Source organism: Hahella chejuensis KCTC 2396 (assembly GCF_000012985.1).
Taxonomy (GTDB): Bacteria; Pseudomonadota; Gammaproteobacteria; order Pseudomonadales; family Oleiphilaceae; genus Hahella; species Hahella chejuensis.
Window position 1 is genome coordinate 1,764,827 of sequence record NC_007645.1, and the last position, 115,343, is coordinate 1,880,169.

Here is a 115,343-nt window from a genome sequence, read left to right on the forward strand (position 1 = left end):
GTGGAGGTGGGCGACATCATGTCGCCCATTCTGCTGTATGTCACCGAAACCACGCCTTTATCGGAAGTGGCGGAGCTGATGATGAAAGAACATCTGCACCGGATTTTTGTCCTACGCGAGAAGAAAGTGGTTGGCATCATTACCACCTACGACATGCTGAAAGTGTTAAAAGAGAGCCTGAACTGAATTCGGTTATTGTTCGACCTTGGTTTCCACAGCGACGACGTTCCCTGCGTCATCATACTGAATGCGGGCATTGCGATAGGGATCGCTATTGGCGAGCTTCTCCAAGGCTCGCATGGATTTGTAGGGGATGTCGACTATCAGCGAATTCACCAGCCAGCTGGGAATAGCGCCGGCTGGCTCGGTGTGCTGCAGCCATGTCATGCGCGTCTGCGATTCCCCCTGCGGCTGAAACAAATAGTGCGTCTCTTGCTGATGCACGCGCACATACTGGTCTTTTTCCGGCACTTTATCGTCTACGGCGTACATATCCATAGTCACCTCCTGAGTGGAGGGATCACGCTGAGTGCTGATTTCCAATACATAGTCCCGATCACGCACTGGCCAGGGTAAGTCATTGACGGAATACGCATAACGCTTGTTGAAGCTGCCGCGCTCCACTTCCTCTGACGCGATGCAGCCATGCACCCACTTCATACAGGAGGCAGGATCAGCCATAACCGCCAGAATAGAGCGCAGTGGCGTATTTAGTACTGTTTCTGCTTTGAACGCTTTGAAGTCGGACCCGGGGAAGTGCATGGTGAAGATTTTTACCCCGTCTTTATTGAACTCAAGCCGCCATTGCTCTGAGTCCATTGGGATTTCCCCACGGGCTACAATCGACGTAGATAATAAAGATGCGCCAAGAAGAAATCCGACGAGGATATGTCCTGGTAAGGGGGTTTTCAGATGTGAGCGCCGCATTGTTATAGTTGTTTCTCCATAAGATGCCTGGGCGGTTGGAGCCGCTGTGGGGCGATTATGTTAGCACTTGCGACAGCGCCAAAATGATAAGAAACGCCCATTTACAGGCGGCGGTCAAACCGGATTCAGGATGGCGGCTGTGGCGTAGGATTTATGAGGGGTATATAAGGGGTATATAAAAGGAAAGAGGCGTTGAAAGGAGAGGTAAAAGCAAGCCTGCGCGTCAAGCCGGGTGAAGCGCAGGCTGAAATCTCATTCAGGGAGGGTGATATTCAACTCCAGCACGGCGCAGTCATCGTTGCGGTCAATCTGCACTTGGATGTCTTCCCGGTTGATTTTGACGTACTTACCGATCACTTCCAGGATTTCCTGTTGCAGTTGCGGCAGATAATCCGGTTGATTGCGCTGGGATCGTTCGTGGGCAACGATGATCTGCAGACGCTCTTTCGCTACGGAAGCGGTCGCCTGTTTGTTGCTGCGGAAATAATCCCAGAAGCTCATGCCTTACCTCCAAACACGCGTTGGAAGAAGCCTTTTTTCTGTACGTCAAGAAAACGGTGCTCGCGATCTTCGCCCAATAAGCGGGCGACAGCGTCTGCGTAGGCTTGGCCCGCGTCGCTTTGGTGGTCGTGAATGACAGGAACGCCCTGGTTGGAGGCGGTCAGTACCGATTTGGATTCTGGAATAACGCCTAGCAACGGCACAGCCAGAATTTCTTCGACGTCCTGCACGCTCAGCATTTCGCCGTTTTGCACACGCTCAGGATTGTAGCGAGTCAGCAGCAGGTGCTCTTTCACCGGATCGAGGCCCATCTCCGCGCGACGGGATTTACTGTGCAGAATGCCCAGAATGCGGTCGGAATCGCGTACAGATGAAACTTCCGGATTGGTGACGACAACGGCTTCGTCGGCGTAATACAACGCCATCATGGCGCCGTGCTCAATGCCCGCCGGGGAGTCGCAGATAATGTATTCGAAGGTTTCGGACAGCTCATTCAGCACCCGCTCAACCCCTTCCTTAGAGAGGGCTTCTTTATCGCGGGTCTGCGACGCTGGCAGAATGCTCATATTCTCTGTGTATTTGTCTTTGATAAGCGCCTGATTAAGGCTGGCTTCATTGTTGATTACGTTGACGAAGTCGTAAACAACCCGGCGCTCGCAGTTGAGAATCAGATCGAGGTTGCGCAGGCCTACATCAAAATCAATGACTACCGTTTTATGGCCCAGCTTCGACAAACCTGAAGCAATCGACGCGCTGGTGGTTGTTTTGCCTACACCGCCTTTACCTGAGGTAATTACGATAATTTTGCTCAATTTGGTAACCCTTTCCACTCAATCTCTGTAAGTTGAAAATTATAAAGCTCTTTCCCAAAGCAACCCGTCGATCCTGTTTGCAGCCGCTACATGGCTTTTATTGTCAGCTTTTCCCCGTCCAGGCATATTTGCGCTGCTTGTTTCCAATGCTCGCCCTGTAAGTCTTCACTGATTTTATACTGCCCCGCTACTGATACAAGCTCGGCCTCCAGGCTCTGGCAGAATATGCGGGCGCCGGCGTCTCCTTGCACTCCGGCCAGCGCGCGCCCACGTAATGGAGCGTAGACGTGAATGTTGCCGTCGGCCAGAATTTCCGCGCCGGCGCTGACTGGCGCCAATACGATCAGATCGCCGCCAGGGGCGTACACCTGTTGCCCTGAGCGGACGGGCGTGGTGATGACGCGATTGGCGACGCGCTGGGGCGGCGCTTCATCCCGCCCGGTCTCAGCGGCGGCGCTGGGCGTGGGCGACTCCTGCACAGACGTTTCCGCCTCTGTGTTTCGGGTTCCTCGGGACGGTTGAAACACCGCCAGCCCTGCAGTCTGCGCGGCGGAAGTCTGCTCCGGCGCATCTGTTCTCACCCCGATCAGGCGAATGCCTTCTTGTTCGCAAAGCGTTTGAATCAAGGAGAAATCGAGAGGAGAATGGGCTTCAGCCAGTTTTTCGAGTCCAACGACGATAGGCAGGTTATGAAACAGGTTGGGCGCTTGCTTCACCTTTTCCCGTAATTCTTCGGAAAACTTATCCGGTTCGAAATACAACAGCTCCAGGGTGGTTAGGGGAACCATGCTACCCTTGAACTGCAAGCAAGGTGACGAAAATAGGTCGGCAGTCGCCTGCGGCATAATAAAAGTTAATCCCTATCGTTTTTTTGTCGTTGCCGGGATTGTACTTTAATCGTTCGCTCAGGGTCCATGGGATAAACGCGTGCGGAAGGCGATTCCAGCGTGTTCCCATCGGGGAGAGGGTTAATTATTTGTCATATGCCCTCTAGGCTTGTTTTTGTGCAGCCGGTTCTCTAGCTCTATAGGCCTATATGGACAAGGCGGCGGCCCCAATGCAAAAGCCGATGGCGGCGCCCACCAGCACGTCGCTGGGATAATGCAGGCCAAGTACTACGCGGGATAATGCGACACAAAGCGTAAAAGGCAGCACGCACAACGCCAGAACAGGGCTGATTTCCGCGGTCAGCAGAGTAAAGCACACGGCGTGAAGAGTATGGCCGCTGGGGAAGCTGTACTTATCCAGTACTTTTGCGTCACAGGTGATGTCGTTATGGGTGACGAAAGGACGCTCGCGCACCAGCCAGAGCTTAAGTAGCTTATAGATAGCCGTGCAGGCGAGGGCGGTGACAATCATGAAGCCCCCGCTTTCCCAGCCTTCAATGACGCAGACGACGCCGATCAGGGCGTACCAGAATACTCCATCCCCAAGGCGACTTACCGTGCGAAAAAACGGCGCCAGCCGGCGGCGTCTGGCCCATGCGATGGCGGTTCGGCAGATGCTTTGCTCAAGCTCGTCAGCTCGGCGAAACAGCTCTGAGGCTCTTGGCTGATTCATGTGGGCGCCCCCCTTTGGCTTCTCCGGACAAAAGAATGTGTGCGAAACGATCGACAATCTGGCTCCAGTCCAACGGTAATGCGCGACCCCGCGCGGCGGCGCGCAGCCTCTTGAGATGGCTCGGACGCAGCGCCAGCGTCAAGGCGTGGCGGCAGAACGCATCGCAATCCTGTGGCGGCGCCAACATGCCGCTGACCTCGTGCTCCAAGTGCTCACGGGCGGCGGCGTCATTGAAGCTGACGATTCCCAGACCGCTGGCCATGGCCTCCAGGACGACATTGCCGAAGGTGTCGGTGAGGCTGGGAAATAGAAAAATATCCGCGCTGGCGTAATGGCGCGCCAAATCGTCGCCGCGTTTGACGCCCGCCAGGATAATGTCCGGGTGCTTGGCGGCGATGCGCTCCCGCAAGGGGCCTCCACCCACAACCACCATGCGCGCCTTGTTGACCTGTTGCTGGGCGCGTCGGAAGGCGGCGATCGCCAGGTGAACATTTTTCTCGCTGGCGAGACGTCCTACATAAATGAAGACGGGACTTTCCTCCCGCACTCCCCATTCCTCGCGCAGCTGCTGGCAGCGATGTGAGGGGTTGAACTGTCCGCAGTCCACCCCGCGGCTCCAGACCCGGGTGTTGCGTACGCCCATTTCAGAGACAGCGTCAGCGGTTTGCCGGGTCGGCGTCAGAGTCAGCAGGGTGCGGTGATGGAACCAAGTCAGGTAGCGGGTGATGAGTTTGGTTAGCCAGCCGAATCCGTAAAAGGCGCTGTAGCTGTGAAAGTTGGTGTGAAAGCCGCTGACCACTGGTACGCCCAATGCAGTAGCCGCGCTCACCGCACTCCAGCCCAAAGGTCCCTGAGTCGCTACATAAACGGCGCTTGGCGTGTCTTGGCGCCAGGCTTTCAATAAGCGACGGCGGCAGGGCAGGCCGAACTTCAGGTCGCCGTATCCGGGAATCGGACGGCCGCGCACGAGAATATGCTCCATGGCGTCAATCAGCTCACGCTTCTCTCCGAGAGGCTGATGCGGGCGCACTATCTGCACCCGGTACTGACGGAACAGCCCTTCGCTGACATAACGCAACGTATTGGCGACGCCGTTGATTTCGGGAAAGAAAGTTTCGGTTACGATGGCTATTTTGGGGCGCGGACGTTCCCGTTCCGCATTGGCGGCTCGTCCCTGAATGTCCTGCAAGCTGTGCTTTAAAATCATGCATCTCACAATTATGGCTTGGCTAGGACTACCTTCCTCCCGCAAAGTTACAGAAAAACTAATCGTAGATTGCAGATTTGTGACGATTGCCATTTTTGCAGTCGACCGTTATGGTTTGCGGGCAACCGCCATATTTCGCAGGCTGCATGCCTGTTCGCCGCTAATGTGATTACTCAGAAGGGGATGCCATGCAATACCGTCAGTTAGGAAAAACGGACCTGAAAGTCAGCGCCATATGCCTGGGCACGATGACATGGGGGCAGCAAAATACGGAAGTGGAAGCGCACGAGCAGTTGGATTACGCCGTAGAGCAGGGAATTAATTTCATTGATACGGCGGAAATGTATCCCGTGCCGCCGCAGGCGGACACGCAAGGGCGCACGGAGAGCTATCTGGGCTCCTGGCTGAAAAAACGCAGTGACCGCAATAAGTTGATTGTCGCCACCAAGGTCACCGGTCCCGCCGCCTCATTCGGCTATCTACGCGGCGGGCCGCGTCTGACCGCCGCCCATATCAGCGAAGCCATAGACGCCAGCCTTAAGCGCCTGCAAACCGACTATGTGGACCTGTACCAGGTGCATTGGCCGGACCGCAACACAAACTTCTTTGGCAAGCTGGGTTACGAGCATAAAGTAGAAGAGGACGCAACGCCCATTCTAGAAACGCTTGAAGCGCTGGCGGGACTGGTCAAAAGCGGTAAAGTTCGGCATATCGGGCTGTCCAATGAGACGCCATGGGGCGCGATGAAGTATCTGGGTTATGCTGAGTCACTTGGTTTGCCAAGAGCGGTGAGCATTCAAAACCCCTATAACCTGTTGAATCGCACCTTCGAGGTCGGGCTGGCGGAAGTGGCGCATCGCGAGCGCATTGGACTGTTGGCGTACTCGCCGCTGGCGTTCGGCATTCTCAGCGGTAAATATTTGGGCGGGCAGCGTCCCGCCAATGCGAGGATCACCTTATTCAGCCGATTCAGTCGCTATTTGGGCGAGCAGGCTGAACTGGCGACGCAAACCTATGTGGAAGTGGCTGAAAAACACGGATTGGACCCTGCGCAGATGGCGCTGGCGTTCGTCACCTCGCGTCCTTTTGTCACCAGCAATATCATTGGCGCTACGAGCATGGAGCAATTGCGCTCCAATATCGGCAGCATCGACGTAACTCTCGGCGACGAAGTGTTGCAGGATCTGGAAGAAGCGCATCAGCGCTATACTTTCCCATGCCCTTAACAGGCATGCCACGCTCATTCAGGTTGGCTAAACGGCCTGAATGAGTCGATAAAAAATACAATAACAACAGCACAGAGCACTAAAATATGGTCGCGGATGTAAAAGCGGAAGCCCCAGCCTGGTCGGAGAAACTGATGTGGGGCGCTCTCAATGCCCTTGAGCGCTATCTGTTTTCCGAGAACTTTTTCATTGCGAATCTGAGTCCGTATGAGGAGATCTACCGCGACGGCATTATGTCGGTGCGGCATTATCTTCCGCTGGAAGAAGATGAAATTCAGGTTGGCGATGAAACTGTCCCTGTCGAACGAGTCAGGCAGCACACGCCGCTGGTGCTGGTTCCTCCTCTGGCGGCGACGTCGATGATTTTCGATGTTCTGCCGCAGCGCAGTATTGTCCGTTACTTCCTCGCCAAAGGCTTTGATGTCTACTTAATCGACTGGGGTGAGGTGACGGAAGACCATTCTCACCTGTCTCTGGAAACCTACGTGATGCAGTGGATGCCCGATGCGTTGCGGCAAATTCGTCTGCATAGCGGCCGCGAAGACGTCTCTTTTTTCTCGTACTGTATGGGCGGACTGCTGACCCTGATGTACGCAGCGGCGAGTCAGGACCCGAATATTCGTAATCTGGTGACCGTGGCGAGCCCGGTGGACATGCATCAGAGCGGTATGGCGGGAAGGGTGTTGTCTCTGGTTTATCGGCCCGCCAATATTATTTCCCGGGTATTAAATTTTTCTCTAATGGATTTGCCTGCGCGGTTTCTGCATATCCCGGGATGGGTGAACTCCCTGGCGTTCAAGCTCACGAATCCAATGGGCAGCCTGATCAGTTCGCTGGAGCTGCTGGTGAACCTGTGGGACCGGGAGTTCGTCAAGAATCACACAACTATGAGTCAGTGGTTCAATGACATGGTGGACTATCCTGGGCAAACCATCAAAGAGATGCTGGTGACGATGGGGCTGCAAAATCAGATGGCGAGAGGGCGCATGAGAATGGGAGCGACTTCTGCGGAGTTTTCCGCCATCAAGTGCTCGATTCTGGCGTTCGCTGGCGACTCCGATAAATTGGTCAGCATAAAAGCCGCTCATAAGGTGCTGGACATCGTTTCCACGGAGGATAAGGAGTTCTGTGTGGCGCCCGGCGGTCATGCGGGCGTCTTCGCTGGGGCGAAAGCCCCGCAAAACGTTTGGGCGATCAGCGCCGACTGGCTGGCGCAAAGGTCCGGCGAAAAAACGTCACAGACTTAAAAACGTGACAAAGACTACTTTTTGTCGTAATTATGGCTAAAATAAGACGAAAGTATGGCTTTTGATAACTTAGTCACGCCGCGGGTAAATTTTATACAGTAGTATTAGAACCATAGAAACGAACCCGTAAGTTGTAAGTAGTGTTTCGGAGACCAGCGCCATGATGTTAAGACTATTCGCCCTCCTTTTGGTTCTGAATGTTGCCGGTCAGGTCTCCAGTGTAGATGCCGCCGAGCCGGCGCAGGCGGTGTGGCCCGCTGATCAGAACTATACCGCTCAAGGCGGCGTCAGCGAGGGCGGAGCAGGGGACTGCGTACGTCGGGCGCTGGTGATGTTGGCGAATCATTTTTTGAAAGGCGCAGTGGACGTCGAGCCGCAGGGGCATCGTCCTCAGACTTTCGGTCAAGTGCTGTCTCAACCTCAATATAATTTTGACGCGATCGAAGAAGGCGTCAGTGTTTCTGTTTCCTGGAACTTCTGATTTAGTGGGCGCTCTTGGCTTGGCCAGGGCGCAAATCTGGCGCTAAATCTCCCCGTTAAGCCGCATCTCTGCTGACCCCTAAACAAACTCTCTCACTTTCATCCACCAGTCTTCCGACGTTTTACAATTTTTTCCTTCGCCTGCGTCTTGATTGTCCTGCGTAAAATGGCGAATTACACAGCATGGTATAGACTTATTCATTAAGTACGTGCGGAAAACTTTCCCAACATATATCAGGCCGTTACCCAGGATAGCTTGGAATAACCCTGAAAAATCTTTCTGCACGCTCAAATTTCTGTCATGTGATCCGGTTTGAGGCTGTGTGATGAATTTATCCAGTATCAGTGTCCGTTTGCCGTTGCTGTTTCTAAGTCTGGCGACGCTTATGTTGATCGGTTTCGGGTACTTCGATTACTCGACGACGAAAAGCGAAGTACAGGCGAGGCTTGAGAGAAGCGCGAACAACATACTTGGACGGTTGTCGTTGAGCCTGCCGGCTCCGATATGGAACTACGAAACGGAATTCCTGAACCGCAACATCGAATCGGAAATGCAGGACGCCATCGTGGCCGGCATTGTCGTTAGTAACGAAGAAAACAGGTTGGCCGCCCAATATAAGGAAAGTGGCGAAGGCGAAATCCAGAAAGTTGAAGAGGGGGCGGATCTGCCTGACTTGAGTCAGGATATGGTGCTGACCCGTGACCTGATTTACGTGGAAAGCGGCGCAGAGAACAAAGTCGGCAAAGTAGAACTTTATATTGATCAGACGCCGGTTAAAGTCGCTTTGGACCGGGTCTTTATGAAAACTGTGGTGCAGATAATCGTGCTCGACGCTATTTTGGCGGCGGTCATGATTCTATTGCTGAAAACCACGGTGCTGACGCCTTTGAGCAACGTCACCCACGCCATCAGTGATATCGCACAAGGTGACGGAGATTTGACGCAACGTTTGAAATTCAAGCGCAAAGACGAGTTTGCCGCCCTGGGCGAACAGTTCAATGTATTTATAGAGAAGCTACAGGGCATTATCGGGCAGGTGGTGGAGACCTCGGATCAGCTGTTGCACAGCTTTACCGAGTCGAGCGGCAAGGTGGAGGAAATCTCCAGGGAGATGAGTAATCAGCAGCAGCAAATAGATATGGTGGCCACCGCCAGTACCGAAATGTCATCCGCTATTGATGGCGTCGCCAAAAGTGCGGCGCAGGCTTCAGAGGCCACCCAGAAGGCGGACGAAACGGCGCAGCAGGGCGAGAAAGTCGTGCAACAGGCCATCACGGTGATACAAAGCCTGGCTAAAGAAGTGGATCATGCGACGGATGTGACGGAGAAACTGGCGGTAGAAGGCCAGAATATCGGCACCGTGCTGGACGTTATCAAGAGCGTTTCTGAACAAACCAATCTACTGGCGTTGAACGCCGCCATTGAGGCTGCTCGCGCCGGCGAACAGGGGCGGGGCTTCGCCGTGGTGGCGGATGAGGTAAGAACCCTGGCGCAACGCACTCATGAATCTACCGACGAAATCCAGCAGATTATCGCGCGGTTACAGCACTCCACCGAGGAAGTCAAAGCCGGTATGGGGCTGGTGAAAGATCAGGCGCAACATGGCGTGACGCAGGTTCAGGAAGCGGGCAAGTCAATCGAAATCATCGCCGGAGCGGTGGACAAGATCACTGAGATGAGTACGTTTATTGCGGAAGCCGCCCATGAACAGAGCCTGGTGGTTTCGGAAATCAATGAAAACGTGGTCAATATCGCCAAGGTTGCGGAAGACTCTGTTGTTCGCGCAGGCGAAACCGTCGAAGCGAACCAGAAGTCCTCTGCGGACGCCAAACGGCTGCGCGACCTGGTGCGCCAATTCAAGATTTAGCCTTCATAACCGCGCATGGATGCGACATCGTTACGCTAAGCGGCGCAAAAACGCCGCTTTTTCTATGCGCTAGGATTTATCCTGGGGTCGGTTTGATTCTCTATTGACGATCGTCAACTCATTTCCTAGTGTTCATTCACATACTGGGCGCGTAAGTGACGGCCGCGATCCCTGACGCCATGTTGCGTTCCCAGAGCGAAAGTCTTCAACGTCAAATCTATGACGGCTGACCGCAAGGTGGGTTGGATTGCATGCCGCTGAACTGTGGTTGGCGAAAAATAACAAAAGGAACCAGCGATTATGAGTCAAGAACGTCCACGGACCTTCCGGAAGTTGTCCGATTGCGTCGACGCTATTATTGAAAGGGTGGGAAATAAGATCATACTTGGCCTGCCTCTTGGTCTGGGTAAGCCTGTTCCTCTGGTAAATGCGATTTATCAGCGGGCCAAAGATGACGCCAGTCTTAGCTTGAAAATCGTCACGGCATTGTCTCTGGAAAAGCCGGTTGGCCGCAGTAAACTGGAACGCAACTTTCTGGAACCTTTCGTCGAGCGGCAATTCGCAGGCGTTCCTGACCTGGACTACGTGCTTGACCTCCGTAACAACAACCTGCCTCGTAACGTAGAGGTGGCTGAGTTCTTCTTTAAAGCCGGCAGCTATTTGAACAACGCCCGGCAACAACAGAATTACATGAGCAGCAACTACACGCACGCTGCAAGAGACCTGATAGCTAACGGCGTTAACGTGGTGGTGCAGATGCTGGCCTACCGCGAAATCGATGGTAAGCCATACTATAGCTTCAGTTGCAATCCAGACCTGTCTATCGACTTGGAGCCCATGCTGCACAAACTCGCTGCGCAAGGGATGCCCATCGCCATTGTGGGCATGATCAACCGCCGCCTGCCTTTCATGCACAATCACGCAGTGGTGGAGCCCGAGCGCATTGATTTCGTGGTCGACAGCAGGGACTTTGATCATCCCTTGTTCGCGACGCCTAACATGGCCATATCTCCTGCAGATCACCTTATTGGTTTTCACGCCAGCACACTGGTTCGTGACGGCGGCACGCTGCAAGTGGGGATTGGATCTTTGGGCAGCGCATTGGTCTACAGCACGATCCTGCGCAGGGAGCAGAATCAGGTTTACCGCGAACTGATGCGGGATCTGGATCTGCGCGACAAGTTTCCGGTCGTTGACGTTATTGGCGGCGACGATCCCTTGTCCCAAGGACTGTATGGATGCAGTGAGATGATGGTGGACGGTTTTATGTATCTCTACAAGGCCGGCATTCTCACCCGTGAAGTCTTTGATGACCTGGTTCTGCAAAAGCTGCTGAATCAGGGCGACATCTCCACCAAGGTGGATTTACGCATCCTTGATGCGCTGGTCGAAGCGGATGTCATTCACGCCAAATTGCGCGCCCGGGATGTGCAGTATTTGATTAAGTACGGCATTTTCAAACCCCAGGTCGAGTTCAAAGGCGGCGCGTTGGTATGGCAAGGGGAGCCGATCGAACCGGATTTAAGTTCTCAGGAAGCGCGTACGAAAATTGAAGCAGTCTGTCTGGGCGAGAGTTTGAAAGGCGGGGTCGTCATGCATGGCGGCTTTTTCCTCGGTCCACAGCGCTTTTATGACATGTTGCATGGACTCAGTGACGAAGAGCATCAAAAGTTCTGTATGACCAGCGTCAACTTCATTAATCATCTTTACGACCATAAGTTTGGCGTACAGGCGTTGAAGGTGGCGCAGCGCGCTGAGTCTCGCTTTATCAACTCGGCGATGATGGTGACGCTGAACGGCGCGGTGATCTCTGACGGGCTATCCAACGGGAAAGTGGTCAGCGGCGTTGGAGGGCAGTACAACTTTGTCGCCATGGCCCATGAAATCCCTCAGGCGCGTTCCATCATCAAGCTAAAATCCACTCGCAACTCTGGCGGCCGCACTCTCTCCAATATTATTTTCAACTATGGGCATATGACTATTCCCCGTCATCTGCGGGATATTTTCGTGACGGAATACGGCATCGCCGACGTGCGCGGCAAATCGGATAAAGACGTGTTCATCGAGCTGATCAAAGTCGCAGACTCACGCTTTCAGGATGAGTTGCTGCAGCAGGCGAAGCAGGCGGGTAAAGTGCCGACGGACTATATTCTTCCGGAGGCCTACCGGAGTAATACGCCGGAAAAACTCCGCGCATTGCATCAAAAGTATAGCGCCAAAGGCCTGTTCCCCGCCTTTCCGTTCGGGTGTGAGTTTACCGAGGAAGAGCTGAAAATAGGCAAGGCGTTGAAAGCGTTGAAAGCGAAAACTTCAACCAAATTAGGCTTGGTCCAGGCGCTGTGGCGCGCCTTGCATGTGCGGGAGACGCCATTGGAGCTTGCGCCGATTCTCAAGCGTATGAAACTGGATCAGCCTCAGGAAATCAGAGAGCGCATGGAGCAGAAGCTGCTGATTGCGGAAATGGCTGGCTGAACGGAAAACCGGGTGTAAAAACGGCGCCTGCCCTGAATCAATGGCTTCATTTAAAACAGGCGGGGCGCTTCGTGATAGAATCCCGCCTTTTTGCGGAACAGAATTATGCGACCGAAAGTTTTTACCGTGGACTACAAGTTGAAAAACGCCGAGGGAGAAGTGGTGGATACCTCATTCGGCGGCGAGCCTCTTGTGTTCATGCAGGGGGCGGGGCAGGTGACCCCTGGTTTTGAGCAGGGTCTGGCGGAGCATGTTGCGGGTGATGAGGTGTCGCTGTCGATTCCTCCGGAACTGGCCTATGGGCATTTGAAGGAAGAGCTGATGCAAATGGTTCCGGCTAACCAGTTTGAAGGTGTTGATGAGTTAAAGCCGGGCATGTTGTTCCAAACGCAGTCCGGCGATGAGCGCAGAGTGATCAAGGTGGTCAGCATCCACGGAGAAAAAGTGCTGGTGGACGCTAACCATCCTCTGGCGGGTTTGACTCTATACTTCGAAGTTCATGTCAGATCGGTGCGTGAAGCGACTGATGACGAAATCAAATCAGGCTACGCCGTCGGCTAACGCCCAGTCAGGCTTGGGATCATTACTCCAGTACATTTGCTGCAGTGACGTTCCCACCTGCTGTTGAGCTGTCCTGGCGACGCTTTCCGCAGGCGTATCCATTGCGACTTCCATGGCAGGGTGAATCGCCACGTACACATCCGTCGGCGTGGCTTTCATCAGTCTTACCAAATGCGATACGAATTCATCATCGCCGATAAAAGGCGCATAGGCGTCCGGCACATTGTCCCGTCGGTAATGCAGGGTGATGGGCTGTATCGGAACTTGCGCCCGAATCGCGGCATTCAATAGACGACCATGGAATTTCTTAACCCGCTGGCCGTCCGTCGTGGTGCCTTCCGGGAAAATCAAAGTGGTGGAGCCGTGGCGCATGCAGGACTCCAATTCCGTTACTACCTGTCTTGCTTTGCCGCCGCCCCGTGTAATAAATAACGTGCCGGCTTGCGCCGCCAGCCAGCCAATAAAAGGCCAGCTTCTGACTTCCGCCTTGGACAGAAAGTGCAATGGCTTGATGGCGCCGAGGACCGGAATATCCAGCCATGAGATGTGGTTACTGATCACCATCACTGGCCCGTCGTGCAGTTCGCCGGATGCGTGAATACGCAGGTTCAGCACCCGGCATAAACCCGCCAGCCAGAAGCGGGCGATGGGAGCGCGCTGCAGCCAGCCAGGCTTGATGGCGTCAATGACGCCCACAATCGCGGCGAGCACCGCGCCCCATGTCAGATAGGGGATCAGAATCGAGGCTCTCAGGAACAGGCGAACAGAACTCATGGCGTCCTTCCTCCAGGCGTCAGGCGCAGTGGTCAGGCTTGTGGCTCTTTCATGAAATGCTTGGCGTAGCGCGCCGCCAGTGCATCGATGTGTAGCAAAATAAACAAGTCGGCGCATTGAAAATCAGGGTCCCAGCATGGATCTCCGCCAATCTGGGCTCCAAGACGCATGTAAGCGCGGATCAGCGGGGGGACCGCCGCTTTGCTGGGCGCGGGGCCAACAGGTTGGGGTAAGGTCCGCTTAGGGATGACCCTGGCGTTTTCCGCAGTGAGGCAGCGCTCCTGCAACTGGCGCGTGATAGACCAGGCTTCCGCCGTACCTTCTATGACGCTGATGGAGCCGCATCCCAGTAAATAGTCGAACTCATTATCAATGACGTACTTGGCGATGCCGGACCAAAGCAGCGCCAATGTCGCGCCGTTGCGGAAGGCGGGATGCACGCAGGTGCGGCCGATTTCCAGCTTGCGCCCCGGTAACTGGTAAATGGCGCTGAGGTCGAACTCGCTTTCCGAATAGAAACTGCCCGCCAGTCTGGCTTTGTCATCGGCAAGCAAACGCGTGGTGGCGACGACTTGTCCGCTGATGTTGTCTTTCACCAGCAGGTGGTCGCAAAAAGGGTCGAAACTATCGCAGTCCAGTCCTGGAACCGGGCTATGGAGATTGGCGCCGAACTCTTCCGTAAATATCCGGTAGCGCAGTTGTTGCGCCATGATCACCTCTTCACTACGCTGCGCCACGCGAACGAAGAGCTCCGCTTTCTTTGATTCCGCCTTGGCTAAGACGACTCGCTGACCTGATGTGTGCATAGTAATTCTCTTTATAGTGTTTTGGCGGATACTATGGCGATCACGTGACAGGGGGGTGACGTTGCAGTTACTGCTTTATGACAATTGTTTTTAAGTAAGCGTTGGTGTACTTGCTAAATGGCTTGACTGAGAAAGGGGTAAATTTTGTAAGACTGGTTATACTTATGTGGATAAAAGTGCTATTTTTCTATAAGTCACGAATAATTCTAAATTTTATTGGGGGCCATTCAGGAAAGGATGGCGACAGGGGCAGGGACGGGACTCAAAATCTATAATGTGAGAGATACGGACACCGTGGATACTAATGAAGCTTGGCGCATATTGATCGTTGAAGATGATGAACGTTTGGCCGATCTTACCAAAGAGTATCTTGAATCGAATGGCTTGATGGTTTCCGTTGAGCCCAATGGCAGTAAGGCTGTTGAGCGAATTCAGAATGAGCAACCCGATCTGGTCGTATTGGATTTGATGCTGCCGGGCGAAGACGGTCTTTCCATTTGCCGTAAAGTACGGCCGAGTTATAACGGCCCCATTCTGATGCTGACAGCGCGTACTGACGACCTGGACCAGGTATTGGGCCTGGAAATGGGAGCGGATGATTATATGTGCAAGCCGGTGCGCCCACGGGTGTTGCTGGCGAGAATCCGCGCGTTGTTGCGCAGGGTGAAGGAGCAAGGCGAGGCGGCCGCAGAGTCGCCGATCGCCGAACAGTCCGGAGACGGTCCGGTGCGTCTGGTATTCAACAACCTGGTGATCGACCGCTCTATGCGCGAAGCCTGGTTGGAAGATCAGAGCATAGACTTGACCAGCGCGGAATTCGATTTATTGTGGTTGCTGGCCAGCAGCGCCGGCAGGGTGCTCAGCCGGGAAGAGATTTTCACCGCACTGCGCGGTATTGAATATGATGGGCAGGATCGCTCCATCGATGTCAGAGTTTCCCGCATCCGACCCAAGATCGGGGACGATCCGGTGCATCCCAGACGAATCAAAACGGTGCGCAGCAAAGGATACCTCTTCGTCAAAGAAGCCTAACGGACAACAGGGCTCACTGTGAATAACGTTTTTCTGCGCGTATACAGTGGCGTAGCGTTATCGTTGCTCGTATATGCAGTTATAGCACTGGGCCTTTTTCATTCCATTAACGCCGTGCGTTACCTGCAGTACCGAGAGCAACGCGTGGCGCCGCTGTTTAACTGGGTTATTGAGCAGCCGGAAGAGCGGCTGGAATTCCTCAAATCCATCACCACCGCCGACCTGACATTTGATTTACTGGCCCCAGCTGAGTTTGAGTTCAGCAGGTTGGAGAGGGAGCGCCTGGCTTATGGCCAAACTATCGTGCTCTCCAATAATGCTGGCATACACGCCTTCGCCCAAGCGGGCCCGGATAAAATGTTGGGCGCTTACTTCGCTGACCTGCCATTGGAAAGCGCCCTCTGGGCGGCGCGTTTGATATCTCTGCAGACCCGGGCCGTAGCCAAAGAGTCGCGTGACGATACGCTGCTGGAGTTGGGCAAGACCTTTAACCTGTCAGCGAGCCTAGTTCCTCTGAGCGTGATTGCAGAGTGGCCCGCCAATATTCAGGGACGCTTTCTGAAAGAGGGGTGGACCTCACTGCCGTCTCAGGGGCGCAAAGGCGATGCGCTGGCCGTGTCGTTCGATAAACAGTTTATTTTACAAATCGACCCTGTGCCGACATTCAATCCTTGGGCCTGGCCGGTGTTGACGACGCTGATTGTCGCCGGGCTGGTATGTATCGGCGCTACACTTTATCTGCTGTTGGAAAAACTTGAGCGTCGTTTACGTAAACTGGAGTCTGTCGCCAGTCGAATTGCCCGGGGTGAGTTGGATGCGAGAGTGGATGACAACCGCTTTGACGCTGTTGGACGCCTGGGAACGGTATTCAATCGTATGGCGGAGCATATTCAGCGGTTAGTGGCGGTGCAGCGCGAAATGATTCATGCGGTATCGCACGAATTGCGTACGCCGGTCGCCCGCATTCGTTTTGGCGTGCAAATGATTGAAGACAGCACGGAAGATCAGTTCCTGCACAAACAGCTGTCAGGGATCGACTCAGATATACAGGAACTCAACGAGCTGATCGACGAAATTCTCACCTACGCTCGCCTGGAGCAGGGGGGGCCTATCCTGGACTTTCAGGAAGCCAATGTTAAAGATATCGTCAATCAGGTGGTGGGAGAACAGAGCTCGGTTAAACCAAACCTGGAAATCAGCGCTGAATTCGTACGAGGTTCAGATCGCTGGAAGGTCTCCGAGGTTGAGCCCCGTTATATCCATCGCTCAGTGCAGAATTTAGTGGGCAATGCGACTCGCTACGCTAAGTCCAAAGTGGTGGTGCATTGCAACTTCGGTCAGGAAACCTGTCGTATTGATGTTGAAGACGATGGTCCGGGCATTCCTGAGTCGGATTGGGAGCGCGTGTTTACAGCGTTCGCCAGACTCGACGATAGCCGCACTCGTAGCTCTGGCGGATACGGCTTGGGTCTTTCCATCGTTCGTCGAATTCTCTATTGGCATGGCGGACAAGCCTTCGTCGGCCGCAGCGAAAACCTTGGCGGCGCCAAGTTCAGTCTGGTCTGGCCCCGTAAGCAAGGGGCATAAAAAAAGCGCAGCTTGAGCTGCGCTTTTTAGTCTACATCGCTTCCCTTACTTGCTGATCACTTTCAGATTGTCGATGTACATGCTGGTGGAAGGCTGCGCGCCAATCACATGCAGACGCAGCTGAGAGATGGTCCCATTTGGAGACAGGTTCAACTCACCGCTGATGTTCTGCCACTGTGAGGTGGCGATTTCCTGGCCGCCCAGTTTCTTCCAGTGACCACCGGAATTATCAACGTAGTAGACCCACAGCTCCGCCTTATCGGATGAGCGACGGCTGCTAGCCAGGTAAACGTCAGCGCTGACCTGGTAAGGCTTACCGGCTTCCAGCAGACCATGTGCGTTGAGTCCAGGGCCAGAATACCAGCGATAACGATTGCTGCTCAGCAGGCTGTACTTGCCGGAGGCTGCAGTGTCGCTCAGGTAGAGTCTGGTTCCGAAATAGTTGCTCCAGCCGCGAGTTCCATTCTCAAAGCCTTCATTGATGATCTCTTTGCCGCCGGGTTCGTTAGTGTCGCCGCCGTTGTCGTCGCCATCGTCACCGTCGCGGTTGAGAGGAACGATTTTGACTTCGTCAACCAACATGTCTACGCCAGCGCTGGCGCCATAAATCAGCATGCCTACGTCGCGTATGGTTCCTTTTGCGTCCAGAGTGAAAGTGCGCTCATACTTGGACATTTCGCTGTTGGTGAAAGAAGCGCGGGAGAGGTACTGATAGTGTGTGCCGCTGTCGTCGGAAACTTTGAATACGACGCGCATATTCTCACGGCTGCCATTTTCACCCAGACCAAGCTTGGCGGTTAACTTATATTCCACACCTGCTTTCAGTTTGCCAGTCAGTTTCTGGTAAGCGCCAGCGTAATAGGCTGAGCGATTGGTGATTTCCAGAATATAGTCACGGCCGCAGTCTTTCTTAAAGTAGGCCTGTCCCAGGTCGCCTGCGTTGCTGTAGCTGGTCCAGCTGGACAGCTCATTGAAGTCGCCGTCTTCCACCAGGTTGTCGTTCAACTCTGGTTTGCTGCATACGGTGGTGTCGTCGCCGTTATCTCCGTCATCGCCGCCGTCATCTCCACCATTGTCATCGCCGCCGTTATCATCGCCATCTCCACCGTCGTCGATCTTCGTTGGGAAGAAAGCGGCGATCTGGTCGCCAATCTTACGCAGGTTTTGCGCCGCATCGGCGCCGTTGCTCTGTCCGGCGCTGACGCCGCAAGCCTGACCTTCGCATTTATTGATGTCAGGGTTGGAGATCATCTGCAGCTGGTTACGGGTGTTGTAGGCCTGTGGGTAGGCCATGATGGTGCTGAACGAACCGTACACGCCGTGGCCGCGGGCCCATGACCAGATGCCGCCTTGCGAGTTTTGAACATAGGAGTGGCCAAGGCTCATGTTATGGCCGAGTTCGTGTGTGAAAGTGCTGTATCCGCAATCTACGCCGACTAAGCTGAAACCTGCTGAAGCGGCATTGCTGTAAAGCTGCCCTGAGCTGGCGTTGCCAGGTGGAACATAACCGATACCGCACACATAGCCGCCATTCATGGGCTCGCGCAGGTTGATCAGGGTAACCAGGTCAGCGCCGTACTTCTGACGCAGAGAGGCGACGGTGCTATTGCGGCTGAAGGAATCCAGGTTGGAACTGTTTACATAAACATAGTTTGAGTTGATCTTTTCCGCGCCGACGAGGCGCAGACGCATATCAACATTACTGTTCTGGTAGGCTTGGTTACTGTACTCGATGTAAGACGCAATGCGAGCGTTGATATCGCGACCGTTGGAGGTCTGTGTCGCTTGGTCAATGTACAGAACCAGTACGTCTACGGTGTTCTCCGCGTGCGCGGAGCCGGCTCCGACGCTGGCGGCGAACATAAGGGCGGCGGCTTTACTAAAATTCATTATAGTTTTCCTTTTTTCATTTATATTTTATGAGTTGCTTTGAGGCTGTTCGGGCGTTGGCATATCCAGAGGAGGAATCGGCACGCCGTCTTCAGTTGGAGTGATTCGGCTGTTTATTTCGCCTTCGTCGGTGAGGGTGACCTGTCCTGTGTCGTTATTAATGACAGCGGAATAAGTGCCGGTGCGGGTGGCTATGACAACATGCGTGTCCATTTCTCCGCGGGTGATAATGACGTTGTCTGTCGGTGAGCCGCCAACCAGCGGGCCTTTCCAGACTTCTATCGTGTCCAGCTGATTGTGAGTGGAAGTGATTTCCGCAAGCAGCGATTCATTTCTTTGCGGGATGGGCAGTTCCAACTGCCTTCCCACGCGCAGCTTATCCAGCGCTTCCATATTGGCGTGCATCCTTTTGGCGGGGATGCCGTTTACAACAATATCTTCTGCATCACCAGGAGCGCTCCACATAGACATGACTTCGTTGGAGTCGTTAGCGTCCAACTCATCATTCACAGGTTCGGGTGGAGGTCCGTCAGCGGAAAAGTCCGCATCAGCCTGCGTCGCTGTATTAGCGGGCGGCTGTGACGACGTGGTCTGAGACTGGGCGTCAAGCGGCGCCGGAGGATTGAATGCGGCGTTAGCGGGGGCCGCGCCTCCAGGTTGAGCTTCATTGGAAGCGGCTGGCGTGTCGGGGCTTGGCTTGGGGCCGTCGGAATATCGAAGTATTCCCACGACCGACGCCAAGGCGACCAGACCGGCTGCGCCCAGGATCATTGGCTTCTTCATTTGCGTTCCTTTCTGACTGTGTTTGGAATAGAACAGTTAACATTCCGCTCACATTCATCCATAAACGAGCGATCTTACCGGGCGGTCCGAAAATTTAGCCAAATGCCGTCAATGCCTCAATCGTGCAAATGGGCATTGGACTTATGGCTTACTTTTGTCTGTCCACTTGGTCAGGTTTTTGGGGGGGGTAAATATTGGAGGTTTGGAGGGAGTGGATTTAGATGGTGTGGAAATAAGGAGTTAGGCCTTTTTGCTTACCATTTGTTACATAAGGCGACACTTCTCTAACAGACATGGAGGCGGGAGAAATTCATAATTCGTTTCGTAAGGGATGACTCTTTGAGGTTGTAGTTCTATCGAACTTTCCTTGTTTCATTGTGGGGCTATCTTAGCCCCTCTTTTTTTGCCCGCCTTTCAGACTTCAGACTTCAGACTTCAGACTTCAGACTTCAGACTTCAGACTTCAGACTTCAGACTTCAGACTTCAGACTTCAGACTTCAGACTTCAGACTTCAGACTTCAGACTTCAGACTTCAGACTTCAGACTTCAGACTTCAGTGCGCCTTTATTTTTTAAATGCGATTAAATGCTCCGCCTTCAGGCGAATGGCGACTTCCGCATTAATGGGAAAGTCCTGGTGGCTGGGCGTCAATGCTTCCAGCTTACGTCCTGAGCTGAGCAGGAGTCGATAGAGGGTGGAGGAGCCGGCGAATATCTTGTCGATAATCTTGGCTTTTTGAGGGGATGTGTCGTCGAATACCAAGTCGTCAGGACGGATCAATACCTCCACGGCCTGTTGCGGATTCCAAGGATATGCCCTGTTGCCGCGAATAACCCCAAGCTCTGTTTCAACGCTGTCGTGGGTGGTTAGCACGCCGGGTAATAAGGCTCCGCGACCAATAAAGTTGGCGACAAAGCGGTTGGCGGGTTCATGGTACAGGTTATAGGGCGTATCCCATTGCTGTAAGCCGCCGCCGTGCAAAATGCCAACGTGATCGGCCATAGCAAAGGCTTCATTCTGGTCGTGGGTAACCAAAATTGCGGTAATGCCCCGCTTTTTAAGTATCTCCCTGACGTCCAGGCTAAGGCGAGAACGAAGTTCTGCATCAAGATTGGAGAAAGGTTCATCCATTAACAGCAACACCGGATCTGGAGCGAGCGCGCGCGCCAAGGCGACGCGTTGCTGTTGGCCTCCAGATAATTGGTGTGGGTAAGCGTTGGCGTAAGCTGTCATGCCGGTAAGCTCCAGCATGTCTTTCAGCTTGGCGTCCGCTTCTGTCGCGCTGCGATTGTGCAGTCCAAACTTGATATTCGCCGCGACGCTTAAGTGAGGAAAGAGCGCATAATCCTGGAAGACCATGCCGACTTGGCGTTTCTCTGTCGGCAGCGTAGCAGATGGTGTAGAAACGGGCGCGCCGTTTACTCTCACTTCTCCTGCAAAGACGGGCTGAAAGCCCGCCAGTACACGAAGAACAGTCGTCTTTCCACAGCCGCTAGGGCCCAGCAAACTGACTATCTCGCCTTTGTTCAGCTGAAAAGACAGGTGAGATACGACTGTCTGGCCGCCATAACCGCAGCTAAGGTCTTTTGCCTCCAGCAAAGGCGCGCTCGCCATCATCTTAAACCTGTTTGCCGTACAGCAGGAATTCCATGAGGGCCTTCTGCGCATGCAGGCGGTTCTCCGCTTCATCCCAAACTACGGAGCGCTGATCATCCAGCATGTCCGTACTGATTTCCTCGCCTCTGTGGGCGGGCAAACAGTGCATAAACAACGCGTCAGGCGCAGCTTTGTTCATAAGTTCAGGCGAAACCTGGAAAGCAGCGAAAGCCTTTTCCCGCTCAGCCTGCTCTTGCTCTTGCCCCATAGAGGCCCATACGTCGGTCACAACCAAATGAGCGCCTGCGACGGCGTCAGATGGAGTGCGGAATATCTTCACCCGGTCCGCGTTTTGCTCCACCAGCGACTGCATTGGCTCATAACCCTCGGGGCAAGCGACCGCCAGCTCAAACCCGAATTGGCGCGCAGCGTTGATGTATGAGTTGCACATATTGTTGCCGTCGCCAATCCAGGCTACTTTCTTGCCTCGGATAGTGCCTCGATGTTCGACATAGGTTTGTATGTCGGCGAGAAGCTGGCAGGGGTGGTAGTCGTCAGTCAGCGCATTAATGACCGGCGCAGAAGAATACTTGGCGAAGAGTTCAAGCTTGCTGTGTTCAAATGTGCGGATCATGATGATGTCCACCATGCGCGACAGGACTCGGGCGCTGTCCTCAATGGGTTCCCCGCGTCCCAGCTGTGTATCGCGGGGGGAGAGAAATATGGCTGAGCCGCCTAATTGCGCCGCTCCCGCCTCAAAAGATACGCGAGTGCGGGTGGAGGACTTTTCGAAAATCATACCCAGAACCTGGCCTTGCATCGGCGTATGGGCCTGCTTGCTTCTGTGCTTGGCTTTCAGCTGGATAGCTCGCTCAATCAGGTACTCCAGTTCGGTCGGGGAAAAGTCACACAATGTCAGAAAATGTCTGATGCTCATGGTGCGTTACTCGCCATTTCAGTAGGTTAAAGTCAAATATAGAAGGAATGAAAGACGACTGCCGCCGTCTTCAGTATGCACGGCTATAAACCTACCTTGGTTTTTTTCGATCGTCCGCAGCGTAAAGCTTGATCAGTCGCACCAGCGTCGTCACTAGATGTTCAGCTTCTACGTCCGTCATGGTTAATGCCGGCAGCAGCCGGATAACGCGATCAGACGTCACATTAATTAGCAGTCCCACTGTTTGCGCCAGGGGTACCAGCTCGGGGCAGGGTTCGGTCATTTCTATGCCGATCATTAAACCCTTGCCGCGAATATCCTTGATATACTCGGCTCCACTGAACTCTTGCTTTAACTTGCTCAGAATCTGTTCGCCAAGAGAGCGGGCTCTTTCTGTCAGATTATTGCTTTGAATCGTTTTGATGACCGCCATTGCTGCGGCGCAAGCTAATGGGTTGCCGCCGAATGTAGAGCCGTGCGAGCCAGGGTGAAACACCTCGGAGGCGACGCCTTTCGCCAAGCAGGCTCCGATAGGGACACCGTTGCCCAGGCCTTTGGCGGTGGTCACCACGTCGGGAGCGATGCCGTAGTCCTGATAGGCGAAATAAGCGCCAGTGCGGCCATTTCCGGTTTGCACTTCATCTAGCATCAGTAGCCAGCCTTTGGCGTCACACAGTTTTCTAACTGCGTGAAGGTACTCCACAGGTGCGATATTTACGCCGCCTTCACCTTGGATAGGCTCCATCAGCACTGCCACGACATTGTTGTTGGCGCGTGCGATATTCTCCAGGGTTTTCATATCATTGTATGGCGCGCGTACAAATCCAGACACCAGGGGCTCAAACCCGGCCTGGACCTTGCGGTTGCCTGTGGCGCTTAATGTGGCGAGGGTGCGGCCGTGGAAAGAGTGCTCCATAACAATGATTGAAGGAGACTCAATACCTTTCTTTTTACCATATAGGCGGGCCAGTTTGATTGCGGCCTCGTTAGCTTCGGCGCCGGAGTTGCAAAAGAAAACACTGTCCATACCGGCGACTTGACATAACAGGTCGCCCAGCTGTTGCTGTAGAGGAACCTGATAAAGATTGGAGCAGTGCAAAAGCTTCTTGGATTGGTTGCAAACCGCTTCAGATACGGCGGGGTGTGCATGTCCCAGCCCACATACGGCGATGCCGGTTACAGAGTCAAAATAGCGGTTGCCTTGAGTATCGTATAACCAGCAACCTTCTCCATGCGTAAAGGCGATGGGCAGTCTGCCATAAGTATTCATCAGGGTTGGACCGGCCATTTTCTTCGTCCTCTTATATACAACCTTAAACTCTATATATGGTTGAAAACCCTATATAACGCAAAAAGGCAGCCCCGGCTGCCTGTTCCAACAGCTATAGTATAGATAATTGTTACACATGGCAACGAAGCCCAGGGAGGCCCTGATCTGGCTCAAATTTCCTGGCTAAGAAGCGACTAATTGCCCCTGAAGAAGCGTCTCTTTTCGCGTATACTTCCGTTCCAGAAAGGGCGAAGCGCCTAATTTGCAGCGCATTAGGTCGTTGTCTGATTAAATCATCATCGCCAGCGCTTAAAAACATAGTAAAATAGTCAACCAATCACTCAATGACTGTTATTAAAGGTTAGGTTTATGGATGTCATCGAAGTTATCAAAGAGCAATTAACCAGTAATCCCATCATTCTTTTTATGAAGGGAACGCCGAATGCTCCTCAGTGCGGGTTCTCTGCTCGTACAGTTCAGGCATTGATGGCCTGCGGTGAAAAATTTGCTTATGTAAATATTCTGGAGCACCCGGAAATTCGCGAAGCGTTGAAAACCTACTCTAATTGGCCAACATATCCTCAGCTGTATATTAAAGGTGAGCTGGTTGGCGGGTGTGATATCGTCGCTGAGTTATATGAGTCCGGTGAGCTACAGGGAATGGTGAAGGGCGCTGCTGTCGCGGAATAACCATTTCGAGTATGCGATTTGGGTCTGTCGCTTTGTCTAGCTGGCGGGGGCGTAAAGTATCTGCACCAGATAACTGTAACCAAATACGCTATCTGAAGGAGGGGGGCGTTGATAGGGGTTGGCGGCGTATGCGCTGCGAATCGCTGCAGCGTCCAGCTTCTCATCTCCGCTACTTCTCTCAACTTCCGCTTTTACTAGCATGCCTGTCTCTTGAAACTGCAACTTGAGCACGACCGTGCGGGCTTCTGTAAGGTCGCTATATTCATATTGATTGTTGTACAGACGATTTTGCGCCAAGTGGCGAACAAGGTAGGGCCAGAAGGTCGAATGTGTTGACGGCTGGCTTCTCAGTAGCTCCAGAATAGACGCGTCCATCTCATACGCTTCGCTTTCCGGCCTGTTGGGCTTTTTGTCGGCGGACTCCGACTCGCCTTTAAACAGGTTGCTTACCCAGTTCAGGTTGGTGCGATTTGCATTCAGGCGAGGTATTCCCGAAAAAGTATCTTGTTGCGAGCCCTTCCACGGGAGTGTGTCGTCAACAATATCCTTTGGCGCCTCGGTTTGCGCAGGCATACTTTGAGTTTGTTGAGTTCCAGGAGTGCTAACCGTCCGGGCGTTGAGAGTGATTGTGATTGTTGGATTTTCTTTCTGTGGAAGCTGAATGGAAAAGAGCAGGAACAGTATGCCTGCGTGAGCAAGGATAGATAAGAAAATGGCGTTGGCGGCGCATCCACCGTTAAATTCACTGTCAGGCATAAAACACATGGGGCTTGAGGTCTGTAGCGAATTTAACTTATTTCCTAAGGCGGTAGAAATGAGTTTGCGTCAGTTATGTGAAGCGGGTAGTCCTATTCCGCTTCACGCAGCTTTACCTGACATCTTTCGCAGGTTGCCGATAACGGCATTCATCGCTCTGTCGAATAGAAGGCCTTCTTCCAGCGCTTTGATGCGTCCTTTGCGTAACTCATGCGCCAATTCGCCTCGGGTTTTCTCGACGACCTTCAAGCCTAAGCGATTAACGAATATGTAGGTATCGGAATCCTCAATTTTTGTGGACAGCTTGCATCTGAAGCGGGTTCCATTAACGAGTGAGAACTCAATCCAAGCTCCGCACTCCATTTCATCTATTTTGGTCAGATATTCCGCCAGCGCAGCGTCTTCGTACTCGCTCTGCCGTTCTACGGCTGTCTTTATAGCAGGGGTGAGTTTTTGCTCTATGACTGCTGCGACAGGAGCCGGTGGCTTAGGCGCATCGTTTTGCGCGCTGGTTATAGATTGTTGCTTGAAGGTTTCTGTCAGCGCCTTCTTCAGCTCTCCCAGCATGTGTTCAAGCTTGGCGGAGTTGTAGGATACTTCCTTCAAGCCGGCTTTGAGGTTTTTGAGTAACTGAGGAACCACCTTGACCCAGCGCTGTCTGGCTTCAACTTCGGCATGTGGTTGTAGGCACCATGTTAATTCGTCCACAACTTTGGTGCACTGATTCAGACGATGTTCCGTGTCCTCTTTTAAGTAAGCCAGGAACATGACGCGGCTCCATCCGCCACGGAGTAGTTCAACGGCTACTGGCGGGAGGGGTTGTGCGGCGATTTTCTCACTGAGAATCTGTTCCACAACCTGATGGGCCTTGTGGGACTTGACGCGGCCTATTTCCGCTTCTTTAGTTCGCTGCTCAACCAGTTTCGCCTTACGCTCTTCGCGACTCAAATATTGAGAGAACTCTTGATATATCTCTTCGAAGAGTTCACTTTCGCCGTTGAACTCTTCAAGGATGCGCTGAACGGCGCGATGAATTTGCTCGTAGAGCTTGTCGCGTTTTTTCTCTGATGCGTCACTCCAGCCTATACCTGCTTTCGCCAGAGCGTTTAGCAGCTTGCGGGCAGGGTGAGATGGTTTGCTGAAGAAACTTTTATCTCGGATCGCCACCTTTAGAATAGGAATTTGCAGGCGGCTAATCAGCACCTGAATCGGAGCCGACAGATTGTAATCATCAAGGATGAACTCGAAAAGCATGGAGACTAAATTGATGAGATCCTCATCTATTTGGTCAAGTGCTGTCGCCTTGCCTGACTTCTGGCTTTCTTCGCTGAGTAGCCCTTGTACGGCTGTGCGCAAATCTAAAGCTACGACCGGACCTTCCGCCAGATTTTCGGTGCGAACGCTGTGTTGCAAGCGAGAAAGAATTGACAGTAAATCTGCATCTGCAATGAACTGCACATTTCCGGGAGGTGGCGCTTGTCGCCCCCCGGCGCCTGTATTTGGATCGCCTTGTTGCTGTTCAGGGTTCGAGGCTGTATTTCTAAGTGCAGAAAGGAGTTCTTGCACTTGGCTGAAAACGTCGCCTGCGCCGTCATAACCGTTTGCGTCGCTTTGTGCTTCCAAAGGGCGTGCGGAAACGTCTGAAGTTGAGCGGGGAGTAACGCGGGACTTTTTCGCCGTGTATTTCAGGTTGGGCATAACCCCTGCCTGAATCATAATTTTGTTGGCTTCTTCAAGGCATTCGACCAAGTTGCCCATTACATAGCGGTCAAACTGCTTATAAACGATCAGCTTTTCCTTTATCTCAATATCAAGACCAATGCAGGCATCGGAAAATGCTTTGCAGATATGTTCTGGATCTAATGGGTTGACTGCGTTCTCTTCATTGGTTTCGCCATAAACACTGGATACGCGAGTCTGGAATTGCAACAGCGAGCCGGAGAAGTTAGCTCTTGCCTTGCTGATCATGCTGTTAATGGCGACAGACTCTTCCAGGGCGTCGTTTTGCACCAGGCTGAGCACATCTACATCAACATTGTCGGACAGTGACTCACTGGTCTTGTGTTGAGAAGGCGGCTGATTGAACAGGCGTGCGAGTTCCTGCTGGAAGTGGTTTTCTATCCCCTTCCGCTTTATCCGGATCTCACGCATAGCTTCGAAATAGCGGTTCTGCTCATTATTTGTATGAGCATGATTGGCTAGTTCAAAGAATGAATCATCAACACCATCGAACATGCTGTTGAGGAAGTTAAGGAGCATTGAGATGGAGTGATCGCGAATACGCGTAAGCAACTGCTCATCCGCGGGCTTCGGGTGAGCCTTCACGCGCTCGCGAATGTAACTTACACCGCTCCCCTTATTCATAAACTTCTCCTGTTGCACCCAAACGGGGCGTCAAAAACAAGCTGACAACAGATATTGTTATTTTTTTTGGGTATGAGTTTGGCGGTGAGTCGTTATAATAATTGCCGTCTATTTTACGGCTTTATATACAAAAATCTACCATAAGTTACTAAAACGGTCTTGCCATCCGAGGCGAGACTGCGTTGTCTCGTTTAAATCAAGGCGGTCATGTCCTAAAGCTGACCGCCTTGGCGCTAGTGTGAGTGAGTTCAGTTCGTGTAAACCGGACCAATACCTACGCTCCAGATTACAACACTGGTGGCGATCAATGCGACAAGCATAACCAAGCCGACGGTCAGGACGCTTGTGGCGAACATGAAGCCTCTTTCTTTCGGGATTTTCATTAAAATAGGTAAACCTTCGTAAAGAAGATATACAGAGTAAGATACTCCTACCAACCCGGCGAACATATTTACCCATATATTGGGATAAACGGCTATGGCTCCCATGATAAATAGTGGAGTCGCTGCATAGGCGGCCAACTCAATACCTCTGGGCGCATTTTTGTCTACGCCGTAAGTAATTGCCATGAAATCGATGAATTTGCCCAGAATATAGATTCCAGACAGCATCGACACGTAGAAAAGCGCGCACAGGTTAAAGGCGCTGATTTGCGTTAGTTTGACGGTTTCTTCGCTGCCAATGGTCCAGCCCACTTGCGTGGAGCCAATGTAGGCGGCGATGGATGGTATTAAGGCCAGTAACAGCGTGTGTTGTGCGTATAGTCGGCCAGTTGTGGCGCGCTCTTCGCGTATTGACAGCCATTCCTGATCGGGATGCGTAAAAAGACCTAACGTGTGGCCCAGGATCATATAGGAAGCCTCCTTCTTATTTTTATGGTCACTATTACTTCATAGTGTTCCGGCTATTTTTAGTCAAGAAGTAGCTTATATTTTGATCTTTTAAGCGGTTTTTTTTTATTCACTAACTGCATATGGAGGGGCGCCGGACGTTGATTTAAGTGAGATTCCGGCGCGTAATATTTTACTGCTGGGTGGTCTTTTTCTTTTTGCTGCCCTTTGGGGGGGCAAATGGGTCGTGGACAATGGCGGCTTTGACGACATTGTCTTTGACCTGTTTGATTTCCACGTTGTATCCATGCAGTTTCAGGCAGGTGGGGTTTTCTGGGATGGTTTCAAGCAGCTCCATAATTAATCCGTTGAGCGTTTTGGGGCCATCGGTGGGGAGTCTCCATCCCAGTATTTTGTTGATTGTGCGGATGGTTGCAAAGCCGTCAATCATGTAACGGTTGTCGTCCATTGGCGTAATGTCTGGACTGGTAGCGGCGATATCGGTGGTAAACTCGCCAACAATTTCTTCCAATATATCTTCCAGGGTGGCGATGCCTTGCACGTCGCCGTATTCATCTACAACAACTGCAATTCGTCGTTTTTCTTTCTGGAAGTTGAACAGCTGAGTGTTAAGCGGGGTGCCTTCTGGAATGAAGTAGGGCTCCCGGCAGCTCTGCATGATCATCGCCTTGTTTATCTCATCTTGAGTGAGAAACTTAGCGGCATTGCGAAGATGGAGAATGCCTATAATGTTGTTTATGTCACCCCGGTAGACGGGTAGTCGGGTGTGTTGGGTGGATCTTAATTGTTCGACAATCTCGTCAATGTCGTCCTCTATATCGATCCCCGTAATCTCATTTCGGGGGATCATGATGTCCTCTATGGTGACTTTCTCCAAATCCAGAATGCTAAGGAGCATTTGTCTATGTCGTTTTGGGATGCGGACGCCTGCCTCGTGAACCAGGGTGCGTAGTTCTTCGCGAGACAAGTGATCAGAACCGGCCTGATTCTCAGTGACCCCAAATAGACGCAATAGTGAGTTGGAGGCAAGGTTGACGCACCATACAAACGGGTAGAGAAGCTTCAATAAGGGGACTAGCGCTACTGAGGCGGGGAATGCTACTCGTTCTGGGTAGAGTGCGGCGAGAGTTTTGGGTGTAACCTCAGAAAAAACCAGGACCGTTATCGTCAGAGCCGTAGTGGCGATTGCAAGGCCGAGGTCTCCCCATAGGCGGGTGGCGATAAGGGTGGCGATTGCGGATGCAGATATGTTGACAAAATTATTGCCAATCAGAATGACCCCGATCAGCTGGTCTGGCCGCTGTAGTAAGGCATTGGCGCGTTTGGCGCCTTTGTGTCCGTTTTTGGCCATGTGCCTTAAACGGTAGCGGTTTAGAGTCATCATCCCTGTTTCCGATCCAGAAAAGAATCCAGAGAGAACTATTAGGATGATCAATACAACGAGTAAAAAAGTGGTGGATAAGTCGTTCAAGGGGAGCGTTAAACCATTTGTTGTGATTACGAAGTCATCATAGGAACGCGTAGGAGCGTGTCAAGATCAGATTTTGGGGTGAATGATAAACTCTAAGGCGATCTTGCTGCCCAGAAACCCTAAGGCTAGCAGTAAGCATCCGCCGATGGTTAATCTGGCTGCGAGCAGCCCTCTCCAACCCCACAAATTACGGCCAATTGCCAAGAGTGCAAAGATTAGCCAGGACAGGATTGAAAGCGCTGTCTTGTGGACTAAATGCTGTGCGAACAAATCTTCTACAAAGAAACTCCCAGTCCCTATCGCCAGAGTGAGAAGAATCAAGCCCGTCCAAATCATCTCAAATAAAATATCTTCGGTGGTTTGAAGAGGGGGGAGCGCTTTGACAAGCCGGCCGGTCATGTGGGATTTCAGTTGCCTGTTTTGGGCGTAGAGCAGTAAGGCTTGCAACCCGGCCAGGCTGAATACGGAATATGCAATGACCGACAAGGTGATATGAGCCATGAGTCCTACATGCCAAGGCTCCACCACCTGAGTGGGGCCTTTAAAGCTGACGGCGGCGATGACTGTTACAATCGCTATTGGATAAATTAGTAGCTTTAGGTTGTGTACGGGCTTGATATAGGCGAAGGATACAACCAGGGCGCTAAGAAACAGGCTGATTATCGAAATTATTTTGAAAAAGCCGAAGTCTGCTCCTAGAGATGTTGAGCTAAGCAGCCAAACGCTAACTGCATGCGCTGCGACAGCCAGAAAGCCAATAGCTCCTGCCAGGTGGGGGCGCTGAGGCGTTTTGCCTTCATAAACGGCGTATTGAAAGGCTGTGGCGATAGTGTAAAAAACAGTGGCGACTATGCTAAGGGTGACAACGCTCATTAAATGTCAGTCATGCCGGCTGGGGTACGTTAGCTGTTTTGGCCCTGCTGGTTGTTCTTTGTTTAAGGAAATGAAGCGTTTTGGCTTATCTGCGCTTGCACTGCAAGCACTGAAAGACGCCTAATAAACAAAGAGTTGGAAAATAGGTTTCGGCCGGGTCCATTTGTTAGATGAAGTATGCCGTAGGGTTGGATATAATCCAAGCCCTTTTACGACATACCTGATTATTAAGGGGAATGCTATATGTTTGATAGTCTGACGGAAAGGTTGTCCGACAGCCTAAAAAAGATTACCGGCCAGGCGAAACTAACTGAAGACAACATCAAGGACACTCTCAGGGAAGTTCGCATGGCTTTGCTGGAGGCGGATGTTGCTCTCCCTGTCGTAAAAGAGTTCGTAGATAGCGTAAAAGCCAAGGCTGTAGGTCAGGAAGTGATGCGCAGCCTCACGCCGGGGCAAGAGTTTATTCGCGTTGTGCAGAATGAGCTTATCGCCGTCATGGGGCGGGCGAATGAAGACTTGAATCTCAATTGTCAGCCGCCGGCTGTAATTTTGATGGCGGGCTTGCAGGGTGCTGGTAAAACGACTTCTGTGGGCAAATTGGCGCGCTTTTTAAAAGAGCGTCGCAAAAAGTCCGTCATGGTGGTGAGTGCGGACGTTTATCGTCCTGCCGCTATTAAGCAATTGGAAACCTTGGCTGGGGATGTCGGAGTTAATTTCTTCCCCAGTACTGCCGATCAGGATCCCGTGGATATCGCAAGCGCGGCGATTGCTGAGGCGCGCTTGCGCTTTAATGATGTGGTGATAGTGGATACTGCGGGGCGACTGCACATTGATGCGGATATGATGACCGAAATCAAGCGTCTGCATGCTGCTGTCAGCCCGATTGAGACTTTATTTGTCGTTGACGCTATGACTGGGCAGGATGCGGCGAATACCGCCAAAGCGTTTAATGATGCGCTGCCTTTGACTGGTGTGATTTTGACGAAGGCTGATGGCGACGCTCGTGGCGGTGCGGCTTTGTCTGTGCGTTCCATTACCGGCAAACCCATCAAGTTCATGGGTATGGGGGAGAAAGTTGAAGCCCTGGAGCCATTCCATCCTGATAGGGTGGCGTCAAGAATTCTCGGTATGGGGGATGTTCTCTCTCTTATAGAAGAGGCTGAGCGCAAGCTTGATAAGAAAAAGGCGGAGAAGCTCGCCAAGAAAGTTATTAAAGGGAAATCCTTCGACCTTGAAGATTTTCGTGACCAGCTGCAGCAGATGAAAAACATGGGCGGAATGGCTGGTATGTTGGATAAGTTGCCGGGGATGGGGCAGATCTCCCAGGTCGCGCAACAGCATATGAATGATAAAATGTTTGTGCATATGGAGGCGTTGATCAACTCAATGACTCCTCATGAAAGGCGGTTTCCCGATGTAATTAGCAATCCTCGCAAGCGCCGTATTGCCATGGGGTCTGGGTTGCAGATTCAGGATGTGAATCGTCTTCTTAAGCAGCATAAGCAAATGCAAAAGATGATGAAGAAGTTCAGTAAGAAAGGCGGCGTCATGAATATGATGCGGGGTATGGGAGGGATGATGCCTCCTGGGGGTGGAATGCCTCCCATGGGGCGTATGAGGTAGATCTGACGCTTAATTGTCAGAGGGTAAACAAAAAGGTTTTCAATGCTTGAATTATTGCGTAGAATATGCGCCCTTTCAGGTGTTGAGCCAACAACATTGGTTTTTTTACAACAGGATTCAAGCTGAGATGGTTACAATTCGACTAGCGCGTGGCGGTTCAAAAAAACGTCCTTTTTATCACCTTAATGTGACTGATAGCAGAAACGCCCGTGACGGCCGTTTCATTGAGCGTGTAGGTTTCTTCAATCCCACTGCGCGCGGTAACGACGAACGTATCCGTGTAGATGCAGAGCGTCTGCAGTTCTGGGTTGAGCGTGGAGCTCAGATGTCTGATCGCGTTCGCGATTTGGTGAAGGCCAGCGCTTAAGCTGGTTGGTGAAACACGCCGATGAGTGAGAAAGTTTGCATAGGCAAGATCGTCGGTGTGTATGGCGTGAAAGGCTGGTTGAAGGTTCGCTCTTTCACCTCGCCGCCGGAGAATATGCTTCGGTACGCTAATTGGGAATTGGTTCGCGAAGATGGAAATCGCTCAAGTGCAAAGCTTCGTTCCGGTAAGCCTCAGGGCAAAGGAATCGTCATTGCGCTTGCTGGCGTAGATGATCGAAATCTGGCAAAGAGCTATGTTGGCTGTCAGATTGAGATTGAATCGTCAGAACTTCCTGCTTTGGAAGAGGGTGAGTATTACTGGCGTCAATTGGAAGGGCTCACAGTCTTTACCTCTGAAGGGGTGAATATCGGACGGGTGAGCCATTTGATTGAAACCGGCGCTAATGATGTGCTCGTCGTTATAGGATCTGCGGAAAGCATTGATAAGCGAGAGCGGCTAATTCCTTATCTGCCAGGTCAGTTCATAGAGAACATTGATCTGGATAAGAATTTAATGGTTGTTGATTGGGATCCGGATTTCTGAAGTGTGGTTTGGCGTCATAACCTTATTTCCGGAAATGCTGAAGTCGGTTACGGACTTTGGCGTGGTTGGCAAGGCTATCAAGCAAAGCTCGATAGAAGTTTGCACTTGGAATCCCAGAGATTACGCAACCGATAACTATCGCACGGTAGATGATAGGCCGTATGGCGGTGGTCCTGGAATGTTGATGAAGGTGGGGCCTCTGGAAGCTGCGTTAAATGCGGCGAAATCTGTGGCTCCTGCAGGAAGTAAAGTTGTCTATCTGTCTCCTCAAGGGAGGCGTCTAGATCAAGCTTTGGCTCGCTCTGCTTTAAGTGTTCCAGGATTAATTCTTCTGTGTGGTCGTTACGAAGGGATTGATGAAAGATTAATTGAGGATGAAGTTGACGAAGAGTGGTCTTTGGGTGACTTCGTTCTCAGTGGTGGCGAAATCGCCGCTATGGCTATTATCGATAGTGTTTCTCGGCTTGCTCCAGGAGTGCTCGGTCACAATGAGTCTGCTGAGCAGGACTCTTTCGAGAATAGCTTGTTGGATTGTCCTCATTACACTAGGCCGGAAATATACCGTGACAAGCGGGTTCCGGAGGTCTTGTTAAGTGGCAATCATGAAAAAATTAGGCGTTGGAGGTTGGAGCAGTCTTTGCTTAGAACACTTCAGCGCAGACCCGATTTGCTCGAGCAGCGTGAGCTATCCGAAGAAGAGGCTCAAATCATACAAGAGTTGCGGCGCGGGCAGTTGATATCAGAAACGTAGGATTACTTCGGATTAGTTAGGAGCGAGCCATGAGCAGCAAAAACACAATCATTAGCCAGCTTGAAGCTGAGCAAATGAGTAAAGAAATCCCAGAGTTTGCTCCGGGTGATACGGTAACGGTAAGTGTGAAGGTGGTAGAAGGCTCTCGTGAGCGTCTGCAGGCTTTCGAAGGTGTTGTGATCGCAAAAAGAAACCGTGGTCTGAACTCTTCTTTTACTGTTCGTAAAGTTTCATATGGCGTTGGTGTGGAGAGAACCTTCCAGACTCACAGTCGTCTGGTTGACAGCATAAATGTTAAGCGTCGTGGTGACGTTCGCAAGGCCAAGCTGTATCACCTTCGTGACCTTAGCGGTAAGGCTGCTCGTATCAAAGAAAAGTTGGATTAATTCCGGCTTTGATCCTTTCGGAAAAGGGCGGTCAGTTGACCGCCCTTTTTTGTTTGTGCTCAAGTTGGTGGCTTGATAGTTGAAGATGGCGAGAGTTATGAGTTTTTCGCGGGAATGTCAGGACGTCATAGATAGGTTTATAGAAATGCTATGGCTGGAGCAGGGGTTGTCCGAAAATACTAGGATGTCTTATCGCTGCGACCTTCTTCGTCTGGCGGAATGGTTGATGGGGAGGGGGCGAACGCTTGTTGACGCTTCTCGTGAGGATTTGTTTTCCTTTTTGGCTGTCCGTATGCAAAAAGGCGCTAAGGGCGCTTCTTCTGCTCGTATGTTGTCGACGTTGCGAAAATTCTACCGGTATTTACTAAGAGAGGGGGTTGTACAGGAAGATCCAACGTTAAGGATTGAGCATCCTAAAGTAGGGCGATTGTTGCCGGGCGCTATTTCTGAGATGGAAGTGGAACAGTTGCTGGCGGAACCGGATGCGTCGCAGCCTATTGAAGCCCGCGATAAAGTGATGTTGGAAGTGTTGTACGCCAGTGGGTTGCGGGTGTCTGAGTTGGTTAGCCTTAGGCTTTATCAGGTCAATTTGAGGCAGGGAGTGCTGCGTGTTGTCGGAAAAGGGGGTAAAGAGAGATTGACTCCTCTGGGTGAGCAAGCGGTGGAGCAATTAGAGGCTTATATCAAAGGCGTTCGTCCTCAATTGTTGGCGGGACGAGAAGATGGCGTCCTTTTTCCCAGTATGCGTGGTAGTGAAATGACGAGGCAGACCTTTTGGCATCGTATCAAGCTGTACGCGTCGCGCAGCGGGATTTCTAAGAATATAACGCCGCATACGCTTCGTCATGCTTTCGCTACGCACTTGCTGAACCATGGCGCGGACTTGCGCGTGGTGCAATTGCTTCTTGGGCATAGTGATTTGTCTACTACCCAAATATATACCCATGTAGCCAAAGCGCGGCTGCAGCAACTGCATTCAAGGCATCATCCTCGCTCCTGATATTCTGCACATCGGTTCATTGGAGCCATGGCGGAAAAGAGTTAGGTTAAATCTATTTCACGTTACACAATTGACCTAGTTTTGGTAGGAACATTTGTGTAATTTTGGGTCCTAACTATATATTCAAGAACGGATGAAGGTATATTCATGCACGTAATGCGCCCTTTTGTACTGGTATTAATGGCACTGTCGGTCGCTTTTGGAGCGCGCGCCGATGAGCAGCAAGAGCAAGCCGTTAAGGTGATTAAGCAGCGGTTGGCTGAGGCTGTGCCAGGGCTGAAAATTCTTAAGGTTAGCCCAAGCCCAATACCTGGGGTGTATGAGGTGGAATCCAATAACCCACAACTGCTTTATACCAGTGCTGATGGGCAGTATTTTGTGGCGGGCGATATTTATCAGGTGAGCGAGGGGCGGATTACTAATCTGGCGGAACGTCGCCGCGAAGAAACGCGCGCAGAGCTGGTGAACTCGATTGACGAGTCCAAGATGATCGTGTTCAAGCCAGAGGTGGTAAAGACCTCCATAACGATATTTACAGACGTGGATTGTGGGTACTGCCGTAAGCTTCATAAAGAAGTCCCTCGCTTGAATGAGCTGGGCGTTCAGGTTAATTACTTGGCGTATCCGCGTGCAGGCGTAGGCTCTGGAAGCTATCAGAAGATGGTTTCTGTCTGGTGTGCGGATGATCAGCAGGCGGCTATGACCGAGGCGAAGTTGGGCAAAACGCCCTCATCCAAGGACTGCAAAAATCCTGTCGCAGACCAATATAATCTTGGCAATCAGATTGGTATTAGTGGAACGCCGGCCATCGTGCTGCACGACGGTCGTTTGATTCCAGGATACGTTCCAGCTGACTCTCTCGCCAAAGGGCTGGGGTTGGAAGTTAAATAACTTGCATGATTGGTTGGCGGAAGAGAGCGGCGCTCTTCCGCTAGCAACGAAAGTTTTTTTCTTCTCTTCTTATGTCGCATTCCCTTTCAATATTGTTGCACCTTTGGGCTCCGCCGGGCGACAGCCCCTCTTTCTGGCATGCCCTGTATTCCATGCTTAGTTCATAATTGCTCAGCTCAGTAAAAGGTGTGCCGCCATCGCATCCAGTAAGAAGTAATGGAAATATTGAAAGGGCGTTTACTAAGTAAACTTGAGCTGCTTTTCTGGTTTTATCAGTCATTACTGTTTCCATAATGCCTGTCGACGCCAAAAGGGAATACTTAACAGGTTAGCCTTTGTTTTTTGTCTGCGCCATCTTCCAGGATTGAGGCGTGTTGGAGACCTTTTCTCTTCTCGTTAAATAAGCGTCGCGCTACGTTGACACATTTCTGGGTGCGGGGTATTGTGGCCTGTTCCCAATACTGTACTTATCTTAATCTTCGCCCTCTGGCCGTTCAGGAGATCGCAATGGAATTCCCGCGCATCAGTCGCTTGCCGCCCTATGTTTTTAACATCGTTGGGGAGCTCAAGCAGCAGGCGCGAGCGAGGGGGGAGGATATTATCGATTTTGGTATGGGCAATCCTGATCAGCCTACTCCCAAACATATTGTCGATAAACTGACTGAAACTGTGCAGCGGGATGATACGCATCGTTATTCCCAGTCCAAAGGAATTCCCAGACTGAGAAGGGCTATCGCCCGCTGGTATAAAAATCGCTTTGACGTGGATTTGGATCCAGAGAAAGAAGCAATAGTCACCATTGGCTCCAAAGAGGGGTTGGCTCATCTGGCTTTGGCGACAATGGGGCCAGGGGATGCTGTGCTGGTGCCGAACCCTAGCTATCCTATTCACCCTTACGGGTTTGTCATTGCCGGCGCCGATATCCGGCATATTCCACTGGGCGAGGACACAGGCGCCTTTTTCACTGAATTGGAAAAGGCGATACTTGATTCATGGCCTCGCCCCAAGATGCTGGTATTGAATTTTCCCGGCAACCCGACTGCTCAATGTGTTGAGTTGGACTTTTTTGAAAAAGTCATTGCCATCGCACGAGAGCATAAGATCTGGGTTGTGCAGGATATCGCTTACGCGGATATCGTATTTGATGGTTATAAGGCTCCTTCGATACTGCAAGTTCCCGGTGCGAAGGAAGTGGCTGTTGAATTTTTCTCACTCTCTAAAAGCTATAATATGCCCGGCTGGCGCGTTGGCTTCTGTTGCGGCAATGCGGAACTGATTGCTGCTTTGGCTCGCATTAAGTCCTACTTGGATTACGGTACTTTTACCCCGATTCAGGTGGCTGCGATTGCTGCATTGGAGGGCGATCAGTCTTGTGTGGAAGAAATTCGAGCGATGTACCAATCCCGCCGTGACGTATTATGCCGTGGTTTAGATAGTATTGGTTGGGATGTAACTCCGCCTAAAGCAACGATGTTCGTTTGGGCGAAAATTCCTGAACATTATCGTCAAATGGGGTCGCTGGAGTTTTCTAAAAAGCTGTTACTGGAGGCGAAGGTAGCGGTGTCTCCTGGTCTGGGCTTCGGGCATTATGGCGATGAGTATGTGCGGTTCGCGCTGATTGAAAACGAACATCGTACGCGACAGGCGATTCGAGGTATTAAAGCGATGTTTCGTAAAGATGGTTTGATACAGGATTAAGACACTCTTAAATGCGCCATAGTGAGCGCGTAATGTTGTGGAGACGTGGTAGATGAAAATAGCTATTTGTGGATTGGGCACTGTAGGTAGTGGAACTTTTAACGTGCTGGCGCGTAATGGCTTCGATATTGCTGCGCGTGCGGGGATGGCTATTGAAGTAATCCGTGTCGCTTCCCGTCGGATGAACCCCGCCTGTGAGCTGGGTTCAACGCAGTTTACCACTGATATCTTCGCTGTAGCTTCTGACCCTGAAGTTGAGGTCGTTGTTGAGCTGCTTGGCGGCACGACAATCGCGAAAGAGTTGATCCTCAAAGCGATAGAGAACGGCAAACATGTGGTTACCGCCAACAAGGCGTTAATCGCAGAACATGGCGGTGAAATTTTTGAACTGGCGGCGCGCAAGGGCGTTACAGTGGCGTTTGAGGCGGCTGTAGCCGGCGGCGTACCTGTGATTAAGGCGCTACGTGAAGGCCTTGCGGCGAATCGCATTAATTGGCTGGCTGGAATAATTAACGGCACTGGCAATTTCATTTTGACGGAAATGCGCGATAAAGGTCGCGCGTTTGAGGATGTGCTGAAAGAGGCGCAAGCCTTGGGATACGCTGAAGCAGATCCGACGTTTGATGTGGAAGGCATAGATGCTGCGCATAAATTGACTATTTTGGCGTCCGTCGCTTTCGGTATTCCGTTGCAATTCAAGCGTGCCTACACGGAAGGCATAAGTGCTATTGCGCCGGAAGATGTTCAGTATGCGGAAGAGTTCGGATACCGCATCAAGCACCTGGGTATAGCGAGACGTCTGGAGCACGGCGTCGAACTGCGTGTGCATCCTACGTTGGTGCCAGAAACTCAGTTGATCGCAAAAGTCGATGGCGTTATGAACGCTGTGATGGTCGACGGGGACGCTGTGGGCCCAACTTTGTACTACGGCGCTGGCGCTGGCGCTGAGGCTACAGCGTCTGCGGTAGTTGCAGACTTGGTGGATATCGCCAGGGCGTTGCGTCAAGGCGTGGCGGTTGGCGTTCCTTCTCTGGGGCATAACCCTGAGCACCTCAATGACCTTGAGGTGGTTCCAGTGGAAGATGTGGTGAGCGCTTATTACCTGCGTATCCTTGTGCAGGACCACCCTGGGGTGCTAGCCAATGTCGCTCAAATTCTGAGTGAGCACAGCATCAATATCGAGTCAATTGTGCAGAAGGAAAGTGAACAGCATGATGGGTTGATCCCCATGATCATGCTGACTCATCGGGTGCACGAAAAGAATATGAACCATGCTTTGGCGGTGATAGAAGCGCTCCCTGATGTGGTTGGTAAGGTGACGCGAATTCGCGTGGAATCATTTAGTTGAATAAATTCGGAAAGCCATGCAGGCGCAAGGCTTTCCGTTAACGGTATAGATAGAGAGCGCAGTGCGGCAAGTGGCGCTGGGCTAATGGCAAAGGGTTTTAAATCGTGAAGTATGTAAGCACCAGAGGCAAAGCGCCTGCGCTTAACTTTGAAGAAGTTCTGTTGACCGGGTTGGCCTCGGATGGCGGCCTGTACGTACCTGAGTTTTTACCTCACTTCACCCCTGAGGAGATTGCCTCTTGGGCTGGGCTGAGTTACCCGGAGCTGGCGGTCAAGGTCATGTATCCATTCGTGGAAGACTCTCTGTCTATCGAAGAGTTCTCCGCTATCGTTAATGATGCATATTCAGAGTTCGCTCACTCCGCTGTGGCGCCGCTGAAGCAGATTTCGGCGAATGAGTGGGTGATGGAGCTTTTTCATGGTCCCACTCTGGCGTTCAAAGATTACGCGTTGCAACTGCTGGGACGTCTGGTTGACCATTTTCTTGAAAAGCGTGGCCAGAAAGTGGCGATTTTGGGAGCGACTTCTGGTGATACTGGGTCTGCGGCGATTGAAGGATGCCGTCATTCCAAACACGTCGATATTTTCATTCTGCATCCGCATGGCCGTGTCTCTGAAGTTCAGCGTAGGCAGATGACGACGATTACAGGCGATAATGTCCATAATCTGGCGGTCGAAGGCAACTTTGATGACTGTCAGCGGATGGTGAAGGCGAGCTTTGGCGATCAGGCGTTTCTGGATGGTCGTCCTCTGGTAGCGGTGAACTCGATCAACTGGGCGCGGATCATGGCGCAGATCGTGTACTATTTCCATGCCGGGCTGAGTGTCGGAGCGCCTCATCGCAGCGTTGCATTCTCTGTGCCCACGGGGAATTTTGGCGATATCTTTGCGGGTTATCTGGCGCGCAATATGGGCTTGCCGGTGAGCCAGTTGGTGATCGCGACCAATCGCAATGATGTGCTGCATCGTTTTATGAGCAATAACCAGTACAACCTGCAGCCGCTCCAGCATACGCTATCTCCAAGCATGGATATTGTCGTGTCCAGCAACTTTGAACGCCTTTTGTTTGATCTACATGGTCGCAATGGCTCTTTGCTGGCGGAGCTTATGGAGAAGATGAACAAAGAGGACGTTGCAATCGAGGAGTATCGCTGGCGTCATGCCAGAGAGTTGTTCGACTCCTACGCTGTGGATGACGAATCTACTTTGGCTAGCATCGATCAGATTTATGCCGAAACGGAAGAGATTGTAGACCCGCATACAGCGATCGGCGTCAAAGCCGCGCGCGCCTGTCGTCGAGACAAGAAGGCGCCAATGGTGATTCTGGCTACCGCGCACGCTGCGAAATTCCCCGAAGCCGTGGCTAAAGCTGGCGTAGAGGAAGAGCCGAAGCTACCTGCTCATATGGCGGACCTGTTTGAAAGAGAGGAGCGCTTTACTGTGTTGCCGAATGATTTGCAGGCGATTCAGCGCTTTGTGCAGGATCAGCTTAAGAAATAACCTTCATAGATAGATTGTGGCGGGGCGGCATTTGCTTGGTCCCCGCCATGCGTCACTCTCTTAATTAAGCCAATCAACAGACTGGATAGCCGGTGAGCGAGCTCTCCCAAACCATACCGAAAAAGCGCATTGAACGCCGGGATGTTCCCGCTGGACTCCTTAATCAGGCAGGGCTTCCTCCGTTATTGCAGCGGATCTATGCCGCCAGAGGCGTCGTCAGTGGCGACGAGCTGGAGTATTCATTAAGTCATTTGCTGCAACTGGATAGTCTGGCTGGAGCGCAAAGCGCCGCGGTTATTCTGGCGGAAGCATTGCAGCGTAATCAGCGCATTATTTTTGTGGGCGACTTTGACGCTGACGGCGCCACCAGCACGGCATTGGGCGTTCTGGCGTTGCGTATGTTCGGCGCCGCCTACGTGGACTACATTGTTCCCAACCGGTTTGAATTCGGCTATGGCCTTTCTCCTGAGATTGTGGACGTTGCGTTGTCTCGCAAGCCTGATGTGCTGATTACGGTGGATAATGGCATCGCCAGCATTGATGGCGTTAAGGCCGCCAAGCGGGCGGGGCTGCAAGTCATTGTTACCGACCATCACTTGGCCGGCGCGGAGTTGCCGGAAGCTGATGCGATTGTGAATCCCAATCAACCTGGTTGCGACTTTCCCAGTAAGTCTATCGCAGGGGTGGGGGTTATTTTCTATGTGATGTTGGCGTTGCGGCAGACGCTGCGCGACAAGGGGTGGTTCGCCGCTACCGGCATGATAGAGCCAAATCTGGCTAATTTGTTGGATTTGGTGGCGCTGGGGACCGTCGCCGATGTGGTCTCGCTGGACGCTAATAACCGGATACTGGTAGAGCAGGGGCTTCGACGTATCCGCGTCAAGCGCTGTCGTCCCGGCATTAATGCGCTACTGCAGGTGGCGGGGCGTAATCAGGAAAAACTGGGCGCTTCTGATCTGGGATTTTCTATCGCCCCAAGGCTTAATGCGGCGGGACGTCTGGAAGATATGACTGTGGGGATTGAGCTGTTGCTGACGGAAGATCCCGCCAAGGCTTTGATGATTGCTCAAGAGCTTGATGGATTAAATCAGGCGCGCAAAGAAATTGAACGTGATATGCAAGCCCAGGCGCTGTCTATTCTGGATCGCATGAACTGGACTTACGACAACCCGCCGGCGGCTGTTTGTCTTTATGATGAAAGCTGGCATCAGGGGGTAGTGGGGATTCTTGCATCACGCATTAAGGACCGTCTGCACCGCCCTGTCATTGCTTTTGCGCCAGGGGATAATGGCGAACTGAAAGGCTCGGCCCGATCAATACCAGGTTTGCACATTCGCGATGCGTTGGATGCGGTCGCCACCAGGCGCAGCGGGCTGTTGTCCAAGTTCGGCGGTCACGCCATGGCGGCGGGATTATCTCTGCGACCAGAAAATTTCACTGCTTTTTCGGAAGCGTTTCAAGAGGTTGTTGCGGCTGCTGTGAGTGTAGACGACCTGCAGGCCAAACTTTTGACGGATGGCGAGCTGTCTCCCGAAGAGCTTTGCATGAATATGGCGATCGCCTTGAAAAATGCGGGCCCATGGGGGCAATCCTTCCCAGAACCGTTGTTCGACGGCCAGTTCCGTATCGCCAGTTGTCGAATTGTCGGTGAGCGCCATCTCAAGATGGCGCTGGCGGATAGCCGGTCCGGAAATTGCTACGACGCTATCTGCTTCAATATCGATCCCGCGACGCCGTTTAGTGAATGGGATCGGGTAAAGGTGGTTTTCAGGCTCGACATAAATGAGTTTCGCGGACATAGCAATCTGCAATTGCTTATCGAGTACCTTGAGCCTTGTAATTAGGCATGTCGATCGTCTTTTCCTAGGTGTAACTCACTGTTCAGTTTGTTTACAATAGCGGGCTTTCTTTACGGTCGGCGGATGATCCGTCGCCGTTTCAACTGTTTTTTTTGAGGCCCCGACGATTATGTTAGAAGTGAATCCAATAGTTAATACCATCAAGGACTTGCGCTCCCGCGTAGAATCTTTGCGGAGGTATCTTTGACTACGACGTCAAGAAAGAGCGTCTGGTTGAAGTAGAAAGGGAGCTCGAAGATCCCGGCGTCTGGAATAATCCAGAACGTGCGCAAGGTCTTGGCAAAGAGCGTTCCTCCCTTGAGGTGGTGGTGAAAACCGTCGATGACGTGACCGGCGGATTGACGGATTGTTCCGACCTGCTGGATATGGCGGTGGAAGAGCAGGACGCGGATGCTGTCACTGAAGTGGAAACTGAATTGGAATCAATCCGCGCACAGGTGGAGACCCTGGAGTTCCGTCGGATGTTTGCGGGAGAAATGGATCCCAATAACGCCTACTTGGATATCCAGGCGGGTTCCGGCGGCACCGAAGCGCAGGATTGGGCGAGTATATTGCTGCGTATGTATCTGCGTTGGGGCGAGCGTCGTGGATTCAAAACTGACTTGATCGAGGAATCTCCCGGTGAAGTAGCCGGCATTAAAAGCGCCACGATTCATTTCCAGGGTGAATACGCTTATGGGTGGCTGCGCACGGAAACGGGCGTACACCGGCTGGTGCGGAAGTCTCCGTTTGACTCCGGCAACCGTCGTCATACTTCTTTTGCGTCCGTGTTTGTTTCCCCGGAAGTGGATGACGATATCGAAATCGATATCAATCCCGCCGATTTGCGCATAGACGTTTATCGCGCATCAGGCGCCGGCGGTCAGCACGTTAACCGGACCGAATCCGCCGTACGTATCACGCACATGCCCTCCGGCATCGTGACGCAGTGCCAGAACGATCGTTCTCAGCACAAAAACAAAGATCAGGCGATGAAGCAGCTGAAAGCGAAGCTGTATGAGCTTGAAATACAAAAGCGCAATGCTGAAGCGCAACAGCTGGAAGATAGTAAGTCCGATATCGGTTGGGGCAGCCAGATTCGATCTTACGTATTGGACCAGTCGCGTATCAAAGATTTGCGTACTTCAATAGAAAACTCCAATTGTCAGGCGGTGCTTGACGGCGATATTGATGAGTTTATCGAGGCGAGTTTGAAGCAGGGCCTGTAATCAGGCCCTTCGCTTATGTCTCGACCCGTAATTTTTGCCAATTGATTGATAAATAGTGGATTAAGCAAACCATGACAGAGAACCAAAATCCTGCAATAGATGAAAACAAACTGATCGCTGAGCGCCGGGGCAAGCTGGGTAAGTTGCGGGAAAAGGGGCTGGCGTTTCCAAATGATTTTCGTCGCGACAGCTACTGTGCAGACCTGCAGGCTCGTTATGGTGATAAAAGCAAGGAAGAGCTGGAGGAAGCTAGCGTGCGCGCCAAGGTGTCTGGCCGCATCATGGCGATGCGTGGACCTTTTGTCGTCATACAGGACATGACGGGCCGCATTCAGCTGTACATAGATCGTAAAGGCTTGCCGCCGGAACAGCTGGAAAACGTCAAACTGTGGGATTTGGGCGATATCGTCGCAGCGGAAGGCGCTCTGCACAAATCAGATAAGGGCGATCTGTACGTCAATATGGAAAACCCGCGTTTGATGGTGAAAGCGCTACGTCCTTTGCCGGACAAACATAAAGGTCTGACCAACACGGAGATGCGCTATCGCCAACGCTATCTGGACCTGATCACCAATGAAGAAGCGCGGGAAACCTTCCGTATTCGCTCCAAAGTGATTGAAAGCATACGTTACTTCCTGACCAAGCGTGACTTTATTGAGGCGGAGACGCCGATGCTGCAGGTGATTCCTGGCGGCGCCACGGCGCGTCCTTTTGTGACTTATCACAATGCCCTGGATATTGAGATGTTCCTGCGTATAGCGCCGGAGCTTTATCTCAAGCGTTTGGTAGTGGGCGGTTTTGAGCGGGTGTTTGAAATTAACCGCAACTTCCGCAATGAAGGCTTGTCCACCCGTCATAATCCTGAATTCACCATGATTGAATTCTACCAGGCGTTTGCCGATTACAAAGACCTGATGAATCTGACCGAGGAAATGCTGCGCTGGGTGGCTCAGGAAGCGCTAGGGACAACGGAAGTGCGCAACACATCCAAGAATACGGATGGCGATGTAGTCGATGAAATCATCTATGACTTCGGTAAACCTTTCATACGCATGACGGTCGTAGAGTCGATTTTACACTTCAACCCCGAGCTCACGCTGGGAGATATTGACAATATGGACGGCGCTAAAAAGGTGGCGACTGGTCTGGGTATTCCTCTCAAAGCATCCTGGGGCTTGGGCAAGATTCAAATCGAAATCTTTGAAAAGACAGTTGAACATCGCTTGATGCAGCCGACCTTTATTACTGAGTACCCGACGGAAGTGTCGCCGTTGGCGCGTCGCAATGACGATAATCCTTTCGTTACTGACCGGTTTGAGTTTTTCGTGGGCGGCAGAGAGATCGCCAACGGATTCTCGGAGTTGAACGACCCGGAAGATCAGGCTGAGCGCTTCCGTAAGCAAGTGGCGGAGAAAGAGGCGGGTGATGATGAGGCGATGTTCTTCGATGAGGATTACATAACTGCATTAGAGCACGGCATGCCGCCGACCGCGGGTGAGGGAATTGGCATCGACCGATTAGTGATGCTGCTGACCGATTCGCCCTCAATCCGAGACGTTATATTGTTTCCTCACATGCGTCCGTTAGCGGACTGATCGTTCTGTCGCATTGAACGGATAGAGAAAAGGAGATTGCAGATGCAAAGCTGCGCAGAGGTGTTGTTTGGGGCTTTGGCCCCAGACACCCGCTGGAAGGACGCCCTGAAAGAAGAGTTCTCCAAGCCTTACATGGTGCAATTGGAGCAGTTTCTTGGGGCGCAAGATGGGCAGGGCAAGGTCATATATCCCAGCCTGGATAACTGCTTCAACGCTCTCAACTCGACGCCTTTTGAGAATGTGTCGGTAGTCATACTGGGGCAAGACCCCTATCACGGTCCGGGTCAGGCGCATGGACTTAGCTTTTCCGTGTTGCCGGGTATTGCGCCGCCGCCATCATTGGTGAATATCTTTAAGGAAATCAACAATGAGCTCGGTTTAGGCGTGCCTGAGCATGGATGTCTGGCTTATTGGGCGCAACAAGGCGTTTTGTTGTTGAACAGTGTGCTGACCGTGGAGCAAAGTAAGGCCGCCTCGCATCAGGGCAAAGGGTGGGAGCAATTCACTGACAGGGTGATACAGCTTATTAACAGTGAACGGGAGAATGTGGTGTTTTTGCTATGGGGCAGTTACGCCCAGCGCAAAGGCGCTTTTATCGACCGGCAGCGTCATTGTGTGCTGGAGAGTGTTCACCCGTCGCCTCTATCAGCACATCGCGGTTTTATGGGGTGTGGTCATTTCGCCAGCGCGAACGATTATCTGCGAGCCCATCAAAAGAAACCCATCGACTGGCGTCTACCTCCGAAGGATCGACTGGATGAGAAAGGGCAACTGATAAAGAAAACGCCAGCTTCCGTCGAGTGAGGCCGACCGGCGGACCCAGGTCCGCCGTGTTTTTATGGGAATCAGGAAGGCGAGAGTAGCGCCATCGCCGCTTCCATTTCCGCGCTTAAATCCTCTGCTTCGTTCATGTCTATTTCTGGATCGAGACCGAGTCGGTTAAATGCCGATATCTGCCCCCAATCCATCTCTGTGTAAGGATGCTTGCTGCCTATCAGGCTTTGCAATTTGGCCACCATCACCACGTCCGCGTAATCGACGCTGGGCGCTTCCCGATGGAAGTTACTGAACTCTGTGGGCACGATTTGGAGTTCTGCGGGGAAGTCCCATTTTTTGAGGATGTACTCTCCAATCGTGGGCTGCAGGGTTTCGATCAGTTTGTCGAGGGTTTCGTTGTCGACATGAATGTCGTGATGCTCTATGTACGTCAATACGGGGAGGGCGCCAATCTGATGCACTAGCCCCGCCAGGGTCGCTTGGTCGGGTTTCAACTTGGTGTAATGCTGCGCGAGCACGTGGCAAATGCCGGCCACTTCCGTGCTGTTGCGCCAGATTTCCCGCATGCGTTGGTCTACCTGCTCCGAGGTGGCCTGGAACATTTGCTCCATCGCCAGCCCTGTCGCGAGGTTTGCGGTATATGCCATGCCGAGGCGGCCAATCGCCATTGTCAGGTTCGATATTTCACGGCTCCCGCGTAATAGCGGGCTGTTGCATACGCGTATAATGCGGGCCGTCATAGCGGTGTCATTGCTGATGACTTTTGCAAGGTCCTGAACGGAGGAGTCAGGACTTTCCGCCACCTCTCGAACCTGTAGAGCGACCTCAGGAAGGGTGGGCAGCACCAGTTTATCGGAATCTATTGCCTGAAGTATGTCTGCTTTGATTTTCTCTTCTAATTCTGCCATTTGCATATCCGTGAATAGGTTGGCTGCATTGGATGCGGGCCCGCTGAGAAGCGCTTCGGCCTCTTTCAAGGTCCAATTTAAGTTATAGCAGAATTTTGGCGGGATGCTTGCCGGCGGCGCATAGAAACGCGCCGCTAAGGAGTAGGATTATGTCAGAGCTTTTTCTTTGTGTTGCTAACTTCTTCAATGGCGTAGGGAAGCTCAAGTACTTGCAGTGCGGTAGTTGGAGACTCCTCCAGACGCAGGACTTTGCCGTCGGCGGCTGACTTGTCCAGTACGGCGAGAGTTTGTCCTTGGGCGCTGCGCACGACTGAACCAATACGAGCGCCTGTTTCGTCGATAATTGCTGAGCCGGGGGCGGGGGTTATTGTTTCAGAAGAGAGCAAGAACATGCGCTTCTTTAGCGTGCCGAGGTACTGCATGCGGGCGACGATTTCTTGTCCCGTATAGCAGCCCTTTTTGAAGCTGATGGCGCCGAGCGCCTGCAGATTCAGCATTTGCGGGATAAACTCATCCAGGGTTTGCGGGTAAACCTCTCCCAATCCTGAAAGCACTTCCAGGCGCTCCCAGTCCTCGACGGCGCCGGCGGCGCATTGATTATCCAGATCCGGCAGTAGCTTTGACGCCTGGGCGCTATCTAGCCAGCATTCCATCCGGGAGAGGTTGCCTGGAGGGCGAATAAGCAGCAGGCCATCGCTGGTCTGGCAGGAGTCTGCTGATGTAGGAACTGCGGAAGAGAGGGAAGGCAGCGAATCCAGATCTCCACTTAATCCTATTACGCCCCAATCCTCCAGTAACGTGACGGTGCACTTATAAAACACCTTGTACTTATTAAGGTGAGCGAGAAAACTTTGCGCCACCTCTACGGGAAGTCTCAACAAATAGCAGTCTGGCTTGGCTTGCGCTATGCGGAATAATGCGACCATGCGGCCTTTGGGAGTGCAGCAGGCGGCCAGTGATGAATGACTGATGGTGATTTCCTGAATGTCGCAGGTAAATTGCCCCTGCATGAATTTGACGGCGTCGGGCCCTTTTATTTCCAGTAAGGCGACATTGGTCAGTCTGTGGAGATGCAAGGCGCCGTCACTCTCCTGGGGCGCCAGAGTGTTTGCTGGTTTGGCGAAGGCGTTCCAAAAGGACGTCATATAAATGGATCTCCCTTAATTCCTGGCGAAGCGTAAACAAACTCGAAAACGACGAAATGCATCCGGATCGCAATTGTCCCGGACGAGAAACACCAAGTCCCGCCAGCCTGTGCGGCAGACCAGCAGAGTGATAATGGGGGTGACGCAAGTGTCTCCGTGCAGGCGTGTCTCCAGCTCGCGTTGATTGCGTTTGAACAGCCTTACTTTCACGTCTTCATCGCTGTTTTTTTCATAGCGGATTTTTATCACACTTGTCGGCCAGGCTAACAGAGCATACTGGCCGACGGTGAAGACAAAATGAGCGCCTAACAGGGCGCTCAAAGAAAGCTTTAGCCAGCTCGGCATCGTCAGAGCCAACAGCACTGCGCCAATCAGGCCGAAAAAGACGGTAAAGAAGAGCGTCAATTGTAGCGATGGCCGCAGCTCAATCGTAGCTTGGTTGAACACGGTCTAAGATGATTTTAACGATGCGCGCCAGATCAGGATCTTCCGGCGTGGACTTTTGCATAAACCACTGGAACATATCTGTATCTTCACACTCTAAGAGCATACGGTAGCGCGCTTTGTCTTCGTCAGGGAGTTCAGGGTAGGCTTCCTTGAGAAAGGGAACCAGCAGTACGTCCAGCTCCAGCATTCCGCGTCGGCTGTGCCAGAATAAACGCTTGTATTCTACATCTTCAGTCATTTGCGCCTCTGTATGTTGCCCGGGGGCCGTCGTTCTGGCTGCATGATAACGGTCCCAGGCTTTCGCCGCCACCCATGGCGGCGTGAAACCTTATCAGAACGCCCTGTCATCGCTCACCAGGGTTCAGCGGGAAAGTTAACGGGGGTTAAAATCGTGTTTTCCGGCGTTTTGAGCGGGTGAGGGTAATCTAGAGTGTAATGCAGGCCGCGGCTTTCTTTGCGCTGAATCGCCGAGCAGATAATCAGGTCTGCGACCGTCACCAGATTACGCAGTTCAAGCAGGTCATTGGATACCTTGTAGTTGCTGTAATACTCGCGGATTTCCTGATGCAATAAGTCTACGCGATGCTTGGCGCGTTGCAGGCGTTTGTTGGTTCGCACGATGCCGACATAGTCCCACATGAAGCGGCGCAGCTCGTCCCAGTTATGTGAGATCACAACGTCTTCGTCAGAATCTGTTACCTGACTTTCGTCCCAGGAAGGAGCGGGCGGCGGCGCAGGCGTGTGTGCGATACGGCTGACGATGTCCTCGGCGCAGGATTTCCCAAACACCAGACACTCCAGCAAGGAGTTGCTGGCCATGCGGTTGGCTCCGTGGAGTCCGGTAAAGGCGGTTTCACCTACGGCGTAAAGAGAGTTCAGGTCCGTGCGGCCGGCGCTGTCGGTAACCACTCCTCCACAGGTGTAGTGGGCGGCGGGAACCACGGGAATAGGTTCTTTAGTGATATCAATGCCGTAAGACAGGCAGCGTTGATGCACTGTGGGGAAGTGCCCGAGGATGAAATCTTTGTCTTTATGGCTGATGTCCAGGTACAGGCAGTCTGCGCCGAGACGCTTCATTTCGTGGTCGATGGCGCGGGCGACGACATCACGTGGGGCGAGTTCTTCGCGCTCGTCAAACTGAGCCATGAAGCGCTTGCCGTTGGGCAGTAAAAGCTTGCCGCCCTCGCCGCGAACAGCCTCTGTTATCAGAAAGGATTTCGCCTGGGGGTGATAAAGGCAAGTCGGGTGAAATTGATTGAACTCCATGTTGCCCATGCGACAGCCTGCGCGCCAGGCCATCGCGATGCCGTCGCCTGTCGCCACGTCAGGATTGCTGGTATAGAGATAGACTTTGCTGGCGCCGCCCGTGGCGAGCACCACAAATTTGGCGCGGAACAACTCCACATGACTGGTTTTCTTGTTCAGCACATAGGCGCCGACACAGCGGTTTCCGGGAAGAAACAATTTGCTATGGGTGATCAGGTCGATGCCGACGCGGTCTTCGAATATTTCAATATTGGCTTTTTCACGGGCGCGATCGGCCAGTGAGCCTGATACTGCACGGCCGGTGGCGTCTGCGGCGTGAACAATTCGGCGATGGCTATGTCCGCCTTCCTTGGTAAGGTGGTATTTCTGTGTGGATTCTTCGGATTCTTCCGTATCGAACTGCACCCCCTGGGAAATGAGCCATTCTATCGCCTCACGGCCATGCTCAACGGTGAAGCGCACGCTATCTTTGTCGCATAGCCCGGCGCCCGCCACCAGGGTGTCCTGCAGGTGGGATTCAGTACTGTCGTCATCGTCCAGCACCGCTGCGATGCCGCCCTGCGCCCAAAGTGTGGAACCGCTTTTGAGTTCTGTCTTGGACAATACCGCCACTCTTAAATCGGCAGGAAGATTCAGGGCGACGGTAAGGCCAGCGGCGCCGCTGCCGATAATGAGAACATCGTGTTCGAAGCTTAAACTCATAGCCTTTGCGTGACTCCAGCAATCAGGAAAAAACAGCCAGGAAAAAGGACCGGATAGTGGTTGGGCCCAAGCAGAATAGCTGAATATACTAACATTAATGGCTAAGAGTGAACTATCCGAAAAAAGTTGTGTCTATAGGGCTATGCAATCAACTTTTATAGACGCAGCAAACGGTGGTTCTTTTATGTCAGTGCAGGTTTTGACCGCTCTTGAATCAACGCGTGGTCGCGCTGAATTACTGGATAATAAGGAAAATATGAGCGCTCCTAACAAGACGACAGACCAACAATTGGTTGAGCGGGTTCAGCGCGGTGACAAGCGCGCCTTTGACATGCTGGTGGTGAAGTACCAAAGCAAGGTCATGGCGATTATCGCCCGTTATATTCGCGATCACCACGAAGTGATGGATGTTGCGCAGGAAGCGTTTATCAAAGCTTATAAGGCGCTCGCTAATTTTCGCGGCGAGAGTGCGTTTTACACATGGCTTTACCGTATCGCCATTAATGCGGCGAAAAATCATCTTATGGCTCAAGGGCGTCGCCCGCCAGGGGAGGACGTGGACGCCGACGACGCGGTTTTATATGAGGGCGGCTCTGCCTTGAAAGATATTGACTCCCCCGAGCGCCAGGTGCACCGCGATCAGGTTAAGCAGGCGATATTCCAAGCCTTGGATGAGCTGCCGGAAGACTTACGCTCAGCCCTGACGCTGCGTGAGTTCGATGGCCTCAGCTATGAAGAGATAGCAGAAATCATGCAGTGTCCAGTGGGCACGGTGCGATCGAGGATTTTCAGAGCCCGGGATGCGGTGGATGCGCGAATCGCGCCAATGTTGGAACAGAAAATGCGCGCCTGAGATAGGCGCAAAACGAATGGGAGCTGGAACTCCGGGAATCCCGGAGTTGGCGAAATGAAAAGTATTATAGAGAGACCGGAGCGGCGCACAGGCCCCGGGTTTGCAGAGGTTGACGGTTATGAATGAACGACTGAAAGAATCTATGTCCGCGCTCCTGGATGGAGAAGCGGATGAGTTGGAGGTGCGCCGGATACTGGCGCAGTCCCACGATGAAGAAGTGATGGCGACCTGGAGTCGGTATCAGCGTGTTCGCGATGAGCTCCACGAAGAAGCAGCGCAATGGGCGCATGTTGATCTGCGGCAGGGTATTTGGTCTGCGCTGGAGAAAGAAGAGGGCGTTGATCGCAGTGAGAGCGTTGTAGAAGGTGAAGTCGCGCCGGAAGAAGCCCGTGTTGGCGGCGGTTGGTGGCGGGGCGTTGCTGTTGCTGCATCGGTTGCTTTCGCCGCGGTGTTTATGGTGGAGTTTTCTGGCGGGCCAGGCTCCACGCAGCCTGCGCCTGCTGTCGCCAGCGGACAACAGATTGCGCCTTCACTGAATGTTAACGGCGCCGGTTCCCATTTGGTGGCTGATTCCAGTGCGGAAAGCGAAGACGCGATTCCATTCTCCGCAGAGCATGCGAGCAGGTTGAACGCGTATTTAATGAAGCATGCTGAGCAGGCTGCATTGAACGGCTCGCAGGTTATTTCTCCCTATGCCCGTTTGAGCGCCTTTGAGGCAGTAGAAGGGCAGGGAACAGAGCAACGCAGGTAAGCAATGAAACGGGTAATTTGTAAATTGGCGGCGATCAAGGATGATGTCCGGCAGTGGAGCCTGGTCTCGCTTCTGGCGTTAATCTCTCTGGTTTCCGCCCCAGCGCAGGCTTCGGGGCCGCAAGAGTGGCTGCAGCGAATGCTGGAGGCGCGTCAGGAACTCTCCTACCGTGGCGCATTTATCTACAGTCGTGGCGATGAAATGAGTTCTATGAAGGTCTTTCATCGTACGCAGGATGGCGTAGAAAAAGAGCGTTTGGTGGCCATGGACGGTGAGATGAGGGAGATCATTCGAGACGGAGACATGCTGATTTGCGTGTTTCCCGGCGGCAAACAGGTTCGACTGGAGCAGGCCGCATATACTGGGCCTTTTCCTGGGGCGGTATTGAACGGCGGCTCGGATGTCCACTCGGTCTACGAGTTGAGAATGGCTGGTGAGGAACGAGTGGCGGGCCATGACGTACTAAAAATGGCGGTTATGGCCAAGGACCAGTATCGCTACAGCTATTACCTGTGGCTGGAAAAAAATTCGGGTATGCTGCTGAAATCCCTCCTGACCAACCGTAAGGGAGAAGTGTTAGAGCATTTCCAATACACGGTGTTGGAGTTGGGAGCTCAAGTGACGGATCAGGAACTGGCGCCTTCAATGCCCAAGGCGGATGTTAAATCCGTCAAGCCGGAGCAAGAAGAGGCTCCAGACGCGCTGCCCGAACAATGGACGCCAGCGTGGCTTCCGAAAGGGTTCAGCATGTCGCCTAATGTGACCAAACGCAATGACGTTATGCCTGGAGATATGCGCACGCAGGTATACGGCGATGGTTTGACCATGTTCAGCATATTTGTCGAAGAGAACAATCCCCAGGCCATGCCGGAAGGGGCTTCGCGCATGGGAGCTACCACTGCTTATTCGAAACATATTAAACAGGGTGATATGACTTACGTTATCACCGTTGTGGGCGAAGTGCCCATTGAGACGGTCAAGCGGGTGGCGGATAATATGAAATCAAGTCCATCCGCTGGAGACGCGTCTTGATATTGGAAACCGGGAAAGTCGTTGCCGTTGGCGACCATGAAGTCTGGGTAAGGACTATCCGGGAGTCCGTGTGTCAGAGCTGCTCGGCCCGGAAGGGCTGTGGTTCTCGGCTTCTTAATCAGATGAGTAATGGCGCATCCACCCAGATCAAAGTAGCGAAAACATTTGATGTTGAAGTCGGTGACGAAGTGGAAATCGGTGTGGCCGAACAGGCCTTGCTCAACGCCTCCCTGCTGGTTTATCTGACGCCCTTGGTTGCCATGATGATTTTGGCTGGAGTCAGTCGCTCATTATTGCATTGGCCCGATCTTGGCGTCGCCCTGGCGGGCTTGTCAGGACTGGGCTTAGGCTTTGTTTTTGTTAAAATCTTGTCATCAAGGCTGTCTTGCAATCCCACCTACCATCCCCAATTATTACGCAAGCTTTGTTAAGCGTCGTATAGCCTAGTTCCAATTATCTAAAGGGAATCTGACGCCATTATGTGAGCCGAGAGGCGTTAGCTCGTTTGGTTGGAGCGCCTGGGTCAAACGACAGAGCCCACGGTGGGCGTGGGTGATTTGGGTAACCAAGTGGAGTTGCATATGAAGGTTTGTCAGAAATATACGGCGGTTTTGCTGGTCTGGTTGAGCGCCGTTGTCAGTATGCGGGCGGGGGCTGTTGATTTACCTGATTTCACGGGGTTGGTGGAGAGAACTTCACCGGCGGTGGTGAACATAAGCACCGTACGTAAAGTTGGAGACGATAGCGCTCAGTATTATTTTGGCGGCCCTGAACAAGACCAGATACCTGAATTCTTTCGCCATTTCTTTGGTGATCCATACCGTCGCAGAGGTCCGCAGGAAGCCCAATCCACAGGATCTGGCTTTATCGTATCCAAAGATGGCTACATCCTTACCAACAATCATGTTGTTGCGGGCGCTGATGAAATTTTTGTCCGGCTTATGGACCGTCGCGAGCTGACGGCGAAGCTGATCGGATCTGATGAGAAGTCGGATTTGGCGGTTTTGAAAGTGGAAGCTGACGATCTGCCGGTTCTTAATTTAGGCAAGTCTTCTGAGTTAAAGGTGGGTGAATGGGTCGTCGCCATCGGCTCTCCTTTTGGATTTGAGTATACGGTGACGGCGGGCATTGTCAGCGCTAAGGGGCGCAGCTTGCCGAATGAGAATTACGTGCCTTTTATTCAGACTGACGTAGCTATTAATCCCGGTAACTCTGGCGGGCCGTTGTTTAACCTCGAAGGGGAGGTCGTCGGCATCAACTCTCAGATCTATACCCGCTCAGGGGGCTTTATGGGGGTTTCTTTTGCGATTCCCATCGATGTTGCGCTGGATGTAATGAATCAACTGAAAGACACCGGTGCGGTCAAGCGCGGCTGGTTGGGTGTGTTGATACAGGAAGTAAACAAGGATTTGGCTGAATCCTTCAATCTGAACAAGCCGCGCGGCGCATTGGTGGCGCAGGTCATGAAAGGCTCTCCCGCCGACAAGGCCGGCTTGCAGCCTGGGGATGTCATCGTCAGCTACAACGGCAATGAGATTGGGCTATCCTCTGAGTTGCCGCATCTGGTGGGGCGCACCTCACCGGGACAGAAAGCGAGTATGAAAGTTGTGCGTCGTGGCGATGAAATGGATGTTGCTGTCGAGATCGGCCAGTTGCCGGCGGACGACAACGGGGTCGCCAGTGTGCCGGCAGGCCAGACCGCGCCTCAGAACAACGCTCTCAACTTGCAGGTCCGCGATCTGACGGATGAGGAGAAAGAGAGTATGCAGGTGGCGGGAGGCGTCATGGTGGCGCAAGTATTCCCAGGGCCTGCGGCGACAGCCGGAATTCAGCCTAATGATGTGATCAGCAGCATCAATAATAAAGATGTAGAGACAGTCGCGCAGTTCCATGAAGTGGTTGAGAAGCTGCCGGTTGGCAAGTCGCTGCCAGTACTGATTATTCGTCAGGGCAACCCAGCCTTCATTGTGTTGAAGTTGAACAATAAATAGGCCCAGTTCTGATTGGCCGAGGCAGGCGGCCGGGTTTCTTAAGATGAAGCCCGGCCGTTGCTCGTTTTACTGGAGAGAAAGCGGCGTTTCTCCCAATATCGGTGTGAATTCTGAGGGTATTTTGTTAATTCGCTGCAATTTACTCGGCGGAGCTGTTAAAATTTCGCCGCCTTCAACTTTGAATCTGAGTGACAGTAGTCCGTGAGTAAACTCAACCACATTAGAAATTTTTCTATCATTGCCCACATCGATCATGGCAAGTCCACTTTGGCTGACCGCTTTATTCAATATTGCGGTGGCTTATCTGATCGGGAAATGTCCGAACAGGTGCTCGACTCAATGGATATCGAGCGGGAGCGGGGCATTACTATTAAAGCCCAGAGCGTAACGCTCTATTACGACGCAAAAGATGGGTCCCGTTATCAGTTGAATTTCATCGATACTCCCGGACACGTGGACTTCTCATATGAGGTGTCTCGTTCTTTGGCTGCCTGTGAAGGCGCATTGCTGGTGGTTGACGCCGCGCAAGGCGTTGAGGCGCAGTCCGTGGCGAACTGTTATACCGCCATCGAAATGGGGCTGGAAGTTATTCCCATTCTGAACAAGATGGACCTGCCGCAGGCGGAGCCGGCGCGGGTGCGTCATGAGATCGAAGAGATTATCGGCATTGACGCCGCGGGCGCCGTAGAAGCCAGCGCCAAAGCCGGTATGGGCATTCAAGAGAGCCTGGAGCAAATTGTTCAACTGGTGCCGCCGCCGGAAGGAGACCCTGACGCCCCGTTACAGGCTCTTATTATTGACTCTTGGTTTGATAATTATCTGGGCGTTGTGTCCTTGGTCCGGGTTAAGAACGGAACGCTGAATAAAGGCGATAAAATTCTGATTAAGTCGACCAAGACTCAGGAGTTGGTGACTTCCATTGGCGTGTTTACGCCAAAGCGTACCGAAACCGGCTGCCTTAAAGCGGGTGAAGTGGGTTATGTCATCGCGGGCATTAAAGATATACACGGCGCTCCCGTCGGCGACACCATCACTCTGGCGAAAACGCCTGACGTGGCCTCTTTGCCGGGATTCAAGCGTGTACAACCTCAGGTATACGCTGGCGTATTCCCGGTCAGTTCTGATGACTACGAAGATTTCCGTGACGCACTGGACAAGTTGACGCTTAACGATGCGTCATTGTTCTTCGAGCCCGAAACCTCTGACGCTTTGGGGTTTGGTTTCCGCTGCGGCTTCCTGGGAATGCTGCATATGGAAATCATCCAGGAGCGTTTGGAGCGGGAATATGATCTGGATCTGATCACCACGGCGCCGACGGTAGTCTATGAAGTGCTGACCAAAAAGAATGAAGTCATTAAAGTCGACAACCCTTCCAGGCTGCCGGACCCTGGTTTTATCGAGGAAATGCGTGAGCCTATCGTTGAGGCGAATATTCTTGTGCCGCAGGCTTATCTTGGCAACGTCATCTCCCTTTGCGTAGAAAAGCGCGGCGTGCAGAAAAATATGCAGTTCCTGGGGAACCAGGTCGCGCTGTCCTATGAATTGCCGATGGGGGAAGTTGTCCTGGACTTCTTTGATCGACTCAAGTCGGTAAGCCGTGGCTATGCGTCTTTGGATTACCACTTTGTTCGTTTCCAGGCAGCCAATCTGGTGCGTCTGGATATTCTGATCAATGGCGATAAAGTCGATGCGTTGGCGCTTATCGTTCACCGCGACAACGCGGCCTCGCGAGGGCGCCTGCTGACAGAAAAAATGAAAGAGCTGATTCCTCGTCAAATGTTCGACGTGGCGATTCAGGCGGCTATCGGTGGACAAATTGTATCGAGAACTACCGTCAAGGCCTTGCGCAAGAACGTATTGGCCAAATGCTATGGCGGCGACGTTTCACGGAAGAAAAAGCTTTTGCAGAAGCAGAAAGAAGGTAAGAAACGTATGAAGCAAGTGGGTAGCGTTGAAATTCCACAAGACGCGTTTCTCGCCGTGCTGAAGGTCGATAAATAAGACAATTGCGGACTGAAAGCAATAAATACAAACTGAATAGGACACATGATGGACTTTGATTTCTCTTTGATTCTGGTTGTACTGACTCTGGTCTCAGGTCTGATTTGGTTGGGCTTTTGGCTGTATATAAAGGTCAGGACGCGTGGTGGAAGTAACGCGATGATCAAAGAGCCGGTTGTAGTGGAGTATTCCCGGTCTTTTTTTCCAGTTTTGTTTTTGGTGTTGGTGGTTCGCTCCTTTCTCATTGAACCGTTCCAAATTCCGTCTCAATCCATGATGCCCACCCTGGAAGTAGGCGACTTCATCCTTGTTAACAAGTACTCCTATGGGCTGCGAGTTCCTGTATTGGGATACAAATTTCTGGACCTGGGAGAGCCGCAGCGTGGCGATGTCATGGTGTTTCGTACGCCAGAGGATAACACCACCAACTACATAAAACGGGTGGTGGGCGTTCCTGGCGATACGGTGGAGTATAAGGACAAACAGCTTATCATCAATGGCGAGCCCGTGGATGAAAAGCTAATTGCAGCCCTTCCAGCAGGCGCTCCCAGAGAGCTCTATTACGAAGAACAACTGGGTGAAAAGCTGCACCGCATCATTAAGGAAAACTATTCAAACACAGGGCATGAAGGCAAATGGGTCGTGCCGGAAGGTAAGTATTTCATGATGGGCGACAATCGGGATCGCAGTAAGGACAGTCGTTATATCGGGCTGGTGCCGGATGAAAATATCGTCGGCAGGGCTTTTGCTATCTGGATGCACTGGGAAAAGTTCTTGTCATTACCCACTTTTTCACGAGTTGGCTCGATACAATAAATGCGCATTAGTGTAAAAACAGTGAGTTAACGTCTACTCTCTAGATAATATTGATTAATTAAGAGGATGGTAAGGAGTGAGTATGCGCAAGAATCAACGGGGCGCTTCTATTCTCGTAATGTTGATTTGGGTGGTTGTCGGGATATCGGCTATTACGCTGGGTATTAAACTAGTCCCCATCTACATTGATGATTTTGCTGTGAAATCTTCATTAGAGGGGTTAAACAGAGAGGCTGACTTGGCGAGCTTGTCCAATGCTGAAATCCTATCGCGGCTGGATAAACATTTTATGGTTAACAACGTGCGCAACTTCGATAAGAAAAATATCAAGATAACTCGGGAAAATACCAAAATGCGCATAGATATCAATTATGAGCAGCGTACGAATATCATTAAGAACATTGACGCCGCTGTTTCATTTCAACACCAATTGGAAGCCAATAATCAGTGACAGCTAAGCTGGAAAGACTGCAGCGGGCGCTCGGATATACATTTAAAGAGCCCGCTTTGCTTACTTTGGCGCTTACCCACCGCAGCTTCGGTGGTCGTAATAATGAGCGCTTGGAATTTTTAGGGGACTCTGTCCTCAACTTTATTATTGCCGACTACCTCTTTGGCCGTTTTGAAGAAGCTCGGGAAGGGCAGTTGAGCCGTCTGCGCGCGCGAATGGTCAAAGGGGTGACTCTGGCGGAAATAGCCAGAGAATTTGATCTCGGCGAATATCTGCGATTGGGGTCAGGAGAGATGAAGAGCGGCGGTTTTCGTCGGGAATCTATCCTGGCCGATGCGCTGGAGTCTATTATTGGGGCTATTTATCTGGATGCTGGCTTTGAAGTCTGCGCCGATAGAGTGTTGAACTGGTTTGAAGCGCGTTTGCAGAAGCTTAATCTAAAGGATACTCAGAAAGACTCCAAGACACGTTTGCAGGAATATCTGCAGGCGCGTCAGCTTAATCTGCCTCGCTACGAAGTTATTTCAGTGCAGGGGGAAGCTCATGCTCAAACTTTCCATGTGCGTTGTGAAATAGACGGCCTGTCTGACGCAACGGAAGGGACCGGAAGCAGCCGGAGAGTGGCGGAGCAGAAAGCGGCGAAACAAGCCTTGTTGGCGTTAGGAGTGGATCAGTGAGTATTGATGTAAATCCGCAAGAGAATAGCCGCTGCGGCTATGTGGCGATCGTGGGCAGACCGAACGTGGGCAAGTCCACCCTGTTGAACCACATACTGGGGCAGAAGATCAGCATCACTTCGAAAAAGCCTCAGACTACTAGACATCAGATTTTGGGTATCAAGACAGAAGGCGACTATCAGGCTATTTATGTGGATACGCCTGGTCTGCATCAGTTGGACAAGAAAGCGCTTAATAGAGTGCTGAATAAAGCCTCTTCATCGGCGATCAAAGATGCGGATGTGATTGTTTTTGTCGTTGATAGAAAGCGTTGGACGGAAGAAGACGACTATGTCTTGTCAAAAATCGCCAAGGTAAATCGCCCCCGCATTCTTGTGATCAATAAAGTGGACAAGTTGGAAAATAAAGACGATCTGCTGCCATTTATCGACAAAGTGCAGAAGATGTGTGAGTTTCAGCACATTATTCCTCTCTCCGCCCTGCGTGGATTGAATATTGATCGGTTGGAAGCCGTTATTAACGAGATGTTGCCACAGGGGATTCACTTTTTTCCTGAAGATCAAATCACGGATCGCAGCGAACGCTTCATGGCGGTGGAAATTATTCGCGAGAAAGTCATGCGTCAGTTAGGCAACGAAGTGCCTTATGAAATTGCTGTGGAAATCGAACAGTTCAAGCGTGAAGGTGCGTTGTTGCGAATAAGCGCCCTGATTCTCGTGGAAAGAGAAGGCCAGAAAAAAATTGTGATTGGTCAGAAGGGCGAGCGAATCAAGCGCATTGGTTCCGATGCGCGTAAAGACATGGAAAAGTTGTTTGAAAGCAAGGTCATGTTGGAAACCTGGGTGAAAGTGAAATCCGGCTGGAGCGATAACGAGCGCGCCTTGCAAAGCCTGGGTTACGACGACCGCTAACGGAAATTTCGGCCGCTATGCACCGGGTTTCGCTCCAGGCCGCCTATGTGCTGCATAGTCGGCCGTACCGCGAAAGCAGCTATATTGTTGATCTGATTACCGAGGCCGACGGTAAAGCCTCAGCCGTTTTGAAAGGCGGCGGTCGCAGAAAAGGCGTCCCAGGCACCCTGCAACCCTTCACCGAGCTGGAGGTTGAGCTGGGAGGGCGTGGCGAGCTTAAGTCCCTCATTCGATACGAGACGACTAACATTCGCTATCCTTTGGCGGGAGCGGCTCTCTATGCCGGTCTTTACCTCAATGAGTTGTTGGTGAAGTTGCTGCAACCACTGGAGGGCTGCCGAAAAGTGTTTGACGCCTACAAGTCGAGTCTGACTTTCTTATCGCTTCCACAGCCCAATCTGGAGCCTGGAATACGGGAGTTGGAATTTGCGCTGCTAAATGAACTGGGCTTTGGCGTAGATTTTTGTGTAGAGAGCGCTACAGGCGATATCGTGAAAAATAACATCGCCTATTACTTCTCCCTTACTGAAGGCGTTAGTCGGACGCCAGAGCCTTGCTCAGTTGTGATTGAAGGTCATCATCTAATAGCGATAGCTGGTCGCGACTGGTCTGTTCCAGGTAGTCTTTCAGCAGCCAAGAGGTTGACACGCCGGTGCCTTGATGAACTATTAGGCGGTCGTCCTCTGCACTCCCGAGAGCTGATGCGCAGTTACCTCAAGCTCACCAAGGGCTAATCACCGTCAAAGGTAGATGTCGCGAAAACCCAAATCTAACTAGGACTGCGGGGCTGACTGAGTCTGATATTCTCTGAACTCTGTCTGCCAGTCATTTCTGTCAGACCAGTAAAGCACTCGTTCTATTTCTTCAAATAGAACGGACACGGCAGTCTCCAGCGGCTCTACTTCACGCTTGATTTGTCCTTCCAGTTCCGCTGCGGCGTTGCGCAGCAAGGGGACTCCACAGTAGCGCGTCGCGCCATGAAGACGATGAACGCGTTCCAATAATTCAGATCGGTCTTGCTGCTCCCAGGCGCTCTCTATGGACTTGCGCTCTTCCGGCAGATTTTCAAGCAGCATGGAGAATAATTCTTCCGCTAATCCTTTTTTGCCTCCGGCAAGAGTGACGCAACTGCGAATGTCCACGCACGGCTCGGTGGCGGCTTTCACTGATGGCTTTATCTTTCCTGGCTCCCGGACAGGTTGTTGGGTTAGCGAGGGCTGCGGCGACAGCTGGAAGCCGGTTCTGCGCTCTATAATGCGCTGTAGCTCATCTTCATTGGTGGGTTTGGTGAGGTAATCGTCAAAGCCGCTTTGCAGTAGTTGCTTACGCTCTTCCGACATTGCGTGTGCGGTGAGGGCGATGATCGGGGTGCGTCGTTTACCAGCTTCAAACTCACGAATCTTGATCGTGGTTTCAACCCCATCCATCCCGGGCATCTGTACATCCATAAAGATTACGTCGAAGCGCTTCTGCTTGGCCTTGGTGAGGGCTTCGTAGCCGCTCATGGCTGTTTCCACCACGGCTCCCAGGTCTAAGAGAAAGGCTTCCACCAGTTTGAGGTTGGCGAGGTTGTCATCCACAGCCAGCACCAGCGGCTTGCGACCACTGGTGGCGTTCAACTGTTTGATAGATACCGCCGACGGCGCTTCCTCTTCGTCAGAGCGTCCTTCGATCAGCCAGCTTAGCGCATTCGCCAGCCGACGCTGTGAAGCCGGCTTAATCAGGAAAGTCGAGGCGTCAGTCAGTATTGGCGGCTCCTCGTTACCGGTGTCGATGGTCGGCGTCAGTATCAACGTGCGGCAATCGAGTTTGTACTCCAGCTTGCGTACGGTCTGCAGGTAAGAGTTCGAGCGCAGGTGGTGGCGGGTCAGACCAATAATGGCGACAGCGAAGCCTTCGCCTTTGCGTTGCGCTTCCTCCACTTTGTCCGCCAGGTCTTTGATATTGTCTACCTGAGTGACGTTGGAGCCCCATTTGTTGAGCGTATGCTCCACCGCCAGTCCAGTTTTCTTCTGGTGCTCAAGATAGATGACCCGTTCGCCTTCAAACAAACGGTGGTTGAGCTCGTTGTCTGGCTGGTTGGGAGCAATTTCGACGGGGAGCTCGATCCAGAACGTGGACCCTTTGCCAAGTTCGCTTTCAACCCCGATCTGTCCACCCATTTGTTCGGTCAGGCGTCTGGAGATAACCAGGCCCAGGCCGGTGCCGCCGAAGCGCCTTGCTGTTGATGCGTCCGCTTGGCTGAAGGCGCTGAACAGCGTTTGTTGTTGGACGCGGGAAAGTCCTACGCCACTGTCGGTGACAGTGATTTTGATGAGCGAACTCTCATCGGATTCGTCTTCCAGCATCACGCGCACCACCACTTCACCGCTCTGAGTGAATTTAATGCCGTTATTGACCAAATTGGTGACGATCTGTTTGATGCGCAGCGGATCGCCCATGATATGGCTTGGCACGTCGGAGTAGACAAGACCCGCCAGATCCAGATTTTTCTCGTGGGCGCCGGGAGCAAGCATGGTGAGAACGTCTTCCACGATTTCCTGTAGGTTGACGGTGGTATTATCCAGAACCAGCTTGCCGGCCTCGATTTTGGAGAAATCCAGGATATCGTTGATGATCGTTAGCAGGATTTCGGACGACTTCAGGATTGTGTTGAGCTGGTCTCGCTGCTGAGGCCCCAGGTTGGATTTCAGCAGGAGATGCGTGAACCCAATTATCCCGTTGAGCGGAGTGCGGATTTCATGAGACATATTGGCTAGAAATTCCGACTTTACCCGGCTGGCTTCGATAGCTTCCTTCCGGGCCATATCCAGCTCTATGTTCTGGATCTCTATGGTTTCCAGCGTCTCCCTGAGGTCTTCCGTGGCCTGATCTATATTTTGCTGCATCTCACTGCGGGCCTTGGCGAGAGCTTCCGCCATGGAATTGATGCCGTCCTGGAGCAGCGCCAGTTCAGGACTGGCTTCTATATAGACGCGGGTATCCAGCTTGCCTTCTTTTATACGGGTAAGCGCTTGCGCCACCTGAGATAGCGGCGAAGTAAGGTCGCGGCTCAGACGCAGCGCAAGAAATGTGCACACAATTATGGCGGTGAACACGGCGCTGACGGCGAAGAGAATCGTTCGATACTTGGCGACCTGAGTTGGCGCGCGGGACACCTCGATGACCGCCCACCCCAGGATATTATCCTGTAGCCCATTGGAGGCTTCGGATTCCTGCAAATTAGCGTCCTCGCTCAGACTAAGGTCTTGCAGGGTGACCGGGGCGGTGAAGCGCAGCACATCCTCACTGGAATAAATCGTAAGCTGTGTGGATAAGCTGGCGGGGATCGTGTGCTCTTCCTGAATACGTGGGCCGGCATGGGCCAAAATCTGGCGTTGACGCCCGTAAATAGAGACCGAACGAATATCTTTCTCTTCCAGTACGGCGTTGGTCAGTCCAATCAATTGGCGGCGGTTTCCGGTGAAAACGCCATACTCCGCAGCGTTGGCGAGGTGACGGGCGGAGTCGGAGCCGCGCTCCAGGAGCACGTCGCTGAGATCGTCCAGGCGAGTAAATACAAAGGCTGCGGACAACGTGAACGCAATAGTGAGTGACGGCGCCAAGGTCAATAGAATGACCTTTACTTTTATACCCCAGCGTTTCATGCAGGGGCCCTTCGGCGACTTGTAGAGGAGGCGCGGGTAAACGGCATATTATGGTATTTATGATATAAAGTGATTTTTATATTAAAAAAGAATATATCGCCACTCTCAGATTATTGCTTATCATGGCCGATGTTCGGCCAATATCAAGTCCGGACACAGCTATCGAAGGAAATGGTTCGATGGCGTAACAGGGACCGGATTTTTGCTCAGGCGACGTTGAGTCATTGTCACAGCGGCGCCGCAGCGGACAAGGACATTTCCGATTCTACAGCTAATTGATTGAATTTAAAAAGAAGCGAACGTTAAAGATGTCATACCCCACGATTGAATCCTACGTTGGAAACACGCCGCTTGTTCGACTACAAAGACTACCCGGCGACACCAGTAATGTCATTCTGGCGAAGCTTGAGGGAAATAATCCGGCGGGATCAGTCAAGGACCGTCCCGCCATGAGTATGATCCAAGAAGCGGAGAATCGGGGCGACATCCGACCTGGCGACACATTAATTGAGGCTACCAGCGGAAATACCGGGATCGCCCTGGCTATGGCGGCAGCGATCAAAGGCTACCGTATGGTCCTGATCATGCCGGCGCATATGAGTGAAGAACGTCGCGCGGCGATGACCGCCTATGGTGCGGAAATCATCTCTGTATCCAAAGAAGAGGGGATGGAAGGGGCGCGTGATCTCGCCAAGCAAATGGAGTCCGAAGGCAAAGGCAAGGTGCTGGATCAGTTCGCCAACCCGGATAATCCTCTGGCGCACTACAAGACGACGGGCCCGGAAATCTGGCGCCAAACCGATGGTGCGATTACTCACTTCGTCAGCTCCATGGGGACCACCGGCACTATTATGGGAACCTCTCGCTATCTCAAAGAGCGCAATCCGGAGATTCAGATTGTCGGCCTGCAGCCTGCCGATGGCGCGTCCATACCTGGCATTCGTCGTTGGCCGGAAGCGTATTTGCCAAAAATATATCAGCCCGAGTCAGTGGACCTGGTTTTGGATATCGCCCAGCAGGAAGCCGAAGAGACTATGCGCGCACTGGCTCGGGAAGAGGGTATTTTCTGTGGCGTATCTTCCGGCGGCGCCATCGCTGGAGCGTTGCGTATTTCCCGTGAGGTTGAAAATGCGGTGATCGTCGCCATTATCTGTGATCGGGGCGACCGCTACCTGTCTACCGGCGTATTCCGCAGCTAAAGCTGTTGCGCCGGAGCGCGACGCCAAAGCCCTTATATCTGTTGCGGGAGGCCGCTATAATGGCCGGCTTTTTATCCAGATCGGCCCCATAGCCCAGGTTTATAAGCATGTCTCGTCGTAGAAAGAAGTTACCCCAAGAGTCCATTACCTGCGAAATCGAATCTCTCAGTCACGAAGGGCGTGGCGTCTCTCATAAAGATGGCAAAACCCTGTTTGTCGAAGGCGCATTGCCTGGCGAAACTGTGACTGCGCGATATGTAAACAGTCGTCGCAGCTATGATGAGCTTGCTGTAGAAGAGGTGCTGACGCAGCATCCGCAACGCATTGAGCCTGACTGTCAATTCTCCAAACTGTGCGGTGGCTGCAGCATGCAGCATGTTGATCTGGGCTTTCAGATCAACCACAAAGAGTCTGTGTTACTGGACCACCTACGCCATTTTGGCGACTTAAAGCCGGAACAGGTTGTTCCGCCTCTGGTGGGCGCGGGGCGCGGTTATCGCACAAAAGCGAGACTGGGCGTGCGTTATGTCGCCAAGCGTGATGAAGTTCTTGTCGGCTTCCGCGAGCGCTACAGTAACTTCCTGACCGCCATTGATGAATGCCCGATATTGATCGAGTCTGTCGGGGGCCGTATTCCTGAACTGAAAGCGCTGGTTCGAAGCCTCTCCGGCTATCAACGTATTCCTCAGATCGAAGTGGCGGCGGGCGACGATATGTGCGCTTTGGTGATCCGTCATATGGACCCGCTCACTGAAGAAGATTTGCAAAAACTGATCGCTTTCTCCGAACAAACTGGATTGGCAATCTATTTGCAGCCAAAAGGTCCCGATACCGTCGCCAAATTGTGGCCGAAAGATGGCCAGGAACTGCTCAGCTACCAATTGCGCGACTATGGTTTGACGATGCAGTTCCATCCGATGGACTTTACCCAGGTCAATCGCGATATCAACCGTCGTATGTTGGCGCAGGCGCTGGAATGGTTGCAGCCGCAGGCCGGAGAGACCATCCTCGACCTGTTTTGCGGACTGGGTAATTTCACCCTGCCCATCGCCCGTTCGGCTGCGCATGTTGTGGGCGTGGAGGGCAGTGAGGATATGGTGCGTCGAGGATACGCCAACGCGGAGCTTAATGGGATCAGTAACGTAGAGTTTCACGCTGCGGACCTGCATCTTCCGTTAGCCCCAGCGAAAGAAGCGAAACATGCATGGCTGCGAACCTATGACAAAGTTCTGCTGGACCCGCCACGCTCTGGCGCGGAAGAGTTAGCGAAACAAATGACCCGTTTTGGGGCGAAGCGAATTGTTTATGTGTCCTGTAACCCCGCCACTTTGGCGCGGGACGCCGGCATTCTGGCGACGCAGGGATACAAGTTGATCAAGGCCGGGGTAATGGATATGTTCCCGCATACGGCCCATGTCGAGTCAATGGCCTTATTCGAGAAAGCATAAGCCCGTTACTCAGAAAATAAGAGAGTCTGGCGAAAGGCGTCACTATGGTTAAAGTTCGCGAAGATTATCCTTTGGCTCAGGACGGGTCAGTTGATATCAACGGTTGGATTGACCGTTTACAGCAACAGGTTGAACTGGAGGATGTGGCGTCGTTTCGTCGCGCCTGCCTGCTGGCGAAAGAGATCGAATCAGAGGCGGTGCGCGCCGGAAACCTTTGGTCGGAAGGCTCCAGCAGCTTTCTGACCGGCCTGGAAATGACTCAGATTCTCTCAGAGTTACAACTGGATTCGCCAAGTCTGATCGCAGCGGTGCTCTATCGCGCGGTGCGTGAGGGCAAGCTCTCTTTGGTCAGAGTGAATGAAGAATTTGGCGAAGAAGTCTCCAAGCTGATTGAAGGCGTTTCGCAGATGGCGGCGATTTCCAGCTTGCGCCATCCCATTCAGGGCAGCGTACTGGGGCAGACACAGACCCAGGTGGACAACATTCGTCGTATGCTGGTCACCATGATTGACGACGTGCGCGTGGCGTTGATCAAGCTGGCGGAGAGAACCTGCGCCATTCGGGATGTCAAGAACGCAGGGTCCGACAAACGTCACCGCGTAGCCAGAGAAGTATTTGATATCTATGCGCCGTTGGCGCACCGCCTGGGTATTGGTTATCTGAAGTGGGAGCTGGAGGACTTGTCCTTCCGTTACCTGCATGAAACTGCGTATAAGAAAATCGCCAAACTCCTGGATGAACGCCGTATGGACCGGCAGAAGTTCATTGAGGAAGCCCTTTCTGCGTTGCGTCAGGAATTGGAAGCCAGCGGCATCAAGGCGGAGCTTTCCGGTCGGGCCAAGCACATTTACAGCATATGGCGCAAAATGCACCGCAAGGGCATCGATTTTTCGCAAGTCTATGATATCCGAGCCATTCGTATTCTGGTTCCCAGCATTCGCGACTGCTACTCTGCTTTAGGGGTGGTGCATGCCTTGTGGCGCCACATTCCCCATGAGTTTGACGACTATATCGCCAACCCGAAGCAAAACGGGTATCAATCCTTGCATACGGCGGTAGTAGGCCCCTCCGGGAAAATCATGGAGGTGCAGATCCGCACTCAGAAAATGCATGAGGAAGCGGAACTTGGCGTCTGTGCGCATTGGCTATATAAAGGCACGGATACGCAGCAGAAATCTCACGGTTACGAGCAGAAAATCGCCTGGCTTCGGCAGGTGCTGGAGTGGCAGGACGAGCTGGGGAGCAAGACTTCGGAGCTTGTCGATCAATGGCGCAACGACATCGTTAGCGACCGCATTTATGTGTTCACGCCGGACGGACACGTCATAGACCTGCCTGCGGGTTCAACCCCCATCGATTTCGCCTACAAGGTGCATACGGAAATTGGGCACGCATGCCGGGGCGCCAAGATTCACGGCCGAATAGTTCCGCTTAACTACAAGTTAAAAACCGGCGATCAGGTGCAGATTCTGACCTCGAATCAAGCTCGTCCCAGTCGGGACTGGCTTAACTCTGATCTGGGGTACGCCAATACATCCAGAGCCCGGGCGAAAATCACCCACTGGTTTAAGCTGCAGGATCGCGACCAAAATGTCGAAGAGGGGCGCGATATCCTGCAAGGCGTATTGAAACGACTGTCATTGGAGCAGTTGGATTTCGACGACCTGGCGCAAAAAGTAAATTATCCCTCCGCGGAAGATATGTTCGCCGCTATCGGCGCCGGCGATCTCAAGCCGATGCAGGTGGCCCATACGGCGCAAAACATGTTGGAGCCGCGGGACGAGCAATTAACTCTGCATTTACATGCTGCGCAGGAAAGCGCCAAGTCCTCCGATGTGCACATTCGTGGGGTTGGCAATCTGATGACTCAGATGGCGAACTGCTGTAAGCCGGCGCCGGGCGATCCTATCGTCGGCTATATCACCATCGGACGCGGCGTTTCCATTCACCGGCAAGACTGTATCAATGCGCTGCAACTGCAGACAGTTGAGCCCAACCGTATGATTGAAGTAAGTTGGGGCGACACGGAATACACCTATCCCATAGACGTGGTCATTGAAGCCTACGACCGTCCGGGACTGCTGCGCGATATTACCTTGTTGCTAGCGAACGAGAAAATCAACGTGACCGCCGCGTTGACTAATACGGACAAGAAGCAAAGCACGGCGGATATTCGTCTGACCGTAGAAGTAACGTCCATTGATGTGCTGGGTCGCATGTTCGATCGCATTCGGCGGCTGCCCAATATTATAGATGCGCGCCGCGCCAAGCCGGGAGAGGGGTGATGAGCGAGAAAGACGAGGGCGTTCTTCAATACACACTGGAAGATCTCTTATACCTGATGCGGCGCTTGCGGGATCCGAAGGATGGTTGTCCATGGGACTTGAAGCAGGATTTTGCATCCATTGTTCCGTTCACCATAGAGGAAACCTATGAAGTAGCGGATGCGATTGAGCGCGAAGACTGGCCGCACTTGCGTGACGAACTGGGAGATTTGCTATTCCAGGCGGTTTTCTACTCGCAATTGGCGCAAGAGAAAGACTTGTTTCAGTGGCCTGATATTGTGGATGGCGTCGTGCGTAAACTGTTGCGCCGGCACCCCCATGTATTTCCTGATGGAACCTTGGAAAGCCGATTGGCCCCAGGGGAAACTATCAGGGAAGAACAGATTAAGGCCAACTGGGAGCGTATTAAACAGCAGGAACGAGAGCTGAAGAAGCAGGGCGAAGTGCAAGAGTCGACAGCGCCCTCAAGTGTGTTGGCGGATATTCCCAACGCCATGCCCGCGCTGCAGCGAGCGCAAAAGCTGCAGAAGCGCGCATCGTTGCATGGCTTTGACTGGCCCGAAATCAACCCTGTTCTCGACAAGATCCATGAAGAAATTGATGAGCTACGCCATGAGCTGGCGGCGCCGGTTCTGGATCAGGATAAGTTGGAGGATGAGCTGGGGGATGTGCTTTTTTGCTGCGTGAATCTGGCGCGATTCGTCAAGGCTGATCCTGAGGCGGCGTTGCGCAGGGCTAACGCCAAATTCGTAAGGCGCTTCTCCCGCATCGAGTCATTACTGCAAGAGCAGGGCAAGACTCTGGACGATGCGTCTTTGCAGGAAATGGACTTGCTTTGGGATCAGGCTAAGGAAGAAGGCCTGTAAAGCAAAATGCGCGCTGTCTGCGCGCATTTTTGAAAGCTTTAGTTTAGCTATTGGCCGCTTTTAACTCTTGCTTAAGCAGGCTGATGTACTTCTTGCTCAATTGCAAAAATCTTGGCGTCGGGCCGACGTCTTCGTACATAGGGTCGCCCATTTCGTCTTCCGCTACTACTTTGGCTCCTTGCACGTAAGGGAAGCTGCTTTCCAGCTCATCCAGCGCGGCGGAAAGGAGTTCGCTGATGATTTCTTCCTGGCTGCGGAGAGGATACATTTCCGCCAGGGCTGCGACTCTGGCGGCGTCTTCTATGCGCAGGCGCAGGGGGTATTCCTTGTTCGTAAGACGAACATTGGCGGTGTTTTCCCAATTTTGTACAAGAGCGTTAATTTTCATAAAGCGGCCTATGTAAAACAAACGACATCAATTTCAGTCTAGGAGGCCCCTTTTGATCGGGCCATAAGAGCATGTACGTAGCGGCCTCAGAAGGCAGCGGAATGCGCCGCGGACGTTTCCGCAAGGTTTATATTCAGTTTAGACCGACTTCGGCGGGGCGGCTTCAGGAGTATTTGAATAATGAGACAACCAGGGCGGGGGGTGCTATTGTTCTAGTTCGGAATTTTTCGATATTTCACTGAGTTATAGTTAAGAAAAGGCGATTGCAGCAAAACGTCAACGAAGAAAAGACTTTTGAAAAAGCGGCGGAGTAAGAGAAATGATGAAGGAATTGCATCCTGAGCTAAGAGAAAACGTACGCCTTCTGGGAGAGTTGTTGGGACAGAGCATTCGCTACCACCTTGGCGACGAGATATTCAATAAAATCGAGAAAATCCGTATCGCCGCAAAAGCTGACCGTAACGCGGAAATCAGTCAGAGAAAACAGTTGAAAGAAGTGCTTTCAGGCTTGAATGATGAGGAGTTGGCGCCGGTCGCAAGAGCGTTCAACCAGTTTTTGAACCTTACCAATATCGCAGAGCAATACCATATTGTGAGGCGTCGGGCGCCCGCCAGCGAATTGGTGGATAATCGCCTGGACACTATCGAAGTCGTGTTCGATCGTTTAATTGGACAAGGCGTCAGTAAAGATAAATTTTTTGCGCAATTGGCGGACTTGAATCTTGAGTTCGTGCTGACGGCGCACCCTACTGAAATTACCCGCCGCACTTTGATTCAGAAATATGACCAGATTTCTGAATGCCTGGAATCCCTGGACCGTAGCGATTTGCTCGACGAAGAATACGCCAAGATCGTTGAGCGTTTACGTCGTCTGATCACCGAAGCCTGGCATACGGATGAGATTCGTTACGAGCGTCCCACAGCGGTCGATGAGGCAAAATGGGGCTTCGCCGTTATTGAAAACTCCCTATGGCAGGCGGTGCCGGATTTCATGCGTCAAATGGACGCCGCGCTTCTGGAACGTTTTGGAGAAGGACTGCCGATTAATGTGAACCCTGTGCGATTCGCATCCTGGATGGGGGGAGACAGAGACGGCAATCCTAATGTCACATCAGAAGTCACTCGCGAAGTCTTTTTGCTGAGCCGTTGGATGGCGGCGGATTTGTATTTGCGCGATATCGAAGCGTTGCGCTCGGAATTATCTATGACTGCTTGTAATGGTGAGCTGGCGAGAGCGTCAGGGCAGAGTCGGGAGCCTTACCGAAAAATACTCGCCAAACTGCGTAGTCGACTGGAAGCGACGCGGGCCTGGGCCGCTGAGGCCTTGGATTCTACGAAGAAACCTGCCGCTGAAGTATTGCTCAATAACGCTGAGCTGATCGAGCCATTAATGGTGTGCTATCGCTCGTTGCGGGATTGTGGCATGGAAGTTATCGCCAACGGTCCGTTGCTGGATGTTATTCGACGGGCGCAATGTTTTGGTCTGCAATTGGTAAGGCTGGATATACGCCAGGACTCTGAGCGTCACAGCGACGTTATGAAGGAAATATGCGCTTACCTCGGTATTGGCGATTACTCGCAATGGACGGAAGAAGAGAAGCAGGCGTTTCTGATTCGAGAACTGGAGGGCCGGCGTCCGCTGCTTCCCAAAGAGTGGCCGGCGTCTGCGGAAGCCAGAGAAGTATTGGATACATGCAGGGTTGTGGCGATGCAACCCCCGGAAGGGCTGGCCTCCTATGTTATCTCCATGGCCAGTGATCCGTCTGATGTGCTGACGGTGATTCTATTACTGCGTGAGAGCGGCATGCGTCATCACATTCCGATTGCGCCCCTGTTCGAGACCCTGAGCGACTTACAGGGCGCTGCGGACAGCATTGGGCGTTTGCTGGACCTTCCTTGGTATCGGGAGTACATCGGCGGCAAACAAGAGGTCATGATCGGCTACTCGGATTCCGCCAAGGATGCGGGACAGATGGCGGCGGCCTGGGCCCAATATCAGGCGCAAGAGGCGCTGGTCAAAGTTGCGGCGAAACATGATGTGAAGCTTACGCTCTTCCACGGTCGCGGTGGAACGGTTGGTCGCGGCGGCGGTCCTGCAAACCGCGCTATTTTGTCGCAACCGCCAGGGTCTGTTGCGGGTAACTTCAGGATTACCGAACAAGGTGAAATGATCCGCTTCAAGTTCGGGCAGCCCAAGGTGGCCAAGCAAAGCTTTAATCTTTACCTCGGCGCGGTACTGGAGGCCTCCTTGGTGCCGCCGCCGGAGCCGGAGCCTGCCTGGCGCGAGATGATGGATAAGTTATCCCATCTGGCGGTGAACTCCTACCGCGAAGTCGTCCGTGAGCGCCCAGGTTTTGTGGAGTATTTTCGCTCTGCGACGCCGGAGCAGGAGTTGGGCAAGCTGGCGTTAGGCAGCCGCCCTGCGCGCCGTAAGGCGTCTGGCGGCGTTGAAAGTCTGCGCGCGATTCCCTGGATTTTCGCCTGGACGCAAATGCGACTGATGCTGCCAGCCTGGCTGGGGAGCGATACAGCGCTGCAAACCGCAGTAGATGATGGCGGAGCGGATACGTTGAAAGCCATGCTGACCGGCTGGCCATTCTTTGAAACGCATGTGGACATGCTGGAAATGGTGTTGTCCAAAGTTGACCCGGAGATTGCGCGTTTCTATGAAGAGCGTCTGGTCAAGCCCGAATTGCATCCCCTGGGCGATGAATTGCGTCGTCGGGCGGGGTGCGCCGTGCGTTTGATCAATGAGCTGAAGGGACAGGATGAACTGTTGCTGGATAACCCGGTCTTCATGCACTCCCTGCAGGTTCGCAACCCCTATACGGACCCTCTGCACTTCTTGCAGGTGGAGCTCTTGGTGCGTGATCGGGCCGAAGGTGAAACCAACAAAGAAACGGTTGAGAAAGCGCTGAAAGTTACCATGGCGGGGGTCGCCGCCGGTATGCGCAATACCGGATAAATCCGCCACCGGCCTGGCGTCGCCGGGTCGGTTACCAAACTCCAACATTGCGCAACGCAAGCTTACCTTTGCATGTGATTCATATCACGCACATCCCCTCAACCACATATAAACTAAACTATTATTTGTACTGGTTTAGTAAAACGGGGGAAGTGTGCCGCTTGCATCCAGAGTTATGCAGTATCTGAACCGGCAGGGAGTGCCGTATCAACAGATACACCATGATCGCGCAGGCAATATCGATGCTGCTCTGAAGGCGGCGGAGGTATTGCCTGACTGTGTGGCGGTTGCGGAAATCCTGGTGGACGCCAAAGGCGTCGTGATGGCGATCACCGAATTTGGGACGCAAATGAACCTGGACGCCCTCAATAGCGCGATTCGGCGCAACCTGCAGCGACTTACCGGACGCCAGGCGGATCGTTTGTTCCGGGATTGCGAACCCGGTTCACATCCCCCTATCGCCAACGCGTACGGCGTTCATGCCGTGTGCGATGAGCGTCTGTTCGCCAAGGAGCAGATATACATTCAGTCAGGGTGTCATAACACTTTGCTGCGCTTGGACCGCGAAAGCTTTCAGAGAGTGATGAGTAGTGCTATAAAGCTTAAGCAAGGCTGTTGCGAGGCGCAGGCAATGAATCCTTTGTCATCAGATACTCCAGAAAGTCCCGATGTAGGCGAAGCCAACGCTGAGCGCGTGGCGGAGCGGCTGAAGCGTCTTTACAAGCTGCCGCCGATGCCGACGGTTGCGACGCGGATACTGCAGGCAACCTCTGATCCTGACGCGACGGCAGGCGAGCTGGCGGCGATTATTGAGCAGGACCCCAGCCTTGCGGCGCAGATTATGCGACAAGCCCGTTCCGCGTTGTATGGGTACAGGGGGAAGCTGGAAAGCGTCAAGGATGCGGTGATGCGGGTGCTCGGGTTTGAACGCGTCAGTCAGTTGGCCCTGTCTATTTCCGCCAGTAAGGCGTTTGATCTGCCCAATGAGGGGCCTCTTGGCATTGTCTGTTTCTGGCGTCATGCGCTGCATGTTTCCTTGCTGGCCCAGCGCTTGGCGTTCCATGTGCCGGATGACCGCATTAATCCGTCTCTGGCGTATCTGACAGGGTTGCTGCACAACTTCGGTATTCTGCTCCTGGGGCATTTATTCCGCCCTGAATACACCATGCTCAATAAACTTGCGGAAGCGGACCCAATGGCCGAACTGGCCGTGCTGGAAAAACAGGTGCTTGGCATGGGCGGCGCCAAGGAGTTGGTCGGGTTGGGGCACGGGATGCTGGGCTCTATTCTGTTGGAGCATTGGAGGTTGCCGAAGGAAGTCTCTATGACCGCCGCCGGACATCAGGTTAAAGATTATCACGGCCCTTATGAGGATTATGTCTTGCTGATTCAGTTGTCCAACTGCTTGCTCAAAGAGCTTGAGTTAGGCGACGACCAAGTTCCGGACGACCCGGTGTACTACGCCAAGCGTTTGGATATACAGCCTGAGATCGTGTTCGAAGTGTTCGAACAGCTGAAGCAATCCAGCGATTCATTGAATCAATTAGCCTCTAAAATGGGCTAGTTCCGCCGGCCCGCCGCCGCCCGGGCGGCTTTATCGAGATTGGCGCTTCAGGTTGCCTGCCTATATCCGTATAATTCAGCTCTTTGCTAATCTTCCCTACAATGTGCAGCGTCTCTAATCGGATGTGAATTGTCGCCGGAATCGCGGGGAAATGCGATTAGAATCAATGTGTTGAGATTGGTCGCACACACGGCCATGATGGAGCTCGACAATAATAACTCGTCGACAGACTGCTGCGTCGGCCTGTAGCCGGCGCAAGCGCACAGGAATTTGTTGCTTGGATCAGGAGTGTAATTGGTATGAGAATTATTTTGTTGGGCGCACCCGGCGCCGGAAAGGGCACGCAAGCGCAGAATATTATGAAGAAATTCGGGATACCCCAGATTTCCACTGGCGACATGCTGCGCGCTGCAGTAAAAGCAGGCTCTCCATTGGGTCTGAAAGTGAAAGAGGTTATGGCGACGGGCGGATTGGTGTCGGATGAAACCATTATCGCGCTGGTCAAAGACCGCATTAAAGAAGACGATTGCGCCAACGGTTTTCTGTTTGACGGCTTTCCTCGCACGATCCCACAAGCGGAAGCGCTGCGTGAAGCCGGTGTGAAAATTGATCATGTCGTAGAAATCGCTGTGGATGATCAAGAAATCATCAAGCGTTTGAGCGGACGTCGTGTGCATGAGGCCAGCGGCCGTGTTTATCACGTCGACTACAATCCACCCAAGGTGGAAGGTAAGGATGACGTTACCGGCGAACCTTTGGTTCAGCGTGAAGACGATAAAGAAGAAACTGTGCGCAAGCGTTTGGAGGTTTATCACTCCCAAACTGCGCCGTTGGTCGACTACTATCGCAGCTGGGCGGAGAAGGACGCGGACGCGGCGCCGGAATATTTGCGCGTTGAAGGCGTCGGGTCGGTAGACGAAATTCGTGACCGTGTCTTCACCGGGCTGCAGAAGTAATACCGGTATCTTCATCCTCGGGCGGCGCTGTTCAGCGCCGCTTTCTCTTCAGAATTTATTGAACAATCCTCATGGCAAAAATACTAGCGCTGGACACATCAAGCGACGCCTGTTCCGTAGCCTTATGGAACGACGGTGAATTGACTGAATTGCTGGAAACGACGCCGCGAGCTCACGCTAAACGCTGCTTGCCCATGGTTGATAGTTTGCTTGGCGATAGCGGCTTGCGCGTGGGGCAGTTGGATGCGCTGGCGTTTGGGAGAGGGCCGGGTTCATTTACCGGACTCCGCATCGCCGCGGGCATTGTTCAGGGACTGGCTTTTGGGGCGGATTTGCCTGTTGCCCCTGTTTCTACGCTGGAAGCGATGGCGTTCGCCTGGTTTAAGCGTCAAGAATGTACAGGCCAGGTGGTGTGCCTGCTTGATGCGCGTATGAACGAAGTGTATTGGGCTGGCTATGAGCGTTCCTCTGATAGCGTTAAAGAAGTCTATGGGGAGCAGGTTACGCCGCCAGAAATGGTTGCTGCTCCCACTTTGGGGCAGAAGCCGGCGATTTTAGGGAGCGGCCTGGTTTACCTTGAACGCTTGCCGTCCAGTTTGGTGGAAAACGCTTCTGTACAGGAGCCTGAATGGGCCCCACGCGCTGCTGCGATGGCTGAAATGGCGGTGTCGATGTTTGAGGCGGGGCGGGTAGTATCCGCCATCGAAGCCCAGCCTATTTATTTACGTGATGAAGTGGCCTGGAAAAAACTTCCCGGGCGCTAAAAGCCGTTAGTTTCTCTTTCTGTTTACCTCTCCAAACTTTCACGAATGTCGCGCTTGACGTCGACCTCGACAAGTGGAACTTTAAGGGGCTTTTTTGTGCTTAATTTTTTTATGGGAACATTTTTAGATGACTTGGCTTGAAATCGTTGTTTTGGCGCTGATCCAGGGGCTGACGGAGTTTCTTCCTATTTCCAGTTCCGCGCATTTGATTCTTCCCTCTGAGGTTTGGGGTTGGCAGGATCAGGGGCTGGCGTTTGACGTAGCTGTTCATGTCGGCACTTTGCTGGCGGTTATGGTTTATTTTCGCGCTGATATTTTCAATTTGCTCAATGGATGGATTAAGCAGATTACTGGCGGCGGAGCATCACAAGAGTCGCGTCTTGCCTGGGCGGTTATTCTCGGCACTATACCTGCTTGCGTGGCGGGATTGTTGCTGGACAGTTGGATAGAAGAGAACCTGCGCTCAGCGTTGGTTATCGCCCTGACGACAATAGGTTTCGGGGTGTTGTTGGGGATGGCTGACCGCAAAGAAGGAACTCGCGATATTGATCAGTTTACTCTGAAAGACGCGTTGATTATTGGCGTCTCACAAGCATTGGCGTTGATTCCGGGTACTTCGCGTTCTGGCATTACCATGACGTCGGCCTTATTTCTGGGATTGAATAGGGACACTGCGGCCCGTTTCTCTTTCCTGCTGTCTATCCCTTTGATCGCCGCAGCCGGGCTGTTTAAAGGGCTGGAGTTGGCGGATACCGGGACCAGCTCGCAATGGTCGGAGATTGCCGGTGCGACACTTATTTCAGCCGTCAGCGCCTATGCCTGTATTCACTTATTTTTAAAATTTTTACAGAAGATAGGTTTCATGCCATTCGTAATCTATCGCATGCTATTAGGCGCAGGCCTGCTGGTCTGGTTGTATGTAGCCTAAGTTGGGCGCCCGTATTTGTGCGGGCCGCCACTAACGGCTGTAGCGGGGCGGTCTATACTTTAAAGACCGTCCTGGCAATCTGCACGGAGCCTTGCTAATTGAGCGTCTCTATAATTGACATGGACCGGGCGTTAGTCGCCGGAAGGATGGCTGCATGATTGGCGGAGTCGGCTCCTCGCTGCCGTTACTGCCCACTATTAAGCGCAATGATGGACCAACTGTCAGCGATGCAAATGCGTCGCCTCGTGATGAGTCACAGCGTCGCAGTGTCGAACAGGCGCTTCCTGTGGAAGAAGCGCAGCAGACCAGAACGCAGGAAAGTATTCCTTTTCGTCGTGTTAACGCCAATAATTCCGCTGAGCAAACACAGCTGCAACGGAAGCCCGAGCCGGATGATGTCTCTCTTGCCGCGCAACAGGCTATACAAACCTATCAGTCTACCGCCAATAATGCGCCTCGTGATGGCGTTGATAGCTTGGTAAGCATAGATTTGTTCGTTTAAAGTCCTACTCAAATACCCTTCTTTTCTTTCTTCTATGGATATTTCGCCATGATTTCTTATGACGATCAGGTGTTGGTGAGCTATAGCAATCAGCGCTGGGAGGAGGCTGAAGCGTTTTCCTCTCAGTTCGGTTTGCGCCTTGTCGCTTTGGAGGCATTGCCGGCCAAAAGCGACAGGGCTGTGTACTTGCTCAACTTCTCCGACACGAGGGTTGAGTTGGTCAACTGGCGCGAGCAGGCGCCGGGGCCGGTATTTGTGGACTTTGTCGAAGGTGCGCTAGCCTATCGGCGCGAGCATGGCGGCGGCCGAGGTGAAATGGTGGCCAAGTCTGTCGGGCTGAAAGGCGAAGTAAAATGCCTGAATGTGCTGGACGCTACAGCGGGCTTGGGAAGGGATGCCTATGTGCTGGCGGCGCTGGGGTGTCATGTAGTGATGTACGAACGTAATCCGTTGGTGCACGCTCTATTGGCGGATGGTTTGCGTCGTGCGCTAGAGTGTGCTGACGCTGCGTCAGTGGTCTCGCGTATGACGCTGCATCTGGGAGAGGCCTTTAATACATTTCCTGATGGGATAGATGTAGTTTACCTCGACCCTATGTTTCCTGAGCGTCGCAAGAGTAGCGCTGTGAAGAAAGAAATGCAGGCGTTTAAGGATATTGTCGGCGCTGATCCTGATGCGGACGAGCTATTGGCGGCGGCCTTGCGGCAGGAAGTTAAGCGAATAGTGGTTAAGCGACCAAAGGGGGCTCCGTGTTTGTTGGGGCGTGAGCCAAGTTTTACTGTGACGGGAAAAAGCGGTCGGTTCGATGTTTACGCGCTACGTAAGTTGACCGGTGGGTAGCCTCAACCGGTTGTAGCCGCGCAACGGCGCACTGCGTCTGGATAAAATAACTGATCCGAATTCTATTTAGCGCCTTTTTGAGGCGCGGTTCCGCCGTTGCGTCAGCGGATTTTTACGATTGCCGATTCGATAAATGGGCTTCGTAATACTTCAATGACTTTTAGTTGTTGCTTGGGATAATTACGTCTTCGTCAAATTGATTTTCCATGATTCCCCTCCTTATTAAGGACTGGTTAAATATAGTCCAATTATCCACAAAACAAGTTAGGTAGAGTTACCTATCTATACTAATGTACTAATTATCAACCCCTGTTTATCCCCACTGATTACAGCATGTTAACGATCTATTCCAAGTTATTTTGTATATGCTTTTTGCGCTCTAACTTGTATCAAACCGTCGCTGCAGGCGAAAAATATTTATGAGCCTATTGGATTTGTTGTTGGGCCTGCTGGCGAATCTTGCGTGGGGATTTAATTTTATTGCAGGTAAGGAGGGCGCCCAACACTTTCAACCTCTATTGTTTACCGCTTTGCGTTTCGCCATTTTGCTGGCGTTGACGGCGCCATGGTTGAAGCCGGCGAAGGGGTATATGAAGCCGTTGCTGTCGGTTGCATTTGTATTGGGCGTATTACACTTCAGTATGATGTTCCTGGGACTTAACGCAGGAGGGAATATTGCTTCGGTCGCGATTGCCACACAGCTTTATGTTCCGTTCTCAGCCATCCTGGCGGCGGCGATATTAAAAGAAAGTATTGGGTGGATTAAAGGAGGGGCGATTGTTCTTGCTTTAGCCGGGGTATTCATAATTGGGTTTGACCCAGTCGTCTTTAACCATCTGGATGCTTTGGCTTGGGTGGTGGGCGCCGCTGCGAGCATGGCGGTTGCGACCATATTGATGAAGCAGTGTCCGACGTTAGGAGTTATGCGGCTGCAGGCATGGATTGCTCTGGTGGCTACTCCGTCGCTGCTGGCGTTGTCTTATATATTTGAGGACGGCCAGTGGTCGCTTTTGGTTCAAAGTGAATGGAGTGACTACTGGGCTCCACTTTATTCGGCTGTGGCGGCGTCTATTATTGGTCATGGCATTGTGTATCGTTTGCTTGGGCGTTACAGCGTTTCATTAGTTACTCCGATGATGTTGCTGGCCCCGATATTTGCGATGGTGTTTGGAGTAGTGTGGTTTGGGGATGTGTTGACCTGGAAGTTGTCCCTCGGCGGCGCGTTAACGTTGTTGGGAGTGGTTATCATTAATATACCCAGGGAACAGTTGCGGCGAGTAATGCACTTGCTGGCTGGTAAAAGAGGGGCTTCGGTCTAAGCTTTCTAAAAAATAGAATTTTCCGTCTCAAATTTATCGATATTTATACGAAAAAATTGGGATTAGACTACGGCAATTGATGATGGGAGCTGCTTAAGATGTGGAAAAATACGCAACAAAATTATGGGCTTATAGCAATTCTGCTGCACTGGCTGGTTGCGCTTGTTGTTTTCGGTTTATTCGGACTGGGGCTCTATATGACAGACCTGTCTTATTACGACGCCTGGTATCAAAAAGCTCCTTTCATTCATAAAAGCATCGGTATGTTGCTGCTGTTTGTCATTGTATTCAGATTGGTTTGGCGGTTTATCAATGTGCGCCCTGAACCAGAACCTTCACTGAGCCGTATCGAAAAGGTCGCCAGTGAATGGGCGCATCGTCTGCTGTACTTGTTGTTGATCGCCACCATGATCGCCGGATATCTCATTTCCACTGCTGATGGGCGCGGCATTGATGTGTTCGGATGGTTTGAAATTCCTGCTTTGCTCCCTCCTGTGAAAGGGATGGAGGATATTGCCGGTGAAGTTCACGAATGGTTGGCGTGGACATTGGTGGGGTTAGCCGTACTGCATGCATTGGCGGCTATCAAACACCATGTGATAGATAAAGATAAAACTCTGATGAGGATGTTTTCACCTAAATAGCCGCCAGTGCTGTCGGCGGGTTATTTAAACCGATACGTTTTAACTTAGATCCAAGGAGATAAACAGTAATGAAGAAGAGCATCGTTGGCGCTGTATTGGGCGTTATGTTGACTGGCGCGGCATCTGTACATGCAGCGGATTTCGTCATGGACACCAAAAATGCGCACTCTTTTATTCAGTTCAAAATGTCCCACCTGGGTTACAGCTGGGTGCTGGGCCGTTTCAACAAGTTTGACGGCGAATTTTCATACGATGAGGCAAACCCCTCTGCGGCGAAAGTATCCGTGAACATCGATCCCTCCAGTGTAGACACTAATCACGCCGAGCGTGACAAACACATTCGTAGCGAAGACTTCCTGCATGTAGACGAGTTTCCCTCCGCGAAGTTTGTAAGCAAGAAAGTGATTCCCGAAGGTGACGGAAAAGCAAAAATCGTTGGCGATCTGACTCTGCGTGGCGTTACCAAAGAAGTGGTATTGGACGCTAAGCATATCGCTGGCGGCAACGATCCTTGGGGCGGCTATCGCGAAGGTTTTGAGGGTACAACTACTTTTAAGCTGAAGGATTTTGGCATTCCCAAAAGCCTGGGACCGGCAGCGGAAGAAATCCAGCTTTACATGACAGTAGAAGGCATCCGCAAGTAAGACCTTGCCCTGATTATCCCGCTGCGGCCCCGTTTGGAGCCGTGGCGGGGGATAACTTCATCAACATTTAGTTTGGCAATGGGTCTCTTCGTTTACTTCTCTTTTCTCGCTCCATTGCACCAATTGTTGCAACACTTTCTCTCCCACCCGAATTTGCGGCTCCGACGGAGTAAATCCATCTCTTTTCTCCCAACGACTTACTAAGTCCCTGGCTTTGTCGAACGCGGCGACGAATGAAGGCGTTTGCGTCAGTGATTCGACCAGGAAGGCGCGTCCGAAATAGGTGTACTCAGCATCGTCGCTGCAGCCAAATGATGTTCTATCAGATCGAGCCGCTGTGATTACGAGCGTGTTTTCATTCTCAAGATGGGGGATGACTCCGCCCGAATAGCAGGCGGAAATGACGACGACTTTCCATTTGAACGGACTGGCGTTGAGTATTTCGCCAAGCTTTTCTGCTGGCACGTCATTCAACGGCAGGTTGCTGAGACTGCTGGCGATGCTGTGATCCTCTCCGCCGTGGCTGGTCATGAAGAGAAACAGAATATCCTCCTCTGGCTGGATTAAGGTCTCCATATGATTGAGCGCTGTCTCAAGGTTCGTCGCGGTGGCGAGAGGAGCCCCTTCCGGATTGTTGACGTCGTTGACCAGGATTAACTCTTGCTCTGAGCGTGTGTATTGTTGATTGAACAAACGTTTGGCGAAAGCGACCTCATTGGCGAAAACCTGCTGTTCGCCCCAGCCTGCGTAACCAATGAAAAACATGTCCTGCTCCCCGGGTTTGGAAGCCTGTAGTTTTTCCAGTTGCTTTTGCAGTAAAGGTCCCTGGCGACTCAGTATGCGTTCCGCGTTCAGGGCGGGCGCCTGGGGTTCTTGTGCGAGGTTTTGGCTGTAATCTGTGATCCAGAAATCATAAAAGTATAAGTAGTGCGCAGGCAGGAACGTGATGATCGTCAGCAGTAATGCAGCAGAGATTTGACGAAGAGGGAGGCCGACGGAGGATAAACTGATCGCGCGATAGGCGATGAGCAGCGTCCAGGCGATCAGGGCGTAATATGACCACCAGAACAGCTGAGGGTAGTCGGAATAATATGCGAGGGTGACTTCCTGCTCGAATACTGTATAGAGGACATATGGTGCAATGATCGAATTGAGAAACAGCGTGGGAATGCGATATTGCGAATAGGGATCGCCAACTATCTTGCTGGCGACAAAACTACCCGCCAGAACAGCGACCAACAGGAAGGTTTCGCTGAATAGCCCTTCCGCCTGAAATATGCGCGGGCTCTCTGTTGCGTATATCCCCATGAGAACGCTTACCAGAGCGCCAATGACGGCGACGAACCAAAAAGCGCCCGGGCTCAAACGGAACCGAATGGAGGTGGCGGGAAAGAAGAAGGCCAGGCGTAAACCCTGGACAAGATTATCAAGCATACTGAAGCGCCGTTTAATGAGTAGGGCTGTTGGCGGTCAGTATAACCTTAAGGGGAGGTAAGCTGAATCGGAGGGATGGGCGCATTCCCTGCGCCCGGCTATTCGTCAACGGCGCAGGGATTGCGCCGCAATAAAATTAGCCTACAGCGTTGTCAAACTGCTTTTGCACAGAGGCGGATGGCTCTTCCGTCGCTAGAGATACTGCGATAATCGCAACGGTAGCGAGGATGAAACCGGGGATGATTTCATACAGGTCGAACAGTCCTCCGCTCAGTTGCTTCCAGACCACAACAGTGATGCCGCCCACAAGAATGCCTGCGAGGGCGCCATTACGGTTCATGCGTTTCCAGAACAGGGCCAGGATCAATGCCGGTCCAAATGCTGCGCCGAATCCCGCCCATGCATAACTCACCATGCCCAGTACTTTGCTATCTGGGTTCAATGCAATCAATGCGGCGATGACGGCGATGACGACTACCGCCAGACGGCCAACGTTGACCAGTTCCTGCTGGCTTGCATCTTTACGGAACAATGCTTTGTAGAAGTCTTCAGCCAGTGCGGATGAGGAGACCAGCAACTGAGAGTCTGCTGTACTCATGACCGCCGCCAAGATCGCCGCCAACAGAATGCCGGCTACAATTGGATTGAACAGTGCATTGATCAACAGCATGAAAGCTTTTTCCGAGTCTTCCAGCGGATTTTCGAAGTAAGAAATCGCTGCAAAACCACAGGCGAGGGCTCCGATCAGCGTGAGAGCGGTCCAGGACACGGCAATGCGACGCGCCATGGGAATATCGTTTTCTGAGCGAATGGCTTTAAAACGAGCCAGGATATGGGGTTGACCGAAGTAGCCCAGGCCCCAGCCAAGCAGAGACAGAATGGCGATAATGCCCAGAGGTTCGCCTTTTACGCTGGTCCATACGTTCAGCATCTCGGGGTTTTTTGCCGCCATTGCTGCATTGGCTGCACTCCAGCCGCCATCAGCGTTAATAGCGATAACCGGTACGATGACCAGCGCCGCCGCCATCAACAGACCTTGGACCACATCGGTCCAGGAAACTGCGAGGAAACCGCCGAAAAGCGTATAGGACACAACAGCCAGCACGCCTGCGAATACCGCCCAGTTATAGTCCAGGCCAAACACAGTTGCGAACAGCTTACCGCCTGCAACCAAACCGGAGCTGGTGTAGAACAGGAAGAACAAGAGAATGAAGAAAGCGGAGATCACCCGCAGAAGGCGGCTGCTGTCTTCAAAGCGGTTTTCGAAAAACTCGGGAAGAGTCAGAGAATCGTTGGCCGCTTTACTGTAAACGCGCAGACGACGCGCAACGATAAGCCAGTTCAGCCAAGTGCCAGCTAACAGACCTATAGCGATCCAGGCGGCTTCATAGCCTGCGGCGTACGCATAGCCAGGCAAGCCTAACAGCAGCCAGCCGCTCATGTCGGATGCGCCGGCGCTTAACGCGGAAGGAAATGGGCCAAGGCTACGCCCACCTAAAATATAATCGGAGAGGTTCTTAGTGCGTAAGTATGACCAAACTCCAATACCCAGCATCCCTAACAGATATACTAAGAAAGTCATTCCCACAGCAAATTGATTTTCAATCATGCTAGGTTACTCCTGCTTGTTTTTTAATTGTTCTATGAAAGCGGGCGTACGCAGGACGCCCGCTATGAGTGCGGCGCTGAGCGGGGGTTAAATGTGCTCTACGCCCAGCGACAGCAGAGTTGCGTTACCGCCGACGGCTGTCGTGTTAATGGTGCGTGTCCGCTCATTGGCGAATCGCAGCAGATAGTGAGGACCGCCCGCTTTCGGGCCGGTGCCGGAAAGGCCGTGGCCGCCGAAAGGTTGAACGCCAACCACTGCGCCTATCTGGTTGCGGTTAATGTAGGTGTTGCCTACTTTTACCCGCTTCTCGATATAAGCGGCGGTAGTCTCATTCCGGCTATGAATGCCGAGCGTCAGTCCGAAACCGGTGTCGTTGATGCTGTCGATGACCTTGTCCAGGTCTTCAGCAGCATAGCGAACAATATGCAATATCGGGCCGAAATGTTCTTTGCTCAGCTCATTGATAGAGCCGATCTCAAACGCGCTTGGGGTGACAAAGAAGCCTTTGTTGTGATCGCCAGGCAGAATCGCTTCTGCGTTCCAACGAGAGTTGGCTTTCATTTCTTCGATGTGCTTCAGCAGTCCTGCCTGAGCTTCTGCATCGATAACCGGGCCTACGTCAGTGCTCAAGTGTTTCGGATGATCCACTTTAAGCTCTTTCAGTGCGCCGGATAACAGCTCGAGAATTCCGTCGGCGATGTCTTTCTGCACGAACAGCACCCGTAGTGCGGAACAACGCTGCCCAGCACTGGCGAAGGCGGATTGGACTACATCTTTGACCACCTGTTCAGGTAGGGCGGTGCTGTCCACGATCATGGCGTTCTGGCCGCCGGTTTCTGCGATCAAGGTGGCGATGGCGCCATCGCGAGCCGCCAAAGAGCGGTTGATAATATGGGCTGTTTGAGTGGAGCCGGTGAAAGCAACGCCGCATACTCGGTTGTCGCTCAGCAGCTGTGGGCCCAATTGGGCGCCGTCGCCCGGCAGGAACTGGATCGCCTCTTTGGCGACGCCGGCTTCCAGCATCATATCAATGGCGCGTGCAGCGATCAGGCTGGTTTGCTCCGCAGGCTTGGCGATTACGGCGTTGCCCGCCGCCAGAGCCGCGGTGACCTGACCAATGAATATCGCCAGCGGGAAGTTCCAGGGGCTGATGCAGACGAATACGCCTTTGCCTTCCAGGTACAACTCATTGGATTCGCCTGTCGGCCCAGGGAGCACATTGGGTTTGCTGAAGTGCTTGCGCGCCTGCTCTGCGTAATAGCGGCAGAAATCGACGGCTTCGCGCACCTCGTCGATGCTGTCCTGCAGTGTTTTACCTGCTTCGCGACAGCAAAGCGCCATCAGCTCCGGCATCCCGGCTTCCATCAGGTCAGCCAGCTTTTCCAGGCTTTGCGCGCGTTTTTCAACGGGAGTGTTGTTCCATTTTTCGAAACCGACGTAAGCGGCTGAGAGCGCATCGTCCACGTCATTGGATTGGCTCCAGTAGACTGTGCCTGCCGATTGGGACTGGTCGTAAGGGCTCAACACCGGATTGGGCGCGCTCAGTGTGCGGTGTTCTCCGTTGATAACGGGGCAGGCTTTCCACTGGTGCTGATCCCAGGCTCTCAGTTGTTTTTCTAACGGTGAATATTGATTTTCCACGAACAGGTTCACTCCCATAGAGTTAATACGGTTGCCGAATATCTGTGCAGGCAGCGGGATGCGATGGTTGGCCAGCGAAGAATAACGGGTCAACTCATGCACTGGGTGCTGCACCAGGCTGTCGATGGGCGTTTCTGCATCCACCAGACGGTGTACGAAAGAGGAGTTGGCTCCATTTTCCAGCAGACGACGAACTAAGTAAGGCAGTAAGTCTTTGTGGGCTCCGACTGGCGCATAAATACGCACAGTGCGTTTTTGCTTGGCCAGCAGGGCGTTGTACAGGGCGTCGCCCATGCCGTGAAGGCGCTGAAACTCGAAAGGACGATCGTTTTTCTCCGCCAGAGCCTGCACGGACGCGACAGTGTGCGCGTTGTGAGTGGCGAACTGCGGGTAGATATGGTTGCGCGCATACTCACTGAACAGGAATCGGGCGCAAGCCAGATAAGAAACGTCGGTGCTTTCTTTGCGAGTGTAAACAGGATAGCTGGGCAGACCGCGTTGCTGGCAAAGCTTGATTTCGCTATCCCAATACGCGCCTTTTACCAAGCGCACAGGGATGCGGTCGCCTTGCTCCGCCGCCAGCGCCGTGAGCCAGCACAGGACCGGAAGAGCGCGCTTTGAGTAAGCTTGCACAACCAGTCCAAACTCGCCCCAGCCGCGGCTGTCAGGTGAGCGGTATAGTTTTTCGAAAAGACGCAGAGACAGCTCCAGGCGATCCATTTCTTCCGCGTCGATGGTCAAACTGACATTGCGTTCGCGAGCGGCGCGGACCAGCAACAGGACCTTCTCGTACATTTCTGTGAGTACGCGGTCTTGATGGGCTTGCTCGTAACGGGGATGCAACGCGGATAATTTGATGGAAATGCTGGATGCGCCTGGGCGGGTGTCGTATTGATCGGCTCCGACTGTTTCAATCGCCTTTATGTACGACTGGAAGTAGCGCTCTGCGTCTTCCGCGGTAAGGGCGGCTTCGCCCAGCATGTCGAAAGAGTAGCTGTAGCCTTTATCACGGTATTTGCGGCCATTCTGCAACGCTTCACTGATATCGCGTCCCAAAACGAACTGCTTGCCCATGATTTTCATGGCTTGGTTCATGGCGCCGCGGATAACCGGCTCGCCGCACTTGTTGATCAGGCGCTTGAGAACGTTGGCGGGCGTTCCGTCAATATTGCGATCCAGCTTGACCACTTTGCCGGTCAGCAACAGTCCCCAGGTGGAAGCGTTGACGAGCGTCGATTCGCTCTTGCCCATGTGCTTGTCCCACTGCGCGGCGGACATCTTGTCGCGAATCAGTGCGTCTGCGGTGGCTTTGTCGGGAATGCGCATCAGCGCTTCCGCCAGACACATCAGCAACACGCCCTCCTGCGTATCCAGGCTGTATTCCTGCAGCAGGGCGTCAACCATGTGCACGGAGTCGTCCTGGGCGCGGACGTCTTCAATCAGCTTGGTGGCGCCTTGGGTGATGGCTCTCAACTCTTCGGTTCCGGGCGTCGCCAGAGCCATGAGTTCTTCCAGATAGGCCGCTTCGTCAACGGCGTAATTTTGGGTTATCGCCGTCCACAGCGAGTCCAGGCTAACAGCTTGGATGTCGGGCGAAAGTACGGATGAAGCTTTAAACATACGGAGTACTCCAGAACCGCGATAATTGGCGTTATTGTCTGTAAAGGTCCGGCTTTTGAAAGGAGCCGGCCCGGCCTGTTCCGTTGTCGTTTAATTTGTTCAAAAGAACGGCAACGGCCTGAGACGGGGCGAATGGACAGAATGTAATGTTTTGCTATCGTTCAGGTCTTACAAAAAACTGCATGGATTTTGCAAAAAACTGTGCTTTACAGAACTGCAATAATCAAAAATTGACCTGTCGCATTTACATCCTGTCGGATTGTTGACTGCGTTTTTGCACCTGTTTGGGGGTGAGTCCGTCATGCTTGCGCATGCAGTTGGTCAGAGCGCTTTGACTGGAAAATCCGCACTTTTGGCTGATTTCCGCAATAGACAAATTAGTCTCCAGCATCAAGCGCTTGGCGTAATCCAAGCGGGCCCGGATGACATATTGATGAGGCGTCTGATTTGTCGCCTGTTTGAAGAGCTCGTGGAAGTGGCGTTCACTGACGCAAATGCTGCCGGCGAGATCTGAAATGCAGATACGCTCATGCAGGTGCTTATAGATGAACTGGTCAATCCTGTGCATATCGAGCACGGGAGATTTCTGCCGTTTTACACTTGGAGAAATTCTTCGGCTTAGGCAGCGGATAATGCTGCACGCCAAGTGGTGGCGCAATGCGCGATCATCCTGCGCCCACTGTATCTCCTGAATGGAGACTTGCGTCAGTTGTTGTAGTCCCCGGTCCAGCGTCACCAGTTGTGGTCTCTCAAACATAGGGTTCAAAAGGTCGTAGTCGGGGTGATGGGAGTCGAGAAAGGCAGGGTAGTCCTGATCCAGATCAATGACCAATACGTGATTACGAGGTCGCCCGTAAAAGTCATGGAATGTCTCGGTAGGTACGATGCAGGCGTGGCTGACGTCCAGCCGAGCTGCGAGACCGCACATGTCGATCTCAGCAGTGCCGGTTAGACCCAGCACTAGTTGGTAGTGAGTATGTTTGTGCCGATTTACGTTTTGCGGCAGGCTGATCACATTTGCTTGCAGCATGCAATGTATCGATAAGTGAAACTTGTTTTGGTTGAAAAGTATACAGATGTGCTCAGGGTAAATGCATCCATTGCGGCATGCAAGTCAGGCGGCGCAATATTATCACCCTCTTCCTTTATATGCTGCTGAAATTTATACTGCGACCCTTTTCCGGCCAGAGTGTTTTCCTTAACGCAATCAACGTGTTGTCTTTGGACAGGAATAGTCCAAATGGATTGTGTGCGGTTTTGGTAAATAGGCCTAACGGCCAATGGTGGATTTTACTGTGATCAGTATCCTTACCGTGCGACTAATAGAGAACGACACACAATGATCTCCTATACTTTTCACCGCCGTGTGCTGCTAATGGCAGGATGCTTTGCTGTCGCTTTGGGATTGGCAGCCTGTAACGAACATGACTCCAATGGGGACAAGTCTACTCAAAACAGTGGACAGTCCAACAGCGCCCCTGTGGATACTTCCTCCCCAACGCAAAACGGTTCTGGCTCCGACGGCGCTACAAATAACGACTCTGGAGCTGACTCCGGTTCTTCTGATACTGGATCTACTACTCCTTCAACTCCTGGCGGCGGAGGAAGCGGTACAACCAACCCTTCTCAGCCAGATACGCCCACGGATTCTACGACACCTTCAGATCCCGCTACACCTTCAGATCCTGCTACGCCTTCTGAGCCAACAACTCCCTCGCAGCCTGACGACGATGCGTCTTCCGATGACGGCGCTCCAGCTGAGCCGGAACGCTCGTTAACGGTCAGTGGTTATGTAATGAAAGGGACGCTGAAAAACGCATTGGTAGCGGCGTTTCCTGTGGTAGCGAAGGGCGCGGCGAATGATGCGGACTTTCAGAGCCCGGCTGCGCTTACGCTGACCAATGCTGACGGAAGCTATGAGCTGATCATAAAAAATCCGGTGGCGGGCGGCTATCTAATTGAGGCGACTTCCAACGAGAGCACGCGCATGACCTGCGACGCCACTGCTGGCTGCGGTCTAAATGCGTCTGGACAGGGAACATCGTTTGGCGATGTGATGTCTTTATCGGAAGGGTTCGTTCTTGATTCTTACCTGCCTCTGCCGACAGCGGATAAGGCGGTTTTGAATATTTCTGCATTGACGCACTTGGCCGTCGCCCTGTCTCACAAAAGCAGTAAGGGCTTAACGTCTGCTTCCTGGAGTAAGGCGAAAACCGATTTGGCGAAGTCTCTGGGTATTCAAGAGGGATTCATTGATAAGCGTCCCCTGGATTTGGTTGCTCTGCCCAATAGTGACGCCACAGGCGTGGGAATTGAATACATGCGCGCGAGCGTGGTCAACGCTGCATTTGCAGGTTTGGCGCAGCGTCAAGGTATGTCCATCGCCAAAGTAATGGGCGATGCGATAAGGTCATACACGGAGACCGGCGGGCTACCTCCTAGCGACTTTAATACTCAATCTCTGGTGACGATGAATGTTCTATTCAACGAGGCGTCGGCGATCTCTACAGATTTGGAGGCGATGACTCGCAACAAGTCGGTGCAGTCGTTGCTGTCCCAGATTAGTCAGCAGTCTTCAGAGTTCGCCAAGCGGGCCGCACTAGGGGACTCCACCCCAGTTAAGATTTCCATTCAGCCCACTTCGGCAAGCGCATACGTTTCCGAATCCGTGACACTGAATGTTTCAGCGACAGGTACAGATCCAATTCGCTATCAATGGCGTAAAAACGGGGTCAATCTGCCTAACGCCACTCACAGCTCACTGGCGTTGAAAGGACTGACCCTGAACAATAGCGGCAATTATGATGTTGTGGTCAGCAACGATGTGAGCAGCGTCACTAGCAACCGCGCCAGTATTAAGGTATCCACCAAGCCCGTGCGAAAAGTGAAGATAGCCTGGAGTATCCCAACTACGCGAGAAAATGGCGATGGCTTGGCTAAGACTGAGTTGAGAGGGTTCCGTATTTACCATCGCGCTCCAGATGAAAATTATGAGAAGGTGATTCAAGTAAGCAACCCATCGCAAACCAGTATTGAGTTGTCGGATCTGCCCGCTGGTTATAACACATTTGCTGTGACGGCGGTGGATGTGAACGGACTGGAAAGCGAGTCTTCCAAGACATTGTCCAAAACCTTCAAATAACCACTGGCGCAGAGCGCGCTGGAATGGATCAAGGCCGGAAGCCTGTCTGCAATGGATAAAGCCCGGCCTTTTTAATATTTCCTTCCTTAACGCATCCTCGATTTTTACTCGACAATTTACCTTTACCTCAATAGTTCTACTGCTATGCTAGGCGATGTTGGGGCGACAATTCTGTTGGCCTTCGGATTATTAATATCGCATCAAGGGGTTAAAATGCATGTCATGCTGAAGCGCGTTCTGTGCTTTATGGTTTTACAGTGGCTGGTTGTCAGCGCCCAGGCTGCTGGAGATAAGGGGTTATTCTGGAGAGTAGAGTCGGGTGGGGCGACGGCTTATTTGCTTGGCGCCATACACTTTGGTTCCGACGAGTTCTATCCCATGCGCCGAGAGATTATGGATGCGTTCAAGCGCAGTGATGTATTGGTGGTGGAAATGGATGATAAGGCGATACCACCCGAGAAGCAGCAGGAAATTATTCAGCGTATGGCGTTTTACCCCAATGGCGAAACCATTCATGATCATTTGTCTCCAGAAACTATTAAGCTGCTTAAAGAGCGACTCAGCCTGCATCAGATTCCATTGCAGGCGATTGAGCGTCAGCGTATTGGCTTTATCGAATTAACCTTGGCGGCGCTGGAGGCAATGCGTCTGGGCTATTCGCAAGATAGAGGCATCGATTACTACTTCATGAGTCAGGCGAGAGGCAGTAAGCCCATTCGCGAGATTGAATCTTTTCAGGAGCAGATGGAGTTGGTGATGAAGCTGCCTGAAGTTGAAGAGGCCACTCGGGAAGAACTGTCCAGAATGGACGAGTACGAGCAGCTCTGGGGTGAAATGGCGACTGCGTGGAAAAAAGGGGATGCGGATGCGATGTATCGACTGGCGATTAGCGAGCCTTTGAAAGAAACGCCTGCCGCGAAGCCTGTCTATGAACTGATGTTTGATGGCCGCAACCCAAAAATGGCGAAGTCGGTAGAGACCTGTTTGAAAAACAGAGAAGTCTGCTTTGTCGTAGTTGGCGCGGGCCACTTGGTGGGACCCGGCAGTGTTGTGGACTTGCTGCAAAAACAGGGCTATCAGGTTTCGCAGCAATAAGTTAACCGAGATTCAGATTGTTTACGGAAGCTAAACCACGCTCACGTTGGCTTCCGTATGTTCCTTTAGCTTATTCCACAGTTTCTCCAGGCTGGGGTGCTTGTTGTCCTTCTTGCGATAGAAGCGCACTTCCAGATCTGTATAGTATCTCTCATCCCCGGCCGCTTTCATTCTGCCGTAGCGAATGCTTTCCTGCGCCAGCCTGAATGGAATCCAGCCTACGCCGAAACCCTCCCGGATCATCGCTTTGACGCTAACCGAGTGGAAGTTTTTGTTCACCGTCACCAAGTGCAGGTCGTTCTGCGAGTGTGTAATTGTGTGATGCACCACTGGCTTGAGGAAGGCGTTGTCATGGTAGTCGATAAATGGAATTGGCCTTCTTTTGTGCCCGGGCAGCACAAATTTCGGCGCACCGGTTTCGTCTACGGAGCTGCATGGCAGCAATCGCTCTCCCGCAATTTTGACGTATTCGAACTCATTGGGCGTCGCATCCGCCAATAGTTCAATGCTGGGGTGCCAATAGCACAGCATGATGTCGCATTGCTGCTCCAGTAACGCATGAGAAAAGTCGCGAACCGTCCAGGCTGTCGAATGGAGATTCAGATCCAGCGCGATATCCAGCGCGCGGCTGAAAGGCTCCAGCCATGTTTTATAAAAAGAAAGATAAAGGGTTTGCGTTGTGGCGAAAACCAGTCGGCTCGACTGCTCTTCGTGAATAGCGTGGCATTCCTCCCGCGTATCCCTGAGGATGCGGGTAATTTTATCCGCGGCGTCGAGAAACAACTCGCCCGCTGGCGTTAGCGAGAGTGGCAAGGTGTTCCTGTCCACCAGCTGTACGCCCATTTCTTCTTCCAGAAGTTTTATCCGACGGCTAAATGTCGGCTGCGTCACATTCTGCTCGTCCGCGGCGCGTGAAAAGTGCCGGGTTTTAGCGAGAGCTATGAAGTCTTCAAGCCAACGAATTTCCACAGATCTACAGTCCGCTATGATTTTATTGTTAGGGGTGGTTGAAAAAGCCGGCTAATCTAGCCGGCCTTCTTCAACAGCATGACACGCCACTTGTGTTCCGTCTACCTCCCTTAATACGGGGACTTCACGCTTGCAGCGGTCGTTGGCGAGAGGGCATCGGCCATGAAATACACAGCCCGAGGGAAGATTTACCGGGGTGGGCACTTCACCTTTGAGGCGGATAAAGTCAGGCTTCTCGTCTTCCAGTCGAGGGATGGCGCTGAGCAGGGCCTGGGTGTAGGGATGCCGGGGCGCTGCGAACAGCTTGCGCGCTGTAGTGACTTCGCAGAGAGACCCCAGATACATTACGGCGACGCGAGTGCCGAAATGTTCAACCACAGACAGGTCATGGGTAATGAACAGATAGGTGAGCCCGCGCTGCTCCTGGGCGTCCATCAGCAGGTTCAGCACCTGGGCCTGGATTGAAACATCCAGTGCAGAAATGGGCTCGTCGGCGACGATAAACTCAGGGTCTACAATCAGGGCGCGCGCGATGCTGATACGCTGGCGCTGACCGCCGGAGAATTCATGAGGAAAGCGCTCGCCCCAGGATGGGTCCACACCCACTGATTTCATAACTTCCGCTACTTTGTCTTTCAGCTCGCTGTTGGCCAGTTTAGGCTGGTGCCAGCGAATTGGCTCCTCAAGGGTTTGCTTGATTGTCATGCGCGGATTCAGCGATGCATACGGATTCTGAAATATCATCTGCATCTTGCGGCGGTAGGGCATCATTGCGTTGGACGACAAGTGGTCTATACGCTGGCCTTCGTAGCGAATTTCGCCGCCGCTGGGAGAAAGAAGTCCCATCACGACGCGTGCGACCGTAGACTTCCCACAGCCGGACTCGCCGACTACGCATAGCGCTTCTCCTTTTTGCACATCCAGAGAAACGCCGTTAATGGCGTGCACATACTCGTGCTTCATGTGGAAGCGGCCGTTGGCGAAGCTGATTTGATCCAACCAGTCGCCGTGTATCGGAAACTTTTTGTATAAGTTTTTTATATTCACCAATGCTGTCATAAGACCGGACTCTTGTAATTCTATTTCTCTTCGGAAGCGGGGACGTTAGCCTGTTTGATCATGTCCTCCACCATATGGCATGCCACGCGGCAACCACCGGATATAGTAAAGTCCGGCTGTTCCTTCTCGCATCGCTCTTGCGCGTAAGCGCAACGAGGATGGAAGGCGCATCCTTTGGGAATGCGTTGCAACGGAGGCATCGCTCCGGGAATCTGGTATAGACGTTCTCCGGGCACACCCTGCTGCGGTAAGGCGTTGATCAGGCCTTGCGTGTAGGGATGCTGTGCGTCATTGATGATTTCCTTGGTCGGCCCTTGCTCGATTATTTTTCCTGCATACATAACGATCATCTGTTGCGTGACCTGGGATACGACGCCCAGGTCGTGGGTGATCAGGATCAGCCCCAGATTCTGGCCTTTGCACAGTTCCAGCAGCAGATCCATGATCTCCGCCTGGATGGTGACGTCCAGAGCGGTTGTAGGTTCATCGGCGATGATGATGTCTGGATTCAGCAACAGAGCGATGGCGATAATGATGCGCTGCTTCATACCGCCGGAAAGCTCGTGAGGATATTGATCCAGTCGTTTTTCCGGAGAAGGAATTTGTACAAGCTTGAGCTTTTCCAGGGCGATTTTTCTCGCCTCTTCTTTGGATACCCGAGTGTGCGCCTGCAGACATTCAACCATCTGAGCGCCAACCGTCAGCACGGGGTTCAGGGTCATCATCGGGTCCTGAAAGATCATGCTGATGCGATTGCCGCGCACGTTGCGCAGTTGGTCGGGAGACATCTTCAGCAGGTTTTTGCCGTCGAAGTTGATCTCACCGCTCGAGATATAACCGGGGCGGCTCAGCAAATTGAGAATGGAGAAGGCGGCGACGGATTTACCTGCGCCGGACTCACCCACGATGCCCAGACGCTGGCCGCGGTCGACAGTAAAACTGATGTCCCGCAGGGCGGTCACGGCGCCGCTGCGCAATCCAAATTTTACTTCCAGGTTTTTAACTTCTAATAGCGCCATGGATCAGCCCTTGTAAAGCTTGGGATTGAGAACGTCGCGCATCCAGTCGCCCAGCAGGTTCACCACCAGGACAAGACAGATCAGCACGATGCCGGGAATGATGGTGATCCACCAGGAGCCCGAGAAAATAAACTCAAATCCGCTGGAAATCAGGGAGCCGAGAGACGGTTTCGACGGCGGCATGCCCAACCCAAGGAAGGACAGGGACGCTTCCGAAATAATGGCGTTAGCGATCTGCACTGTGGAGATGACCAGTACTGGCGACAACGTATTTGGCAGAATGTGGCGGAACATGATGCGGTTGGAGCGCAGGCCGATCACTCTGGCGGCGTCCACGTACTCTTTTTTGCGCTCGGCTAAAACAGTGGCGCGAACGGTACGGGCGTACTGCGGCCATTCGGCGATGCCGATAACCATAATCAGCATGAATAGAGCCAGCTCTTGATACAGCTCTGCGCCAAATGCCGCCTGGAACACGGCCAGGACAATGATCGCCACCATTAAAGTAGAGAACGATAGCTGGATATCCGCCAGACGCATCAGGAAGTTATCCACCTTGCCGCCGAAGTAGCCAGCGATCAGGCCAATGACGATTCCCAGGAAGGCCTGCAGCAAAACTGCGCAGACGCCGATCATCAATGAGATGCGGGTGCCGTAGAGAATGGTGCTCCACATATCGCGCCCTTGCGCGTCGGTTCCGAACACAAAGCGCTCGTCTCCGTTCTCCTGCCAGTTTGGCGGAATTTCCGCATCCATAATGTCGACCTGGGTGAGGTCGTAGGGATCAAAGGGAGCCAATACCGGCGCCAGCAGGCTTGCGGACAAAATCAGCGCGAAGATAGTGAAGCTGACGATAGCGATTTTGTCTTTTTTAAAGCTGTGCCAAAAGTGAGAGTCTTTAAACTGCGCCCATCGGCTCGGTGAAGCTTTTACGGTTGATTGCATGAGGGTTACTCTCCTTCCTGACGCTATTGCTTACCGGCCAGTTTTACGGTCGGGTTAACCAGTCCGTAAATCAGGTCCACGATGGTGTTGGTAATCACGAAGATGGCGCCGACGACAATCAAATAGGCCACGATCAAGGGCGTATCGACGCGGTTCACCGCTTCCAGGAACAGGAAGCCCATGCCAGGCCATTGGAAGACTGTTTCGGTCAATATCGTATAAGCGACCATAGTGCCTATTTGCACGCCGCCGACGGTAATGACGGGCAACATGGTGTTTTTAAGCGCATGCAGAAAGTAAATCCGTTTCGGGTTCAGGCCTTTCGCCCAGGCGTAACGCACGTATTCCGACTCCAGAACTTCCATCATCTCTGAGCGAATCAGACGGATGAATAGCGGCAGCATGATGGAGGACAGGGCGACAGAGGGAAGAATCAAGTGCATTATCCCGTCCCAGGTGAAGAAACCTGAGTCCCAATAGCCAAACACATGGACCAGTTCGCCGCGTCCGAAGGACGGCATTAGCCCCAGTTCAATAGCGAATACATACATTAATAGTATGGCGGTCAGGAACACCGGTATCGATATCCCGATAATACTGACGCCCATCACCAGCTTGGAAAACCAGTGGTGTGGCCGGATGGCTGAAAATACGCCGAGCGGTACCGACAGCAGGACGATGATCAGCGTAGCGCCGAATACCAATTCCAGGGTGGCGGGAAGTTTCTTGAGGATAACCTGCAAGGCGGGCTCTTTAAAAAAGTAAGAGTCGCCAAGATCTCCCTGAACGGCTTTTTTTGCGAAACGCCAGTATTGGGTTAGGAAGGGGTCATTGAGTCCCAATTCTTCCCGCAGAGCGTTACGTTCTTGTTCTGATACGGCTTGTCCCACCAATTCACGAAGCGGGTCGCCAAGATTGTCTTGAATGGAGAAACTGATCAGGCTGATGACGAACATCACCACCGCAGCCTGAGCGATTCTGCGAATTAAAAATGCCAACATCTAATAGATACCTAAGGCGTTAAAAGGAGAGCCAGATTCTTTCCCTTCGGACAGCAGTCCCATCACTGCTGTCCGATCCCCTCCAGAATCTGGCTCTGATTCTTTGCCTGAATGGCGGATTAATCAAGCTTGGTTAGCTTACTTAATCACCAAGTCGCCGAAGTACGGGAAGTCCATAACGTTCAACACTTCTTCGGCGCCGACATTCTTCTTGGAGGCCCAGGCCAGGTCCTGCCAGTGCAGTGGGACGAAAGCGCCCTCGTCGTAAAGGGTTTTCTCGATGGTCTGCATGATTTCTGCGCGTTCTTTGGGGTCAGTGGACTTGTTGGCCTGTTTCACCATTTCATCCACTTTCGGGTTGCAGTAGTTGCCGCTGTTGTACTGTCCAGCGCCGGTTTCGGTATTGGGACAGGTCACCAGGAACTCGTAGAAGTTGTTGGAGTCCTCTGTGTCAGAGTGCCAGCCAATCATCATGATGTCCGCTGCGCGAGCGTCGAACTCAGGCCAGTATTGCGCTTTCGGCAGAGTTTTCAGGTCGACCTTGATGTTGATCTTCGCCAACATCGCTGCCGCGGCCTGAGCGATTTTCTCATCGTTCACGTAGCGGTTGTTCGGCGCCATCATGGTGATGGAGAAACCTTTCTCGTAACCCGCTTCTTTCATCAGCTCTTTGGCTTTCTTCAGGTCAAAGCGAGGTTTCAGGTCCGCGTTGTAACCCAGGTAGCCTTTGGGGCTCAACTGAGCGGCGGGCGTGGAGAAGCCTTTCATGATCTTATCGCTGATTGCTTCCTGATTGATCGCATAGTTAATCGCCAGACGGACGCGAGGATCTTTGAACTCAGGACGACGATTCTGGTTCATCTGGAAAGTGATGATGCGAGTGCCGCTCATCGTGACCAGCTTGGAGTTCTTGTCGGACTCAATGCGCTTGAGGTCGGTTGGGGGCACTGGCGCGATATAGTCCACATCGCCGGAAAGCAGCGCCGCGACGCGAGTCGGGTCTTCTTTGATTGGCGTCAGGATCATTTTGTCGACATTACCCGGAGACTTGGTGTCCCAGTAGCCGGAGTAGCGGGAGAACTCAACTTTTACGCCCTGCTCGCGATAAGACACGGTATAAGGACCGGTGCCGGAAGCTTTGCGGGAGGCGAAGGAGTTGCCGTGTTTGACCAACAGGTCTTTAGGCTGGCCGTTGTCATCCGTGCCGCTATAGAAGGCGCTGTCCATTGGGAACAAATAGGTAGCGTTGTTCAGCACCAATGGAAAAGGCTCTTTGGTCACCAGATCGACGGTGTAGTCGTCTACGATTTTAACGTCCGCGAATGGCTCGAAGATTCCCTTGAAGTCAGGAGACTGTTTCAGACGATCGAAAGTCCACTTCACATCTTTGGCGGTGAATGTGTTTCCGGAGTGGAACTTAACGTCTTTGCGCAGGTGGAAGCGCATGGTCAGATCGTCGACTCTCTCCCATTTTTCCGCCAGACGCGGTTCGAAGGTGAGATCTTTGGTCCAGCGAATCAACGGATCGAACAACCAATGAGACAGCTGCAAAGTGCCGCCGGAAAGTTGCTCATGAGGGTCGAGTGAAACGGGGTCTGCGTCCAGCGCGAGCTTGAGCGTCGCGGCGTTAGCGTTTACCAGGCCTAGTGATAGAACGGCCCCGGCAATGATACCAAGAGTCTTTTTCATTGTTTCGTCTTCCTTCTTTGTTGGGAATGACTGTTTATTATGAGCGACCGAAAACTTCCGTCCTGGAGCCACCAGCCGCGTCTACTGCCGACAGGTCAGCATTAGAAGGCGTTAAATCAATCTAGAGTTGATTCAGGTTATCCCTAAAGAAAATGATACATGGTCGTTAGAAGCGAGTACTGCATCATGAGATAAGCAGCCTAATGGCTCGCGTATGAATCAGACAATCGAAATTTCGACACGTCTCATGCATGAAACGTATAAGTATGCACCCGTATTGTGAAACGCTGAAATTAATTGGTGCAAGTGGAGTCTGGGTTTTTGCGATATTTTCTCACCTTGCTTTGAGGTTGTCTAAGTGTTTGAAAAAAAGGGATGTGTAATAAAAATGGCGAAAAAAGGACCTATCGACTATATTAGGTGGTCGGCTTCGCCATAGATTTTGCGTATACGCCAGCCATTCAAAATCCAAAATTAATGCAAGGGATTGTTCGCCAGCGCCAGTCGCATGAAAGCTATCGCAAGCTCGTCTTCATACATCAGGGGAAATCCTGTCCCCGTCCTGTTGTAAAAACTTTGTTGGAGCAAAGTGAATGGAAAATATGTATCCCCCTGGTCCCGCCTCAGTTCCTGAGAATTTAACCCGTCCCACTGCGGGCTATAAGCAGAAAGCCTGGCTTGCTATGGCGGGACTCGCCTTGTTCGTCACCCTCTACTTCTTTTTGGCGGGCTGGTTCAGCTGGATCGCCAGTAAACGTTTGTACGCGGCATACTTGGGGGGAGATGACGTACTATTTAACGCGATCGCTGGCGCCTTGGCCGCATTTTTGGCTCTATTCCTGTTGAAGGCGTTGTTTTTTGTCAAGCACGGACATGAATCCGGCGATATTGAAATCACGCCGCAACAAGAGCCTCAACTATTCGAGTTTTTATATCGGCTAGCGGACGAGGCGGGGGCGCCGAGGCCGCATCGCGTCTTTCTATCTCCACGGGTCAATGCCGCCGTATTTTACGATCTGTCCATCATCAACCTGATCTTCCCCTCAAAGAAGAACCTGGAAATAGGGCTCGGACTGGTGAACGTGCTGACTCTAGGGGAGATGAAAGCTGTCCTGGCCCATGAGTTTGGGCACTTCGCCCAGCGGTCGATGGCGGTAGGTAGATGGGTGTATGTGGCGCATCAAATCGCCGCCTACATCATCGCTGAGCGGGATATGTTCGATAACTTTTTGCGCGGGCTGTCCCGATTCGATTTACGTATAGCCTGGATCGGTTGGTTGCTGTCCTTGATCGTCTGGTCGATAAGATCGCTGTTGGACACCGTGTTCAGTCTGGTGGTGATGGCGCAGCGCGCGCTGTCGCGGGAAATGGAATTGCAGGCGGATCTGGTGGCGGTGTCTTTGACGGGGAGCGACGCCCTGGTGCATGCGCTGCACCGATTGCAGGCCGCGGATGAGGCCTGGGATCGCGCCTTGCATTTCGTGGGTGGGGAGTTGAGCGAGAAGCGCGGGGTAAAGGATATTTTCGCTGTGCAAAGCCGCGTCATCGAAAGCATTGGTAAGATTCTGGACAAACCTGACTATGGCTGCGTCCCCTTGTTGCCAGAGGCGAATCCGGAAGCGCATCGGGTTTTTAAATCCGCTTTGGCGCAACCGCCTCGCATGTGGGCGACGCATCCAGAAAATTCGGAAAGAGAGAACAACGCCAAGCGCGTCTATGTGGCGGCGCCTTTGGATGAGCGCTCTGCATGGGAGTTATTTTCCGACCCGGCGGCGATGAAAGCGCAAATGAGCGCTCATCTGATTCGCCTGGAGGAAGAGGCGGAGCCGGCGGATATTCAAGAGTCCCTGTTGAAACTGGACAACCAGTTTGACCGGGCGTATTTGAACCCTGTTTACCGGGGCGTTTATCTGGGACGCTCAGTCGTGCGTAACGCTGAGACAGTTGATGATTTATATGACAAGAAACCTATTACGAACGCCATCAACACTGAATTGGACGCCCTGTATCCAGAAACCTTGACGGTGGACCTGGAGCGCTTGCGCAATCTGGAAGAGGAACGGGTTTCGCTGCAAGCGGTCTACGACAAAGTTTTCACTGCTCCAGGCGGCGTTATCCGCCATCGTGGACAGGAGCTCAAGAGGGCGGAGTTGCCGGGCGTCATCGCTGAACTGGAAAAAGAGGTTCAAGACGCCCGCGAACGGATTTGTCGCCATGATCGCCGTTGCCGCAGTGTGTTTCGCGCGGCGGCGAAAAGGCTTTCGGGGGGCTGGGATGTCTATCTGACAGGTTTGGCGGCCATGTTGCACTACGCTGATCACTCGGAGGCGAATTTAAGGGACGCGCAGGGATTGATGGCTAATGTGGTTGCTGTCATCACCGCGGATCGTAATGTCAGTTCCCGTGAATTGAAGCGCTTGTTAGTCGTGACGGAAGAGGTGTATCAAATTCTGCGCCTCGACTTTGCGGTGGCTGCGGAGGTGACGTTGGACGCTACGTTGAGCGAAAAGCTTGGCCTCTCCAGCTGGAGTGAAGCGTTCGGCGAGTTCAAGTTGCCGCCGCCCAGCAAGAACAATATCAATGAGTGGATGCAGGCCATCGACAGCTGGATAAACAGCGCCGCCGGCTGTTTTTCTGCGCTCAAGCATGCGGCGTTGGAGCAGTTGTTGTTCACGGAGGCCAAGGTAGCGCAAAGCCTGAAAGACGGAGAGCAAATTGGAGAGGCTCCGAAGCCTTCCCGAGCGCCTGCGAAATATTCGGTGCTGTTGCCGGGCGCTGAACGTAAACGCCAAAAACGCCTCGGACTCTGGGACCGTTTCCAGACTGCGGATGGCGTCGCGCCTGCGTTGGCGCGCTTCATTATCGCATTGGCGATCGTGGGAGCGGCCCTGGGAGCAGGGCAGTTTGCGGAGCTTTTGGCGCGCTAGGAGCCTGGGTATGGAATTCTGAGCGGACAAAAAGAACCCGGCGTGAGCCGGGTTCTTTGCGTTGGGGTCAGCGTGGCAGTCTGACTGTCAGGTAGTTGGAAGGCGTGCTTGCGCCGCAAGCGTTTTTCGCCACGACCCTTGGATAGTAGACATAACCTTTTTGCAGTTGATAGAAGTCCACATAGTTGCCCTGGGTGCTTTGATAGGGCTTCCAGGATCTGGCGTAGCCGTCCCAGGTTTGCACTTCATATTGCGTGGCGCCGGTTACTTTTGGCCAGGTCAACCTGAACTGGGTGGAGTAGACGTAGGAAGACTGCAAACCAGCTGGCTTGGCGGGTGGATTCGTACAATCTTTGCTCTGGGGGATGACCACTTTGATCCAGTTAGTCGCCTGCCCGGAGCCGCACTGATTCTTGGCGTAAACGCGATAGTACTCGGTTGCGCCCAAACGGCTCGCAGTGACTTCCATGGAGGTCGCATCGGTTTCCTTATGGTCGCGCCACTCCCATCCGGTCCATTTCTGCACCGCATAGGAGGCGGCGCCGTCCGCTGCGCTCCAGCTCAGAGTAAAGCGGCCATCGGTTACATCAGATGCGGCGAATGCGCCCGGGACGCCTGGGGGCTGCGTGCAGTCCTGGCTGTCAGTCAACTCCACAGCAAGGTATTCGGAAGGCGTGGATGTTCCGCAGGCGTTCTTGGCGGATACTCTGACCCATTGAGTGCTGCCTTGTTCCAGCCCGTTGACGGACAAAGTCGTCTCGGAGGTGTCTTCCAGAGCTTCCCATTTGGAAGCGGATTCATTCCAGATTTCAGTGTGATAGCTTTCCGCCCCAGAGACGGCGCTCCAAGTGAAGCTGAATGACGTTGCGCCGATATTCGCAGAAGCCAGACCGGTTGGCGTAGACGGCGCTTCTTTGCAGCCGGAATCAGAGTCGCCCAGTGTGATTGTCCAGGTATTCTCTGCGATCAGCAGCTTGTTGGGATCTTTGATGACGCGGGAAGTCTTGTCCGCGGCAACGGCCTTCAGCTTATAGACGCCTTCCTGATACTTGCTGCTGTTAAAGGTGAATTCCGCGCCTTCGCCTACTTGCTGGTCATTCAGATACCACAGCGTCTTTACGGTATGAGAAGCGGTATCCACTGGCGTAATGGAAAAGTCTCTGGACTCGCCTTGTCCCATGGAAATGTCGGTCTGTGCGGGATTCGCTGCATCGATGACATTAACGCGTCCATAAATACGGCGCACGATTTCGCTTTCATTGACGGCGTAGAAAGGCTGACCCAGCTCTTTCATCATCGAGTTCTGCGTGGGGCGGTACATGCCGCGGGTACAGTACATCGCTCCCTCAAATACGCCGACGTTGGAGTCCACGTCCATCCAATGCCGCCATTTGGCGCCGCTGGAATTGGCGGTGGCGTTGGCGTTGTCAGGTTCGTGCACCTGGCATGTGCCGTAGTCATATTCGTCAGCCAGTTTGGCGAAGCTGTGGCCCAGCTCATGCAGCGCCAGATCGATGGCTTGCGGCGCCAGGGACATGGTGGCTACCTGACCGCCCGCGCCGCCGTATTTTTCGGTGTTGACCACGACCAGGACTTTATCCATGGCGTTAGCCGGCATGACGGATTTCAGGTAATTGAGCACCTTGCCTTCGTCGACGCAAAGCAGGCGTTCAATGTTATAGCAGTTAAAGTGGGCGCCGAATTTGGTGTCGATGGGGCTGCCGTTGCCTGCGCCGCTTTGGTTGCTCGGTACTTCTACACGCCATACGTTGAAATGGTTTTTGTATTCTTTATAGATATCCTCGCCGAAGTAGCCTTCTACGATTTTACGAACATCTTCTTCAAACTTGCTGAGGTCGCCGTTGGTGTAGCCTTCTGAGAGTAATACCAGATCGGCCCGGTTTTCCGAATCGCCGGTCTTGAATACGCTGTAAACCCCGTTATCCGCCTGGGCCTCCAGGCTCACTGACGCTGCTGTCTGTTTCTTTCCCAGCTTGATGCGCTGCAATAAGTTGAACTGATAGCCTGAGCGCTGTTTTTTAATGGAGTTCAATTCTAAAGTGCGGATATCCAGACGGTTGGGAACGTCAAGACGCAGCGTCCCGGTGCTTTTGACAATCTCTTCCGCAATTTCTATCTGGCCGCTTTCGGGATCGAAAGTTTCCGCGTGCATGATCAACGGGTTGTCGACCGCTTGTCGGTAGACTTCTCGCCCCTGGGCGTCTTTACCTATGACCATCAGTTGGTCGTCGGAAACGATTTCATCGTCCTGATAAAATTTGGCCTGTTTGGCGATTTTGTCTTTCACGCTGGCGTTGACGCCAGCGGAAAGGTCGCTGGGATTGGCGGCGTTAACTTGAGTGCGATCCAACTGGATATGCAGCTCGGTCACTGATTCTGCTGTGGCGAAGGCGGATGAGCACAGCAAAAAGACAGGTATGAATAACTTCGCAAGCGCCTTCATTTCTAGCTCTCCTTTCAGGCAAGAGGTCCATGGACGGGATATGCGCCGGAGTTTGTGCGTCGGCGGCCTCATCCGGAATCATCCATTTCTCATGGTTAATGACATGCCCGGAGCCTTAACTCCCTCTGCGCCGGACTGGTTAATTGGTAAGCATAGCCGCTTAATAATACACAGGAGCGGAGGCCTTTTATGTAGTTCCTAGGAGCTATGCAGGAGGGTGTATGGCTTGTTAAATCAATGGCCTAGGCTTATTTCAAAATGAGTGGGCGATCTGTTTTCCGGCATAACGCCCGCTCTAAATAACTGAGGGAAATAAAGAAATACTTTTTTCGAATAAATTAATTGAAGCGGATAACTATGGATGCGTTTTTTTAATAGTGGGGCGTTGTGCGTGCGGCTGACTTAACCGACGACAAAGCGTATGAAAAATTAGGAAAATTAATCTCTGACGCTTATTATCGGATGCAGGCCGCACGGCCTTAGAAGCTTTTATTAAATTTTTATGAAGGGTGTCTCCACTGTGATCGAACATATCAAAGGCAGTCTGCTTGAAGCACAGCGGGCTCTGGATAACTTTATCGCCAACGCGGAGGCTTTGCGTAGCGTGGAGGCGGCGGCCGAGACGTTGATTCGGACTTATGAAAGCAAGGGAAGGGTATATTCCTGCGGCAACGGCGGCTCCATGTGCGACGCCATGCACTTTGCAGAGGAACTGACCGGGCGTTACCGGAAAAATCGCTCAGGGTTGGGAGCGATCGCTATCAGCGACCCAAGCCATATGAGTTGCGTCGCTAATGATTTTGGCTATGACTATGTTTTCTCAAGATATATCGAAAGTCATGGCCGCGAAGGCGATAGCCTCATCGCCATCAGCACCAGCGGCAAGAGTCCAACCATACTCAATGCGGCGAAAGCGGCGAGAGAAATGGGCGTCAGCGTCATCGCCCTGACGGGGAAAGCAGGCTCGCCACTGGAGAGTCTGGCGGACGTATGCATTTGCGCTCCCGGCGGTTCATACGCAGACCGGGTGCAGGAACTGCACATCAAAGTGCTGCATATTCTGATTGAGTTGGTGGAGCGTCGTTTTTTTCCTGAGAACTACGAGCGGGCTTGAATCCTGGGTTAGGCGTCTCTTATTAATATGGCAATGATATTGGCATGTTAATCATCAGGCGCATGGATGCGCCTGCGCGGCGGCAAGCCGCGGGAGACAGGGCCTATCATGTGCAGGCCCGGTCGTTGCAGACAAATAGAAGGAAGTTATTTGTCTGCCTGATTAATAATAAAAAAAAACCGGGCTTGAAGCCCGGCTTTTTCTGTTCAAATAGGTGGCTTACCCGCGCGGCTTGATTCTACGCGTGGAAAGCATCTTGGACGGCTGCAATAAGTCATCCAGTTGCGCGGCGGTCAACAAACCTTCCTCCAGCACCAGCTCCACAACGCCGCGTCCGGTATGCAGCGCTTTCTTGGCGATGCGCGTGGCGTTTTGATAACCGATAAAAGGGTTCAGCGCGGTGATGATGCCGATGCTGTTCTTAACGGTGTTTTCACAGTGCTCTTTGTTGGCGGTAATGCCGGCGACGCACTTGGTTTCCAGCATTTTAATGGCTTCGCCCAGCATGCGCATACCACTGAGCAGGTTGTAAATGATCAACGGCTCCATGGCGTTCAACTGCAACTGTCCCGCTTCCGCCGCCATGGTGATGGCGAGGTCGTTGCCGATGACCTGAAACGCGGTTTGGTTCATGGCTTCAGGAATAACCGGATTCACTTTGCCGGGCATGATGGAGGAGCCGGGCTGCATGGGCGGTAGATTGATCTCATTGAAACCGGCGCGAGGACCGCTTGATAGCAGACGCAAGTCGTTGCTGACTTTCGATAGCTTCACCGCCAGACGCTTGAGTACGCCGGAAAACAGAATGAAAGCGCCCATATCAGAGGTCGCTTCAACCAGACAGTGCGCCAGTTGCATGGGCTTGCCGGAGATGTCGGCGAGTGCGTCAATCGCCAGGTCCGGGTAATCCGGATGGGCGTTCAGACCGGTGCCGATGGCGGTTCCGCCCAGGTTCACTTCTTGCAGCAGGCCGGCTGCGTAGCTGATGCGGTCGATATCTTCCCGTAATGTCACGGCGTAAGCGCCGAACTCCTGACCCAGGGTCATGGGAACTGCGTCCTGTAACTGCGTGCGCCCCATCTTGATCACGTCGGCGAACTCGCGGGACTTCTCTTCCAGGGCCTTGATCAGATCAGACAGCGCCGTGCTTAGCGGCTCGGAGGCGAAAATAATGGCGAGTCGCGCAGCGGTAGGATAGGCGTCATTAGTGGACTGGGACATGTTAACGTCGTTGTTAGGGTGCAGGAATTCATACTCGCCCTTAACATGTCCCATGATCTCCAGCGCGCGGTTGGCGATCACCTCATTGGCGTTCATATTGGTGGAGGTGCCTGCGCCACCCTGAATGAGGTCGACAATAAACTGGTCGTGATAGCCGCCGTTGATAATATCGCGGCAGGCGGCTTCGATGACGTCCGCTTTGGCGTCGCTGAGCTGACCGGTTTCCCGGTTGGCGCGGGCCGCCGCCATTTTCACCATGGCCAGGGAGTTGATCAGTTCGGGGAAGTGGCTGATGGGAACGCCGGTGATATTGAAATTCTGCTTGGCGCGTTGGGTTTGAATTCCGTAATACGCGTCCCGGGGAACGGGCTCATCACCCAGTAAGTCGTGTTCGATTCGAACCTCGGTCATAGATACATCTCGCATGGCCAACAATTATGCAGGCAATGGAAACATGGCGGCTCAGTCGCTGCAATCTCGTAGAATCACTTATCCTGCGGGGGTTCCAGCGGTTTCGAGCGATGCTAACAGCACCCGCGCGCACTCTCTCAATTGGGCGATGATTTGTTTTCTGCCGCTCAGGCCCGTCAGGCGGGCGACTTCGCTCCAGTCTTGCTGTTGCTGTACTTTGGCGCGCCAGAGCCTGGCGGCTTTCTCTCCCAGATGAGTCAACTCTGCGTACGCACTTAATATCTGCAGGAGATCCTCGACATTCTCATATGGCCGGCCTCCTTCGACAAATAGCTGCAATAGTTCTATTTCCTGGGCTTGCAAGGCATTCTGCGCAGAGATTGGGAGCTGGGATAATATCCACGGTTCGTGCGCGAAAATATGGCGACTGTCGAAGGCGCTGCGACGCACAAAACGGTCGTGCGCCTGCGATATCAGCGCTTCCCCCTCGGAATTGAGAGAAGTCGCCACACAAGCGGCGTAGGCGCCGGCGACATGGTCGCGTTTGCCGCCCAGGCGCAACAGGCGATATCCTGCCTGCTCCCAGAACTGCAGCAGGGAGTCGGAGGCGCCAAAACTGGCGCCGATCAGACAACAGTCTGTTTGGATTAAGATTTTCTTCAATGCCTGCAACATCCATAAGCCGACGCCGCGTCCCTGACGTTCTGGATGTACGGCGATACGAATGACGCGGGCCATCGGACGCTGTAATGCCTTTCTGACGCCCATCTGCTGGGCGAACAGTTGCTGCAACAAATGACCCCGAGGACGCCGGGCGCCGAGCCAGATGGCGTCGATGAGCGGCGGCTCAGTAAAGGGGCGCTCATGGGACAGTAGCACAGCGCCCAGGACTCGACCTTGCACGGTTGACGCAAATACGTCCAGCCCCGGACTGTCCAGAAGGGTTCTTAAATCGTCCGGGGTGGTGCGATAGTGGGCCAGGGTCAGCAGCTGGAATATTTCCGATAGTCGCTGCGGCGAACACAGCAGAGACTCGCCATCAAGTCTTTCGAAACGCAGTTCATTCTCATTCCAGGTAGTTGGTAGCGGCGCGGGTTGGTATTGATTAAGTAGCAGGGCGTCATTGATAAAGGCTTCCAGCGGATCGCCTTGCGACCAGCGCATCGGTTGCGACATCGTCATATGCCGCCAGCCGGGACGGCGTTTGTCCAGCAAGGGAAAGACGCGCAGGGGAAAGCCTTGGCCGGTGCCTTCGTAGCCGTGAATGGTAGTGGCGAAGACAACGGTCGGGTAATGTTCCAGCAATGACGCCAGAATCGGAGTTGGGATCGCGGCCGCCTCATCGACCAACAACATCTCTGCGGTGGGAAGGCGTTGTAATAAATCGTCGGGGGCGATGAATAGCAATCGCTGTTTGAGTCGTTCCTGATCCAGGCCCAGCTCGGTCGCAGTCATTTCCGCATGCTTGAACAGATTAGCCGCTGCGGCGAAGGATGGCGCCGTCACCAGAATAGTTTCCGCCTGCTCTGCGATTCGGTGCGCCGCTGCGACGCCCAAGGCGGCGGATTTGCCCCGGCCGCGGTCGGCGCTAATGACCAATGCATCCTGCTGGCCCGCGCTCAGTGTGCGCAGTGCTGTGATTACCGTGGACTGATGAACCGCGCCCCGACATGTGTTGGATTGAATGTCGGGGCCCGTGTGGGTTTCACGGATAACTGGTTTTGCATTGGCGCCAAACGAGACTCGCAGCCACCCTCTTGCGTTATCCAGCCGGCCTTGCAAGTGACGCAGATAGTGACCATCCACATCCTGGTGGGTGAGCGGATACGCCAATATTCTCTGGTAATCCGGGTCATCGAACGATGGCCACCGCGGCGCCGGCGGGGTCAATAAAAGCACTGCGCCGCCGCCGCGCACCGTTCCGGTTAGGGCTGCGAATGCGTCTGCATGAAATCCGCAGCGCGCGTCGAAGACTAGGCAATCCATTTCCTGTCCAAGTCTGGTTTGAAAGCGGGCCGCCTCTAACGTTTCCAGTTGCGCTGGCAACGTCGGAGGCGTCGAGGAGGGAGAGCCTGCCCAGACAATCCGTTGGTTTGGCGTAAAATGCTCAAGTATGGGCCAGATCACGGCGTCGATTTCAGGCGCTTCTCCCTGAATCAAAACTGGCGCTCTGAAATTGACGGCGTGGGCGCGGGCTAAAGCAGACGTCAGAGCGTCGCGCCAACTCTCTTCTTGAGACATGACAGAATACAGCATGGGCGGTTGTGGTCCCGTCGGATCAGTCTTTGGGGCTGCGGTCGCCATTCATGATTTTCGTTACGAAGACGCAGCTGTCATAGCGTTCGAATGACCAGCGCATAGTGGCGTCAATGGCGGCGGTGACGTCGTCAAAAGAGCCGAACACCTGTGTGCTTATGCGATTGGGGCGAACATCCACGCCAGGTTGCTGCTCCAGGTGCTTTATAACATCGCGAACGGGCGGTTTAAAATCGTCTGTGAAGGGGTAAAAGCTCAATTCCGCTGAAATGTTCATTCTGAGTTCCTCTCTGTGATGGGGCGTGGACCCAACTATGCAAACACGTCGACTTCGTGTTGTCTATGTTAGCAGCGCGGCGGCGCTTCATATAGATGAGCGGAAAGCCGATGAAACCTTAGAAATGCAGGGCGGAGGCGCTTATAATACCGGCCAATTATTTCAGGGGGGACACACTGTGTTTGATTTGCATAAATTTTCCCTGCGCGCGCAGGAAATCATCGAAGCCGGCGGATTTTTGTACGGCGCCGGCTGGTCTCCCGCCACCAGCAGCAATTACTCCGCACGCATCGACGACGCGAATATAGCCATTACGGTTTCCGGTAAGCACAAAGGGCGTCTGCAGGCGCAGGACATCATGGTGGTGGACCTGCAGGGACGGGCGGTGGCCAGTCAGATGAAATCCTCGGCGGAAACCTTGCTGCACACCGTTATCTACGACCTGAAACCCAATGTCGGCGCTGTCCTGCATACTCACTCCGTGACCGCCACGGTGCTTTCCCGCGCATTGCGTCCCAATACGGAGATCGTATTTGAAGATTACGAACTCCAAAAAGCCTTCCGTGGCGTATATACCCACGAAGGGCGCTGCGTTGTTCCCATATTTGATAACACTCAGGATATTGAAGCGTTGTCCGCATTATCGGTGGAGTATCTGAAAGAGCACTCAGATTGTCCCGGTTACCTGATTCGCGGCCACGGTATGTATACCTGGGGAGAAACCATGGCGGAATGTTTGCGTCATGTGGAAGCTATGGAATTCCTGCTAGCCTGTGAATTGGAGATGATGAGGATCAAGTCATGAGTAGCCTGCGTATTTACAACGATAACGACTTTTCGCAACCCCTGGTGTTTACTGAAGATGGCGCGGAAATTTCCCGCCAGCTGAACGAAGCGGGCATACGCTTTGAGCGTTGGTCCACCCGTGAGCTGGATGAGGGCGCTACGCCGGATTCAATCCTGGCGGCTTATCAGGAGGAAGTGGAAAAACTGAAGGCGGAAAACGGCTTCACCACGGCGGATGTGGTCAGCCTGACCCCTGCTCACCCGCAGAAAGATGAATTCCGTAAGAAATTCCTGGATGAACATCGTCACAGTGAAGACGAAGTGCGCTTTTTCGTGCGCGGCCAGGGCCTGTTTTATCTGCACTTGGAAGACAAGGTGTATGTCGTGTTGTGCCGTAAAAACGACCTGATCAGTGTTCCTAACGGAACTAAGCATTGGTTTGATATGGGGCCTGAGCCGGAGTTTACCTGCGTGCGTTTGTTCACTAATCCTGAAGGTTGGGTGGCGCAGTTTACGGGCGACGAAATTGCATCGAAAGCGCCTCGTTTTGAACAATTGATTGAGGAGGCGTAATGGCGGAATTTAACGGAATCAGAGCCATCGTCACCGATATTGAAGGCACCACCAGCAGCATCAGTTTTGTGCATGAGGTGTTGTTTCCCTATGCGGCCAAGCATATGGACGCTTTTATCCGGGAAAACTTTTCCGCGCCTGCCGTCGCTGAGCAATTGGATGAAGTCGCTCGCCTGGGCGGCGTTGACCGCAAAAGTCCGGATGCGTTGATCAAGCAGTTGCTGGACTGGATTGCGGAAGACAAAAAAATCACTCCGTTGAAGGCGCTGCAGGGCATGATCTGGCGCTCCGGTTATGACGAGGGCGCCTACAAGGGGCATGTCTACCCGGAAGTGGCCGAGCGTCTGCGTCATTGGCGCGAGCTAGGCATTCGCTTGTTTGTGTATTCGTCCGGCTCAGTTGCGGCGCAGAAGCAGATTTTCGGTTTTTCCGAAGCGGGAGATCTGACGCCGTTATTTAGCGGCTATTTCGATACGCGCGTCGGCGGCAAACGAGACGCCGACTCCTATCGGGCGATTGTGCGCGAGGTGTCGGAGCCAGCGTCCAGCGTCTTGTTCCTCTCCGATGTGCCGGCTGAACTCAGCGCTGCGGCGGAAGCCGAATTGCAGGTATGTCAGTTGGTGAGAGGCGCAGGCATCGAGCGTCAGGAAACTTATCCGGCGGTCGCCAGCTTTGCTGATCTGTTGATTAAGCCTGCCTGAGTATAAACAGGGGGCGATGAAGAACGCCCCCTTAAACTTCTGCGACTAGCAGGTAGTTTTAATTTAAACGGCTTTCACGTTGACTGCTCATTGCGGCGGGCTATGAATCAACTTTGCGTTTAACGATAGTCGTTCGTGTTACCCCGTCTGAGTCCTTTTTATCAATTACGATATTGCCATCGTCGTCGACAGACATTACTTCCCGTCCCTTATCCAGCGCTTCTTGTCTGGCTTTTTGCGAAGCCTCCGAACCGTTTATCTCTGCCATAACTGAAAGACTGGTCTTGGCGTAATGTTTTGAAATTAAGAGGCTTTTAGGTTTTTCATAAGTGACCTGAATCTGTCGCGGCTATGTCTGTATTCGAATGGTTAGAACTTTGTCTTCATTTAATGAGACGTTTAATTTCAAAGCAAGACAGGCGGCGGCTTCCTGCACGATAGCGAGACCGAGCCCATAGTGGTCGCGCTGGCTGCGGGATTCGCCTTTGCGCCAGAAGGGATGGAATAAGCGCTCAAGGTCTTCTTGTGTTAGGTCCGGCGCGGTGTTGCGTGTTTCCAGGGCGAATCCGCTGGCGTCAGCGGACAGGGTCAGGGCGACAGTGGATTCCAGCGGCGCGTATTCCACCGCATTGGTAAATAAATTGGCCATGATGGTGGTGAGCAGGCCTTTGTCGCTGGTGATGACAAGCGTCTCGGGCGCTTGCGCTTGCACCGCCAGTCCGCGCTTCGTGGCAAGCCCGTGTATGCGCTGGCGCTGCTCATCAAACAAGGCGGCGACGTTAATGGGTGCGCTTTCCGGCTTACTCGACCCGGATTGAAAGCGGGCCAAGAGCAGCATTGAATTGACTAGGTTTGCCATAGAATGTGAGAGGTGATTGGCGTGACGCACCGCTGTCAGCAGTCGCTCTTGATTTTGCTGGGCGCGCAGGGCGATATCCGTGGCGATGCGCAGCTCCGCCAGCGGCGTTCTCAGTTCGTGAGCGGCGTCGGAAGTAAAGCGCCGCTCCCGCTGCAGGGTAAAATCCAGCCGTTTCAGCAAGGCGTTGAGGGTCTCCGCAACTGGCGTGATCTCTTGCGGCCAATGTAGGTCGGCTTCCAGTTTTTCTCCGCTGGAGCGAATGGCGCTGACTTTGGTGGCGAGTTCGCGTAACGGCTTTAATCCGCGGCCTATGGTGAGGTAGACAATCAGAAACGTCAGCGCAGGCAGGATGGCGGCGATGGCCAGCATCCAGTTACGCAGCAGAGAGAGTGATTGGTCGAGAGAGGTGCGTTCCCGGACAACCAGGAGTTGCACTTGCATGCCTTGCACGTGCTCTGGCGCATTCAGGTCCGGTTGTTCTTCGATCCATCCCCATTGCGCATCGACTTTCTGAAAAATGGCTCGCGCAGGATGTTTGTCCTGTAGATCGAAGAAGTAGGGTTTGTTATCCGCTGGGCGGGGAGGATAGGAGAGACGGCGGTTTTCTTCCTCCAGCATGGGCGATTGGTCCACGATCTCTTTGCCGTCTGCGCTCCACACCTGAAATATGCGTGAGCCGCCGGAGTTGTATTGGGTCGCCACGTCAAAATCGATGTCGATGTAGAAATCGCCGTCCGGCCAGACTCGGGCGACGCTGGCGACATTTTGAAACTCCAGCTGCAGATCGCGATCGAAGTTGTCGATGAGAATCTTTCGCGCCACCAGATAGGCGGCGGAGCACAGCGCCAGCCCCAGCAGGCTGACGCCTAAGAAGGTAAGCCAAGTGGTGGTGAAACGAATGGATTTCATCGCATTGAACGTTTGGAAGTTGAGATTCGATGGTTATGACTGGCGTATCTGATAGCCATGTCCCCGGCGGGTAAGAATAAACGAAGGACGATCCTTGTGATCAATCATTTTTCGCAGACTGGAAATGGCGGAATCCACGACATTGCTCATTGGTTCGATTTTGTCGTCATAGATTTTGTGCTCGATTTCCTGTCGTGACACCACGCGGTGACGGTTCAACGCCAGGCACTCCAACAGAGCGTACTCGCGGGGCGGGAGGGAGACTGGGACGCCACTGACGCTGACTTGTTTGCTGTGTAAGTTGATGGTCAATTCACCGATTTCCAACAGATTGCTTGCGCAACCGGCGCGGCGACGCAGCAGAGCCTCAATTCGCGCCAACAATTCATCGAAATCAAAAGGTTTCACCAGGTAGTCGTCGGCGCCGCTGCGCAGGCCTAATACGCGATCTTCAACCTCGTCCCGGGCGGTCAGCATCAACACCAGACTATCCGCGCCGAGGGTGCGCAGTCGGTCCAGTAATTCGAATCCGTTCATGTGTGGAAGCATGATGTCGAGAATAATCAGGTCGTAGCCTTGCTCACTGGCGAGCCATAAACCTTCCTCGCCGTCTGCGGCGGCGTCAACCACATAACCGGCGTCGCCCAGTCCGATGACCAAGCTCTGGCGTAAAATCTCGGCGTCCTCAATGACTAATAAACGCATAAGAAGAATTTGCTTCCTGTTGTGGAGGGCAAGCGCCCAGATGAATCGGGCGCGTCCCTGCGCCCTTTCGCCTCAATCATCATTAACATGGCGACTATATTGACATGTTAATAGCCCGGCGCAGGCTCTGTTGGTTTCAGATAACCTGTTATTAATCAGACGGACAAATAGCTTCCTTCTATTTGTCCGTCTGATTAATTGCTTTCACAGGCGACTACGTTACGTCCGTCCAGGCTGTAACCTTTCGCCCACAGACCGGAAATGCCCACGCTTTCGAAGTAAGGACAGGCCCGACGCAGAAAACGTCGCTTGGAGATTTCCCCGTCGTCGCCATCCGTGTAGTACTCCTGGTTGAAGACCGCCTTATTGGCGTTGAGGAAAGTGTCCTCATATGCCTCACACTCTTCATAAGCAAAGCATTGTTCGTTGACGGCGAAATCGAAGTAAGCCACCAGCTCTTCCGCCTGACCGACGTCGTTTTTCAGGCCAACGCTGAGACCACGGGCGTGAGCGGCTTGGGCGATCCAGATATTATAAGCCAGCTGGTCCGCGGCGCTGATTTCACCGTGAGTTTCGCTGGGATTATCGTAACCGTCCATATTATCCGGTTCGACGGCGTCGCAACCCGCGTCATGGGCTAAGTCCAGTCGCGCCTCCATGATGGGTTTGATGGTCTGCTCTAAGGCGGTTTGGTTACCGATATTCAACCATGTTTCGCCGGGCCAGTCGTCCATATCGCCGTCGGCGATCACCGAATCTTCAGTGAACTGGTTGGCGTCGGGACGCCAGTCTTCGCGGGTTCCCGCGCTGAAGTAGCAAATGACTTTTTTACCTTTGTTTTTCAACTGATGAATGAGGCTGTTGGAGCCGTTTTCACTGCCCTCGAACAGGTCAATGTCGTAGGCGTCCACGTCAAGATCCATGTTGATGGAGCCATAACGTTGCAGTTGCCACATCCAGGTTGTTCCCGGCGTTGGGCTCCAGATATCGCCAACGTTGTCTCCATCGTCGCCGTCATCACCGCCAGTGTCGCCGCCGTTGTCGCCATCATCACCGCCGGTATCGCCGCCGTTGTCTCCGTCGTCGCTGTCATCACCGCCAGTATCGCCTCCGTTGTCTCCGTCGTCGCTGTCATCACCGCCGGTATCGCCGCCGTTGTCTCCATTGTCGCCGTCATCACCGCCGGTATCGCCACCGTCGTCACCGGGATCTACTGCGCCGGGGCAGGATAGGCTGGTTCCTCCGTCGAGTTCGAAACTTTGCCGCCAAAGCGCGGAAATGCCGGCGCTGACGAAGTAGGAGCAGGCATTGCCAAGGAATTGATCTTTCGTAATGACGCCTTCTTCGCCTCTTTCATAGTATTCCTGGTTGAATACGGCTTTGCCGGCGCTGAGGAAGGTGTTTTCATAGGCTACGCACTCATTGCCCCAGGCGTAGCACTGTTCATTGACGGCGAAATCGAAGTAAGGGGCCAGCTCTTGCAGTTGGTCGACGTCATTTTTTAATCCGATACTGAGGCCGCGGGCGTGTGCGGCTTCCGCCAGCCACTTGTTGTAGGCCAGCTGATCCGCTGCGCTGATGGCGCCATGGGTTTCATCCTGGTTCGTGTAACCGTCTACATTATCCGGCTCTACGGCGTCGCAGCCAGCATCCCGGGCCAAGTCAAGACGGGCCTCCATAATCGGCTTGATGGTTTGCTCAAGAGCGGTTTTATTGCCTATGTTCAACCAGGTCTCTCCCGGCCAGTCTTGCATACCGCCATCAGCGATGACCGAGCCAGGGGTGAATTGGTCGGCATCGGGACGCCAGTCTTCGCGGGTGCCTGCGCTGAAATAGCAGATGACGCGTTTGCCTTTGTTTTTTAACTGGCGAATCAGACTGTTGGAGCCACTGCCGCTGCCTTCGAACAGGTCAATG

At 52.9% G+C, this 115,343-nt stretch carries 99 protein-coding genes (2 of these 99 running past the window's edge); 56 read left to right on the forward strand and 43 right to left on the reverse strand.

Going from position 1 to position 115,343, the window contains the following annotated elements; all coding sequences use genetic code 11:
• On the forward strand, positions 1-186 hold the end of the coding sequence (locus HCH_RS07880) for a CBS domain-containing protein (RefSeq protein WP_011395658.1). 282 nt of this gene lie to the left of the window's left edge; the window shows 186 of its 468 coding nt (coding positions 283-468); its start codon lies beyond the left edge, outside the window; it ends in the stop codon at positions 184-186.
• A 6-nt stretch (positions 187-192) separates the two neighbouring features.
• On the opposite strand, the gene HCH_RS07885 is transcribed toward HCH_RS07880, so the two are convergent.
• From HCH_RS07885 to HCH_RS07910, 6 genes are all read right to left on the reverse strand, one after another.
• Complete coding sequence (locus HCH_RS07885; RefSeq protein ID WP_011395659.1) at positions 193-819, reverse strand: START domain-containing protein; 627 nt, start codon at positions 817-819, stop codon at positions 193-195.
• A 360-nt stretch (positions 820-1,179) separates the two neighbouring features.
• Positions 1,180-1,428: a cell division topological specificity factor MinE gene (gene minE / locus HCH_RS07890; RefSeq protein WP_011395660.1), complete on the reverse strand. Its 249-nt coding sequence runs from the start codon at positions 1,426-1,428 to the stop codon at positions 1,180-1,182.
• A complete protein-coding gene (minD, locus tag HCH_RS07895) occupies positions 1,425-2,240 on the reverse strand; it encodes a septum site-determining protein MinD (RefSeq protein ID WP_011395661.1) in 816 nt (271 codons plus the stop codon). Before minD ends, minE begins: the two co-directional genes overlap by 4 nt.
• A gap of 86 nt (positions 2,241-2,326) precedes the next feature.
• Entirely contained in the window at positions 2,327-3,085 is a 759-nt protein-coding gene (minC, locus tag HCH_RS07900) for a septum site-determining protein MinC (protein ID WP_011395662.1), read from the reverse strand.
• A 187-nt stretch (positions 3,086-3,272) separates the two neighbouring features.
• Complete coding sequence (locus HCH_RS07905) at positions 3,273-3,800, reverse strand: phosphatase PAP2 family protein (RefSeq protein ID WP_011395663.1); 528 nt, start codon at positions 3,798-3,800, stop codon at positions 3,273-3,275.
• Positions 3,760-5,007, reverse strand: a complete 1,248-nt coding sequence (locus tag HCH_RS07910; protein ID WP_011395664.1) for a glycosyltransferase family 4 protein — start codon at positions 5,005-5,007, stop codon at positions 3,760-3,762. The genes HCH_RS07905 and HCH_RS07910 overlap by 41 nt, the downstream gene beginning before the upstream one ends.
• 188 nt (positions 5,008-5,195) lie before the next feature.
• Between HCH_RS07910 and HCH_RS07915 the strand changes: the two genes are divergently transcribed.
• The 6 genes from HCH_RS07915 (at position 5,196) to HCH_RS07940 (ending at position 12,861) form a co-directional block, all read left to right on the forward strand.
• Positions 5,196-6,233 carry an NADP(H)-dependent aldo-keto reductase gene (locus HCH_RS07915; protein ID WP_011395665.1) on the forward strand — a complete coding sequence of 346 codons (1,038 nt, stop codon included), beginning with the start codon at positions 5,196-5,198 and terminating at the stop codon, positions 6,231-6,233.
• A gap of 86 nt (positions 6,234-6,319) precedes the next feature.
• The gene (locus HCH_RS07920) at positions 6,320-7,480 is read left to right on the forward strand and encodes an alpha/beta fold hydrolase (RefSeq protein WP_011395666.1); all 1,161 of its coding nucleotides are present in this window, start codon (positions 6,320-6,322) and stop codon (positions 7,478-7,480) included.
• Between the two features lie 160 nt (positions 7,481-7,640).
• Positions 7,641-7,961: a hypothetical protein gene (locus HCH_RS07925; protein ID WP_011395667.1), complete on the forward strand. Its 321-nt coding sequence runs from the start codon at positions 7,641-7,643 to the stop codon at positions 7,959-7,961.
• Positions 7,962-8,286: 325 nt separating this feature from the next.
• Entirely contained in the window at positions 8,287-9,828 is a 1,542-nt protein-coding gene (locus tag HCH_RS07930; protein ID WP_011395668.1) for a methyl-accepting chemotaxis protein, read from the forward strand.
• Between the two features lie 300 nt (positions 9,829-10,128).
• On the forward strand, positions 10,129-12,300 hold the full coding sequence (locus HCH_RS07935) for an acetyl-CoA hydrolase/transferase C-terminal domain-containing protein (RefSeq protein ID WP_011395670.1): 2,172 nt from the start codon (positions 10,129-10,131) through the stop codon (positions 12,298-12,300).
• Between the two features lie 105 nt (positions 12,301-12,405).
• Complete coding sequence (locus HCH_RS07940) at positions 12,406-12,861, forward strand: FKBP-type peptidyl-prolyl cis-trans isomerase (protein ID WP_011395671.1); 456 nt, start codon at positions 12,406-12,408, stop codon at positions 12,859-12,861.
• On the opposite strand, the gene HCH_RS07945 is transcribed toward HCH_RS07940, so the two are convergent.
• Both HCH_RS07945 and HCH_RS07950 read right to left on the reverse strand, forming a co-directional pair.
• Positions 12,841-13,635 carry a lysophospholipid acyltransferase family protein gene (locus tag HCH_RS07945; RefSeq protein WP_011395672.1) on the reverse strand — a complete coding sequence of 265 codons (795 nt, stop codon included), beginning with the start codon at positions 13,633-13,635 and terminating at the stop codon, positions 12,841-12,843. The genes HCH_RS07940 and HCH_RS07945 overlap by 21 nt on opposite strands.
• A gap of 32 nt (positions 13,636-13,667) precedes the next feature.
• Positions 13,668-14,441 carry a GNAT family N-acetyltransferase gene (locus tag HCH_RS07950; protein ID WP_011395673.1) on the reverse strand — a complete coding sequence of 258 codons (774 nt, stop codon included), beginning with the start codon at positions 14,439-14,441 and terminating at the stop codon, positions 13,668-13,670.
• 294 nt (positions 14,442-14,735) lie between these two features.
• On the opposite strand from HCH_RS07950, the gene HCH_RS07955 reads away from it, so the two are divergent.
• Both HCH_RS07955 and HCH_RS07960 read left to right on the forward strand, forming a co-directional pair.
• Complete coding sequence (locus HCH_RS07955; protein WP_041599342.1) at positions 14,736-15,473, forward strand: response regulator; 738 nt, start codon at positions 14,736-14,738, stop codon at positions 15,471-15,473.
• Between the two features lie 18 nt (positions 15,474-15,491).
• Positions 15,492-17,060: an ATP-binding protein gene (locus HCH_RS07960; protein WP_011395675.1), complete on the forward strand. Its 1,569-nt coding sequence runs from the start codon at positions 15,492-15,494 to the stop codon at positions 17,058-17,060.
• 45 nt (positions 17,061-17,105) lie between these two features.
• Here the strand turns inward: HCH_RS07960 and HCH_RS07965 are convergent, their stop codons facing one another.
• The 5 genes from HCH_RS07965 to HCH_RS07985 all read right to left on the reverse strand — a co-directional run bounded on the left by HCH_RS07965 (position 17,106) and on the right by HCH_RS07985 (position 23,555).
• Entirely contained in the window at positions 17,106-18,950 is a 1,845-nt protein-coding gene (locus HCH_RS07965) for a carbohydrate binding domain-containing protein (RefSeq protein ID WP_011395676.1), read from the reverse strand.
• Positions 18,951-18,977: 27 nt separating this feature from the next.
• Positions 18,978-19,733 (reverse strand): hypothetical protein, encoded by a 756-nt coding sequence (locus tag HCH_RS07970; RefSeq protein ID WP_011395677.1) that lies wholly within the window; start codon positions 19,731-19,733, stop codon positions 18,978-18,980.
• 565 nt (positions 19,734-20,298) lie between these two features.
• Positions 20,299-21,351 (reverse strand): ABC transporter ATP-binding protein, encoded by a 1,053-nt coding sequence (locus HCH_RS07975; protein WP_011395678.1) that lies wholly within the window; start codon positions 21,349-21,351, stop codon positions 20,299-20,301.
• Position 21,352: 1 nt separating this feature from the next.
• A complete protein-coding gene (gene argF, locus HCH_RS07980; protein WP_011395679.1) occupies positions 21,353-22,267 on the reverse strand; it encodes an ornithine carbamoyltransferase in 915 nt (304 codons plus the stop codon).
• 91 nt (positions 22,268-22,358) lie between these two features.
• Positions 22,359-23,555, reverse strand: a complete 1,197-nt coding sequence (locus HCH_RS07985; protein ID WP_011395680.1) for an aspartate aminotransferase family protein — start codon at positions 23,553-23,555, stop codon at positions 22,359-22,361.
• Between the two features lie 351 nt (positions 23,556-23,906).
• Between HCH_RS07985 and grxD the strand changes: the two genes are divergently transcribed.
• On the forward strand, positions 23,907-24,227 hold the full coding sequence (gene grxD / locus HCH_RS07990; RefSeq protein WP_011395681.1) for a Grx4 family monothiol glutaredoxin: 321 nt from the start codon (positions 23,907-23,909) through the stop codon (positions 24,225-24,227).
• A 36-nt stretch (positions 24,228-24,263) separates the two neighbouring features.
• Here the strand turns inward: grxD and HCH_RS07995 are convergent, their stop codons facing one another.
• From HCH_RS07995 to HCH_RS08015, 5 genes are all read right to left on the reverse strand, one after another.
• A complete protein-coding gene (locus HCH_RS07995; RefSeq protein WP_158304939.1) occupies positions 24,264-24,983 on the reverse strand; it encodes a TonB C-terminal domain-containing protein in 720 nt (239 codons plus the stop codon).
• A 102-nt stretch (positions 24,984-25,085) separates the two neighbouring features.
• Positions 25,086-27,347, reverse strand: a complete 2,262-nt coding sequence (locus tag HCH_RS08000) for a DUF1631 domain-containing protein (protein WP_011395683.1) — start codon at positions 27,345-27,347, stop codon at positions 25,086-25,088.
• Positions 27,348-27,595: 248 nt separating this feature from the next.
• Entirely contained in the window at positions 27,596-28,198 is a 603-nt protein-coding gene (locus tag HCH_RS08005; RefSeq protein WP_011395684.1) for a Yip1 family protein, read from the reverse strand.
• 172 nt (positions 28,199-28,370) lie between these two features.
• Complete coding sequence (locus tag HCH_RS08010; RefSeq protein WP_041598501.1) at positions 28,371-29,669, reverse strand: HlyC/CorC family transporter; 1,299 nt, start codon at positions 29,667-29,669, stop codon at positions 28,371-28,373.
• Positions 29,670-29,735: 66 nt separating this feature from the next.
• On the reverse strand, positions 29,736-30,542 hold the full coding sequence (locus HCH_RS08015) for a cytochrome C assembly family protein (protein WP_011395686.1): 807 nt from the start codon (positions 30,540-30,542) through the stop codon (positions 29,736-29,738).
• A gap of 243 nt (positions 30,543-30,785) precedes the next feature.
• On the opposite strand from HCH_RS08015, the gene ffh reads away from it, so the two are divergent.
• The 7 genes from ffh to HCH_RS08050 all read left to right on the forward strand — a co-directional run bounded on the left by ffh (position 30,786) and on the right by HCH_RS08050 (position 36,106).
• Positions 30,786-32,168, forward strand: a complete 1,383-nt coding sequence (gene ffh / locus HCH_RS08020; protein WP_011395687.1) for a signal recognition particle protein — start codon at positions 30,786-30,788, stop codon at positions 32,166-32,168.
• A gap of 127 nt (positions 32,169-32,295) precedes the next feature.
• Positions 32,296-32,535, forward strand: a complete 240-nt coding sequence (gene rpsP, locus HCH_RS08025) for a 30S ribosomal protein S16 (protein ID WP_041598502.1) — start codon at positions 32,296-32,298, stop codon at positions 32,533-32,535.
• A 21-nt stretch (positions 32,536-32,556) separates the two neighbouring features.
• Positions 32,557-33,078: a ribosome maturation factor RimM gene (gene rimM / locus HCH_RS08030; RefSeq protein ID WP_011395689.1), complete on the forward strand. Its 522-nt coding sequence runs from the start codon at positions 32,557-32,559 to the stop codon at positions 33,076-33,078.
• On the forward strand, positions 33,053-33,829 hold the full coding sequence (gene trmD / locus HCH_RS08035) for a tRNA (guanosine(37)-N1)-methyltransferase TrmD (protein ID WP_011395690.1): 777 nt from the start codon (positions 33,053-33,055) through the stop codon (positions 33,827-33,829). Before rimM ends, trmD begins: the two co-directional genes overlap by 26 nt.
• Before the next feature lie 29 nt (positions 33,830-33,858).
• Positions 33,859-34,215, forward strand: a complete 357-nt coding sequence (gene rplS, locus HCH_RS08040; RefSeq protein ID WP_011395691.1) for a 50S ribosomal protein L19 — start codon at positions 33,859-33,861, stop codon at positions 34,213-34,215.
• 97 nt (positions 34,216-34,312) lie between these two features.
• A complete protein-coding gene (gene xerD / locus HCH_RS08045) occupies positions 34,313-35,215 on the forward strand; it encodes a site-specific tyrosine recombinase XerD (RefSeq protein WP_041598504.1) in 903 nt (300 codons plus the stop codon).
• A gap of 147 nt (positions 35,216-35,362) precedes the next feature.
• Positions 35,363-36,106, forward strand: coding sequence for a DsbC family protein (locus HCH_RS08050; RefSeq protein ID WP_011395693.1), 744 nt, complete (start codon positions 35,363-35,365; stop codon positions 36,104-36,106).
• A 40-nt stretch (positions 36,107-36,146) separates the two neighbouring features.
• Here HCH_RS08050 and HCH_RS33615 read toward each other — a convergent pair whose 3' ends face one another.
• A complete protein-coding gene (locus tag HCH_RS33615) occupies positions 36,147-36,386 on the reverse strand; it encodes a hypothetical protein (protein WP_148212519.1) in 240 nt (79 codons plus the stop codon).
• Between the two features lie 227 nt (positions 36,387-36,613).
• Between HCH_RS33615 and alaC the strand changes: the two genes are divergently transcribed.
• The 7 genes from alaC (at position 36,614) to ung (ending at position 46,117) form a co-directional block, all read left to right on the forward strand.
• Positions 36,614-37,804: an alanine transaminase gene (alaC, locus tag HCH_RS08055; RefSeq protein ID WP_011395694.1), complete on the forward strand. Its 1,191-nt coding sequence runs from the start codon at positions 36,614-36,616 to the stop codon at positions 37,802-37,804.
• A gap of 52 nt (positions 37,805-37,856) precedes the next feature.
• Positions 37,857-39,152, forward strand: coding sequence for a homoserine dehydrogenase (locus tag HCH_RS08060; RefSeq protein WP_011395695.1), 1,296 nt, complete (start codon positions 37,857-37,859; stop codon positions 39,150-39,152).
• A gap of 104 nt (positions 39,153-39,256) precedes the next feature.
• Entirely contained in the window at positions 39,257-40,651 is a 1,395-nt protein-coding gene (gene thrC / locus HCH_RS08065; RefSeq protein WP_011395696.1) for a threonine synthase, read from the forward strand.
• Between the two features lie 92 nt (positions 40,652-40,743).
• Positions 40,744-42,495: a single-stranded-DNA-specific exonuclease RecJ gene (recJ, locus tag HCH_RS08070; protein WP_238384978.1), complete on the forward strand. Its 1,752-nt coding sequence runs from the start codon at positions 40,744-40,746 to the stop codon at positions 42,493-42,495.
• Between the two features lie 124 nt (positions 42,496-42,619).
• Positions 42,620-43,718 (forward strand): peptide chain release factor 2 gene (gene prfB / locus HCH_RS08075; protein ID WP_148212520.1). Its coding sequence is split into 2 segments (ribosomal slippage): positions 42,620-42,694 and positions 42,696-43,718, totalling 1,098 coding nucleotides; the frame shifts between segments, so codons are not numbered across the junction.
• Between the two features lie 71 nt (positions 43,719-43,789).
• A complete protein-coding gene (lysS, locus tag HCH_RS08080; protein ID WP_011395699.1) occupies positions 43,790-45,313 on the forward strand; it encodes a lysine--tRNA ligase in 1,524 nt (507 codons plus the stop codon).
• A gap of 42 nt (positions 45,314-45,355) precedes the next feature.
• On the forward strand, positions 45,356-46,117 hold the full coding sequence (gene ung / locus HCH_RS08085; protein ID WP_011395700.1) for a uracil-DNA glycosylase: 762 nt from the start codon (positions 45,356-45,358) through the stop codon (positions 46,115-46,117).
• Between the two features lie 41 nt (positions 46,118-46,158).
• On the opposite strand, the gene HCH_RS08090 is transcribed toward ung, so the two are convergent.
• The 5 genes from HCH_RS08090 to nadB form a co-directional block, all read right to left on the reverse strand.
• Complete coding sequence (locus tag HCH_RS08090; protein ID WP_041598505.1) at positions 46,159-46,998, reverse strand: HDOD domain-containing protein; 840 nt, start codon at positions 46,996-46,998, stop codon at positions 46,159-46,161.
• 152 nt (positions 46,999-47,150) lie between these two features.
• The gene (locus tag HCH_RS08095; protein WP_011395702.1) at positions 47,151-48,143 is read right to left on the reverse strand and encodes a YgfZ/GcvT domain-containing protein; all 993 of its coding nucleotides are present in this window, start codon (positions 48,141-48,143) and stop codon (positions 47,151-47,153) included.
• Between the two features lie 15 nt (positions 48,144-48,158).
• Positions 48,159-48,590: a protein YgfX gene (locus HCH_RS08100; RefSeq protein WP_011395703.1), complete on the reverse strand. Its 432-nt coding sequence runs from the start codon at positions 48,588-48,590 to the stop codon at positions 48,159-48,161.
• Positions 48,568-48,828 carry a succinate dehydrogenase assembly factor 2 gene (locus HCH_RS08105; RefSeq protein WP_011395704.1) on the reverse strand — a complete coding sequence of 87 codons (261 nt, stop codon included), beginning with the start codon at positions 48,826-48,828 and terminating at the stop codon, positions 48,568-48,570. Before HCH_RS08105 ends, HCH_RS08100 begins: the two co-directional genes overlap by 23 nt.
• 113 nt (positions 48,829-48,941) lie before the next feature.
• Positions 48,942-50,558, reverse strand: a complete 1,617-nt coding sequence (nadB, locus tag HCH_RS08110; protein ID WP_011395705.1) for an L-aspartate oxidase — start codon at positions 50,556-50,558, stop codon at positions 48,942-48,944.
• A gap of 256 nt (positions 50,559-50,814) precedes the next feature.
• On the opposite strand from nadB, the gene rpoE reads away from it, so the two are divergent.
• The 11 genes from rpoE to recO all read left to right on the forward strand — a co-directional run bounded on the left by rpoE (position 50,815) and on the right by recO (position 60,775).
• The gene (gene rpoE, locus HCH_RS08115) at positions 50,815-51,411 is read left to right on the forward strand and encodes an RNA polymerase sigma factor RpoE (protein ID WP_041599347.1); all 597 of its coding nucleotides are present in this window, start codon (positions 50,815-50,817) and stop codon (positions 51,409-51,411) included.
• A 118-nt stretch (positions 51,412-51,529) separates the two neighbouring features.
• Complete coding sequence (locus tag HCH_RS08120) at positions 51,530-52,162, forward strand: sigma-E factor negative regulatory protein (protein ID WP_011395707.1); 633 nt, start codon at positions 51,530-51,532, stop codon at positions 52,160-52,162.
• Between the two features lie 3 nt (positions 52,163-52,165).
• Positions 52,166-53,194 (forward strand): MucB/RseB C-terminal domain-containing protein, encoded by a 1,029-nt coding sequence (locus HCH_RS08125; RefSeq protein ID WP_011395708.1) that lies wholly within the window; start codon positions 52,166-52,168, stop codon positions 53,192-53,194.
• Complete coding sequence (locus HCH_RS08130; protein WP_011395709.1) at positions 53,191-53,625, forward strand: SoxR reducing system RseC family protein; 435 nt, start codon at positions 53,191-53,193, stop codon at positions 53,623-53,625. The genes HCH_RS08125 and HCH_RS08130 overlap by 4 nt, the downstream gene beginning before the upstream one ends.
• 150 nt (positions 53,626-53,775) lie before the next feature.
• Positions 53,776-55,185 carry a DegQ family serine endoprotease gene (locus tag HCH_RS08135; protein ID WP_011395710.1) on the forward strand — a complete coding sequence of 470 codons (1,410 nt, stop codon included), beginning with the start codon at positions 53,776-53,778 and terminating at the stop codon, positions 55,183-55,185.
• A gap of 201 nt (positions 55,186-55,386) precedes the next feature.
• A complete protein-coding gene (gene lepA / locus HCH_RS08140) occupies positions 55,387-57,186 on the forward strand; it encodes a translation elongation factor 4 (protein ID WP_011395711.1) in 1,800 nt (599 codons plus the stop codon).
• A gap of 48 nt (positions 57,187-57,234) precedes the next feature.
• Complete coding sequence (gene lepB, locus HCH_RS08145) at positions 57,235-58,002, forward strand: signal peptidase I (RefSeq protein ID WP_011395712.1); 768 nt, start codon at positions 57,235-57,237, stop codon at positions 58,000-58,002.
• A gap of 82 nt (positions 58,003-58,084) precedes the next feature.
• The gene (locus tag HCH_RS08150; protein WP_011395713.1) at positions 58,085-58,453 is read left to right on the forward strand and encodes a DUF4845 domain-containing protein; all 369 of its coding nucleotides are present in this window, start codon (positions 58,085-58,087) and stop codon (positions 58,451-58,453) included.
• On the forward strand, positions 58,450-59,130 hold the full coding sequence (gene rnc / locus HCH_RS08155) for a ribonuclease III (protein WP_011395714.1): 681 nt from the start codon (positions 58,450-58,452) through the stop codon (positions 59,128-59,130). The genes HCH_RS08150 and rnc overlap by 4 nt, the downstream gene beginning before the upstream one ends.
• Positions 59,127-60,041 (forward strand): GTPase Era, encoded by a 915-nt coding sequence (gene era / locus HCH_RS08160; protein WP_011395715.1) that lies wholly within the window; start codon positions 59,127-59,129, stop codon positions 60,039-60,041. The genes rnc and era overlap by 4 nt, the downstream gene beginning before the upstream one ends.
• A gap of 17 nt (positions 60,042-60,058) precedes the next feature.
• On the forward strand, positions 60,059-60,775 hold the full coding sequence (gene recO / locus HCH_RS08165) for a DNA repair protein RecO (protein WP_011395716.1): 717 nt from the start codon (positions 60,059-60,061) through the stop codon (positions 60,773-60,775).
• Positions 60,776-60,814: 39 nt separating this feature from the next.
• On the opposite strand, the gene HCH_RS08170 is transcribed toward recO, so the two are convergent.
• Positions 60,815-63,688 carry a response regulator gene (locus HCH_RS08170; RefSeq protein WP_011395717.1) on the reverse strand — a complete coding sequence of 958 codons (2,874 nt, stop codon included), beginning with the start codon at positions 63,686-63,688 and terminating at the stop codon, positions 60,815-60,817.
• A gap of 308 nt (positions 63,689-63,996) precedes the next feature.
• Between HCH_RS08170 and cysM the strand changes: the two genes are divergently transcribed.
• From cysM to mazG, 4 genes are all read left to right on the forward strand, one after another.
• The gene (gene cysM / locus HCH_RS08175) at positions 63,997-64,887 is read left to right on the forward strand and encodes a cysteine synthase CysM (protein ID WP_011395718.1); all 891 of its coding nucleotides are present in this window, start codon (positions 63,997-63,999) and stop codon (positions 64,885-64,887) included.
• 107 nt (positions 64,888-64,994) lie between these two features.
• Positions 64,995-66,335, forward strand: coding sequence for a 23S rRNA (uracil(1939)-C(5))-methyltransferase RlmD (rlmD, locus tag HCH_RS08180; RefSeq protein WP_011395719.1), 1,341 nt, complete (start codon positions 64,995-64,997; stop codon positions 66,333-66,335).
• Between the two features lie 44 nt (positions 66,336-66,379).
• Positions 66,380-68,620, forward strand: coding sequence for a GTP diphosphokinase (relA, locus tag HCH_RS08185; protein WP_011395720.1), 2,241 nt, complete (start codon positions 66,380-66,382; stop codon positions 68,618-68,620).
• Positions 68,620-69,486, forward strand: coding sequence for a nucleoside triphosphate pyrophosphohydrolase (mazG, locus tag HCH_RS08190; RefSeq protein ID WP_011395721.1), 867 nt, complete (start codon positions 68,620-68,622; stop codon positions 69,484-69,486). Before relA ends, mazG begins: the two co-directional genes overlap by 1 nt.
• Before the next feature lie 43 nt (positions 69,487-69,529).
• On the opposite strand, the gene HCH_RS08195 is transcribed toward mazG, so the two are convergent.
• Positions 69,530-69,874, reverse strand: coding sequence for a hypothetical protein (locus HCH_RS08195; protein ID WP_011395722.1), 345 nt, complete (start codon positions 69,872-69,874; stop codon positions 69,530-69,532).
• A 319-nt stretch (positions 69,875-70,193) separates the two neighbouring features.
• Here HCH_RS08195 and ppc point away from each other — a divergent pair, with 319 nt between their 5' ends.
• From ppc to HCH_RS08245, 10 genes are all read left to right on the forward strand, one after another.
• Entirely contained in the window at positions 70,194-72,839 is a 2,646-nt protein-coding gene (gene ppc, locus HCH_RS08200; RefSeq protein ID WP_011395723.1) for a phosphoenolpyruvate carboxylase, read from the forward strand.
• A 154-nt stretch (positions 72,840-72,993) separates the two neighbouring features.
• Positions 72,994-74,403 (forward strand): HDOD domain-containing protein, encoded by a 1,410-nt coding sequence (locus HCH_RS08205; protein ID WP_011395724.1) that lies wholly within the window; start codon positions 72,994-72,996, stop codon positions 74,401-74,403.
• A gap of 299 nt (positions 74,404-74,702) precedes the next feature.
• On the forward strand, positions 74,703-75,359 hold the full coding sequence (adk, locus tag HCH_RS08210) for an adenylate kinase (protein WP_011395725.1): 657 nt from the start codon (positions 74,703-74,705) through the stop codon (positions 75,357-75,359).
• Between the two features lie 71 nt (positions 75,360-75,430).
• Entirely contained in the window at positions 75,431-76,123 is a 693-nt protein-coding gene (gene tsaB / locus HCH_RS08215) for a tRNA (adenosine(37)-N6)-threonylcarbamoyltransferase complex dimerization subunit type 1 TsaB (RefSeq protein WP_011395726.1), read from the forward strand.
• 127 nt (positions 76,124-76,250) lie between these two features.
• Entirely contained in the window at positions 76,251-77,051 is an 801-nt protein-coding gene (locus tag HCH_RS08220; protein ID WP_011395727.1) for an undecaprenyl-diphosphate phosphatase, read from the forward strand.
• A gap of 154 nt (positions 77,052-77,205) precedes the next feature.
• Positions 77,206-77,553: a hypothetical protein gene (locus tag HCH_RS08225; RefSeq protein ID WP_011395728.1), complete on the forward strand. Its 348-nt coding sequence runs from the start codon at positions 77,206-77,208 to the stop codon at positions 77,551-77,553.
• Between the two features lie 48 nt (positions 77,554-77,601).
• A complete protein-coding gene (locus tag HCH_RS08230; protein ID WP_011395729.1) occupies positions 77,602-78,393 on the forward strand; it encodes a class I SAM-dependent methyltransferase in 792 nt (263 codons plus the stop codon).
• Positions 78,394-78,812: 419 nt separating this feature from the next.
• Positions 78,813-79,712, forward strand: coding sequence for a DMT family transporter (locus tag HCH_RS08235; protein WP_011395730.1), 900 nt, complete (start codon positions 78,813-78,815; stop codon positions 79,710-79,712).
• Between the two features lie 98 nt (positions 79,713-79,810).
• Positions 79,811-80,356, forward strand: a complete 546-nt coding sequence (locus HCH_RS08240) for a cytochrome b (protein WP_011395731.1) — start codon at positions 79,811-79,813, stop codon at positions 80,354-80,356.
• Positions 80,357-80,424: 68 nt separating this feature from the next.
• The gene (locus HCH_RS08245) at positions 80,425-81,000 is read left to right on the forward strand and encodes a YceI family protein (protein WP_011395732.1); all 576 of its coding nucleotides are present in this window, start codon (positions 80,425-80,427) and stop codon (positions 80,998-81,000) included.
• A 60-nt stretch (positions 81,001-81,060) separates the two neighbouring features.
• Here the strand turns inward: HCH_RS08245 and HCH_RS32195 are convergent, their stop codons facing one another.
• From HCH_RS32195 to HCH_RS08265, 4 genes are all read right to left on the reverse strand, one after another.
• Positions 81,061-82,434, reverse strand: a complete 1,374-nt coding sequence (locus tag HCH_RS32195; RefSeq protein ID WP_011395733.1) for a C13 family peptidase — start codon at positions 82,432-82,434, stop codon at positions 81,061-81,063.
• A gap of 136 nt (positions 82,435-82,570) precedes the next feature.
• On the reverse strand, positions 82,571-84,043 hold the full coding sequence (putP, locus tag HCH_RS08255; RefSeq protein ID WP_011395734.1) for a sodium/proline symporter PutP: 1,473 nt from the start codon (positions 84,041-84,043) through the stop codon (positions 82,571-82,573).
• An 87-nt stretch (positions 84,044-84,130) separates the two neighbouring features.
• A complete protein-coding gene (gene putA, locus HCH_RS08260; protein WP_011395735.1) occupies positions 84,131-87,304 on the reverse strand; it encodes a bifunctional proline dehydrogenase/L-glutamate gamma-semialdehyde dehydrogenase PutA in 3,174 nt (1,057 codons plus the stop codon).
• Between the two features lie 244 nt (positions 87,305-87,548).
• On the reverse strand, positions 87,549-88,334 hold the full coding sequence (locus HCH_RS08265) for an AraC family transcriptional regulator (protein WP_011395736.1): 786 nt from the start codon (positions 88,332-88,334) through the stop codon (positions 87,549-87,551).
• Positions 88,335-88,643: 309 nt separating this feature from the next.
• Here HCH_RS08265 and HCH_RS08275 point away from each other — a divergent pair, with 309 nt between their 5' ends.
• Positions 88,644-90,446, forward strand: a complete 1,803-nt coding sequence (locus HCH_RS08275; RefSeq protein ID WP_011395738.1) for an immunoglobulin domain-containing protein — start codon at positions 88,644-88,646, stop codon at positions 90,444-90,446.
• Between the two features lie 222 nt (positions 90,447-90,668).
• On the forward strand, positions 90,669-91,541 hold the full coding sequence (locus HCH_RS08280; protein WP_158304940.1) for a TraB/GumN family protein: 873 nt from the start codon (positions 90,669-90,671) through the stop codon (positions 91,539-91,541).
• Positions 91,542-91,571: 30 nt separating this feature from the next.
• On the opposite strand, the gene HCH_RS08285 is transcribed toward HCH_RS08280, so the two are convergent.
• From HCH_RS08285 to HCH_RS08310, 6 genes are all read right to left on the reverse strand, one after another.
• A complete protein-coding gene (locus HCH_RS08285; RefSeq protein ID WP_011395740.1) occupies positions 91,572-92,510 on the reverse strand; it encodes a LysR family transcriptional regulator in 939 nt (312 codons plus the stop codon).
• A 51-nt stretch (positions 92,511-92,561) separates the two neighbouring features.
• Positions 92,562-93,569, reverse strand: coding sequence for an ABC transporter ATP-binding protein (locus HCH_RS08290; protein ID WP_011395741.1), 1,008 nt, complete (start codon positions 93,567-93,569; stop codon positions 92,562-92,564).
• Positions 93,570-93,589: 20 nt separating this feature from the next.
• Entirely contained in the window at positions 93,590-94,588 is a 999-nt protein-coding gene (locus HCH_RS08295) for an ABC transporter ATP-binding protein (protein WP_011395742.1), read from the reverse strand.
• Positions 94,589-94,591: 3 nt separating this feature from the next.
• Positions 94,592-95,533 carry an ABC transporter permease gene (locus HCH_RS08300; RefSeq protein WP_011395743.1) on the reverse strand — a complete coding sequence of 314 codons (942 nt, stop codon included), beginning with the start codon at positions 95,531-95,533 and terminating at the stop codon, positions 94,592-94,594.
• A 23-nt stretch (positions 95,534-95,556) separates the two neighbouring features.
• Positions 95,557-96,534: an ABC transporter permease gene (locus HCH_RS08305; RefSeq protein WP_011395744.1), complete on the reverse strand. Its 978-nt coding sequence runs from the start codon at positions 96,532-96,534 to the stop codon at positions 95,557-95,559.
• Between the two features lie 138 nt (positions 96,535-96,672).
• A complete protein-coding gene (locus tag HCH_RS08310) occupies positions 96,673-98,223 on the reverse strand; it encodes an ABC transporter substrate-binding protein (RefSeq protein WP_011395745.1) in 1,551 nt (516 codons plus the stop codon).
• 593 nt (positions 98,224-98,816) lie between these two features.
• Between HCH_RS08310 and HCH_RS08315 the strand changes: the two genes are divergently transcribed.
• The gene (locus tag HCH_RS08315; RefSeq protein ID WP_011395747.1) at positions 98,817-101,150 is read left to right on the forward strand and encodes a M48 family metallopeptidase; all 2,334 of its coding nucleotides are present in this window, start codon (positions 98,817-98,819) and stop codon (positions 101,148-101,150) included.
• Positions 101,151-101,217: 67 nt separating this feature from the next.
• On the opposite strand, the gene HCH_RS08320 is transcribed toward HCH_RS08315, so the two are convergent.
• The gene (locus HCH_RS08320) at positions 101,218-103,614 is read right to left on the reverse strand and encodes a M64 family metallopeptidase (protein WP_011395748.1); all 2,397 of its coding nucleotides are present in this window, start codon (positions 103,612-103,614) and stop codon (positions 101,218-101,220) included.
• Between the two features lie 520 nt (positions 103,615-104,134).
• Here HCH_RS08320 and HCH_RS08325 point away from each other — a divergent pair.
• Positions 104,135-104,728 carry an SIS domain-containing protein gene (locus HCH_RS08325; RefSeq protein ID WP_011395750.1) on the forward strand — a complete coding sequence of 198 codons (594 nt, stop codon included), beginning with the start codon at positions 104,135-104,137 and terminating at the stop codon, positions 104,726-104,728.
• A gap of 219 nt (positions 104,729-104,947) precedes the next feature.
• Here HCH_RS08325 and aspA read toward each other — a convergent pair whose 3' ends face one another.
• The 3 genes from aspA to HCH_RS08340 form a co-directional block, all read right to left on the reverse strand.
• The gene (aspA, locus tag HCH_RS08330) at positions 104,948-106,360 is read right to left on the reverse strand and encodes an aspartate ammonia-lyase (protein WP_041598510.1); all 1,413 of its coding nucleotides are present in this window, start codon (positions 106,358-106,360) and stop codon (positions 104,948-104,950) included.
• A 78-nt stretch (positions 106,361-106,438) separates the two neighbouring features.
• Positions 106,439-108,664, reverse strand: coding sequence for a tRNA(Met) cytidine acetyltransferase TmcA (locus tag HCH_RS08335; RefSeq protein ID WP_083769727.1), 2,226 nt, complete (start codon positions 108,662-108,664; stop codon positions 106,439-106,441).
• Positions 108,639-108,893 carry a hypothetical protein gene (locus tag HCH_RS08340; protein ID WP_011395753.1) on the reverse strand — a complete coding sequence of 85 codons (255 nt, stop codon included), beginning with the start codon at positions 108,891-108,893 and terminating at the stop codon, positions 108,639-108,641. Before HCH_RS08340 ends, HCH_RS08335 begins: the two co-directional genes overlap by 26 nt.
• Positions 108,894-108,930: 37 nt before the next feature.
• On the opposite strand from HCH_RS08340, the gene HCH_RS08345 reads away from it, so the two are divergent.
• Genes HCH_RS08345 through mtnC form a run of 3 tightly spaced genes read left to right on the forward strand, consistent with a single transcriptional unit; the run spans position 108,931 to position 110,953 of the window.
• On the forward strand, positions 108,931-109,698 hold the full coding sequence (locus HCH_RS08345) for a methylthioribulose 1-phosphate dehydratase (RefSeq protein ID WP_011395754.1): 768 nt from the start codon (positions 108,931-108,933) through the stop codon (positions 109,696-109,698).
• Positions 109,695-110,252: a 1,2-dihydroxy-3-keto-5-methylthiopentene dioxygenase gene (locus HCH_RS08350; RefSeq protein WP_011395755.1), complete on the forward strand. Its 558-nt coding sequence runs from the start codon at positions 109,695-109,697 to the stop codon at positions 110,250-110,252. Before HCH_RS08345 ends, HCH_RS08350 begins: the two co-directional genes overlap by 4 nt.
• Entirely contained in the window at positions 110,252-110,953 is a 702-nt protein-coding gene (mtnC, locus tag HCH_RS08355; RefSeq protein WP_011395756.1) for an acireductone synthase, read from the forward strand. The genes HCH_RS08350 and mtnC overlap by 1 nt, the downstream gene beginning before the upstream one ends.
• A 349-nt stretch (positions 110,954-111,302) precedes the next feature.
• On the opposite strand, the gene HCH_RS08360 is transcribed toward mtnC, so the two are convergent.
• From HCH_RS08360 to HCH_RS34690, 3 genes are all read right to left on the reverse strand, one after another.
• The gene (locus HCH_RS08360; RefSeq protein WP_011395758.1) at positions 111,303-112,721 is read right to left on the reverse strand and encodes an ATP-binding protein; all 1,419 of its coding nucleotides are present in this window, start codon (positions 112,719-112,721) and stop codon (positions 111,303-111,305) included.
• A gap of 33 nt (positions 112,722-112,754) precedes the next feature.
• On the reverse strand, positions 112,755-113,426 hold the full coding sequence (locus tag HCH_RS08365) for a response regulator transcription factor (protein WP_011395759.1): 672 nt from the start codon (positions 113,424-113,426) through the stop codon (positions 112,755-112,757).
• A 194-nt stretch (positions 113,427-113,620) separates the two neighbouring features.
• Positions 113,621-115,343, reverse strand: partial view of an endo alpha-1,4 polygalactosaminidase gene (locus HCH_RS34690; protein WP_011395760.1) — the 3' portion only. The gene runs 293 nt beyond the window's last position; 1,723 of the gene's 2,016 nt are visible here — the last part of the coding sequence; the start codon falls outside the window, past its right edge — the gene reads right to left on this strand; its stop codon occupies positions 113,621-113,623.

Coding starts and splice junctions, on each gene's coding strand:
- putP (WP_011395734.1), bottom strand. CDS start 84,043: ATGATTGAAAATCAATTTGCTGTGGGAATGACTTTCTTAGTATATCTG.
- HCH_RS08095 (WP_011395702.1), bottom strand. CDS start 48,143: ATGACGTCCTTTTGGAACGCCTTCGCCAAACCAGCAAACACTCTGGCG.
- HCH_RS08245 (WP_011395732.1), top strand. CDS start 80,425: ATGAAGAAGAGCATCGTTGGCGCTGTATTGGGCGTTATGTTGACTGGC.
- HCH_RS08120 (WP_011395707.1), top strand. CDS start 51,530: ATGAATGAACGACTGAAAGAATCTATGTCCGCGCTCCTGGATGGAGAA.
- HCH_RS07940 (WP_011395671.1), top strand. CDS start 12,406: ATGCGACCGAAAGTTTTTACCGTGGACTACAAGTTGAAAAACGCCGAG.
- HCH_RS08320 (WP_011395748.1), bottom strand. CDS start 103,614: ATGAAGGCGCTTGCGAAGTTATTCATACCTGTCTTTTTGCTGTGCTCA.
- HCH_RS07970 (WP_011395677.1), bottom strand. CDS start 19,733: ATGAAGAAGCCAATGATCCTGGGCGCAGCCGGTCTGGTCGCCTTGGCG.
- HCH_RS07945 (WP_011395672.1), bottom strand. CDS start 13,635: ATGAGTTCTGTTCGCCTGTTCCTGAGAGCCTCGATTCTGATCCCCTAT.
- HCH_RS07985 (WP_011395680.1), bottom strand. CDS start 23,555: ATGGCCGGTCCAACCCTGATGAATACTTATGGCAGACTGCCCATCGCC.
- HCH_RS08060 (WP_011395695.1), top strand. CDS start 37,857: ATGAAAATAGCTATTTGTGGATTGGGCACTGTAGGTAGTGGAACTTTT.
- HCH_RS07925 (WP_011395667.1), top strand. CDS start 7,641: ATGATGTTAAGACTATTCGCCCTCCTTTTGGTTCTGAATGTTGCCGGT.
- relA (WP_011395720.1), top strand. CDS start 66,380: ATGGTTAAAGTTCGCGAAGATTATCCTTTGGCTCAGGACGGGTCAGTT.
- rimM (WP_011395689.1), top strand. CDS start 32,557: ATGAGTGAGAAAGTTTGCATAGGCAAGATCGTCGGTGTGTATGGCGTG.
- HCH_RS08315 (WP_011395747.1), top strand. CDS start 98,817: ATGGAAAATATGTATCCCCCTGGTCCCGCCTCAGTTCCTGAGAATTTA.
- HCH_RS08235 (WP_011395730.1), top strand. CDS start 78,813: ATGAGCCTATTGGATTTGTTGTTGGGCCTGCTGGCGAATCTTGCGTGG.
- HCH_RS07910 (WP_011395664.1), bottom strand. CDS start 5,007: ATGATTTTAAAGCACAGCTTGCAGGACATTCAGGGACGAGCCGCCAAT.
- HCH_RS08345 (WP_011395754.1), top strand. CDS start 108,931: ATGCAAACACGTCGACTTCGTGTTGTCTATGTTAGCAGCGCGGCGGCG.
- HCH_RS08350 (WP_011395755.1), top strand. CDS start 109,695: ATGAGTAGCCTGCGTATTTACAACGATAACGACTTTTCGCAACCCCTG.
- HCH_RS07975 (WP_011395678.1), bottom strand. CDS start 21,351: ATGATGGCGAGCGCGCCTTTGCTGGAGGCAAAAGACCTTAGCTGCGGT.
- HCH_RS08195 (WP_011395722.1), bottom strand. CDS start 69,874: ATGAAAATTAACGCTCTTGTACAAAATTGGGAAAACACCGCCAATGTT.
- HCH_RS08220 (WP_011395727.1), top strand. CDS start 76,251: ATGACTTGGCTTGAAATCGTTGTTTTGGCGCTGATCCAGGGGCTGACG.
- HCH_RS08360 (WP_011395758.1), bottom strand. CDS start 112,721: ATGAAATCCATTCGTTTCACCACCACTTGGCTTACCTTCTTAGGCGTC.
- HCH_RS08005 (WP_011395684.1), bottom strand. CDS start 28,198: ATGATCCTGGGCCACACGTTAGGTCTTTTTACGCATCCCGATCAGGAA.
- ppc (WP_011395723.1), top strand. CDS start 70,194: ATGATGAAGGAATTGCATCCTGAGCTAAGAGAAAACGTACGCCTTCTG.
- recO (WP_011395716.1), top strand. CDS start 60,059: ATGCACCGGGTTTCGCTCCAGGCCGCCTATGTGCTGCATAGTCGGCCG.
- HCH_RS07950 (WP_011395673.1), bottom strand. CDS start 14,441: ATGCACACATCAGGTCAGCGAGTCGTCTTAGCCAAGGCGGAATCAAAG.
- xerD (WP_041598504.1), top strand. CDS start 34,313: ATGAGTTTTTCGCGGGAATGTCAGGACGTCATAGATAGGTTTATAGAA.
- HCH_RS08050 (WP_011395693.1), top strand. CDS start 35,363: ATGCACGTAATGCGCCCTTTTGTACTGGTATTAATGGCACTGTCGGTC.
- HCH_RS07885 (WP_011395659.1), bottom strand. CDS start 819: ATGGACTCAGAGCAATGGCGGCTTGAGTTCAATAAAGACGGGGTAAAA.
- HCH_RS33615 (WP_148212519.1), bottom strand. CDS start 36,386: ATGACTGATAAAACCAGAAAAGCAGCTCAAGTTTACTTAGTAAACGCC.
- tsaB (WP_011395726.1), top strand. CDS start 75,431: ATGGCAAAAATACTAGCGCTGGACACATCAAGCGACGCCTGTTCCGTA.
- HCH_RS08340 (WP_011395753.1), bottom strand. CDS start 108,893: ATGAACATTTCAGCGGAATTGAGCTTTTACCCCTTCACAGACGATTTT.
- HCH_RS08265 (WP_011395736.1), bottom strand. CDS start 88,334: ATGCTGCAAGCAAATGTGATCAGCCTGCCGCAAAACGTAAATCGGCAC.
- alaC (WP_011395694.1), top strand. CDS start 36,614: ATGGAATTCCCGCGCATCAGTCGCTTGCCGCCCTATGTTTTTAACATC.
- mtnC (WP_011395756.1), top strand. CDS start 110,252: ATGGCGGAATTTAACGGAATCAGAGCCATCGTCACCGATATTGAAGGC.
- HCH_RS08105 (WP_011395704.1), bottom strand. CDS start 48,828: ATGACTGAAGATGTAGAATACAAGCGTTTATTCTGGCACAGCCGACGC.
- rpoE (WP_041599347.1), top strand. CDS start 50,815: ATGAGCGCTCCTAACAAGACGACAGACCAACAATTGGTTGAGCGGGTT.
- HCH_RS08275 (WP_011395738.1), top strand. CDS start 88,644: ATGATCTCCTATACTTTTCACCGCCGTGTGCTGCTAATGGCAGGATGC.
- HCH_RS08135 (WP_011395710.1), top strand. CDS start 53,776: ATGAAGGTTTGTCAGAAATATACGGCGGTTTTGCTGGTCTGGTTGAGC.
- HCH_RS07905 (WP_011395663.1), bottom strand. CDS start 3,800: ATGAATCAGCCAAGAGCCTCAGAGCTGTTTCGCCGAGCTGACGAGCTT.
- HCH_RS08305 (WP_011395744.1), bottom strand. CDS start 96,534: ATGTTGGCATTTTTAATTCGCAGAATCGCTCAGGCTGCGGTGGTGATG.
- ffh (WP_011395687.1), top strand. CDS start 30,786: ATGTTTGATAGTCTGACGGAAAGGTTGTCCGACAGCCTAAAAAAGATT.
- HCH_RS07930 (WP_011395668.1), top strand. CDS start 8,287: ATGAATTTATCCAGTATCAGTGTCCGTTTGCCGTTGCTGTTTCTAAGT.
- HCH_RS08015 (WP_011395686.1), bottom strand. CDS start 30,542: ATGAGCGTTGTCACCCTTAGCATAGTCGCCACTGTTTTTTACACTATC.
- HCH_RS08295 (WP_011395742.1), bottom strand. CDS start 94,588: ATGGCGCTATTAGAAGTTAAAAACCTGGAAGTAAAATTTGGATTGCGC.
- lysS (WP_011395699.1), top strand. CDS start 43,790: ATGACAGAGAACCAAAATCCTGCAATAGATGAAAACAAACTGATCGCT.
- HCH_RS07920 (WP_011395666.1), top strand. CDS start 6,320: ATGGTCGCGGATGTAAAAGCGGAAGCCCCAGCCTGGTCGGAGAAACTG.
- HCH_RS08290 (WP_011395741.1), bottom strand. CDS start 93,569: ATGACAGCATTGGTGAATATAAAAAACTTATACAAAAAGTTTCCGATA.
- cysM (WP_011395718.1), top strand. CDS start 63,997: ATGTCATACCCCACGATTGAATCCTACGTTGGAAACACGCCGCTTGTT.
- HCH_RS32195 (WP_011395733.1), bottom strand. CDS start 82,434: ATGCTTGATAATCTTGTCCAGGGTTTACGCCTGGCCTTCTTCTTTCCC.
- HCH_RS08335 (WP_083769727.1), bottom strand. CDS start 108,664: ATGGCGACCGCAGCCCCAAAGACTGATCCGACGGGACCACAACCGCCC.
- HCH_RS08240 (WP_011395731.1), top strand. CDS start 79,811: ATGTGGAAAAATACGCAACAAAATTATGGGCTTATAGCAATTCTGCTG.
- rplS (WP_011395691.1), top strand. CDS start 33,859: ATGAGCAGCAAAAACACAATCATTAGCCAGCTTGAAGCTGAGCAAATG.
- HCH_RS08170 (WP_011395717.1), bottom strand. CDS start 63,688: ATGAAACGCTGGGGTATAAAAGTAAAGGTCATTCTATTGACCTTGGCG.
- HCH_RS08300 (WP_011395743.1), bottom strand. CDS start 95,533: ATGCAATCAACCGTAAAAGCTTCACCGAGCCGATGGGCGCAGTTTAAA.
- mazG (WP_011395721.1), top strand. CDS start 68,620: ATGAGCGAGAAAGACGAGGGCGTTCTTCAATACACACTGGAAGATCTC.
- minE (WP_011395660.1), bottom strand. CDS start 1,428: ATGAGCTTCTGGGATTATTTCCGCAGCAACAAACAGGCGACCGCTTCC.
- HCH_RS08090 (WP_041598505.1), bottom strand. CDS start 46,998: ATGGCAGAATTAGAAGAGAAAATCAAAGCAGACATACTTCAGGCAATA.
- HCH_RS07935 (WP_011395670.1), top strand. CDS start 10,129: ATGAGTCAAGAACGTCCACGGACCTTCCGGAAGTTGTCCGATTGCGTC.
- HCH_RS08125 (WP_011395708.1), top strand. CDS start 52,166: ATGAAACGGGTAATTTGTAAATTGGCGGCGATCAAGGATGATGTCCGG.
- HCH_RS08365 (WP_011395759.1), bottom strand. CDS start 113,426: ATGCGTTTATTAGTCATTGAGGACGCCGAGATTTTACGCCAGAGCTTG.
- HCH_RS08310 (WP_011395745.1), bottom strand. CDS start 98,223: ATGAAAAAGACTCTTGGTATCATTGCCGGGGCCGTTCTATCACTAGGC.
- putA (WP_011395735.1), bottom strand. CDS start 87,304: ATGTTTAAAGCTTCATCCGTACTTTCGCCCGACATCCAAGCTGTTAGC.
- HCH_RS08280 (WP_158304940.1), top strand. CDS start 90,669: ATGCTGAAGCGCGTTCTGTGCTTTATGGTTTTACAGTGGCTGGTTGTC.
- rlmD (WP_011395719.1), top strand. CDS start 64,995: ATGTCTCGTCGTAGAAAGAAGTTACCCCAAGAGTCCATTACCTGCGAA.
- HCH_RS08150 (WP_011395713.1), top strand. CDS start 58,085: ATGCGCAAGAATCAACGGGGCGCTTCTATTCTCGTAATGTTGATTTGG.
- HCH_RS08000 (WP_011395683.1), bottom strand. CDS start 27,347: ATGAATAAGGGGAGCGGTGTAAGTTACATTCGCGAGCGCGTGAAGGCT.
- nadB (WP_011395705.1), bottom strand. CDS start 50,558: ATGAGTTTAAGCTTCGAACACGATGTTCTCATTATCGGCAGCGGCGCC.
- HCH_RS07915 (WP_011395665.1), top strand. CDS start 5,196: ATGCAATACCGTCAGTTAGGAAAAACGGACCTGAAAGTCAGCGCCATA.
- HCH_RS08230 (WP_011395729.1), top strand. CDS start 77,602: ATGATTTCTTATGACGATCAGGTGTTGGTGAGCTATAGCAATCAGCGC.
- HCH_RS07965 (WP_011395676.1), bottom strand. CDS start 18,950: ATGAATTTTAGTAAAGCCGCCGCCCTTATGTTCGCCGCCAGCGTCGGA.
- lepB (WP_011395712.1), top strand. CDS start 57,235: ATGGACTTTGATTTCTCTTTGATTCTGGTTGTACTGACTCTGGTCTCA.
- HCH_RS08225 (WP_011395728.1), top strand. CDS start 77,206: ATGATTGGCGGAGTCGGCTCCTCGCTGCCGTTACTGCCCACTATTAAG.
- minC (WP_011395662.1), bottom strand. CDS start 3,085: ATGCCGCAGGCGACTGCCGACCTATTTTCGTCACCTTGCTTGCAGTTC.
- aspA (WP_041598510.1), bottom strand. CDS start 106,360: ATGACCGAGGTTCGAATCGAACACGACTTACTGGGTGATGAGCCCGTT.
- adk (WP_011395725.1), top strand. CDS start 74,703: ATGAGAATTATTTTGTTGGGCGCACCCGGCGCCGGAAAGGGCACGCAA.
- grxD (WP_011395681.1), top strand. CDS start 23,907: ATGGATGTCATCGAAGTTATCAAAGAGCAATTAACCAGTAATCCCATC.
- argF (WP_011395679.1), bottom strand. CDS start 22,267: ATGAGCATCAGACATTTTCTGACATTGTGTGACTTTTCCCCGACCGAA.
- ung (WP_011395700.1), top strand. CDS start 45,356: ATGCAAAGCTGCGCAGAGGTGTTGTTTGGGGCTTTGGCCCCAGACACC.
- rpsP (WP_041598502.1), top strand. CDS start 32,296: ATGGTTACAATTCGACTAGCGCGTGGCGGTTCAAAAAAACGTCCTTTT.
- HCH_RS07995 (WP_158304939.1), bottom strand. CDS start 24,983: ATGCCTGACAGTGAATTTAACGGTGGATGCGCCGCCAACGCCATTTTC.